100 protein-coding genes (1 of these 100 running past the window's edge) are annotated in these 115,343 nt (G+C 68.1%); 49 read left to right on the forward strand and 51 right to left on the reverse strand.

Annotation, left to right across the window (positions count from 1 at the left end; all coding sequences use genetic code 11):
- Window positions 1–314: 314 nt before the first annotated feature.
- Complete coding sequence (locus ACFFGN_RS24605; protein ID WP_380051758.1) at window positions 315–1,532, forward strand: NADP-dependent isocitrate dehydrogenase; 1,218 nt, start codon at window positions 315–317, stop codon at window positions 1,530–1,532.
- 51 nt (window positions 1,533–1,583) lie between these two features.
- Here ACFFGN_RS24605 and ACFFGN_RS24610 read toward each other — a convergent pair whose 3' ends face one another.
- The 6 genes from ACFFGN_RS24610 to ACFFGN_RS24635 form a co-directional block, all read right to left on the reverse strand.
- Window positions 1,584–1,835, reverse strand: coding sequence for a hypothetical protein (locus ACFFGN_RS24610; RefSeq protein ID WP_380051760.1), 252 nt, complete (start codon window positions 1,833–1,835; stop codon window positions 1,584–1,586).
- A gap of 95 nt (window positions 1,836–1,930) precedes the next feature.
- Window positions 1,931–2,845 (reverse strand): CAP domain-containing protein, encoded by a 915-nt coding sequence (locus tag ACFFGN_RS24615; protein ID WP_380051762.1) that lies wholly within the window; start codon window positions 2,843–2,845, stop codon window positions 1,931–1,933.
- A 200-nt stretch (window positions 2,846–3,045) separates the two neighbouring features.
- Window positions 3,046–4,023, reverse strand: coding sequence for a CAP domain-containing protein (locus tag ACFFGN_RS24620; protein WP_380051764.1), 978 nt, complete (start codon window positions 4,021–4,023; stop codon window positions 3,046–3,048).
- Window positions 4,024–4,210: 187 nt separating this feature from the next.
- Complete coding sequence (locus ACFFGN_RS24625) at window positions 4,211–4,870, reverse strand: GNAT family N-acetyltransferase (protein WP_380051766.1); 660 nt, start codon at window positions 4,868–4,870, stop codon at window positions 4,211–4,213.
- Window positions 4,871–4,896: 26 nt separating this feature from the next.
- Window positions 4,897–5,850 (reverse strand): GNAT family N-acetyltransferase, encoded by a 954-nt coding sequence (locus ACFFGN_RS24630; RefSeq protein ID WP_380051768.1) that lies wholly within the window; start codon window positions 5,848–5,850, stop codon window positions 4,897–4,899.
- Window positions 5,851–6,975, reverse strand: coding sequence for a GNAT family N-acetyltransferase (locus ACFFGN_RS24635; RefSeq protein ID WP_380051770.1), 1,125 nt, complete (start codon window positions 6,973–6,975; stop codon window positions 5,851–5,853).
- 80 nt (window positions 6,976–7,055) lie between these two features.
- Between ACFFGN_RS24635 and ACFFGN_RS24640 the strand changes: the two genes are divergently transcribed.
- Window positions 7,056–7,871 (forward strand): DeoR/GlpR family DNA-binding transcription regulator, encoded by an 816-nt coding sequence (locus ACFFGN_RS24640; RefSeq protein WP_380051772.1) that lies wholly within the window; start codon window positions 7,056–7,058, stop codon window positions 7,869–7,871.
- Window positions 7,872–8,062: 191 nt separating this feature from the next.
- On the opposite strand, the gene galK is transcribed toward ACFFGN_RS24640, so the two are convergent.
- Both galK and galT read right to left on the reverse strand, forming a co-directional pair.
- Window positions 8,063–9,199 (reverse strand): galactokinase, encoded by a 1,137-nt coding sequence (galK, locus tag ACFFGN_RS24645; RefSeq protein WP_380051774.1) that lies wholly within the window; start codon window positions 9,197–9,199, stop codon window positions 8,063–8,065.
- On the reverse strand, window positions 9,196–10,242 hold the full coding sequence (galT, locus tag ACFFGN_RS24650) for a galactose-1-phosphate uridylyltransferase (RefSeq protein WP_380051776.1): 1,047 nt from the start codon (window positions 10,240–10,242) through the stop codon (window positions 9,196–9,198). Before galT ends, galK begins: the two co-directional genes overlap by 4 nt.
- 269 nt (window positions 10,243–10,511) lie before the next feature.
- On the opposite strand from galT, the gene ACFFGN_RS24655 reads away from it, so the two are divergent.
- Complete coding sequence (locus ACFFGN_RS24655; RefSeq protein WP_380051778.1) at window positions 10,512–11,825, forward strand: hemolysin family protein; 1,314 nt, start codon at window positions 10,512–10,514, stop codon at window positions 11,823–11,825.
- On the opposite strand, the gene ACFFGN_RS24660 is transcribed toward ACFFGN_RS24655, so the two are convergent.
- Complete coding sequence (locus ACFFGN_RS24660) at window positions 11,773–13,047, reverse strand: MFS transporter (protein ID WP_380051780.1); 1,275 nt, start codon at window positions 13,045–13,047, stop codon at window positions 11,773–11,775. The two genes, ACFFGN_RS24655 and ACFFGN_RS24660, sit on opposite strands and share 53 nt — an antisense overlap.
- A gap of 1 nt (window position 13,048) precedes the next feature.
- Window positions 13,049–13,726, reverse strand: a complete 678-nt coding sequence (locus ACFFGN_RS24665; protein ID WP_380051782.1) for an ArsR/SmtB family transcription factor — start codon at window positions 13,724–13,726, stop codon at window positions 13,049–13,051.
- 656 nt (window positions 13,727–14,382) lie between these two features.
- Between ACFFGN_RS24665 and ACFFGN_RS24670 the strand changes: the two genes are divergently transcribed.
- Window positions 14,383–14,505, forward strand: coding sequence for a hypothetical protein (locus ACFFGN_RS24670; RefSeq protein WP_380051784.1), 123 nt, complete (start codon window positions 14,383–14,385; stop codon window positions 14,503–14,505).
- A gap of 255 nt (window positions 14,506–14,760) precedes the next feature.
- Here the strand turns inward: ACFFGN_RS24670 and ACFFGN_RS24675 are convergent, their stop codons facing one another.
- A complete protein-coding gene (locus ACFFGN_RS24675; protein WP_380051786.1) occupies window positions 14,761–15,807 on the reverse strand; it encodes an N-acetylglucosamine kinase in 1,047 nt (348 codons plus the stop codon).
- Window positions 15,808–16,003: 196 nt separating this feature from the next.
- Here ACFFGN_RS24675 and ACFFGN_RS24680 point away from each other — a divergent pair, with 196 nt between their 5' ends.
- The 6 genes from ACFFGN_RS24680 to ACFFGN_RS24705 all read left to right on the forward strand — a co-directional run bounded on the left by ACFFGN_RS24680 (window position 16,004) and on the right by ACFFGN_RS24705 (window position 22,167).
- Complete coding sequence (locus ACFFGN_RS24680; protein ID WP_380051788.1) at window positions 16,004–16,789, forward strand: sugar isomerase domain-containing protein; 786 nt, start codon at window positions 16,004–16,006, stop codon at window positions 16,787–16,789.
- 21 nt (window positions 16,790–16,810) lie between these two features.
- On the forward strand, window positions 16,811–18,238 hold the full coding sequence (ngcE, locus tag ACFFGN_RS24685; RefSeq protein ID WP_380051790.1) for an N-acetylglucosamine/diacetylchitobiose ABC transporter substrate-binding protein: 1,428 nt from the start codon (window positions 16,811–16,813) through the stop codon (window positions 18,236–18,238).
- A 27-nt stretch (window positions 18,239–18,265) separates the two neighbouring features.
- Entirely contained in the window at window positions 18,266–19,177 is a 912-nt protein-coding gene (locus tag ACFFGN_RS24690; RefSeq protein ID WP_380051792.1) for a carbohydrate ABC transporter permease, read from the forward strand.
- A gap of 10 nt (window positions 19,178–19,187) precedes the next feature.
- Complete coding sequence (locus tag ACFFGN_RS24695) at window positions 19,188–20,084, forward strand: carbohydrate ABC transporter permease (protein ID WP_380051794.1); 897 nt, start codon at window positions 19,188–19,190, stop codon at window positions 20,082–20,084.
- Between the two features lie 11 nt (window positions 20,085–20,095).
- On the forward strand, window positions 20,096–21,472 hold the full coding sequence (gene ngcE, locus ACFFGN_RS24700) for an N-acetylglucosamine/diacetylchitobiose ABC transporter substrate-binding protein (protein ID WP_380051796.1): 1,377 nt from the start codon (window positions 20,096–20,098) through the stop codon (window positions 21,470–21,472).
- A gap of 101 nt (window positions 21,473–21,573) precedes the next feature.
- A complete protein-coding gene (locus ACFFGN_RS24705) occupies window positions 21,574–22,167 on the forward strand; it encodes a hypothetical protein (protein ID WP_380051798.1) in 594 nt (197 codons plus the stop codon).
- 266 nt (window positions 22,168–22,433) lie between these two features.
- Here the strand turns inward: ACFFGN_RS24705 and ACFFGN_RS24710 are convergent, their stop codons facing one another.
- Entirely contained in the window at window positions 22,434–22,940 is a 507-nt protein-coding gene (locus ACFFGN_RS24710) for an alpha/beta hydrolase (RefSeq protein ID WP_380051800.1), read from the reverse strand.
- 104 nt (window positions 22,941–23,044) lie between these two features.
- Here ACFFGN_RS24710 and ACFFGN_RS24715 point away from each other — a divergent pair, with 104 nt between their 5' ends.
- Window positions 23,045–23,557 carry a 2'-5' RNA ligase family protein gene (locus ACFFGN_RS24715; RefSeq protein WP_380051802.1) on the forward strand — a complete coding sequence of 171 codons (513 nt, stop codon included), beginning with the start codon at window positions 23,045–23,047 and terminating at the stop codon, window positions 23,555–23,557.
- Between the two features lie 81 nt (window positions 23,558–23,638).
- A complete protein-coding gene (locus tag ACFFGN_RS24720) occupies window positions 23,639–24,739 on the forward strand; it encodes a YihY/virulence factor BrkB family protein (RefSeq protein WP_380051804.1) in 1,101 nt (366 codons plus the stop codon).
- Between the two features lie 50 nt (window positions 24,740–24,789).
- On the opposite strand, the gene ACFFGN_RS24725 is transcribed toward ACFFGN_RS24720, so the two are convergent.
- The 3 genes from ACFFGN_RS24725 to ACFFGN_RS24735 all read right to left on the reverse strand — a co-directional run bounded on the left by ACFFGN_RS24725 (window position 24,790) and on the right by ACFFGN_RS24735 (window position 28,490).
- Complete coding sequence (locus tag ACFFGN_RS24725; protein WP_380051806.1) at window positions 24,790–26,088, reverse strand: D-alanyl-D-alanine carboxypeptidase family protein; 1,299 nt, start codon at window positions 26,086–26,088, stop codon at window positions 24,790–24,792.
- Between the two features lie 54 nt (window positions 26,089–26,142).
- Window positions 26,143–27,096 carry a zinc metalloprotease gene (locus ACFFGN_RS24730; protein WP_380051808.1) on the reverse strand — a complete coding sequence of 318 codons (954 nt, stop codon included), beginning with the start codon at window positions 27,094–27,096 and terminating at the stop codon, window positions 26,143–26,145.
- Between the two features lie 83 nt (window positions 27,097–27,179).
- Window positions 27,180–28,490, reverse strand: a complete 1,311-nt coding sequence (locus ACFFGN_RS24735; RefSeq protein ID WP_380051810.1) for an MFS transporter — start codon at window positions 28,488–28,490, stop codon at window positions 27,180–27,182.
- Between the two features lie 167 nt (window positions 28,491–28,657).
- Between ACFFGN_RS24735 and ACFFGN_RS24740 the strand changes: the two genes are divergently transcribed.
- Complete coding sequence (locus tag ACFFGN_RS24740) at window positions 28,658–30,076, forward strand: AAA family ATPase (RefSeq protein WP_380051812.1); 1,419 nt, start codon at window positions 28,658–28,660, stop codon at window positions 30,074–30,076.
- A 138-nt stretch (window positions 30,077–30,214) separates the two neighbouring features.
- Here ACFFGN_RS24740 and eat read toward each other — a convergent pair whose 3' ends face one another.
- Window positions 30,215–31,651: an ethanolamine permease gene (eat, locus tag ACFFGN_RS24745; RefSeq protein WP_380051814.1), complete on the reverse strand. Its 1,437-nt coding sequence runs from the start codon at window positions 31,649–31,651 to the stop codon at window positions 30,215–30,217.
- Window positions 31,652–31,846: 195 nt separating this feature from the next.
- On the opposite strand from eat, the gene ACFFGN_RS24750 reads away from it, so the two are divergent.
- The 7 genes from ACFFGN_RS24750 (at window position 31,847) to ACFFGN_RS24780 (ending at window position 39,920) form a co-directional block, all read left to right on the forward strand.
- Window positions 31,847–33,208 carry a glutamine synthetase family protein gene (locus ACFFGN_RS24750; RefSeq protein ID WP_380051816.1) on the forward strand — a complete coding sequence of 454 codons (1,362 nt, stop codon included), beginning with the start codon at window positions 31,847–31,849 and terminating at the stop codon, window positions 33,206–33,208.
- Window positions 33,189–33,926 carry a gamma-glutamyl-gamma-aminobutyrate hydrolase family protein gene (locus ACFFGN_RS24755; RefSeq protein WP_380051818.1) on the forward strand — a complete coding sequence of 246 codons (738 nt, stop codon included), beginning with the start codon at window positions 33,189–33,191 and terminating at the stop codon, window positions 33,924–33,926. Before ACFFGN_RS24750 ends, ACFFGN_RS24755 begins: the two co-directional genes overlap by 20 nt.
- Window positions 33,923–35,284, forward strand: coding sequence for an aldehyde dehydrogenase family protein (locus tag ACFFGN_RS24760; RefSeq protein ID WP_380051820.1), 1,362 nt, complete (start codon window positions 33,923–33,925; stop codon window positions 35,282–35,284). Before ACFFGN_RS24755 ends, ACFFGN_RS24760 begins: the two co-directional genes overlap by 4 nt.
- Window positions 35,285–35,287: 3 nt before the next feature.
- Entirely contained in the window at window positions 35,288–36,067 is a 780-nt protein-coding gene (locus ACFFGN_RS24765; RefSeq protein ID WP_380051822.1) for a 3-oxoacyl-ACP reductase, read from the forward strand.
- 10 nt (window positions 36,068–36,077) lie between these two features.
- Entirely contained in the window at window positions 36,078–36,794 is a 717-nt protein-coding gene (locus ACFFGN_RS24770; RefSeq protein ID WP_380051824.1) for a FadR/GntR family transcriptional regulator, read from the forward strand.
- A 137-nt stretch (window positions 36,795–36,931) separates the two neighbouring features.
- Window positions 36,932–39,694, forward strand: coding sequence for a helix-turn-helix transcriptional regulator (locus ACFFGN_RS24775; RefSeq protein WP_380051826.1), 2,763 nt, complete (start codon window positions 36,932–36,934; stop codon window positions 39,692–39,694).
- A 4-nt stretch (window positions 39,695–39,698) separates the two neighbouring features.
- On the forward strand, window positions 39,699–39,920 hold the full coding sequence (locus ACFFGN_RS24780; protein ID WP_380051828.1) for an SCO4848 family membrane protein: 222 nt from the start codon (window positions 39,699–39,701) through the stop codon (window positions 39,918–39,920).
- Here the strand turns inward: ACFFGN_RS24780 and ACFFGN_RS24785 are convergent.
- Window positions 39,892–40,674: a helix-turn-helix transcriptional regulator gene (locus ACFFGN_RS24785; RefSeq protein WP_380051830.1), complete on the reverse strand. Its 783-nt coding sequence runs from the start codon at window positions 40,672–40,674 to the stop codon at window positions 39,892–39,894. The two genes, ACFFGN_RS24780 and ACFFGN_RS24785, sit on opposite strands and share 29 nt — an antisense overlap.
- Before the next feature lie 49 nt (window positions 40,675–40,723).
- On the opposite strand from ACFFGN_RS24785, the gene ACFFGN_RS24790 reads away from it, so the two are divergent.
- The gene (locus ACFFGN_RS24790) at window positions 40,724–41,134 is read left to right on the forward strand and encodes a DUF2000 family protein (protein WP_380051832.1); all 411 of its coding nucleotides are present in this window, start codon (window positions 40,724–40,726) and stop codon (window positions 41,132–41,134) included.
- Here the strand turns inward: ACFFGN_RS24790 and ACFFGN_RS24795 are convergent.
- From ACFFGN_RS24795 to sdhC, 6 genes are all read right to left on the reverse strand, one after another.
- Entirely contained in the window at window positions 41,131–42,333 is a 1,203-nt protein-coding gene (locus ACFFGN_RS24795) for a WD40/YVTN/BNR-like repeat-containing protein (protein WP_380051834.1), read from the reverse strand. The two genes, ACFFGN_RS24790 and ACFFGN_RS24795, sit on opposite strands and share 4 nt — an antisense overlap.
- A complete protein-coding gene (locus ACFFGN_RS24800; protein WP_380051837.1) occupies window positions 42,326–42,841 on the reverse strand; it encodes an RNA polymerase sigma factor in 516 nt (171 codons plus the stop codon). Before ACFFGN_RS24800 ends, ACFFGN_RS24795 begins: the two co-directional genes overlap by 8 nt.
- Before the next feature lie 659 nt (window positions 42,842–43,500).
- Entirely contained in the window at window positions 43,501–44,205 is a 705-nt protein-coding gene (locus tag ACFFGN_RS24805; protein ID WP_328996700.1) for a succinate dehydrogenase iron-sulfur subunit, read from the reverse strand.
- Window positions 44,205–45,959, reverse strand: a complete 1,755-nt coding sequence (gene sdhA / locus ACFFGN_RS24810; RefSeq protein ID WP_380051841.1) for a succinate dehydrogenase flavoprotein subunit — start codon at window positions 45,957–45,959, stop codon at window positions 44,205–44,207. Before sdhA ends, ACFFGN_RS24805 begins: the two co-directional genes overlap by 1 nt.
- Window positions 45,960–45,971: 12 nt before the next feature.
- The gene (locus ACFFGN_RS24815; protein ID WP_380051844.1) at window positions 45,972–46,433 is read right to left on the reverse strand and encodes a succinate dehydrogenase hydrophobic membrane anchor subunit; all 462 of its coding nucleotides are present in this window, start codon (window positions 46,431–46,433) and stop codon (window positions 45,972–45,974) included.
- 2 nt (window positions 46,434–46,435) lie between these two features.
- Window positions 46,436–46,828 carry a succinate dehydrogenase, cytochrome b556 subunit gene (gene sdhC, locus ACFFGN_RS24820; RefSeq protein WP_446685218.1) on the reverse strand — a complete coding sequence of 131 codons (393 nt, stop codon included), beginning with the start codon at window positions 46,826–46,828 and terminating at the stop codon, window positions 46,436–46,438.
- A gap of 257 nt (window positions 46,829–47,085) precedes the next feature.
- On the opposite strand from sdhC, the gene ACFFGN_RS24825 reads away from it, so the two are divergent.
- Window positions 47,086–47,895, forward strand: a complete 810-nt coding sequence (locus ACFFGN_RS24825; RefSeq protein ID WP_380051847.1) for an MBL fold metallo-hydrolase — start codon at window positions 47,086–47,088, stop codon at window positions 47,893–47,895.
- On the opposite strand, the gene ACFFGN_RS24830 is transcribed toward ACFFGN_RS24825, so the two are convergent.
- Window positions 47,892–48,998, reverse strand: a complete 1,107-nt coding sequence (locus ACFFGN_RS24830; RefSeq protein WP_380051850.1) for a glycosyltransferase — start codon at window positions 48,996–48,998, stop codon at window positions 47,892–47,894. The two genes, ACFFGN_RS24825 and ACFFGN_RS24830, sit on opposite strands and share 4 nt — an antisense overlap.
- Before the next feature lies 1 nt (window position 48,999).
- A complete protein-coding gene (locus ACFFGN_RS24835; RefSeq protein WP_380051853.1) occupies window positions 49,000–50,121 on the reverse strand; it encodes a glycosyltransferase family 4 protein in 1,122 nt (373 codons plus the stop codon).
- 259 nt (window positions 50,122–50,380) lie between these two features.
- Between ACFFGN_RS24835 and ACFFGN_RS24840 the strand changes: the two genes are divergently transcribed.
- The 5 genes from ACFFGN_RS24840 (at window position 50,381) to ACFFGN_RS24860 (ending at window position 64,503) form a co-directional block, all read left to right on the forward strand.
- Window positions 50,381–51,139: a sugar phosphate isomerase/epimerase family protein gene (locus ACFFGN_RS24840; RefSeq protein WP_380051856.1), complete on the forward strand. Its 759-nt coding sequence runs from the start codon at window positions 50,381–50,383 to the stop codon at window positions 51,137–51,139.
- Window positions 51,136–52,236, forward strand: coding sequence for a Gfo/Idh/MocA family protein (locus ACFFGN_RS24845; protein ID WP_380051859.1), 1,101 nt, complete (start codon window positions 51,136–51,138; stop codon window positions 52,234–52,236). Before ACFFGN_RS24840 ends, ACFFGN_RS24845 begins: the two co-directional genes overlap by 4 nt.
- A 316-nt stretch (window positions 52,237–52,552) precedes the next feature.
- Window positions 52,553–58,735 carry an RHS repeat-associated core domain-containing protein gene (locus ACFFGN_RS24850; protein WP_380051862.1) on the forward strand — a complete coding sequence of 2,061 codons (6,183 nt, stop codon included), beginning with the start codon at window positions 52,553–52,555 and terminating at the stop codon, window positions 58,733–58,735.
- A gap of 77 nt (window positions 58,736–58,812) precedes the next feature.
- Window positions 58,813–62,775, forward strand: coding sequence for an RICIN domain-containing protein (locus tag ACFFGN_RS24855; protein ID WP_380051865.1), 3,963 nt, complete (start codon window positions 58,813–58,815; stop codon window positions 62,773–62,775).
- Between the two features lie 147 nt (window positions 62,776–62,922).
- Window positions 62,923–64,503, forward strand: a complete 1,581-nt coding sequence (locus ACFFGN_RS24860; RefSeq protein ID WP_380051868.1) for an acyl-CoA mutase large subunit family protein — start codon at window positions 62,923–62,925, stop codon at window positions 64,501–64,503.
- Window positions 64,504–65,393: 890 nt separating this feature from the next.
- On the opposite strand, the gene ACFFGN_RS24865 is transcribed toward ACFFGN_RS24860, so the two are convergent.
- Window positions 65,394–66,581, reverse strand: a complete 1,188-nt coding sequence (locus ACFFGN_RS24865) for an amidohydrolase (protein WP_380051871.1) — start codon at window positions 66,579–66,581, stop codon at window positions 65,394–65,396.
- Window positions 66,582–66,869: 288 nt separating this feature from the next.
- On the opposite strand from ACFFGN_RS24865, the gene ACFFGN_RS24870 reads away from it, so the two are divergent.
- From ACFFGN_RS24870 to ACFFGN_RS24895, 6 genes are read left to right on the forward strand one after another with little or no spacing between them, the layout of a single operon-like run.
- A complete protein-coding gene (locus ACFFGN_RS24870; protein WP_380052161.1) occupies window positions 66,870–67,949 on the forward strand; it encodes a BMP family lipoprotein in 1,080 nt (359 codons plus the stop codon).
- Between the two features lie 54 nt (window positions 67,950–68,003).
- Window positions 68,004–69,605, forward strand: coding sequence for an ABC transporter ATP-binding protein (locus ACFFGN_RS24875; protein WP_380052164.1), 1,602 nt, complete (start codon window positions 68,004–68,006; stop codon window positions 69,603–69,605).
- The gene (locus tag ACFFGN_RS24880; RefSeq protein ID WP_380051874.1) at window positions 69,606–70,811 is read left to right on the forward strand and encodes an ABC transporter permease; all 1,206 of its coding nucleotides are present in this window, start codon (window positions 69,606–69,608) and stop codon (window positions 70,809–70,811) included. It begins immediately after the preceding gene.
- A complete protein-coding gene (locus ACFFGN_RS24885; RefSeq protein WP_380051877.1) occupies window positions 70,808–72,088 on the forward strand; it encodes an ABC transporter permease in 1,281 nt (426 codons plus the stop codon). Before ACFFGN_RS24880 ends, ACFFGN_RS24885 begins: the two co-directional genes overlap by 4 nt.
- Window positions 72,066–72,533 carry a cytidine deaminase gene (locus ACFFGN_RS24890; protein WP_380051880.1) on the forward strand — a complete coding sequence of 156 codons (468 nt, stop codon included), beginning with the start codon at window positions 72,066–72,068 and terminating at the stop codon, window positions 72,531–72,533. The genes ACFFGN_RS24885 and ACFFGN_RS24890 overlap by 23 nt, the downstream gene beginning before the upstream one ends.
- Window positions 72,530–73,822, forward strand: coding sequence for a thymidine phosphorylase (locus tag ACFFGN_RS24895; RefSeq protein WP_380051883.1), 1,293 nt, complete (start codon window positions 72,530–72,532; stop codon window positions 73,820–73,822). Before ACFFGN_RS24890 ends, ACFFGN_RS24895 begins: the two co-directional genes overlap by 4 nt.
- A 2-nt stretch (window positions 73,823–73,824) precedes the next feature.
- On the opposite strand, the gene ACFFGN_RS24900 is transcribed toward ACFFGN_RS24895, so the two are convergent.
- From ACFFGN_RS24900 to ACFFGN_RS24930, 7 genes are all read right to left on the reverse strand, one after another.
- Complete coding sequence (locus ACFFGN_RS24900) at window positions 73,825–74,478, reverse strand: hypothetical protein (RefSeq protein ID WP_380051886.1); 654 nt, start codon at window positions 74,476–74,478, stop codon at window positions 73,825–73,827.
- A gap of 76 nt (window positions 74,479–74,554) precedes the next feature.
- Complete coding sequence (locus ACFFGN_RS24905; protein ID WP_380051889.1) at window positions 74,555–75,349, reverse strand: NAD-dependent epimerase/dehydratase family protein; 795 nt, start codon at window positions 75,347–75,349, stop codon at window positions 74,555–74,557.
- Window positions 75,346–75,951, reverse strand: coding sequence for an ATP-binding protein (locus ACFFGN_RS24910; protein ID WP_380051892.1), 606 nt, complete (start codon window positions 75,949–75,951; stop codon window positions 75,346–75,348). The genes ACFFGN_RS24905 and ACFFGN_RS24910 overlap by 4 nt, the downstream gene beginning before the upstream one ends.
- A gap of 120 nt (window positions 75,952–76,071) precedes the next feature.
- Window positions 76,072–76,890, reverse strand: a complete 819-nt coding sequence (locus tag ACFFGN_RS24915; protein ID WP_380051895.1) for a carbohydrate ABC transporter permease — start codon at window positions 76,888–76,890, stop codon at window positions 76,072–76,074.
- A complete protein-coding gene (locus tag ACFFGN_RS24920; RefSeq protein ID WP_380051898.1) occupies window positions 76,887–77,825 on the reverse strand; it encodes a carbohydrate ABC transporter permease in 939 nt (312 codons plus the stop codon). Before ACFFGN_RS24920 ends, ACFFGN_RS24915 begins: the two co-directional genes overlap by 4 nt.
- A complete protein-coding gene (locus ACFFGN_RS24925; protein WP_380051900.1) occupies window positions 77,822–79,165 on the reverse strand; it encodes an ABC transporter substrate-binding protein in 1,344 nt (447 codons plus the stop codon). The genes ACFFGN_RS24920 and ACFFGN_RS24925 overlap by 4 nt, the downstream gene beginning before the upstream one ends.
- Entirely contained in the window at window positions 79,162–80,160 is a 999-nt protein-coding gene (locus tag ACFFGN_RS24930; RefSeq protein WP_380051903.1) for a zinc-dependent alcohol dehydrogenase family protein, read from the reverse strand. The genes ACFFGN_RS24925 and ACFFGN_RS24930 overlap by 4 nt, the downstream gene beginning before the upstream one ends.
- 155 nt (window positions 80,161–80,315) lie before the next feature.
- Between ACFFGN_RS24930 and ACFFGN_RS24935 the strand changes: the two genes are divergently transcribed.
- Window positions 80,316–81,308: a sugar-binding transcriptional regulator gene (locus ACFFGN_RS24935; RefSeq protein WP_380051906.1), complete on the forward strand. Its 993-nt coding sequence runs from the start codon at window positions 80,316–80,318 to the stop codon at window positions 81,306–81,308.
- Window positions 81,308–82,732: an FGGY family carbohydrate kinase gene (locus ACFFGN_RS24940; RefSeq protein ID WP_380051909.1), complete on the forward strand. Its 1,425-nt coding sequence runs from the start codon at window positions 81,308–81,310 to the stop codon at window positions 82,730–82,732. Before ACFFGN_RS24935 ends, ACFFGN_RS24940 begins: the two co-directional genes overlap by 1 nt.
- Before the next feature lie 55 nt (window positions 82,733–82,787).
- Here ACFFGN_RS24940 and ACFFGN_RS24945 read toward each other — a convergent pair whose 3' ends face one another.
- The 6 genes from ACFFGN_RS24945 to ACFFGN_RS24970 all read right to left on the reverse strand — a co-directional run bounded on the left by ACFFGN_RS24945 (window position 82,788) and on the right by ACFFGN_RS24970 (window position 88,292).
- On the reverse strand, window positions 82,788–83,621 hold the full coding sequence (locus tag ACFFGN_RS24945) for a class I SAM-dependent methyltransferase (protein ID WP_380051913.1): 834 nt from the start codon (window positions 83,619–83,621) through the stop codon (window positions 82,788–82,790).
- A 537-nt stretch (window positions 83,622–84,158) separates the two neighbouring features.
- Complete coding sequence (locus ACFFGN_RS24950; protein ID WP_380051916.1) at window positions 84,159–84,929, reverse strand: S1C family serine protease; 771 nt, start codon at window positions 84,927–84,929, stop codon at window positions 84,159–84,161.
- A gap of 177 nt (window positions 84,930–85,106) precedes the next feature.
- Window positions 85,107–86,054, reverse strand: a complete 948-nt coding sequence (locus ACFFGN_RS24955) for a VWA domain-containing protein (protein ID WP_380051919.1) — start codon at window positions 86,052–86,054, stop codon at window positions 85,107–85,109.
- Window positions 86,051–87,001, reverse strand: a complete 951-nt coding sequence (locus ACFFGN_RS24960) for a DUF58 domain-containing protein (RefSeq protein ID WP_380051922.1) — start codon at window positions 86,999–87,001, stop codon at window positions 86,051–86,053. Before ACFFGN_RS24960 ends, ACFFGN_RS24955 begins: the two co-directional genes overlap by 4 nt.
- Window positions 86,998–88,035: an AAA family ATPase gene (locus ACFFGN_RS24965; RefSeq protein WP_380052167.1), complete on the reverse strand. Its 1,038-nt coding sequence runs from the start codon at window positions 88,033–88,035 to the stop codon at window positions 86,998–87,000. The genes ACFFGN_RS24960 and ACFFGN_RS24965 overlap by 4 nt, the downstream gene beginning before the upstream one ends.
- A 2-nt stretch (window positions 88,036–88,037) precedes the next feature.
- On the reverse strand, window positions 88,038–88,292 hold the full coding sequence (locus ACFFGN_RS24970) for a hypothetical protein (protein WP_380051925.1): 255 nt from the start codon (window positions 88,290–88,292) through the stop codon (window positions 88,038–88,040).
- A gap of 136 nt (window positions 88,293–88,428) precedes the next feature.
- Here ACFFGN_RS24970 and ACFFGN_RS24975 point away from each other — a divergent pair, with 136 nt between their 5' ends.
- Window positions 88,429–89,121 carry a response regulator transcription factor gene (locus ACFFGN_RS24975; protein WP_380051928.1) on the forward strand — a complete coding sequence of 231 codons (693 nt, stop codon included), beginning with the start codon at window positions 88,429–88,431 and terminating at the stop codon, window positions 89,119–89,121.
- A complete protein-coding gene (locus ACFFGN_RS24980; RefSeq protein ID WP_380051931.1) occupies window positions 89,118–90,389 on the forward strand; it encodes a sensor histidine kinase in 1,272 nt (423 codons plus the stop codon). Before ACFFGN_RS24975 ends, ACFFGN_RS24980 begins: the two co-directional genes overlap by 4 nt.
- A gap of 94 nt (window positions 90,390–90,483) precedes the next feature.
- On the opposite strand, the gene ACFFGN_RS24985 is transcribed toward ACFFGN_RS24980, so the two are convergent.
- On the reverse strand, window positions 90,484–91,110 hold the full coding sequence (locus ACFFGN_RS24985) for a hypothetical protein (protein ID WP_380051934.1): 627 nt from the start codon (window positions 91,108–91,110) through the stop codon (window positions 90,484–90,486).
- A 209-nt stretch (window positions 91,111–91,319) separates the two neighbouring features.
- Here ACFFGN_RS24985 and ACFFGN_RS24990 point away from each other — a divergent pair, with 209 nt between their 5' ends.
- A complete protein-coding gene (locus ACFFGN_RS24990) occupies window positions 91,320–92,759 on the forward strand; it encodes a S28 family serine protease (RefSeq protein ID WP_380051937.1) in 1,440 nt (479 codons plus the stop codon).
- On the opposite strand, the gene ACFFGN_RS24995 is transcribed toward ACFFGN_RS24990, so the two are convergent.
- Window positions 92,760–93,299 (reverse strand): RNA polymerase sigma factor, encoded by a 540-nt coding sequence (locus tag ACFFGN_RS24995; protein WP_380051940.1) that lies wholly within the window; start codon window positions 93,297–93,299, stop codon window positions 92,760–92,762.
- Window positions 93,300–93,368: 69 nt separating this feature from the next.
- Between ACFFGN_RS24995 and ACFFGN_RS25000 the strand changes: the two genes are divergently transcribed.
- Window positions 93,369–94,445, forward strand: a complete 1,077-nt coding sequence (locus ACFFGN_RS25000) for a serine/threonine-protein kinase (protein WP_380051943.1) — start codon at window positions 93,369–93,371, stop codon at window positions 94,443–94,445.
- Between the two features lie 17 nt (window positions 94,446–94,462).
- Window positions 94,463–95,098, forward strand: a complete 636-nt coding sequence (locus ACFFGN_RS25005) for a hypothetical protein (protein ID WP_380051946.1) — start codon at window positions 94,463–94,465, stop codon at window positions 95,096–95,098.
- 6 nt (window positions 95,099–95,104) lie between these two features.
- Here the strand turns inward: ACFFGN_RS25005 and ACFFGN_RS25010 are convergent, their stop codons facing one another.
- From ACFFGN_RS25010 to deoC, 3 genes are read right to left on the reverse strand one after another with little or no spacing between them, the layout of a single operon-like run.
- Window positions 95,105–95,980: an aldehyde dehydrogenase family protein gene (locus tag ACFFGN_RS25010; protein ID WP_380051949.1), complete on the reverse strand. Its 876-nt coding sequence runs from the start codon at window positions 95,978–95,980 to the stop codon at window positions 95,105–95,107.
- Window positions 95,970–97,400, reverse strand: a complete 1,431-nt coding sequence (locus tag ACFFGN_RS25015) for an aldehyde dehydrogenase family protein (protein WP_380051952.1) — start codon at window positions 97,398–97,400, stop codon at window positions 95,970–95,972. Before ACFFGN_RS25015 ends, ACFFGN_RS25010 begins: the two co-directional genes overlap by 11 nt.
- 5 nt (window positions 97,401–97,405) lie before the next feature.
- The gene (gene deoC, locus ACFFGN_RS25020; RefSeq protein ID WP_380051955.1) at window positions 97,406–98,347 is read right to left on the reverse strand and encodes a deoxyribose-phosphate aldolase; all 942 of its coding nucleotides are present in this window, start codon (window positions 98,345–98,347) and stop codon (window positions 97,406–97,408) included.
- A gap of 46 nt (window positions 98,348–98,393) precedes the next feature.
- On the opposite strand from deoC, the gene ACFFGN_RS25025 reads away from it, so the two are divergent.
- Both ACFFGN_RS25025 and ACFFGN_RS25030 read left to right on the forward strand, forming a co-directional pair.
- Window positions 98,394–98,951: a PH domain-containing protein gene (locus ACFFGN_RS25025; RefSeq protein ID WP_380051958.1), complete on the forward strand. Its 558-nt coding sequence runs from the start codon at window positions 98,394–98,396 to the stop codon at window positions 98,949–98,951.
- A gap of 192 nt (window positions 98,952–99,143) precedes the next feature.
- Window positions 99,144–99,572, forward strand: a complete 429-nt coding sequence (locus ACFFGN_RS25030; protein ID WP_380051961.1) for a hypothetical protein — start codon at window positions 99,144–99,146, stop codon at window positions 99,570–99,572.
- Window positions 99,573–99,724: 152 nt separating this feature from the next.
- Here the strand turns inward: ACFFGN_RS25030 and ACFFGN_RS25035 are convergent, their stop codons facing one another.
- Entirely contained in the window at window positions 99,725–101,365 is a 1,641-nt protein-coding gene (locus ACFFGN_RS25035; RefSeq protein WP_380052170.1) for a phospho-sugar mutase, read from the reverse strand.
- Window positions 101,366–101,473: 108 nt separating this feature from the next.
- Window positions 101,474–101,935 carry a gamma-glutamylcyclotransferase family protein gene (locus ACFFGN_RS25040; RefSeq protein ID WP_380051964.1) on the reverse strand — a complete coding sequence of 154 codons (462 nt, stop codon included), beginning with the start codon at window positions 101,933–101,935 and terminating at the stop codon, window positions 101,474–101,476.
- Window positions 101,936–101,966: 31 nt separating this feature from the next.
- Here ACFFGN_RS25040 and ACFFGN_RS25045 point away from each other — a divergent pair, with 31 nt between their 5' ends.
- Window positions 101,967–103,352, forward strand: coding sequence for an NAD(P)H-quinone dehydrogenase (locus ACFFGN_RS25045; protein ID WP_380051967.1), 1,386 nt, complete (start codon window positions 101,967–101,969; stop codon window positions 103,350–103,352).
- Window positions 103,353–103,416: 64 nt separating this feature from the next.
- Here ACFFGN_RS25045 and ACFFGN_RS25050 read toward each other — a convergent pair whose 3' ends face one another.
- The gene (locus ACFFGN_RS25050; protein ID WP_380051970.1) at window positions 103,417–104,256 is read right to left on the reverse strand and encodes a hypothetical protein; all 840 of its coding nucleotides are present in this window, start codon (window positions 104,254–104,256) and stop codon (window positions 103,417–103,419) included.
- A gap of 195 nt (window positions 104,257–104,451) precedes the next feature.
- Here ACFFGN_RS25050 and ACFFGN_RS25055 point away from each other — a divergent pair, with 195 nt between their 5' ends.
- From ACFFGN_RS25055 to ACFFGN_RS25065, 3 genes are all read left to right on the forward strand, one after another.
- Window positions 104,452–106,071, forward strand: coding sequence for an N-acetylmuramoyl-L-alanine amidase (locus ACFFGN_RS25055; RefSeq protein ID WP_380051973.1), 1,620 nt, complete (start codon window positions 104,452–104,454; stop codon window positions 106,069–106,071).
- On the forward strand, window positions 106,068–107,246 hold the full coding sequence (locus ACFFGN_RS25060; RefSeq protein ID WP_380051976.1) for a SpoIID/LytB domain-containing protein: 1,179 nt from the start codon (window positions 106,068–106,070) through the stop codon (window positions 107,244–107,246). The genes ACFFGN_RS25055 and ACFFGN_RS25060 overlap by 4 nt, the downstream gene beginning before the upstream one ends.
- A gap of 250 nt (window positions 107,247–107,496) precedes the next feature.
- On the forward strand, window positions 107,497–108,561 hold the full coding sequence (locus tag ACFFGN_RS25065; RefSeq protein WP_380051979.1) for a glycoside hydrolase family 76 protein: 1,065 nt from the start codon (window positions 107,497–107,499) through the stop codon (window positions 108,559–108,561).
- A 51-nt stretch (window positions 108,562–108,612) separates the two neighbouring features.
- On the opposite strand, the gene ACFFGN_RS25070 is transcribed toward ACFFGN_RS25065, so the two are convergent.
- The gene (locus ACFFGN_RS25070) at window positions 108,613–110,013 is read right to left on the reverse strand and encodes an MFS transporter (protein ID WP_380051982.1); all 1,401 of its coding nucleotides are present in this window, start codon (window positions 110,011–110,013) and stop codon (window positions 108,613–108,615) included.
- Between ACFFGN_RS25070 and soxR the strand changes: the two genes are divergently transcribed.
- Both soxR and ACFFGN_RS25080 read left to right on the forward strand, forming a co-directional pair.
- Window positions 110,012–110,542: a redox-sensitive transcriptional activator SoxR gene (gene soxR, locus ACFFGN_RS25075; protein ID WP_380052173.1), complete on the forward strand. Its 531-nt coding sequence runs from the start codon at window positions 110,012–110,014 to the stop codon at window positions 110,540–110,542. The two genes, ACFFGN_RS25070 and soxR, sit on opposite strands and share 2 nt — an antisense overlap.
- Window positions 110,543–110,597: 55 nt before the next feature.
- On the forward strand, window positions 110,598–111,440 hold the full coding sequence (locus ACFFGN_RS25080) for a YwqG family protein (RefSeq protein ID WP_380051985.1): 843 nt from the start codon (window positions 110,598–110,600) through the stop codon (window positions 111,438–111,440).
- Window positions 111,441–111,502: 62 nt separating this feature from the next.
- Here ACFFGN_RS25080 and ACFFGN_RS25085 read toward each other — a convergent pair whose 3' ends face one another.
- From ACFFGN_RS25085 to ACFFGN_RS25095, 3 genes are all read right to left on the reverse strand, one after another.
- Window positions 111,503–112,390 (reverse strand): peptidylprolyl isomerase, encoded by an 888-nt coding sequence (locus tag ACFFGN_RS25085; RefSeq protein WP_380051988.1) that lies wholly within the window; start codon window positions 112,388–112,390, stop codon window positions 111,503–111,505.
- Window positions 112,391–112,735: 345 nt separating this feature from the next.
- Entirely contained in the window at window positions 112,736–114,502 is a 1,767-nt protein-coding gene (locus ACFFGN_RS25090; RefSeq protein ID WP_380051991.1) for an acetyl/propionyl/methylcrotonyl-CoA carboxylase subunit alpha, read from the reverse strand.
- A 127-nt stretch (window positions 114,503–114,629) separates the two neighbouring features.
- Complete coding sequence (locus ACFFGN_RS25095; protein WP_380051994.1) at window positions 114,630–115,106, reverse strand: MarR family winged helix-turn-helix transcriptional regulator; 477 nt, start codon at window positions 115,104–115,106, stop codon at window positions 114,630–114,632.
- A gap of 102 nt (window positions 115,107–115,208) precedes the next feature.
- On the opposite strand from ACFFGN_RS25095, the gene ACFFGN_RS25100 reads away from it, so the two are divergent.
- Window positions 115,209–115,343, forward strand: partial view of a DUF6069 family protein gene (locus ACFFGN_RS25100; protein ID WP_380051997.1) — the 5' portion only. It continues 303 nt past the right edge of the window; 135 of the gene's 438 nt are visible here — the first part of the coding sequence; its start codon is at window positions 115,209–115,211; its stop codon lies off the right edge, out of view.

Genomic DNA, 115,343 nt, shown 5'->3' on the forward strand with positions numbered 1-115,343 from the left:
AACACCCCGAACCCACCCAGCAACCCGCGCCACACCCAAAACGCAACAGGCTCTGCAGCCGGGTAGTCGCGCCGAAAGTCGGCACTGGCCCGTCGCGGCTGCGCCGACGTCGGGTCCGTTCGAGCTGACGGCGAGCCGACGTGCTGTGCCGACGTTGCGCCCGTCCAAAGTGACGGCCGACCGACGTGCTGCGCCGACGTTGCGTTGTGGCCTGGACGCCGATTCGCGGTGGGGGTCGACGAGGGATTTCTCTTGACGTCAAGATAATGTATCTTGACGTCAAGAGAAACTTGTTGAGGGGAAGTGGTACGTCCATGGCCAAGATCAAGGTGCTGAACCCGGTCGTCGAGCTCGACGGGGACGAGATGACCCGGATCATCTGGCAGTTCATCAAGGACCGGCTGATCCATCCGTATCTCGATATCGACCTGCGGTACTACGACCTGGGGCTGGAGCATCGCGACGCCACGAACGACCAGGTCACGGTGGACGCGGCCGAGGCGATCAAGCGGTACAACGTGGGCGTGAAGTGCGCGACGATCACGCCGGACGAGGGTCGGGTGGAGGAGTTCGGGCTTAAGCAGCAGTGGCGCTCGCCGAACGGCACGATCCGCAACATTCTTGGTGGCGTGATCTTCCGGGAGCCGATCGTGCTCGCGAACATTCCGCGGCTGGTCCCGGGCTGGACCAAGCCGATCATCGTCGGCCGTCACGCGCACGGCGACCAGTACAACGCCACCAACTTCCGCGTGCCTGGATCGGGGCGGCTCACGATCAAGTTCCAGCCGGCCGACGGTTCCGAGCCGGTCGAGCACGTGGTCGCGGACTACGGCGACGACGGTGGCGTGGCGATGGGCATGTTCAACTACAACCAGTCGATCGAGGACTTCGCCCGGGCCTCGTTCTCGTACGGCCTGCAGCGCGAACTACCGGTCTACCTGTCGACGAAGAACACCGTGCTCAAGTCGTACGACGGCGCGTTCAAGGACATCTTCCAGGAGGTCTTCGACGCGGAGTTCAAGGCGGACTTCGAACAGCACGGGCTGACCTACGAGCACCGGCTGATCGACGACATGGTGGCCTCCGCGCTGAAGTGGGAAGGCGGCTACGTCTGGGCGTGCAAGAACTACGACGGCGACGTGCAGTCCGATATCGTCGCGCAGGGATTCGGCTCACTCGGCCTGATGACCTCGGTGCTGATGAGCCCCGATGGCCGGACGATCGAAACCGAGGCGGCACACGGAACGGTCACCCGGCACTACCGGCAGCACCAGGCCGGCAAGCCGACCTCGACCAATCCGATCGCCTCGATCTTCGCGTGGACCGGCGGCCTTCGGCATCGCGGCAGGCTCGACAACACTCCGGAGGTGGTCGCGTTCGCCGATGCCCTCGAAGCGGTCTGCGTCGAGACGGTTGAGCAGGGCAAGATGACCAAGGACCTGGCCACCTTGATCGGGCCGAACCAGCTCTGGCTCACCACCGAGCAGTTCCTCGCCGCCCTCGACGAGAACCTCCAGCGCAAGCTCCGCTGAGCGTCAGCGCGTCCGAAGAACCTTGAGCCCAGGTTCTTCGGACGTACGACGTCAGAGCAGCAGGTAGATCGTGAAGAGCACGGGCGTGGCGAACGTGATCAGCATCAGGAACGCGATGAACCGATGCGCGGGCTTGGTCGCGTTGAGTTGTGCGGCGAACTCGATGAGTGCGCCTTCCTGGGTATGCCGGCTCAGGCCCATCCGCTGGGCCTCGGCCGGCCTCCGGTCGTTGTGCGCGCCGGGCGGAATGCCGCGATGCGCCGGTCCGAGCGGGGCGTCGTCGTACGGGTCGTCGTTGTACATCCGACCTCCCACGGGAAGTGAGTGGAGCACAAGCTAACCCCGCGGATCACTCCGGCTCAAGCAACCCGCGGTTCCGTCTCGCTTACGTGCCCCGATCAGGTGAAGTCGACAACCCAGGACACGCGCGTGCCGCTGCTGCAGATGAACAGCAGGCAGTTCCGGTAACTGTGTTTGGCCTGACCGACGCCCAGGGTAGTGAAATTGCAGTTGAGCACAGTTGAACTGTGGTCATCGAGCAGTCTGGACATCGCTTCCTTGGCGGTCATGTCGTTGGCACCAACGGCGGCGTACGACGCGCTCCCTCCATCCATTCGTCCACTGGACGCACGATCAGCGGCATCCTCGCGGGAGGCCAGGGTCAGGGGGGTACTGCGCTTCAGCGGCGCACACCCCGCCTCTTGGCGCGCGATCTCGATGTTGCCGAACAGCTCCCGCTCGGCCGCCGTCATCCCGCCGGTGTCCGTCGGGGTGCGGGTGGTTTCGGTCGGGGTCGGCTTCGGCGTCGTGGTGGTGGGGCTGGTGGATTGGGTCGGCTTGGTGGTGCCGCCGCTGGTCGGCTGGGTGGACGTCGGCCGGGGTGTGGTGGTCGGGCGGTACGTCGCGGGAATGGTGCCGATCGAGGTCGGCCGGTCCGTGGGCGACGTGGTCGGGGCCGGGGTCTCGGTGTCGAGACGATCCGGCGTACCGGTTGGCGTCACGCCCGGCGTCGGGGTCGGGGTGCTGCCCGGGGTGGATGGCGTGGACGACGGCAGCGGGGCCGTGGACGGGATGTCGCCGGGCGTGCTGTCGGCGAGCGGATCCTCGTGACTGGGCGTGCTGTAGCGATCGTCCTCGCGGCTGACGTACGGAACCGACTCGTCGGCGAGACCTCCGCCGGGTTCCTGGACGAGGATCCAGGCGATGGGCGCGATCACGGCCACGAAGGCCCCGATCACGATCAGGGGCTTCAGCCGCCTGGAGTCGTTCTTCCGCCTGCTGTGCGGCCGCCGGGTGGCGCCGGGCTCTGACATGCTTGCGTAAATCCCTTCACGGTCGCCCCCAAGACGTACCTCACCTCGTCCAGCCGATTCCCTGAAGAGCAAAGGAAACGGCAGACCCTGACCTGGGGGGGACTACCCCCGCCAGATCGTTTCGATACCTGTCGATCCGTACTGACTGAATGGCGGAACGGCCGCTGCACTGGCGGGAAACGGCCGGTCACGCAAAGTGGTCAGCCGCCGAAATCCTGAACCCAGCTACCTGGGCTGTACCCCTCCCGCACCTGGCCGGAGTCGTAACCGACGCCGGTTTCGGTGAAACGGCAGTTCAGGATGTTGGCGCGATGGCCGTCGCTTTGCAGCCAGGCCGCGACGACCCGTTGAGCGGTGGAATAGCCGGCGGCGATGTTCTCGCCGTACGTCTCGCCGCTCCAGCCGGCGTCTCGCATTCGCCGCGAGGCCGTTTTGCCCTCGGGCGTCTTGTGATCGAAGTAGTTGCGCTCGGCCATGTCCGAGGCGTGCCCGCCGGCGGCGCGGACCAAGGCGTCGTTCAGCCGCAGTGGGCGGCAGCCGTACTCGCGGCGGGCCGCGTTGACCAGGTCGAGCACCTCGCGCTCCTGCGCGTTCGTGCCACCGGGCGGCGGTTTCGACGGGGGCGGCGTGGTCGGGTCCGGAGTGGGCTCGACCGTGACGGTTTTCGTCGGCGTTCGCGTGGGCTTGGTGGTGCTGTCCGGGGTTCGGGTCGGTACCTCGACGGTCTGGGTGTGCGTCGGCCGGACCGTGATGGTGGTGGTCGGAGGCGGCGTGGTGGTCGTACCGGCCGTGGGTGTCGGCTTGCTGGGTTGCGTCGGTACGACGGTGGGATCCGGCGTCGGGCTGTTGCTGATGCCCGGGCCGAGCGAGCTCTCGCCGCGCGGCGTACTGGTGGTCTTGACGACCTTGCCGTGCGGCAGCGTCACCGTGACAACAACCTCGGTGCGCTTGTCGCCGGGGTTGTCGATGGCTTCACTGCCGCGCTCGGTACCGGGATCGTCCTCGGCGACGTTGCGCAGCGTGGCCTGGCGATCCTGAACGGCATCACCGCGGTCGCTGGTCATCACCCACACCACAGGGGCAGTGGCGAGCAGCACGGACAGCGCGCTCACCACGGGCCCGATCACACCTCGACGGGCCTTTTTGCGATGCCGGCCGCTAACAGGCGAGTCGGTCATGGGTCAGCGATTCCTTTGTCGTCGTGAAGTCCCCGTGTCACGAAGTACGAACGCAGACCCTAGCGGATCGCGGGTCCGGCAGGTGGCTGACCACTCAAGATTTAACTTGCCCCTGGCATTCACCCCGTTCCGCTCGCTCAGCGAGCCGCGACCGCGGAGTTGTCCTGCCGTCCTTCCATCCTCACTGTCAGCGGGAGCGGCCGACCACGATGTCCGCGGCGACCTTCCAGCCGAGTGATCGGTACAGCCGCAGGCCGTCCTTGGAGGCGGCGAGCACGCCCCGGGTGGCGCCCTGGGCCGCGGCGGCCTCGACCAGCGCGGCCATCACGGCACTGCCCAAGCCGCGGCGGCGATGCTGTGGATCGGTTTCGATCCGGTCCGCGATCGCGTCCGTGCCCACGACGGCCATCCGGCCGCTGGACGCGACGGCGCCGTGAATGGTCGCGCGGGTGATGATCACGTCGGACTCGAGTTCGGAGACCAGGGCATAACGCGGATGCAGCTGGAGCTTGGGCTGATCCGACAATCGGATCGTCATCAGCCACTCCTTGTCGCGCTGGATCTCCAGCCCGAGTTCGGCCAGCTCGTCCGCCCGCGCCTCCCGGTCGTCGGTGACCACCGTCACCCAGGCCGAACCGCGCGCGCCGGTTGTCGCCAAGGCGAGACCGGCGGCCCGTTCCAGCCGTTCGGGATGCGCGTCGGCGTCCAGTACGACGTACTCCATGGCGCGGCCCTGCTCACCTGCCCGAACGGTCAGGAGGCCATCCTCATCGACAACGGTCGTCCAGCCCCGGGACTTCGACCATCCGGCTTGCCACTGGCGAACCAGCTCCTCACGATCGGTCACTGTCGAATTCAAGCAGCCGAAGCGCCTCACGGCGAGGGGAAAGGCGATTCGCTTCGCAACAGATCGAACCAGACCATGTCCTGGCGAGTGCCGTCGCGCATCACCTCGGCCTCCCGTTCGATGCCTGCCGCCACGAATCCGTTGGCCTCGGCAACATGTCGCGAGGCCGTGTTACCGCGGGCGGTGGCCAGCACCAGCCGGTACCGCCCGAGCCCGCCTTCGGCCACCGGGGTGAACGCGTGCCGGATGGCCAGCCCGACCGCCTCGGTCATCAGCCCACGGCCGCGCGCCTCGGGATGGGCCCAGAACCCGATCTCGCCCGAGTCGTCACCCTCGAGGTGCAGCACGCTGAGATTGGCCAGCAGTACGTCGGTGTCCGGATCGGCGATCGCCCAGCTGATCGCCGTACCGGTCGCGCTCATCCAAAGGCGCGCGTCCAGATAGGTCTCGCCGTCGGCCCGGGTGAACGGCGAGGCGAAGTGCGGCGCCCAGTACTGCGTTCGCTCGTCCGAGGCGGCCTCGACGATCCGCTCCAGGTCGGACGGCCCGTGCGGCCGCATACGGAAGCGCTCGGTTTCGATCACCGGGATCTGCCACCACGGCGTACGCGGTTCGGCCGGGTCCTTCGACCGCCGCGTGGCGAGCCACTCCTCGCAGCGCACCCCCTCGTACGCCGTACCGCCGTCGACGTAGGTGAACTGGCCGAACCCGGCTTCCCAGGCGGTTCGCATCGCATCCCAGCGGCCGGCCGGAGATCGCCAGACCAGGATCTCCCAGCCGAGCCGCTCGAACGCGAACGCCGTCACCAGTCGCAACGCCTGCACCCCGGCCGCTGGCAGCAGGTTGAACCGCAGGTCACCGCCGAGGCCGCCCGTCGGGGTCAGGTCGATCGTGCCGGCGTCCCGGCCGTCGTACTCGACCGTCCAGCTGAAGTCGGTCTTGCCCAGCCGCAGCCGGACGGCCTCCTGGCGGAGCTCCATTCAGCGAACCTCTGTCTTGAGCAGGTCGAACATGACCAGGTTGTCGTAGCTGCCGTCGCGCAGTGGGGCGGCGGCGCGCTCCATGCCGATCTGGGTGAAGCCGTTGGCCTCGGCGACGTGGCGCGAGGCCGAGTTGGGCTCGTTCGCGAACAGGACCAGTCGGCGCCGGCCGAACCCACCCTGCTCGATTGGAGTGAAGGCCAGCTTGATCACCAGCGCGACGGCCGCCGACATCACGCCCCTGCCCCGGGCCTCCGGGTGACCCCAGTAGCCGATTTCGGCCAGGGTCTTGTCGATCCGGTGGGTCATCTCGAACAGGCTCACGTTGCCGAGCAGCCGGTCGTCGGCGGCGTCGGCGATCGCCCACGACACCCCGCTGCCGGCGGCGGCCCACTCCTGACGGGTCTCGATGAAATCCTTGGCGTGCTCACGGGTGTACGGCGCGGGCATACCGGACAGCCAGTGCTGGGTCCGCTCGTCGGCGCAGGCCTCGGCGGTGCGGTCGATATCGCGTTCGTCCAGCGGACGCAGCCGGATCCCGTCGCCCTCCACCACCGGGATGGTGAACCAGTTGCCCTGCGGTACGCGCTCCTCGTCGCTGGTGATCGAGGCGATCCACTCGTCGTGCCGTACGCCGCGGATCAGGGCGGCGTCGGGCAGGGTCTGGAACCGCCGGAAGCCGCACTTCCACGCGGCCCGGCGCGAGGCCCAGTTACCGCTGACGGCCCGCCACGTGACCCGGTGCCAGCCGAACTCGCCAAAGGCGTGCCCGAGGACCAGCTGGATCGCCCGGGTCATCACACCCGCGTTCCGGGCCCACGGTGCCAGCCCGAAACCGAGCTCGCCGCCCTTGGCCTCACCACCGCGCAGGTCGATCGTGCCCGCGAAGCGGCCGTCGTACTCGATCGCCCAGGCCCAGAAGCCGCCGTCCCGCCAGCCGGCCGGAATGACCACGGTCACGAAGTTCACCGCGTGCTCGCGCTCGTACGGCACTGGGATGGTGGTCCAGCGCTGCATCTCCGCGTCCTGGCACATCGCGTACGCCGGCTCGACATCCGCCGGCTCGTGCGCGCGCAACGTCACCACGCCATCGGTCAGTAGTGGCACATCCTCGGGAAACCTCATGCCCCTAGGTTCTCCCACCAACCCACCTCCGCGCCTCCGACTTTCCCCTGCGTGGCGTCTGCCCGCACTAGGCTGTGGGCGTGAACACGTCTGAGAGCACCGAGCCGGCCCGGGGGCGGGGTGGACAGCTGGCCGCCCAGCGCCAGGCGACGATCGTTGCCGAGGTCAACAGCCGGGGCGCGATCACGGTTGCCGAGCTGGTCGAACGGTTCGGGGTGTCGGACATGACGATCCGGCGCGACCTCGACGCGCTGGACTCCAGCGGCCTGTTGCACAAGGTGCACGGCGGAGCCACCTCGGTCGGTCTGCGCAGCGCGCACGAGCCCGGTTTCGACGCCAAGCTCACGCAGGAATCGACCGCCAAGCACGCGATCGCCCAGGCCGCTGCCAGCCGGGTGCGTCCTGATAGCGCGGTTGGTATCGGGGCCGGTACGACGACGTACGCGCTGGCCCGGCATCTGCTGCGGATCGAGAATCTGACCGTGGTGACGAACTCGGCGCGGATCGCGGACGTGTTCCACAGCAACAGCCGTTCGGATCGGACTGTCGTGTTGATCGGTGGTATTCGGACGCCGTCCGATGCGCTGGTTGGACCGATCGCCACGGCGGCCCTGCAGTCACTGCATCTCGATATGTTGTTCCTGGGTGCGCATGGCGTTGATGCCGAGCATGGGCTCAGTACGCCGAACCTGATGGAAGCCGAAACCAACCGCGCCTTCATCGCCGCCAGCCGCCAGGTGGTGCTGGTCGCCGACCACACCAAGTGGGGCACCATCGGCCTCAGCACCTTCGCCGGCTGGAACGACATCAACATCATCGTCACCGACCCAGGCCTGCCACCCCCCACCCGCAAAGCCATGCACAGAACCGGCTGCGAACTAGTGATAGCCCCCTGAGCCTCACCCCTGCAGGCCAGCGCCGGGTGGCGGCATGCAAGCGGAGCCACCTCAGCCCTGCGTCGATTGGGCAGGATTCGCCCCCGGGCTGTTGCTTGATGGCTGATCCGCCGCGAGGGCGGTCGAATCCAGACCAATCGACGCAGTGCTTGCGCCATCGCAGCGTGCGCGTGGATCCGGTGCTGGGTGGTTCAGGTGAGGCGGGAGGCGCCGGGGCTGGGGGTGGCGGGTAGGGGGGCGGGGGCGGTGAAGCCGTGGTCGGCGAAGGCTTTTTCGATGGCGGCGAGCGTGGTGTCGGCCGCGGCGGCCTCGACCAGGGCGATGATGCAGCCGCCGAAACCGCCGCCGGTCATGCGTGCGCCGAGGGCTCCGGCCGCGAGGGCGGCATCGACCGCGACGTCGAGTTCCGGCACGGTGATCTCGAAGTCGTCCCGCATCGACACGTGCGACGCCGTGAACAACGCCCCCACATCGCGAAGACGCCCGGCGCGCATCGCTTCAACGGCCTGCTCGACCCGGGCGATCTCGGTGACCACATGCCGCACCCGGCGACGATCGACCTCGTCATCCAGCCGAGCCAGCGCGTCGTCCAGACCCTCCGGTGAAATAGCCCGCAGGGACGGTACGCCGAGTTGGGCGGCCGCGGCCTCGCAGCTCTTGCGGCGCGCGGCGTATTCCCCGTCCACGTGGCGATGCGGCGCCTTCACGTCGATCACCAGCAGCTGCAGGCCGGCCGCCGCGGGGTCGAACGGGATCTGCGCGATCGACATCGCCTGGATGTCGAAGAACAGCGCATGCCCTTCCGTACAGCACATCGAGGCCATCTGGTCCATCAGACCGACCGGCGCACCGACGTAGATGTTCTCCGCCTTCTGGACAAGACGGGCCACCTCATCCGGCGCCACTTCGATGCCACGCAGTTCCAGCAGCGCGAGGGCCGACGCGCAGAGCAGTGCCGCGGACGACGAGAGACCCGCGCCCGTCGGCAGATCCGAATCGATCAGCAGATTCGCGCCACCCACGTCGTACCCGGACTCGCGCAGAATCCACGCGGCGCCGGCCGGATAAGCGGCCCAGTCCGAGACCGAGCCCGGCTCGAGCGCGGCCAGGTCCGCCTCGATCACGTCGCGGCCCTGGGTGGAGCTGAAACGCAGCCGGCCGTCGGGACGCGCGGCCGCGGCGACCACGATCTGCTGGGAGAGCGCGATCGGCAGTACCAGGCCGTCGTTGTAGTCGGTGTGCTCTCCGATCAGGTTGACCCGGCCGGGAGCGCGCCAGACGCCGTCCGGACGGGTACCGAAAACCTGCTCGAACTGTTCGGCGATCACGCGTTGACCTTTCGGAGAGCCTCGGCCACGTTTTCGGGCGAGGTGTCGGAGATGAAGGCGCCCATGGCCGACTCACTGCCGGCGAGGTACTTGATCTTGTCGGCGGACCGCCGGATCGACAACACCTCCAGGTGCAGGTAGCCGAGGTCCCGGTCGATCCGGACGGGCGCCGGATGCCAGCCCGCGATGTACGGCAGGGCATCGCCGTACAGGCCATCGAGCCGTTGCAGCACATCGAGGTACAGCTGGGTGAAGTCGTCCCGCTCGGTCGCGGTCAGCCCGGCGATGTCGGCCACCTGGCGATTCGGATACAGGTGCACCTCCACCGGCCAGCGGGCGGCTTCGGGTACGAAGGCGGTCCAGGTGCCGTTCTCGGCGATGACCCGGGTCCCGGCGGCGCGCTCGGCCGCGAGGATGTCGGCGAACAGGTTGCTGCCCTTGGCCTCCTGGTGCTCGCGGGCGCGTGCCATCAGCGTCCGGATCCGTGGCGGCAGGAACGGGTAGCCGTAGATCTGCCCGTGCGGGTGGCTCAGCGTGACGCCGATCTCCTTGCCGCGGTTCTCGAAGCAGAAGACGTACTCCACGTCATCGCGAGCGCTCAGGTCGGCGGTCCGGTCGGCCCAGGCCTCGACCACCAGCCGGGCCTGGCCCATCGACAGGTCCGTGAACGAGCGGTTGTGATCGCTGGTGAAACACACCACTTCACACCGGCCTGGCCCCGCGAAAGACGGGAAACGGTTCTCGAACACGGCCACCTGGTAGTCCGGCGCCGGGATCTCCGTCAGGTTGCCCGGCTTGCTCGGGCACAACGGGCACTGGTTGGCGGGCGGCATGAACGTGCGCGTGTTCCGGTGCGTGGCGTAGGTGATCACGTCGCCGGTGAGCGGATCGGTCCGCAGGTCGACCTGCGGATGTGGTTGCGGCAGCCCGCGCTCGTCCGGCACCGGCTCGCGGGCCGGAGTGTCCTGGACATCGAAGTAGAACAGGTCCCTGCCGTCGGACAGTGAGGTGTCCGTTCGCCGGGCGCCACGCGTAGTGATCATCGACTGACTTCCCTGAGCCGGGTGGTGGAGCCGGATGCTTTCCACCGCAAGCCGATCATAAGTCAACAAATTCAAACATGCATGCTGGTGGGCCTTGACTGTTTTTCCCGGCGGGTCGCATCGGGTGCCCGAAGGTAAGGGCCGGGTGAAGGGCACGGGCAGTGGTGTCGGGCGGCCGGAGCCGCCGCTACCCTGGAGGAATGGACGACGAACACCGAAGTAAGCGCCTTCTACTGCCATGCCGGAGAGGGCGCTAGGAACTTCCAGCCATGAACGAAACCCTGCTCAACGTTCTCCTGATCTTTGTGTTCGTCACGATCGGCGGAGTTTTCGCCGCCGCCGAGATGGCTTTGGTCTCCCTGCGGGAAAGCCAGCTCAAGGCCATCTCCCAGCGGGGTAAGCGCGGCGCCACCGTGGCCCGGGTGGCCGCGGACCCGAACCGCTTCCTGTCCGCCGTGCAGATCGGCGTGACCCTGATGGGCTTCCTGTCGGCCGCCTTCGGTGGTGCCACCCTGGCCGACAGCCTCTCGCCGAAACTGCAAGAGCTGAAACTGCCGCCGTCGCTGGCCGACACCCTCGCGCTGGTGCTGATCACCATCGCGATCTCGTACGTCTCGATCGTGCTCGGTGAGCTCGCGGCCAAGCGCCTCGCGCTGCAACGGGCGGAGACGTTCGCGCTCGGCCTCGCGCCGCTGGTGGACCGGATCGCCTCGGTGGCCCGGCCGGTGATCTGGCTGCTGTCGAAATCGACCGACCTGGTCGTTCGCGCGCTGGGCGGTGACCCGGACGCGAACCGCGAGGTGATGAGCGACGAGGAACTGCGCGATCTGGTCTCCGCGCACGAGTCGCTGGGGGAGGAGGAGCGCCGGATCGTCGACGACGTGTTCCAGTCCGGCGATCGCCAGCTGCGCGAGCTGATGGTGCCGCGGACCGAGGTCGACTTCCTGGACGCGGACATGCCGGCGTACAAGGCGGTCAAGTTCGCCGCCGAACGCCCGCACTCGCGATATCCGGTGATGAACGGTTCGGCCGACGACATCGTCGGCTTCGTGCACGTGCGGGACCTGTTCGATCCCGAGATCGCGACGCGGCAGGTCCGGGTCGGCGACCTGGCGCGCGACGTACTGATGCTGCCGGACACGGCCAAGCTGCTGCCCACGCTGACCGAGCTGCGCCGCCGCAGTACGCACCTGGCGATCGTGCTCGACGAGTACGGCGGTACGGCGGGCATCGTCACGCTGGAAGACCTGGTCGAGGAACTGATCGGCGACATCAAGGACGAGTACGACGAGGCCGCGGTCGAGACCACCCGGCTGCGCAGCGGCGACGTCGAGGTGGACGGCCTGCTCAACCTCGACGACTTCGCCGAGGAGACCGGCCTCGAACTGCCCGACGGGCCGTACGAAACGGTGGCCGGCTTTGTCGCGGCCCGGCTCGGAAAGGTGCCCGAGGCAACCGAAGAGGTCGAGATCGACGGTCACAAGATCACCGTCACCGAGATGGACGGCCGTCGCGTCGCGCGGGTCCGGGTCAGCCGGCTACCGGTTGAGGAACCTGCTCAGGCTGCGCTTTCGGAGGACTGACGGCCCGGCGCAACGCCAGCACCACCAGGCCGGCGACGACGTACGCCAGACCCTGGACGACCAGGATCGGAATGATGCCGACGGCTTCACCGAGCACGCCCGCCGCCAGAATGCCGATCAGGCAGGCGCCACCCTCGGCCGCGAAGAAGGCGCCGAACACGCGGCCGCGGGAGGCGTCGTCGGTGAGCTGCTGGAACACCGTCAGGGTGCCGGCGGTGATGAACGCGCCGGGCACGCCGACCACGACCATGCAAACGAAGGCGGGCCAGAGCGCGCCGGACCAGAGCGGGTAGCAGAACAGCGTCAGGTCGATCAGGCCGAAGGTCAACGCGCCCAGGCCCCACATCCGTACCGCGCCGAGCCGTCTGCCGAAGGCCGCCGCGACCAGCCCGCCCACGATGCCGCCGACCGCCTGGCTGGACACGATCCAGCCGTACGTCACCTCGGAACCGCCCAGCTCGTCGCGCACGAACGGCGCGAACAACGTGCCCATCGCGCCTTCGCCGATACTCGTCACCACGCCGAAGGCGAACAGCAGCCGCAGGCCGGAACCACCCATGCTGATCCGAAGGCCCTCGGCCCATTCCGCCCGCAATCGCCGTACGGCGTGCCGTAGCCCCAGCCGTTCGGCGAGCAGCCGGGGTGACTGGTGGCGCATCCGCGCGAGCAGGCCCGCCGACAACAAATAGGTGGCGGCGTCCGCGATGGCCAGCAGGGGGAGTCCGCCGAACCCGGCGAGCAGACCGCCCAGGGCCGCGCCGGTCAGCCGGGAGATGTCGTGGGTCTGGCCGGTCAGGGCGTTCGCGCTGATCAGCTGATCGGGCCGGACCAGCCTTGGTACGAGCGACTGCTCGGCCGGTACGAAGAACTGCTGGAGGCAGCTCTGCGTCAGCGCGACGCCGTACACGATCCAGAGATCACCGGCATCCCGCACCACGATCAACGGCATCAGCGTCGCCACATGCAGCAGGTTGACGCCGATCATCGTGCGCCGGCGGTCCCAGCGATCGACAAAAACGCCCGCGAGCGAGCCGAGCAGGATGTGCGGCAGGAACGACGCCAGCATCATTCCGCCGGAGGCAAGGGTCGACCCGGTGAGCACGTACACCTGGAACGCCAAGCCGACCCGAAGGATCCAGTCCCCGGTCAACGAGATCAACCCGGCCCCCAGCATCAACCGGTAGTCCCGCTGCCCACGCAACAACCTGCCCAACTCGCGCATCTCAGCCTTCTCCCTGGGCGTTTTCCCTCACAGCGGTCCCGCCTTCGCCCGCCGCCTGGACGGGTTTGCCGGGTTCGGTGGGTTGTGCGTCGTCGGGTGGCAGGACCGAGACGAAGTGGGTGATGTCGACCAGCCGGCTGCCCGGTGGTCGCGTGGTCTTGTCGTCGATCGGGCGCTGCTCGATGTACTCCGCGAGCACCGCCTCGATCCGGTCGTCCACCTCGGCGAGCTCCTCCTCGGTCAGGTACACCGCGGCATGGCCGATACCGCTGTGGTCGCGCCAAGCCGGGCTCTCGCTCTTACGCCGTTCCTGCCAGTCGAGGAAGGTGTTCAAGGCCCGCTCCGCCAGCAACTGCTCCAGTACGTCGGCCGCGGCCGCGCCTTCCGGAGTCGCATCGGCCCCTCGCCAGGTCTGCGAGATCGAGACCAGCCGCCAGGGCCTTTCTCGGTTGTCCTTGCCCGGCGCCGGTTCCACGAAGTCGTACTTGGCGAGTTGCCGCAGGTGATGCGAGGCCAACGCCTGGCTGATCCCCAGCCGCCGAGCCGCCTCGGCCGCGGTCAGTGGTCCCTCCCGCCCCAAGACCGACTGCAACTCAAGCCGCACCGGATGCGCCAACGCCCGAATAGCCGTCGCATCATCCAGCAACCGCCGCCGACGCCCTTCCCATTCCAAAGACATGCTTGGAATATCCGCCGCACACCACCCAGATGTCAAGCACTTCCTTGGAATCCCACGCGGGTGCGCAGTGACATCTAGCGGCACCCTGGCTGGGCATTCATCGGTCCGAATCCGCCCTCAACTCACCGCCGGCCTGCACTGGCCCATACGCGGCGGAGGGCGGATTCGGCGATGAATGCAACGTGCGGCAGGCGGCGGCCTCTGGTCAGAAGGGGGATGCTCCTACGGAGGCCGACCGGTTGTCGGCGGGATTGTGGCCGGGCACGATCGGCAGGGCCGGTGTGATGAGGGCATGCGTCGTCACTCGCGAGTGGTCGCGAGTGCGCGTGAGTGCGCGTGAGTGGTCGCGGGTGCGGGTGCGCGTGAGTGGTCGCGAGTGGTCGCGAGTGCACCACCTCACCGGGGCCGAGAAATTCCGTGGTCACCCGTCCCCCTGAGGAGTCGCGGATTGTCGGGCCGGGTCGGCCCGCGTCAAGGGTTGGAAATCGCCTGCGGCGACGCGTGCGCGCCCTTGACCCGGGCCGACCCGACCCAAGGACAGCGGGCTATCAGGGGGACGGGTGGGGTATGGCCGGTCGACTCGGGTGGTTCCGCATGCTCCGCGCCGGGCCTGCGTCATCGCGCCGGGTTCGCGTGGTGCGACATGCTGGGTTCGCGTGGCGGGTCGAGGTCGACGGTGGGTCGAGGTGGACGTGGTGGACGTGGTGGTCGGGGTGGTCGGGGTGGTCCCGAGGTCGGCTGCCGAGTATCTGCGCGACTACCTGGTTGGAACCGGGTAGTCGCGCAAAAAGTCGGTAGCGGGTCTACCAAAAGCCGGTAGTCGGCTCGCAACCCGGTAGCCGGCCCGGGCATGCGCCGTACCAGGGCCTGTTCGACGGACCCAGCTGAGCGCCAAGGCGAAGAGGCGCGCACCGGGCCGGAACCAGCGACCTACGGCGACAGGCCGGGGCGAAACGGGGCGAAGGACGGGCAGCCCAGGGGATCGGGATCGGGCGGCAAGGGTGGATATCCTCGCGGACCTCAGCTCATCACTGTTAGGAGTGGGGGCGGGTGAGGGTGGTGTGGGCGGTGGGGGTGGCTAGGGCGGGGTCCAGGGCGGAGAGGGCTAGCCAGGTTGCGCCGCCTACGCCGTCGCGGGCGGTTCGGACCTCGCCGGCGAAACGTTCGGCGATGGTTTTGCGTAGGGCCTGACCGACTGGTGAGCCGTCGCCGGCGACACTTCCCGCGAGGACCAAGGGACGGGTGTCTTCCGTTGTCCTGATCCGGCTGACCGTCTCTGTGAGCAGTTCGGCTGCGCGTTTCACCAGGGCCTGCGCGGCCGGGTCGCCGGCGTCGTACGCGTCCACTACGACCCGGGCCAAAGCCGCCAAGGTGACGGGCGGCTGGGCATTCACGGCGCAGACCAAATCGTCACGCAGCTGGTCGAAACCGGGCCGCCGGGGGGTGATCGAGCTGGGACCGTCCGGCAACAGCGCGCTGATCACTCCTGCACCGAGCGTGCCCGTCGGTTGACCGAGGTCCAGAGCGCGCAACACACTGCGCACGGCTTCGCGGCCGAGCCAGAAGCCGGAACCGTCGTCACCGAGCAACCACCCGTGGCCGTCCGCCGTACGGGTCAGCCGGTGATTGACGACGGCGCCCGCGGCGCTGCCCGTGCCCGCGATCAGCGCGGTGCCGTCAGGCTCGGCTGTGCCTGACGCGAAAGCGACTTCGAGGTCGCCGATGTAGTCCGCGTGGCAGGTCAAACCGGCGTCCGACCAGGCCGCGTCGAACCGGGCCCGCACCTCTGGATTCGCCAGTACGGCGCCGCCCGCCGCGCCGATCACGGCGGCGCCGACGGTCTTCGGGTCGATTCCGGCGAGCGCTTGCCGCAAGGCCTGCCCGAGAGCGGCCGCGGCACTGGCCGGATGGCTGGTCGGATTGCCGCCACCGGCGGACCCGCGGCCGACTACCGTGCCGTCATGGGCCGCGATCAGGATCCGGGTCGAGGTTCCACCCAGGTCTCCGCCCAGGACCAGTGGGCTCGCTGGCCTGGAGACCACCTTCCGCGCTGGTTCCGGAACAAGGCCCACATTCGTCATCTGCGTTACTCCAAACTGCGCAAAGAGCGGGTGTTATGAACACTTTCGATCAAGGTCACGCAACGGTCCCGATCTGACGAGAAGAACGAGATGAGCCTTGACTTTAGGTGCCAGGTGAGAAAAGTTCTGTCCAGCAAAGCGCAAAGTTGCGCACTTGTCGGCACCAAGTGTGTCGCGATGCGCGCAGATGCGACAGATGGACGAGTTGAGGGGTAGGGCGTACATGGCCAGCACGGTCAGTGCGGAGGGGTATCTGGAGGCACTGGCACCGATCATGGCCGCGGTCTCGGCGCAGGCGGACGGCCCGATTCAGACGGCCGCCGATCTGGTCGTCGAATCGTTGCGTGCCGACGGTGTCGTGCAGGCGTTCGGTTCGGGTCACTCCGAGGCACTCGCGATGGAGATCGCGGGCCGCGCCGGTGGACTGGTGCCGACGAACCGGATCGCGTTGCGCGATCTGGTGCTACTCGGTGGCGAACCGCGCGAGGTACTGAGCAGCGGCATTCTGGAGCGCGATCCCACGGTCGCCGCCCGGCTCTACGACCTGACCGCTCCGGCCGCCGCCGACATCTTCGTGATCGCGTCGAACTCCGGCGTGAACGGTTCGATCGTCGAGCTGGCGCGGATCGTCAAGGAGAAGGGCCACAAGCTGATCGCCCTTACCTCCCTGCAACACACTTCCGGGGTCGAGTCCCGTCATCCATCCGGAACGAAGTTGATCGATCACGCCGACGTCGTACTGGACAACGGCGCGCCGTACGGCGACTCGGTGCTGGAGCTGCCCGGTGGTGGCAGTGTCTGTGCCGTGTCGTCCATCACCGCCGCCCTGCTGGCCCAACTGCTCGTCGCCGAAGTGGTACGACGGCTGACCGAAGCCGGTGAGACTCCGCCGGTCTATCTGTCCGCGAACATCCCGGGCGGGGACGACCACAATCACGTCCTGGAAGCAAGGTACGACGGCCGGATCCGTCGTACTGCCTGAAACAATTTGGAAGGTGGACCAATGACCGCTCCCCTCAACCCGTCGCGCCGCGCGTTCCTGCAGCGCAGCGCGGTCGCCACGCTGATGGCCGCCGGCGGTGGCACCCTGCTGTCCGCCTGTGCCAGCGGCGGTGGCGGTGACACCGGCAGCAGCAGCGACGGTGGCGGCGAGAAGACCGCCGAGAACCCGTTCGGTGTGAAGGCCGACGCGCCGCTCGATGTCGTCATCTTCAAGGGCGGCTACGGCGACGACTACGCCAAGTTCCACGAGGAGCTGTACAAGAAGAAGTTCAGTGGCGCCGAGATCAAGCACGCCGGCATCACCGACATCACCCCGCAGCTGCAGCCGCGCTTCAACGGTGGCAACCCGCCGGACGTGATCGACAACGCCGGCGCCTCGCTGCTGCCGTTCTCGACGCTGGCGAGCACCGGTCAGCTGGCCGACCTGACCCCGCTGCTGGACGCGGCGTCGATCGACGACCCGAACGTCAAGGTCAAGGACGCGATCGAGCCGATCGCGATCGAGGCGGCCCAGCTCGAGGGCAAGCCGCTGGTGATGAACTACGTGCTCACCGTGTACGCCATCTGGTACAACAAGAAGCTCTTCAGCGAGAAGGGCTGGGAGCCGGCCAAGGACTGGAAGGGTTTCCTCGCGCTGTGCGAGGAGATCAAGAAGGCCGGTATCGCGCCGATCGCCTACCAGGGCAAGCACCCGTACTACATGGGCCAGGTACTGCTGGACATGGCCGTCAAGCACGGTGGCCACGAGGTCATCCACGCGATCGACGGTCTCGAGCCGAACGCCTGGAAGTCGCCGTCGATCAAGGCCGCGGCCGAGGCGATCCTCGAGCTCAAGGGCAAGGGCTACTTCATGCAGGGCACGGACGGTCTGGACCACATCCAGTCGCAGACCGCCTGGAACCAGGGCAAGGCCGCGTTCATTCCCAGCGGTTCCTGGCTGGAGAACGAGCAGAAGCCGGTCGCGCCGAAGGACTTCCTGACCACGGCGGCCTACACCCCGCTGCTCGACGGCTCGAAGCTGCCGGTCGACTGCACCGAGATCAGCGCCGGTGAGGGCTTCATCGTGCCGGAGAAGGCCAAGAACAAGGCCGGCGGTATGGAGTACCTGCGCATCATGCTGTCGAAGGAAGGTGCCGGCAAGTTCACCGAGATGACCGGTTCGCCGACCATCGTCAAGGGTGCCGCCGAGGGCCTCAAGCTGAGCCCGGGCGCCGAGTCGTCCAGCGCGCTGCTGACCTCGGGTGCCGACAACAACTGGACCACGTACTTCACCACGTGGTACTCCACGATGAACAAGCCGGTCTACAGTGTTGTGGCCGAGCTGTGCGCCGGCCGCGTCACGGCCGACGAGTTCATGAACCGCGTCCAGAAGATCGCTGACGACACCGCCAAGGACCCGAAGACGGTCAAGCGGACCCGCGAAAAGTGATCCTCAGCCCCCTGCATTAGGAGAGAGATGCGGCACGGCAGTTATCGGTTCGTCGCGAGTTTCCTCGCGATACCGCTCGCGTTGTATGCGATCTTCGTGATCTCACCGTTCGCCCAGGCGTTCTACTACTCGCTGACGGACTGGACGGGCATTTCACCGAAGTTCAATTTCGTCGGTCTGGAGAACTTCAAGACCCTGGCCAACGACGCCGTCTTCCGGACGGCACTCGGCAACAACGTGATCTTGTTGATCGGTCTGCCGACCGCGACGATCCTGCTCGCGCTGTTCTTCGCCTACCTGCTCAACGTGGGTGGCCGGGCGAACAGCGCGGGCGTGCAGGGGGTCCGTGGTAACGGTTTCTACAAGCTGGCCTTCTTCATGCCGCAGGTCCTGTCGGTTCCGGTCATCGCCGTCATCTGGTCGGTGGTGCTGAACTCACAAGACAGCGGTCTGGCCAACTCGGTGCTGGAGAAGATCGGCCTGGGGCCCTCGGGCTTCCTGGCCGATCCCAACCTGGCGCTGTACTGCGTGATGTGGGTGCTGATCTGGGGCAGCGTCGGGTTCTACCTGGTGCTGTTCAACGCGGCCATGTCGGGTATTCCGAAGGACATCTTCGAGGCGGCGATCATCGACGGCGCCACCCGGTTGTCGACGTTCTTCCGGATCACCCTGCCGCTGCTGTGGGACACGATCCAGACGTCCTGGGTCTACCTGGCGATCCTCGCCCTGGACGCCTACGCCCTGGTCGCGGTGATGACCGCGGGTCCCGGCGGCCCGGACAACTCGACCCAGGTGATGGGTCTGCAGATCGCCGACAACGGCTTCCAGTACGGCCGCGCGGGTTATGCCTCGGCGATGGGTGTGGTGCTGTTCTTCCTCACCCTGATCATCGCCGCCGTCATGCTCCGGGCCACCCGTCGCGATCGCATCGAATACTGAGGAACCTGAGATGACTCTGCAACTGGACGTCGAGGGCAAGTCCTCGGTCAACCCGCCGGTGGTTCAGCCCGCCGGCGCCAAGGACCGTTCGTTCAGCCCGGTCAACGTGTTCTCGCACACCGCGCTGATCGCCTGGACGCTACTGGTCACGGTGCCGTTCGTCTGGGCGCTGATCGCCTCGCTGAAGAGCACCGGCGAGATCTTCGGCGACAGCCCGTGGGCGCTGCCGAAGGAACTGCTGTGGGAGAACTTCTCCCGCGCCTGGAGCAAGGGCGTCGGCGACTACCTGCTGAACAGCGCCGTCGTGGTCACCGGTGGTGTCATCGGCACGATGCTGTTCGGCTCGATGGTGGCCTACGTGCTGGCCCGGTACGAGTTCCCCGGCAACCGCTTCATCTACTACCTGTTCGCCGCGGGCATGATGTTCCCGACCTTCCTGGCGATCGTGCCGCTGTTCTTCGTGGTGCAGAACTTCGGCATGATCTCGACGTACCAGGGTCTGATCCTGGTCTACATCGCCTACTCGCTGCCGTTCACGGTGTTCTTCATGCACGCGTTCTTCCGGACGCTGCCACAGTCGATCGCCGAGGCCGCGCTGGTCGACGGCGCCTCGCACACCGTGGTGTTCTTCCGGGTGATGCTGCCGATGGCCAAGCCGGGTCTGCTCAGCGTCGGTATCTTCAACGTGCTCGGCCAGTGGAACCAGTTCGTGCTGCCGTCGTTCCTGTCGCCGCAGAAGCCGGTGCTCTCCCAGGGCATCGCCACCCTGCTCGGCAGCCAGCGCTACGAGAACGACTGGGGCGCGCTGTTCGCGGCCCTGACGATCGCGATGGTCCCGGTCGTCGCGGTGTACCTGATCTTCTACCGGCAGGTCCAGGCGGGTCTCACCGGCGCCACTTTGAAGTAGCCTCTGGACTCGTGAACCCCGACCACCGGCCGACCCGCCGCGCTGTCCTTCGCCAGGCCCTGGCCTCGGCGGCCGTGCTGACGCTGGCCGGTTGCTCGGAAGACAAGCCCGCGCCCTCCGCGCCCGACCCGAACAATCCGTTCGGGGTGGGCGCGGACAGCGTTCTGGACGTTGCGGTCGCCGACGGGCGGTCGGGTGATACCAAGGTGCCGCTCGAGCTGTACAAGCAGAAGTTCCCGCAGGCCACGGCGACGGTGGTGGCCCTGCCGCAGCTGGCCACGGCGCTGCAGCCCCGGTTCGACGCCGGCAATCCGCCGGACGTGGTGCACAACTCGGGCCCCGATCAACTTGCCCTCAGCAACCTTGTCGCCGGCAACGGCCTGTCCGACCTCGCGCCGTTGCTCAAGGCCCCTTCCTGGGATCGGCCGCAACGCACCGTCGGTGACAGCCTGGTGCCGGGCACCCTCGAATCAGGCTCGTACGACGGAACCGCGCGCGCCATTCCGTACGTCGCCACCGTGCACGCCATCTGGTACTCGGCGCCGCTGTTCGAGCGGCGCGGCTGGGAGGTACCGCGGAGCTGGACCGAGCTGATCCGGACCGCGATCACCTTGAAAGCCAAGGGTTTGGCGCCGTTCACGTTCGCGGGCGCCCATCCGTACTACATCCTCGAGCCGATCCTCACCCAGGCCGCGAAATCCGGTGGTCACGAGGTGATGGTTGCCCTCGACAACCTCGAGGACGGCGCCTGGCATCACCCGGGCCTGCAGTCCGCGCTGAAGGCCTTCGGTGAACTCTCCAGCCGGGGCTTGGTGCTGAAGGGGTCACACGATCTCGACCACACCGCCTCGCAGACCCGGTTCCTGACCGGCAAGGCGGCGTTCCTGCCCTGCGGCAACTGGCTCGAGAACGAGATGGCCAAGGTGCTGCCGAAGGGGTTCGGCCTGACCGCGCTGGCGATTCCGCCGCTCGATGACGCGAAGCTGCCGAACGGCGTGCACGTGGCCTTCGAACAGCCGGTGGTGCTGGCGGAGAAGGCCCCGAATCCGGCGGGTGGTGCCGAGTTCATCCGGGCCATGCTGTCGGCGCCGGCGGCCTCGGCGTACGCCGCCACCACGAACACCCTCACCGTCGTACGGGGTGCGTATGACAGCGAGCAGGCCAGTACGGCGGTGCGGTCCGCCGGGAAGCTGCTCGATCTCGCCGGTGACCAGGTCATTCGCTGGTACTTCGACCGGTGGTACCCCACGCTCGCGCAGACCGCGGCGGACGCCACCGGCGCGTTCATGGCCGGCGCGTTGACGTCGGCCGAGTGGAGCAATCGGTTGCAGAAGGCCGCCGACACGCTCAAGCAGGACAAGTCCGTGCCCAAGTACCGCCGCGACTAACCGCCTCCCGCACAGGCGGACTTTGGTGCGGCTGTAACAAGCCGGTTCTGACGCGCTCTTGGTCCTTCGACAGCCTGTTGCCGATGGAAAGAAGGGCGATCATGAGCGCCGATCGCGATATGTCCAGCAAGTTCGCCACCGCACGTGCCGCAGGCGGTCCCCGGCGTCGGCTCGCCGTGGTCGCGGGCCTGACCGCTGCCATGGTGCCGCTTGCTCCCGCGGCCCACGCCGCAACTGCCGATCCGCACGAGTGGCACGAGACGCCGACCGGGCTGAAGACCTACGTGCCCTATTCGATCGATCCCGGTGGCACCGCGCTCTGGACCGTCGGCGCCTTCAATGATCGCGAAGGCTTCCGGCCGGTCGCCGCCCGGTGGGACGGCGTGACCTGGCAGCCGACGCGGCAGCCTCTCGCCGCCGGACGCCTACTCGACGTCGATGCGGTGAGTCCGCACAACGGAGGCGGTGCCGAGACTCCGGAGGGCGGATTCGCCTATCGCTACGACGGTAGGAAGTGGGCGCCTCTCAACGACAGCGTGATCGGTAGTCCTGGCTATCCCTACGACCTTGAAGCGCTGTCCGCCAGCGACCTGTGGGTAGCGGCGTTCGACGGGTCAAGCACTACGACGGCAAGACCTGGACCGAGGTGGCAACTCCGGCGGAGGGTGCCGAGCTCAACTCCCTCAGTCTGGTGAGTGGGCTCCCGGTGGCGGTCGGCGAAACGCGGGAGGACGGACCCTACGTCCTGCGTATGACCAAGAACGGCTTCGAACGGCAGGCGGACCCAGCGGGCGCGGCCAACCTGTTCGCCTCGGCGAGTGCGGCAGGGCAGGCTCTGGGTCGGTGGCTTCGGCGACGAAACCGGATCGTCCGACAGCTACCTCGGGTTTCACTCGCGGCAATTGAGCGATCAGGCCGGCCAGACCACTTGATCGAGGAAGTCCTCCACCGCCGTCGCAACCTACCCGAGTACGGCGGTGGAGGCCGCGAGCCGTCCGGGTACGTACATTCCGTGATCGGCCCCGTCGACCTCGAGCACGTACGGCGTGAGTTCCCGGGCCAGGGCGGAGTCCCACGACGGGTCGGCCGTTCCACCGACCAGCAGGTACGGTGCGGCCGACCGGCGTAAGCCGTCGACGACCCATTCCTGGGTCAGCAGCGGCGTCAGCCAGACCGCGGGCAGATCGTTGTCCGCCGCAACAGTGGACCCGTGACTGCCCAGGGATTTCCCGACCAGCAAGGTGCCGGCGGGATCGCAGTCTCGCACGTGCGGCGCGATCTGGGCAGCAACGAGAGCACCGATCTCGTTTTCGGGCAGTGCTCTCAGTTCGTCAACGTGCTGCCACCAGATGGGCCTGGCCTCGGCGCCCCGGGCGACGGCCGCGTCGGTGGCGAACATCGGCAGCGGCGCGCAGGGGCCGCCCAGACCACCGGGGGCGGTGATCACTGCGCGTGGTGAAGTGGGCATAGGATGAACGGTATGACCATTGTGGGCCTCCCGGGTGCGACGGTCGGCCCCTTCGCTGGCAGAATCAGCGGCATGTCTGCCGCCGTCTCCGACGACACCACGCGATGACGACCATCGGCGTCGCGATCCCGATCCCGGAACCGTTCGGCTCGGAGTTGCAGAAGCACCGTGCCGACTTCGGTGATCCGATGGCCTCGTCGATCCCGACCCACGTCACGCTGCTGCCGCCGACCGAGATCGCCGACGAAGATCTCAAGCTGGTCGACGAGCATCTGACCGACGTGGCCGCGCGGTTCCCGAAGTTCCGGATCCGGCTGCGCGGTACGGCGACGTTCCGGCCGATCTCGCCGGTGGTGTTCGTACCGCTCACCGAGGGCATTTCGTCGTGTGAGGTGCTGCAGGGCCAGGTTCGGTCCGGCCCGCTCGAGGTGGAGCTGCGCTTCCCGTACCACCCGCACGTGACGATCGCGCACGACCTGGAGAAGGAACTGCTGGACCGGGCCTACGAGGCGCTCGCGGACTACGACTGCCTTTTCGATGTGGTTGCCTTCAGCCGTTACGAACACGGCTCGGACGGTGTGTGGCGCCCGCAACGCGACTTCCCCCTGGCAGGCTGACCTTCGCGTGAACGGTTCGCCGTTCAGGCTGTGGCGAACCGCCGCACGAATGGGAACCTAGCGACGGGGTAATGGTTGTCAATGGCGATCAAGGAGCGGGCCAAGGCGGTCTGGGCGCGGTTCTCGCGGACTCAGGTGTGGCGTGCCTGGAAGCGGTACGGCGACCGCCGGGGTAACCGCCTCGCGGGCGCGACCAGCTTTTTCGCGTTCCTGTCGATGTTCCCGTTGATCGTGCTGGCCGCCGCGGTGACGGCCGCGCTGCTCGGCGACGAGCGCGTCGGCACGGTCAAGAAGGTGCTGCGGGAGAACCTGCCCGGCATCGGCGACAAGATCGACATCGACGGCCTGGTCGCCAACGCGGGCAGCATCGGTCTGATCTCCGGCGCCTCGCTGCTGATCACCGGCCTGGGCTGGATCGACTCGCTGCGGGCCTCGATCCGATCGATGCACGAGCTGGACGACCAGCCGGGCAACGCGATCAAGCTCAAGCTGGTGGACCTCGGCGCGCTGGTCGGCCTCGGTCTGATCGGCCTGTTCGCGACGGCGTCGTCCTCGATCCTTGGTGGACTGGTCGGCCAGATCGTGGAATGGGCCGGTATGGAAGGAACCTGGCTCGCGAAGTGGGGCCTGCAGGGGCTGAGCGCCATCCTCGGTATAGCCTCGGGTGCGCTGTTGTTCCTCTACATGCAGACCGCGATGCCCCGGATCATCCTGCCGCGCAAGGTGGCGGTCATCGCGGCCGTTGCCGGAGGCATCCTGTTCTTCGCGGCGCAGAAGCTCGGCAATCTCTATGTGAACAAGGTGCTCGGCGGCAACGCGGCCTACGGCACGCTGGCGCTTCCGCTGGCTCTGCTGGTCTGGATCTATCTGATGACCAGGGTGATCATGCTGATCGCCGCCTGGACCAAGGAAGCCACCCTCGACCATCGCTGGCACACCGGCGAGGCGGCCGAGGCGGCCCGCGCCGCACTGCCGACCGGTACGTCGCCCCGCGAGGATTCCGCGCGGAAGGCCGGTGACTTGATCCAGGGCCCGGCCGGCATCAAGTACAAGGTGGTTCCAATCCCGGAACGCAAGGCCGACACGGTCGCGGTAGCCGCCGGCGCGGTCCTCGGCGCCACCGCAACCGCGCTGGGCCTCGGCGCCACCCGCGCCGTCCGCACCTTCCTCCGCAAGGACTGACCTCACGCCGTACGACGCCCTCGGCCGCGCGCCGCAGCGCCGTACGAAGCTCAGCGCGATCGTTCCCGGTCACAAGGGTCCGATGAACGGCGACACGCCTGGTCACAAGGGTCCGATGAACGGCGACACGCCTGGTCACAAGGGTCCGATGAACGGCGACACGCCGTGTTAGCGGCGGCGGAGGGTGCGGCGGGAGCGGGAGCGGGAGCGGGGGCTGGGGCGGGGCGGGGGCGGAAATAGAAGAGGGCGAGGGCCGCTGGGGGGAGCAGGAACAGCCAGATCGGTAGGCCGAGGATGTCGGTGCCGCCGAGGTGGACCGGTACGCGGACCGGTTGAGTGGCCGGGGCGGTGTCCTCGTGGCCGGAGGTCCCGGCGCGATTCACCACGCGCGGTTTCGTCGCCTGGCCACCTCGGGCGGCGGCGACATCCGTGGCCGTGATCAGGCGGCCGATCGGTTCGACCTTGTCCCGGTTGGCGAAACCCCAGTCCAGCAAGGTGGCGGCGTCGGCCGTCACGCCGTGCGGGGAGTTCAGCAGCGTGACCACCAGGGTGTGCCCGTCGCGAGTCGCGGCACCGATGAAGGTGTTGCGGGCGAGGGTGGTGTAGCCGGTCTTGACGCCGATCGCGCCGTCGTACTTGAAGAGCAGGCTGTTCTGATTGGCCACCTGGTATCGCCCGGCGTTGTCCGCGAGCGGGTAGGTGATCAGCTTGGTCGAGACGTACCGCCGGAAGTCGGGCCGGGCCAGTCCGGCGCGGGCGAACAACGCGAGGTCGTAGGCGCTGCTGAGCTGGCCGTCGCCGTCGAGGCCGGTCGGATCGGTGACGTGGGTGTCGAAGGCGCCGAGATGAGCCGCGGTCGCGTTCATCCGCGCGATCGTCGCGGGTACGCCGCCCTGGTCGTGGCTCGACAGGGCGTTCACCGCGTCGTTGCCGGAGGCGAGGAATAGCCCTTGGAAGAGCAGGTCCACGCTGTACGTCAGACCAGGATGAACGCCGACCTTGCTGCCCTCGATGGCGGCGTCTTCGTACTTGCCGACGATCTTGTCGGTCTTGTTCAGCCTCGGCAGCAATACGAGCGAGGTGAGCGTCTTCAGCGTGCTGGCGGGTCTCAATTGGGCGTGCGGCGCCTTCGCGGCGAGCACCTCGCCCGTACCGATGTCCGCGATCAGCCACGCGCCGGCCTTCACCACCGGCGGCGGCTGTCCACCTTCGGACTCGACGGTGGCGGTCGTTCCCAGCCGCGTACCGCCGACGGGACCCGTGAAGGGGTTCCCGTCGGCGGCACTCGCCGTCGCTGCCGGCACGGCCACCAGTGCGGTGGCGGCCAGAGCGGTCAGAAAGACACGCATCGCGGGCACTCTATGCCGCTCCTGGGGGCAGTCGCCGTAAGGGGGTAACCGCCATCAGGCCCGGTACGCCGTCCACATGCTGCTGATCCGGCTGCTCTGACCGGGGCTGAACTGGTTGTAGCAAGAGTCGTACGAGTAGTCCATGTAGTTGCGGATCGGGTCCAGACCGGGCAGCGAGCAGGAGTCGCGGCCGACCGGGCAGCCGTTGGTCGAGCTGCTCTGCGCCGGGGTGTCGGAGACGCGGTCGTTCGTGCTCGTGCAACCGCCCTGGAACGTGTGGTAGAGCCCGAACCAGTGGCCGGCCTCGTGCGTCGCGGTCTTGCCGAGGTTGTAGTTCGCGGCGCTACCACCGGGCAGCGAGGTGTACTGCACGCGAATGCCGTCGATCGACGGGTTCGACGCGTAGTCCCACGGGAAGGTGGCGATACCGAGGTAGCTGAAGTTGACCAGCCAGATGTTCAGCGCGTTCTTGCCGCCCTTACGGGTCTGCGCGCGGTACGTCGTGCTCTGGCCGTCGGTGTGCCAGGTGGAGTTGTTGTACCGGTAGGTCCCGGCCAGCGTGAACGTGAAACCGGTGTTCGCGGCCTGGCTCGACTCCGAACCACCAAAGTTCGAGTTCAGTACGGCGATCTGCTGGGCGATCTGGGTGTTCGTGACGTCGCCGGCGCCGGAGCTGCTGCGCATCACGTGTACGTACACCGGCACGTTCGCGGCGGCGAGCCGGCCGGCCGCGGGCGCCAGGCCACGGGCTTGCTTCGCCTTCACGATCGCGGCGGTCCGTGCGTCGATCTGGGCCATCTCGGCCGCGCTGACCGCGCGGTGGTCGGCGTCGTTGCCGCCACGGGCCGCCGCGGAGGCCGGGATGCCTTCGGGCGTGACGCAGTTCAGCGAGTCCAGGCCGTCGACGGGCAGCTGGGCCGACGCGGACCCGCCGAGCGGGCTGAAGGTGAGCGCGAGGCCGGCCACCAGGACGGCCATCGCGCGGGGGCGGGTGATGAGAGATCGCATGGGGTGCGCTCCTCGGATCGGGCCGCTGGGCGGGCGGCCGGTTGAGGAGATTTTGAGCGGAACGACGGGAAGTGCCTAGCCGTTTACTGTCCGGATCGTGCCACGGCAGAAGTAGGCAATTCGGCCGCCTGGCGGATGTCTCGTCTCACCCGCACCAGGAGTGCACAGGCGATCAGCGAGGCCACGCCCGGGATCAGGTGGCCGACGGTCCAGGAGCTGTGCTCGATGATGACGGCGAGGACCGGAGGTGTCGCGGCGGCCGCGAGAAAGGCGGCGGTGTTCTCGAGGCCGATGGCGGCGCCGGTCTGTTCCGGTCCGGCCAGCTCGGCCGCCACCAGGTTGGCCATACCGTTCCAGGAGATGGCGAGAGTCGCCGCCAGTACGATGACCACCAGGACCACCGGCGTCGGTGCTCCGGCCGTTAGAACGACGGCAGCACATCCGGCCGAGATCAGCCCGGCCACGATCGCCAACGGCCCGATCCGTTCGGCGGTGCGGTCCGTCCAGGCGCCGTTGACCAGCCGGGCGACGGCGCCACCGGCCTGTGCGATCGCCAGTACGAGAGCGGCGGAACTGACCGCGACGGCCTGCGCGGTGGTGAGGTACTCGACCAGCAGGGCGGTCAGCGCGAACTGCGGTACGACGAGTAGCCCGGCCGCGAGGCTGACGATCCACAGGCGCCGGTCCGTCAGGATCGACCTCGGTTTGCCGGTCGTACTGGCCTTTGCCGCCTTGAGTGCCGCCTTGAGTGCGGCCTTGTGTGCGACCTTGTGTGCGACCTTGGGTGCGGCCGACGGCATGACCGGCGCGGAGGGCACGAACGGGCGCATGAAGGCCAGTACGACGATCGCCGCGACGGTGCAGAACGCCGCTAGCAGGTGATACACCGCCGGTACGCCGTACGCGCGGGCCACCGGCGGCAGCACCAGCGCGGCGAGACCGGCGCCTAGCGGCGACGAGGTCTGCCGGATGGCCATCGCGAGGCCCCGGCCCTTGGCGGGGAACCACTGCATGACCGCACGTCCGCTCGCCGCGTTCACCGAGGCGCTGGCCGCACCGCCCGCGACGAGCAGCGCCAGGACGGCCGCGATGCTTTCCTGCCGGGCCAGGAGCAGCAGGGAGGCGGCGCCGGAGAGCATGCCGACGGCCATGACGGGTCGTTCGCCCCAACGGTCCGCGGCCAGGCCCCACGGCAACACCGCCGGGGTGATACCGAGGCTGACCGCGCCGAGCAGTACGCCGATGGTGCTGAGGCCGATGCCGTAATGCGCGCGCAGAGCCGGCGTGATCGAGGCCAGCCCCTGCGCATACGCGGCCCCGGCGGTCATCGCGAACAGGCCGGTCAGCAAAACCACCCAGCGATACGACGCACCCCGTTGTTCGTCGTCGGACATACGCTCACCTTAGACACCGCGTCCGCTATTCGGGACCAATTGTCTCAATATGTGAGCACCTAGTTTGTGACGCGCCCCTGCCGATCGATGAACGCAGACGGTGGCCCGGTCGTCGTGGACCTGGGGAAGGGGAGGATGGGCGGACCGATCGGGAGCTGGGGAGACTGATGACTGGACCGGATGAGATCGCGGAGTTCACCAGGCTGTTCCAGGGGTTTCTGGAGCGGATGCAGATGCCGCCGGTCGCGGCCGGCCGGGAGGCGCTTGGGCCTCGGTTGAGTGAGCATCTCGGGGTGGACGCGACCAGCTTGCCGGTGGTGACGGCGACGTTCCCCGCGTTCGACCTCCCGAACGTGCAGCTCGCGGTCGAGGCCTGGTTTGACGAGTTCGAGCTGGTCGGCCTGGCTGGTTCCGACCGCGGGCACTATCCGTTCGCGGAACTACTCGAGATCGCCGCCCAGCAGTACCGCTTCGCGATCGGCTCGGTGGACTACCAGCGGCTGTCCATCTCGGTGGACCAGGAGATGGATTGTGTCGCTTTCGGGTTCTATCTGGGCAAGCAAGGCGACGACCGGTACGTGACGTTGCTGCGGGCACCTAATCCGCAGTACGGCAGGAACAACGTCCAGCTCGAAGTGGTTGCTCTCAGCAAGGAATCCGGTCAGCGCTTCCTGGCCGCGTTGCCCGGCTTGATCCGCGAGCGCAACGTGTTCCGCGGCCAGATCGTGTCGTTCGAGGGACACGAATTCGGTCATGGTGTTGGGCCGTTCCGGCTGCACCCGAGGCCGGGAATCGCCCGGGAGGACGTCGTACTGCCCGAGGGGGTTTTGGAGCGGGTGGAGCGCGAGGTGATCGGAATCGCCGAACACCGCGAGGCGCTTCGCGATGCGGGGCAGCACCTCCGCCGCGGCGTACTGCTCTATGGCCCACCAGGAACTGGCAAGACCCACACCGTGCGGTACCTGCTGTCGCGGTTGCCCGAGTTCACCGTGGTGCTGCTGGCCGGGACGAGCATCGGGTACATCGCCGAGGCCTGTGCGCTGGCCCGGATGCTCCAGCCCGCGCTGGTCGTGCTCGAAGACTGTGACTTGGTTGCGGAGTCTCGCGAGTTTTCTCGTGGTGGTGGGCCGCTGCTCTTCCAGGTTCTCAACGAGATGGACGGTTTGACCGAGGAAGCCGACGTGGCCTTCCTGCTCACCACCAACCGCGCCGATCTGCTGGAGCCGGCGTTGAGTCAGCGCCCAGGGCGGATCGACCTGGCGGTGGAGGTGCCTTTGCCGGATGCGCCGGGTCGGGCGCGGCTGCTGTCGCTCTACGGACCGGCTTTGACGCTCAGTCCGGAATGCGTCGCCGAGGTGGTGGAACGGACCGAGGGTACGACCGCGTCGTTCGCCAAGGAGTTGGTACGCCGCGCCGTGCTGCTCGCCGCCGAACAGGGCTCGGCCATCCCCGGCGATACCCACCTCCGCGCCGCCACCGACGACCTGCTCTCCGCCCGCGATACGCTCACCCGCCGCCTCCTCGGCGCCACGGACAACCCCCCAGTCCCGTCGTACGCCGCCCCCGAACCCGGCCTCGCCCCGTAATCACCTTCCCCTTCGCGCTGCCGAGGTCTAACCGACTTTGCGACGATCGGACCCGTTCTGCCGCTGCGAGGCCGCCTGTACGTGACAGGCAGCGGACGAGCGGCAAACGGGTCCGATCGTCGCAAAGTCAGTACGGGCTTAGGAGAGTTCGGATTCGGCTTGGTGGATGGCGGCGAATTCTTCTTCCGGGGCTGAGGCGACCAGGTGGTGGCGGCTGTAGAACCAGAAGTAGGCGATGGCGATGACGAAGATGCCCGCGGTGATGGCGGCGGCCAGTTCGTCCACGATGAACGTGGCGATGACCGCGGCCACCGCGAGCACCAGTGCAACCGACGTGGTCACGATGCCGCCGGGCGTGCGATAGGGCCGAACGAGGCCGGGCTCGCGGACCCGCAGGACGATATGCGCCAGCATCATCAGCACGTATGACACGGTGGCGCCGAAGACCGCGATGTTGATCAGCAAGGCGCCGTTCTTGGTGATCGCCGCCAGTAGGAAGCCGACCGTCGCCGGCACGATCAACGCCAGGTACGGCGTCTTGCGCGAGCCGGTCACCGACAGGAATCGCGGCAGATACCCCGCCCGCGACAACGCGAACAGCTGTCGTGAGTACGCATAAACGATCGAGAAGAAGCTCGCCACCAACCCGGCAAGGCCGACGTAGTTCACGAAATCCGCCACCCACGTTCCGCCGCCGAGCGCCGTACGCAAGGCCTCCGGCAACGGGTTGTCCGAGTTCGCGATCGTGCTGGAACCGGCACCACCGGGCGCGAAGACCAGCATCAACGCGGCGAATCCCAGCAGGATCAGCATCGCGGTGATGATGCCGCGCGGCATGTCCTTCTGCGGATCGCGCGCCTCTTCGGCGGCCAGCGGTACGCCTTCCACCGCGAGGAAGAACCAGATTCCGTACACGAGCGCGCCCAGGACTCCGGCGTACCCGAAGGGAATGAACTCGTTGGCGCCCGCGGCGGAGGTCGGCACGATGTCGAAGAGCTTGTCCGCCGAGAACTGCGGGATCATCGCGATCACGAACACCACGAGTGCGACCACGGCGATGGCGGTGATGACCATTGTCAGCCGGAGCGCCTCGCCCACGCCGTACAGGTGGATGCCGACGAAGATCACGTAGCACGCCAGATAGACGGGCCAGCTGCTGGTCAGGCCGAACAGCCCGAGCGCTTCAACGTACCCACCGATGAAGGTCGCGATGGCCGCGGGGGCGATCGCGTACTCGATCAGGATGGCGGTGCCGGTCGCGAAGCCGCCGAGTGGACCGAGCGCGCGCCGCGCGAAGCCGTAACCGGCTCCAGCCACGGGGATGGCGGAGGCCAGTTCGGCCAGGCCGAAGACCATGCAAGTGTACATCGTGGCCATCAGTACGGTTGCGATCAGTAGACCGCCCCAACCGCCCTCGGCCAGGCCGAAGTTCCAGCCGGCGAAATCGCCGGAGATCACGTACGCCACGCCTAGGCCGGCCAGTAGCACCCAGCCGGCGGCACCCTTCCGGAGTTGCCGGTGCTCGAGGTATTCCTTGCCGACCTGCTGGTAGTCGACGTTCGCCTTACGCTTCATCGCTGCGGTCTCCGCTCGCCGGGCCGGACCAGAGCTGGGCAGTCAATGGTCTACGGCCAGACCACTAGTGTCTGGCCGCCGGGCCGGGTGATGTCAAGGGATCGCGCACATTGACATCGCAGTGGTGCGGCGGCCTACCATGGCTTCAATGGACTGACGGCAGACCAATAGACCGCCAACCGCCCGGGAGCCCGCGTGACGTCGAACGGCAAGCTGAGTGTCTCCGAACTGCGCGATCTGGTCGGTCTCGGCCAGATCGATACGGTCCTGGTCGCCATCACCGATATGCAGGGGCGCCTGCAGGGCAAGAGATGTGGCGCGCGGTACTTCGTGGAGGAGGTGCTGGCCCACGGCACCGAGGGCTGCAACTACCTGCTCGCGGTCGACGTCGACATGAACACGGTCGACGGCTACGAGATGTCCTCGTGGGAGAAGGGCTACGGCGATCTGCTGATGGCTCCGGACCTCGACACGCTGCGGCTGGTGCCGTGGCTGCCCGGTACGGCGATGGTGATCTGCGACATCCAGTGGCTCGACGGCAGTCCGATGCCCGCCTCGCCCCGGCAGATCCTGCGCAAGCAGCTCGACCGCCTCGCCGAGCGCGACCTCGTGGCGTACGTCGGTACCGAGCTCGAGTTCATCGTCTTCAACGACACCTTCGAAACGGCCTGGAACAAGCGATACAGCGGCCTCGAACCGGCCAACCAGTACAACGTCGACTACTCCCTGCTCGGCACCGCCCGGGTGGAACCGCTGCTGCGGGACATCCGCAACTCGATGACCGGCGCCGGGCTGTACGTCGAATCCGCCAAGGGCGAGTGCAACCTCGGCCAGCAAGAGATCGCCTTCCGGTTCGACGAGGCCTTGCGCACCTGCGACAACCACTCGATCTACAAGAACGGTGCCAAGGAGATCGCGGCGCTGCACGGCAAGAGCCTCACGTTCATGGCGAAGTTCGACGAACGCGAGGGCAACTCCTGCCACATCCATCTGAGCTTTCGCTCGACCAGCGGTGAGGCGGTGCTGGCCGGAGACCGCCCGCACGGGTTCTCCCGGTTGATGGAGGGCTTCATCGCCGGGCAGCTGGCCTGCCTGGAGGAGTTCACCTATCTGCTCGCGCCGAACATCAACTCCTACAAGCGATTCGTGCCCGGCAGTTTCGCGCCGACGGCCGTCGCCTGGGGCCTGGACAACCGCACCTGCGCCCTGCGGGTGGTCGGCCACGGCGAATCCCTGCGGGTGGAGAACCGCCTGCCCGGCGGCGACGTGAACCCGTACCTGGCCGTGGCCGCCCTGATCGCGGCGGGCCTGCACGGGATCGAGAACGAACTGGAGCTGGAGCCGATGTTCGAGGGCAACGCCTACACCTCGGACAAGCCGCACGTGCCGACCACGCTCGGCAAGGCGGCGGAGCTCTTCGGCACCAGCGCCATCGCGCGCGACGCCTTCGGCGACGACGTGGTGGACCACTACGTCAATGCCGCCAAGGTCGAACTGGACGCCTACAACGCGGCGGTGACCGACTGGGAGCGGATCCGTGGTTTTGAACGCCTCTGACCTCGCCGAGCGCCGGCCGCGGATCGGTATCACCACCTATCTCGAGCCGACGATCTGGGGTGTCTGGCATCGCGACGCGGCGCTGCTGCCCCGGGTCTATCTCGACGCGATCGACGCGGCGGGCGGCGTACCGCTGTTGCTGCCGCCGGTCGGTACCGATCCCGAGGTCCTCGACATCCTGGACGGTCTGGTCATCGCGGGTGGTTGCGATATCGATCCAGCCGGGTACGGCGCCGAGGCGCATCCGGAGACGGTCGACACCCGGCCCGGGCGGGATCAGCACGAGGCGATCCTGATCCACGCCGCGCTGCAACGCGACCTGCCGCTGCTGGCCATCTGCCGCGGACTGCAAATGCTCAACGTGGCGCTGGGCGGCACGTTGCACCAGCACCTGCCCGACGTGGTTGCCCACAACAACCATCGGCCGAAACCCGCGGTCTTCGGCACCACCGAGGTCAAGGTGGAACCGGACAGCCTGACCCACGAGGTGCTCGGCGAACTGACCACCGTGCAGTGCTATCACCACCAGGCCATCGACAAGGTCGCGAGCGAACTGCGCGTGACCGCCCGCTCCGACGACGGCACCATCGAGGCGGTCGAATTGCCGGGCAAGGGATTCGCGCTCGGCGTGCAGTGGCATCCCGAGGAGTTCCCCGACGACCTCCGTCTATTCACGGCACTCATTGCCGAAGCGCGCAAAGAAAGGGCCGCGAAGTGACGTACGACGTGATCAACCCGGCGACCGAAAAGGTCATCACCTCGATCGAGCTGGCCTCGGTCGAAGAGACCGACGCGGCGATCGACCGGGCCGCGAAGGCCTTTCAAACCTGGCGTAACGTCAGCCCGGCGGACCGCGGCCGGTTGTTGCGGCGCTTCGCCGACGCGGTTGACGCCGATCTGGAGAACCTGGCCCGGATCGAGGTGGAGAACGCCGGCCATACGATCGGCAACGCCCGCTGGGAGGCCGGCAACGTCCGCGATGTGCTGACCTATTACTCGGCGGCGCCCGAGCGGCTGTTCGGCAAGCAGATTCCCGTTGCCGGAGGCGTCGATATCACCTTCGCCGAACCGCTTGGCGTGGTTGGCGTGATCGTGCCGTGGAACTTCCCGATGCCCATCGCGGGTTGGGGTTTCGCCCCGGCGCTTGCCGCGGGCAACACCGTCGTACTCAAACCGGCCGAGCTCACGCCGCTGACCGCGATCCGGCTTGGCGAGCTGGCGAAGCAGGCCGGTCTTCCGGAGGGCGTGCTGGAGATCCTTCCCGGCCAGGGCACGGTGGTCGGCCAGCGCTTTGTCACCCATCCCCAGGTGCGCAAGGTGGTTTTCACCGGTTCGACCGGTGTCGGCAAGCAGATCATGGCGGGCTGTGCCGACCAGGTGAAGCGAGTGACGCTGGAGCTCGGCGGCAAGAGCGCGAACCTGATCTTCGCCGACGCGGACCTGGAGAAGGCCGCGGCCCAGGCGCCGTACGGGGTGTTCGACAACGCGGGCCAGGACTGCTGCGCGCGGTCGCGCATCCTGGTCGAGCGCAAGGTCCTCGACCGGTTCATGGCGCTGCTCGAACCGGCGGTCCAGGGTGTCAAGGTCGGCGATCCGGCCGACGAGGCGACCGAGATGGGCCCGCTGATCTCGAAGACGCAGTTCGATCGCGTCTCTGCCTATGTTCCGGACGACGCGCCCGTCGCGATCCGCGGTAGCAAGCCGGACGGGCCGGGCTACTGGTTCGCGCCGACGGTGCTCGCGCCGGTCAACGAGACGGACCGGGTTGTCACCGAGGAGATCTTCGGCCCGGTCGTGGTGGTGGTGCCGTTCGAGGACGAGGCCGACGCGCTGCGCCTCGCCAACGACTCGCAGTACGGCCTGTCCGGCTCGATCTGGACCCGGGACGTCGGCCGCGCGCTGCGGGTGGCCCGTGGGGTGGAGGCCGGCAATCTGTCGGTCAACTCGCACTCGTCGGTGCGGTACTCGACGCCGTTCGGCGGCTACAAGCAATCCGGGCTCGGTCGTGAGCTCGGGCCGGACGCGCTGGACGCGTTCACCGAGACCAAGAACATCTTCATCAGCACGGAGGACTGAGATATGACCGACGTCAAGGCAAGCCGGCTCATCGACCGGGTCGCGGTCGTCACCGGTGGTGCGAGCGGGATCGGCCTGGCCAGCGTGCGGCGGCTCGCCGCCGAGGGCGCGAAGGTGGTGATCGGCGATCTCGATCCCACCACCGGTAAGGCCGCCGCGGACGAGGTCGGCGGCCTCTTCGTGCAGACCGACGTGACCAGTGAGACCGATGTCGAGAACCTGTTCAAGCAGGCGAACGACGTCTTCGGCCATGTGGACATCGCCTTCAACAACGCGGGCATCTCCCCGCCGGAGGACGGCTCGATCCTGGAGACCGGGATCGAGGCCTGGCGCAAGGTGCAGGAGGTCAACCTGACGTCGGTCTACTACTGCTGCAAGTACGCGATTCCGTACATGCAGAAGCAGGGCAGGGGCTCGATCATCAACACCGCCTCGTTCGTCGCGGTGATGGGCGCGGCCACCTCGCAGATCTCGTACTCGGCCTCCAAGGGCGGCGTGCTGGCGATGAGCCGGGAACTCGGCGTGGAGTTCGCCCGCCAGGGCATCCGGGTCAACGCGCTGTGCCCGGGCCCGGTCAACACCCCACTGCTGAAGGAGTTGTTCGCCAAGGACGAGGAGCGGGCCAACCGCCGCCTGGTGCACGTGCCGATGGGCCGCTTCGGCGAACCCGAGGAGATCGCCGCCGCGGTCGCCTTCCTGGCCAGCGACGACTCCTCGTTCATCACCGCCAACACCTTCCTCGTCGACGGCGGCATCTCCGGCGCTTACGTAACGCCCGTCTAGGCTGACCCGTGTGAGCGGAGCGGATGAGGCGCTGTTCCGGCCGGTACGAACGGGTAACCCGTTCGAGGAGACGGTCGAACGGTTGCTGCAGGCAATCAAACTGGGCGTGGTCGCGCCTGGTGACCGCCTGCCCGCCGAGCGTGATCTGGCCGCCCGGCTGAACGTCAGCCGGGTCACCTTGCGCGAGGCGATCCGGGTGCTCACCGAAGCGGGGTACGTCGAATCGCGCCGCGGCCGGTACGGCGGCACGTTCGTCAACGACCGGCTGCCCAAGCCGCGGGCCAGGCCAAAACGCAAGATCGCTTTGGAACTCGGTGAAGGACTCGAGGACGCGCTGGTGCTGCGCTCCGCACTGGAATGCGGCGCGGCCCAGGCGGCCGCCGCCCGCGAGCTGGCCGCGGCCGAACGCGAACACCTGAACCGTTGCCTGGCCGACACTGCCTCGGCCAAGCTGGGGGACTACCGGCGAATGGACTCGCGGTTGCACCTCGCGATCGCCGAAGTCAGCGGATCGCCTTCGCTCACGTCGGCCGTCGCGGACGTGCGCATGCGGCTGAACGAGTTGCTCGACGCGATCCCGCTGCTGGAACGCAACATCGAGCACTCCGATCAGCAGCACCAGCTGATCGTCGACGCGATCCTCGCCGGCGACGCCGAGACGGCGCGTCAGGCGATGGACGAGCACCTCGGTGGAACGGCGGCACTATTGCGCGCATTTCTCATGTGACGCAAAACCGCCACGCACGAGGGCCGAATGTTGCGTCCGGCGGGTGACGGGGAGGTTTACTGGTATGACACTCGACGTGTCCATTGGCATCGAGCTGTGATGGTGGGGGACGGTGAACCTTCGGGAGAATGTGTCGGATGACTGACGACGAGCTGATTGGCCGCGCCGGCCTGGTCGAGCGCGCCCGGAAACAGCTCGAAAGCGGCGGCAGTGTGCTGCTTTACGGCCCGACCGGTATCGGCAAGTCCGCGACCGGTCGCGCGCTGGTGGCGGAACGGGCGCGCGCCGGTTGCCGCGTGCTCAGTGCCGCGCCGTCACAAAGCGAAGCCGGCCTGCCGTATGTCACTCTGCTCGACCTGCTCTCCGACCAGCTCGAACTCGCCTGGCAGGTCCTACCCGACCATCTCCGCCAGCCGCTCGAGGTCGCGCTGCTCAAGGCGAGTGCGCCCGACTCGGTTCGCGACGAACTCGCGGTGCGGCTCGCCGTACTGCATGTGCTGCGGCGGCTCGCCGGCAACGGCCCGGTGCTGCTGGTGGTGGACGACATCCAGTGGGCCGATCCGTCCAGCCTGGAGGTGCTGACGTTCTGCGCCCGCCGGCTTACGGAGGGCGTGCAGATGCTCGCCACCGAGCAGGTCGCGGACGGGGATCTGCCGATGATGGCCGAGGCCTGTCCCGAGCCGGTGCTGCAGGTCGAGGTGCCGGCGCTGACCGAGCAGGACGTGCTCGCGCTGTTGCGCAGCCGGTTGTACGAGCCACTGCCCGTGCGTACGGCCCGGCGGATTTTCGCCGCCAGCGCGGGCAATCCGTTCATGGCGCTCGAGCTCGGACGCGCCGTACTCAGGCATCCCGAGGGTGTCTCGCCGAACGATCCGCTGCCGGTGTCGAGCCGGCTGAAGACCTTGCTCGGGGATCGCCTGGCCGACCTTGATCCGGCCACCCGCGAGCTGTTGCTGCACGCCGCGTCCTCACCGCGGCCGACCGTCGCGCAGCTCGCGTTGTCGATCGGCCACCCGATCGACGCGGAACTGGCCGACGCCGAACGAGTCGGCCTGATCGACATCTCCGCCGGCCGGCTGCGCTTCAGCCACCCGCTGCTGCGCGAGTTCGTGTACGCCGACGCGACGTCCGCGACCCGCCGGCAAACCCACGCCCGGCTCGCCGCGGTGGTCGACGAGCCGGTGGAGATCGCCCGGCATCGTGCTCTTGCCACCCAGGAGGCCGACGAGAGCCTCGCCGCCTCGCTGGACGAGGCCGCCACGGTCGCCGGTGGCCGGGGTGCGCCCGGCGCGGCAGCGACGCTGTGGCGCCTCGCCGCCGACCGTACGCCGACCGAGGCCCCCGCCGATCGGGCCCGCCGCCTGACGAATGCCGCCGAGGCCGCCGCCTCCGCCGGGCATCTGGCCGAGTCGGCCGAGGTGGCCCGGCTCGCCGTACAGGTGGCCCCGGATCCGGCCAGCCGGGTCGAGGCCTCGCTGCTGCTGATCGACGCCGTCTGGTCCGACCGGGACGAGCGGCTGGCCTTGCTCGACCAGGCCTTCGCCGACGCGCAGGGTGACGACCGGCTCGAGGCCCGCGTGCGGATCCTGCGCAGCGCGAGCGCCTACTTCGATCGGCGGCTGCGCGATGCCGCCGAGGACGCCCGGATCGCGGAGGAGCTCGGCCGCCGCTGCGGTGATACCGAGGCCGTGGTGGACGCGTTGAACGCGGCCAGCTCGGTCGAGATCCACCTCGGCAGTACCAGTGGTGAGTCCGACCGGCTGCTGGCCGAGGCGGCGAGCCTGGCCGAGGGCCTCAAGCTGACCAAGAGCGTCGTGCACGCCCGCCAGATGGCCGCGATGCGCAAGCTGTTCCGCGGGCATACCGCCGAGGCCGTCACGGCCATCACCGCGCTCACCGACGAGGTGCGGGCGGTCGGCGCGATCCACTGGCTGGCCTCGGTACTGATCTCCGCGACGGCCATCTTCGAACGCAGTGGCCGTGGCGCGGAGGCCCTCGTCGCCGGGCAGGAATGCCTCCAGCTGATGCTCGACATCGGCGACGAGCCCGAGGTCGCGATGGTGGTCGCCGCCCGCGCCGAGTGGGCCGGAGGTATGGCGCAGGCCGCGCGGGATCTCGCCGAGGCGGCGCTGGAGCGGTGCAACGAGGTCCACAACGAGGAGTGGACCGGTCCCGCGCTGGCCAGCTGCGGTATGGCCGCGCTGCTGCTCGGTGATCCGCAACGGGCCGTGGAGGCCTTCGGCGCGATCGACAAGTTCCGCGATGCCGCCATGCCGTACGACCCCGCCGTCATTCCGTGGCACGCCGACTACATCGAGGCTCTGATCGCCTCCGGGGATACCGGCGAGGCCTCGACCGTGATCACAGATATCCGTGCCCGTGCGGTGAAGCTCGACCGCCCGGTGACGCTGGTCGGCCTTGGCCGGGTGGAGGCCTTGCTGGTCGCGAAACAGGGCGACCCCGGTAAGGCCCTGGAGATGCTGGACCACACGGTTTCCACCGTCGGCGACCGGTACTACCCGCTCGACCTGGCCCGTTGCGAACTCGCCCGCGGCCGGATCGCACGGCAGGCCCGGCGCCGGTCGATTGCCCGCTCGGCCTTTCTGGACGCGATCGAGCAGTTCGAGCGTTGCGGCGCGCCGGCCTGGCGGGAGGTGGCCGAGACGGAGCTGGCCCGCCTCGACGTACCGAGCCGGACCCGGCAGCCGTCCGAGCTGAGCGACAACGAGCTGCAGATCGTGGCGATGGTCCGGGACGGTTCCACCAACCGGGAGATCGCGGCGGCGCTCTACCTCAGCGTGAAGGCGGTCGAGTCGCAGCTGACCCGGCTCTACCGGCGCTTCGGTGTCGCGAATCGCACCCAGCTGCTGCGAATGGTCGATCGCGGCAGCGCACAATAGAGCCGTGAAGTTCGAACGCAAGCATGCTCTGGTCCTGATCGCCGTCGCCGTCTGGAACGTGGTCACCTACGCCACGTTCATCAAGAACCTGGCCAAGACCGAAGGGCGGCCCACCGGCTACTACGTGGCCCACGGCGTCCTGATCGTGGTCAACCTCGGCATCGCCGCCGTGCTCGGCACGTGGGGCGCGAAGGCCCTCAAGGCCGCACGAACGCAACCGGACTGACCCCGAGCAGCCGGCGGAAGTGCCGGTTCAGGTGTGACTGGTCGTAGAACCCGGCCCGTACGGCGACCTCGCCCGCGGGTTGTCCGTCGAGCAGGTACCGCCTGGCCAGATCGACCCGGCGCCCGGTCAGATACCGATGCGGTGGCAGGCCGAACTCCTTACTGAAGGCCCGCACCAGATGCGCCGGATGCGCGTGCAGTTCGCCGGCGGCCTCCGCCAGCGTGATGCCCTCCGCCGTACGGGCGTCCAGCAGCTCGCGCAGGCGTACGGCGAGGCTCGGGTCCTTCGTTTGTGGTGCCTGGAAGCGCCGGGTGAGGTGCTGCCCGAGACGTTCCTTGATCAGGGTGAGGCGGCTCTCGGCCTCGAGGTTCTCGTGGTGCTGCGCGAGCACCTTATGCAACTGGTGGAGCCGCTGCCGCAAGACCGGATCGACCAGGCCAGGGTGATCGACCGCCGCCCCGATCAGATCCAGCGGCAGGACGTCGGGCTCGAGGTAGATGACCCGTTTGCTGAACCCGCCGGGCCTGACCGAACGGCCGTCGTGCGGCACCTGCGGCGGCAGCACCGTCACCTCGGAGTTGATGACGCCGTGCTCGCGCTGATCCAGCCCGTACCGTACGACGCCCTGGTCGAGCACCATCAACGTCCACGCGTCGTGCACGTGGCTCGGATACGCGTGCGCCGGGAAGTGGGCGTGCAGCACCTCGCGAATACCCGTCACCGGCGGGCGCCACGCCATGACCTTCGACTCCACGTTTAAAACGTACAAGACGCGTGGCCGGCTCGTTGGCGAGAGTGAGGCGGTGAACTTCGATACCAAGATCGCCGTGCTGCTGCGGGACGACCTGCTCGGCTGGCAACGCCTGAACGTGACCGCTTTCCTTGTCAGCGGCCTGGGTGCCCGAGTGCCCGAGCTGATCGGAGCGCCGTACGCCGACGCGGACGGGACGCGGTACCTGCCGATGTTCCGCCAGCCCGTGCTGGTCTTCCAGGGTGGCAAGGAGGTGCTGGTGGCGGCCCACTCGCGCGCCGTGGGCCGTTCGTTGCCGCTGGCCATCTTCACTTCCGACTTGTTTGCCAGCGGCAACGACGTCGACAACCGCGCGGCGGTGCGCGCCGTACCGGCCAACCAGCTCGACCTGGTCGGCCTTGCGTTGTACGGGCCCAAGAACGCCGTCGACAAGGTGCTCAAAGGGGCACGGATGCATCCTTAGCGCGGTGTGACGGTTTGCCAGTCCTTGCCGCGGTTGTTGCTCACGGCAACCGAAGTGGGGCCGCTCTTGCCGTAGAGCAACTTGCCGTCACCGGCGAGATCGTCGCGCAGTTGCGGCCAGCCGTCGGTCTTGACGGCGGTGCCGTTGCTGTTGATCCGGTACGCGGTCGGCGGCGCGTTCAGTTCACCACCCTGGCCGACGATCACCCCGGTCCCACCGCCGAACGCGACGGGCCCGGCCAGCCGCGCGAACGGATGCCCGGTCACTTTGCGCCAGGTCTTGCCGCCATCGCTCGACAACACCATCGACCCGATCGCCTCAACCGTTGCCCCGTCCTTCCACGATGTGGCGATCACCGTCTGTCCGTCATGACTGACCGCCACCCGACTCGGCCGGTGGCCGTCGGTGACCGCATGCCGCTTCCAGCTCTTGCCGCCGTCGTCGGTCCAGGAGATGTGCCAGGGCGTCGACGTACTGGCGCCGGCGGCTTGGCTGACGATCCACCAGCGGTTGTTCGGTCCTTGCACCGGTGAGTGGGCGACCTCGTTGAAGGGCAGCCGGAGTGGCCGCAGCGTCGCGTTGGCCACGTTCAGCACCCGGAGTTCGCCTGCGCCGATGAGAACCTCGCCGCTGCCGAAGGTGCTCGTGGCCGCGACGTTGCGTAGGGGGCGTTCCTGGTAGCCCAAGTTGGTCAAGCTGGCCATGAGTGGATCGCCTGACGCCTTGTTCTGCGGCAGAGCGATCGCGTGCACCTCGTCGCCGTACTGCACCGGTGTGAAGGCGAAATTGCGTACCGAGGTCGCTACGCTGACGCCGTCGCGGTGCAGTCGTGCGGCCCAGCGGCACGGCTGTGGCTCGCAATCGCTCCAGCCGGCCATCCAGCTGGCAGACGTGCCGTAGTGAAACCTGTCCAGGGTCGCGTCGGCCGACTTGATCAACGCCTCGCCCTCGCGGCTCGGTCCCGGCTGGGCGGTGGCGGACGTGTTCGGCTGCGTGGCAACCGGGGGACTTTCGCTCCGTCGTAGCTCGGTCGGCAGCAGCACGGCCAGGATCGCGACAGCGGTTGCCGCGCCAACGCCGGCGGCGGCGAGCAGTTGCTTGCGGTGGCGGCGCTTCGTGCCCTTGCGCTGGATCGCGTCGAACGGCGCGGGCTCGACCTGCTCCTGGACCGACCAGGCGAGGTCCTTCAGTTCAGACATGGTCAACCTCCTCGGCGTCGTCGGCGAATTCGTGCACAAGCGGTGCGAGCCGGCTCCGCCCTCGGGCCAGCCGCGCCTTGATCGTTCCTTCGGGTACGCCGAGCATTCCCGCGATCTCCCGAACCGGCAGGTCCGCGACGTGGTGCAGCGTGATCGCCTCGCGCTGCTCGTACGGCAGTTGGCGAAGCCCAGCCACGAGCGCGACGTGATCCGCCGAAAGCCCCGGCAGCTCCGTAACCGGTGGTGGCATCGCCTCGGCCAACCGCCCGCGAAACCGGCTGGCCCGGCGATACCTGGTCCGTACGACGTTGAGCGCGACGGTTCGCAACCACGCCTCCGGATTGTCGACCTGAGCGAACCGCCGGGGCTTTTCCACCGCCCGGACGAACGCCTCCTGAACGGCGTCCTCCGCCTCGCTCAAACTCCCGCAGATCGCGAACAACTGGCCGACCAGCCGGCGGTAACACCCGTCATAGATTTCCCTGACCCGTTCCTGCTGCCCACTCATCCGGCCCTCCAGCCCCCAGCCCACCGTCTCCCCCAACGACCTCCGGCGCCCCCCTTCAGTTGCCCCCTGTGACCCACCTCACCCCCACCCCCACCCCCACCCCCACCCCCTCGCCCCACGCCCGGCCGCCCGTTGTATTCCGTTCATCGGACCCTTGTGACGCGGCGTGTCGGGGTTCATCGGACGCTTCTGACGCGGCGTGTCGGGGTTCATCGGACGCTTCTGACCACCGGCGGTCACGCAGCCGCGTGCCTGGCTTGGCATTCGTTCGGCGGAATCCGCCCTCGCGCCCCGAGCGGCGAGGGTGCAGGCGGGCGACGGGAAGGGGCGGAGTCCGACGAGTGAATGCAACCTCGGTGGCGCCGCGGCGCCCAGGTGGTGCGGCGGCGCGCTAGCCCCGGTGGTGCTGTGGTGGCATCCCGAGGCGGTGCCAACCGCAGCCACAGTCACAGCCACAGTCACAGCCACAGCCACAGTCACAGTCACAGCCGCGGCGGCTGCCGAGGCCGGCGTGGTCAGAAGGGTCCGATGAACGGGGACACGCCGCGTCAGAAGGGTCCGATGAACGGGGACACGCCGCGTCGGAAGGGTCCGATGATCGGGGATGTGGGGAGGGCCCGGGCGTGTCGGGGGACACGGCCGGGCCCTGGGGGAGGGGGTTAGACGCGGCGGAAGATTAGGGCGCGTTTTACTTCCTGGATGGCCTTGGTTACCTCGATGCCGCGGGGGCAGGCTTCGGTGCAGTTGAAGGTGGTTCGGCAGCGCCAGACGCCTTCTTTGTCGTTGAGGATCTCGAGGCGCTGTTCCGTACCCTCGTCGCGGCTGTCGAAGATGAACCGGTGCGCGCCGACGATGGCCTGCGGGCCGAAGTACTGGCCGTCGGACCAGAAGACCGGGCAGGACGTCGTACACGCAGCGCAAAGGATGCACTTCGTGGTGTCGTCGAAGCGGTCCCGGTCGGCCTGGGACTGGATCCGCTCGCGGGTCGGCTCGTGCCCGTCGGTGACCAGGAACGGCATGATCGAGCGGTAGGCGTCGAAGAAGGGCTCCATGTCGACCACGAGGTCCTTGAGCACCGGCAGGCCCTTGATGGGCTCGACGGTGATCTCCTTCTCGGGGTTCAGGTCCTTGATCAGCGTCTTGCAGGCCAGCCGGTTGCGCCCGTTGATCTTCATCGCGTCCGAACCGCACACGCCGTGCGCGCAGGACCGGCGGAAGGTCAGCGTGCCGTCCTGCTCCCACTTGACCTTGTGCAGCGCGTCCAGCACCCGGTCGGTCGGCTGCAGCGTGACGGAGTAGGTCTTCCACTCCGGGTCGGGCGAGACCTCGGGGTTGTAGCGGAGGATCTTGACCTTGACGTCCATCAGTACTTGCGCTCCATCGGCTTGTAGCGGGTCTGGATGACCGGCTTGTAGTCCAGCCGGATGTTCACAATCTCGTTACCGTCTTCGTCAACTGAGACTGTGCGGTAAGCCATCGTGTGCCGCATGAAGTTGACGTCGTCGCGCTTGTCGTAGTCCTCGCGGAAGTGACCGCCGCGCGATTCCTTGCGGGCCAGCGCGGACACCACCAGCACCTCGGCGAGATCGATCAGGAAGCCGAGTTCGACGGCCTCCAGCAGATCGGTGTTGAACCGCTTGCCCTTGTCCTGCACCGAGACCTGGGCGAACCGCTGCTTCAGCCCCTCGATGTCGGACAGCGCCTGCTTGAGCGAGCCCTCGGTCCGGTAGACCTGCGCGTTCAGGTCCATGGTGGCCTGCAGGTCGGCCCGGATCGCGGCCACCCGCTCGGTTCCCTCGGCGTCGCGCATGCCCTCGATCAGGTTGACCACGAAGGCCTCCGGGGCCTCGGGCAGTTCCTCGAAGTCCACCTCGGCGGCGTACTCGGCGGCGGCGATACCCGCGCGGCGGCCGAACACGTTGATGTCGAGCAGCGAGTTGGTGCCGAGCCGGTTCGCGCCGTGCACGGATACGCAGGCGACCTCACCGGCGGCGTACAGGCCGGGGATGACGTCGTCGTTGTTGGCCAGCGCCTCGCCCTTGATGTTGGTCGGGATGCCGCCCATCGCGTAGTGCGCGGTCGGGAAGACCGGGATCTGCTCGGTGTACGGCTCGACGCCGAGATAGGTCCGGGCGAACTCGGTGATGTCGGGCAGTTTCGCGTCGATGTGCGCGGGCTCGAGATGCGTCAGGTCGAGCATCACGTAGGCGCCGTCGGGACCGCAGCCACGGCCTTCGCGCACCTCGTTGGCCATCGCGCGGGCCACCATGTCGCGGGGCGCGAGGTCCTTCACGGTCGGCGCGTAGCGCTCCATGAACCGCTCGTTGTCCTTGTTGCGCAGGATGCCGCCCTCACCGCGGGCCGCCTCCGAGAGCAGTACGCCGAGGCCGGCCAGGCCGGTCGGGTGGAACTGGAAGAACTCCATGTCCTCCAGCGGCAGGCCCTTGCGCCAGACGATGCCCATGCCGTCACCGGTCAGGGTGTGCGCGTTGGAGGTGGTACGGAAGACCTTGCCGAAACCGCCCGAGGCGAACACGATCGACTTGGCCGAGAAGATGTGCAGTTCGCCGGTGGCCAGCTCGTACGCGACGACGCCGGTGGCGCGGCCGCCGACCATCAGCAGGTCCAGCACGTAGAACTCGTTGAAGAACTCGACGTTCTGCTTGATGCACTGCTGGTACAGCGTCTGCAAGATCATGTGGCCGGTACGGTCGGCCGCGAAGCAGGAGCGCCGTACGACGGCCTCACCGTGGTTACGGGTGTGTCCACCGAAGAAGCGCTGGTCGATCTTGCCCTCGGCGGTCCGGTTGAACGGCAGGCCCATCTTCTCCAGGTCGAGCACCGCGTCGACGGCCTCGCGGCACATCACCTCGGCCGCGTCCTGGTCGACCAGGAAGTCACCGCCCTTGACCGTGTCGAAGGTGTGCCACTCCCAGTTGTCCTCCTCGACGTTGGCCAGCGCGGCGCACATGCCGCCCTGGGCCGCGCCGGTGTGGGACCGGGTCGGGTAGAGCTTGGTGAGTACGGCGGTCCGGGTTCGCTTGCTGCTCTCGAGGGCGGCGCGCATACCCGCGCCGCCGGCGCCCACGATGACCACGTCGTACTGATGGCGCTGCATGACAACAGATCCTTACTTGCAGACCGACAGCGTGGAGCTGGGGTCGAGGCAGGGGTCGAAGGTGAAGATGACCAGGGTGCCGAGCACGATCACGACGATGCTTGCCGAGAACAACGACATCTTCAGCCAGAACCTGGTCTGGTCCTTCTCGGCGTAGTCGTTGATGATCGTGCGCATGCCGTTGGTGCCGTGCAGCATCGCCAGCCACAGCATCAGCAGGTCCCAGACCTGCCAGAACGGGCTGGCCCACTTACCGGCCACGAAGGCGAAGTCGATGCCCTGGATGCCGTCGCCGAGGAACAGGTTGACGAACAGGTGGCCGAGTACCAGCACCACGAGGGCGAGGCCGGACAGCCGCATGAACAGCCAGCCGTAGAGCTCGAAGTTGGTCTGCCCGGACCGGTTCCGGCCACCGCCCTTGAGCGAACGGGAGCGGCTGCTGGACCGCGGGGTGACGATCTCTGGGGTGCTCATGCTCAGTGCCCTCCGAACACGTGCGTCAGGTGGCGGACCACGAACGGCACGAACAGCGCGATCCAGATGATGCCGACGGCGATCATCATCTTGCGCTGGTTGCGCGGGCCCTTGGCCCAGAAGTCGACCAGGATCAGCCGGATGCCGTTGAAGGCGTGGAACAGGATCGCGCCGACCAGTCCGACCTCCATCAGGCCGACGATCGGGTTCTTGTAGGTGCTGATGACCTCGTTGTAGGCGTCGGCCGACACTCGCACCAGCGCCGTGTCGAGCACGTGCACCAACAGGAAGAAGAAGATCCCCACACCGCTGATCCGGTGAGCGACCCATGACCACATGCCCTCATGGCCCCGGTAGAGGGTGCCGGGGGGACGGGTCAGTGGCTTGCTGGGCAAACCGATCCTCCGATCGGACGACGACCAGAGCCGACTGAGGGCATCGCTGGCAGTCGTCGTCGGCGTCGCCGCCGGTGGCCGTCAGAAGGGCCCGCAGATCTAGGCTCGGCCCGGCGAAAACCAGGCCGTGTTCGATGCTAACCGCAGCCGGTCGCGGACTTGGCCTCCACCCATGTGACATCGCTCTCGCCCGTGGGCTTGACCTCCACTGGGGTTCAACTTGGACGCTATGGGCAACAACCGATCTGGGAGGGCGAATGTGGATCTGTAAGACCTGCGCGGTGGAGCACGCTGCGCGACCGGACGTGTGCGCGATCTGCGCGGACGAGCGGCAGTGGGTGCCGGTCGACGGCCAGCACTGGACCACGCTGGAGGAACTGCAGGCGGCCGGGCACAAGGTCCGCCTGACCGAGCGGGAGCCGGACCTGCTCGCGGTCGAGTCCGAGCCGGGCGTCGGTATCGACCAGCAGGCCAAGCTGCTGAAGACGCCGGCCGGCAACCTGCTGTGGGACCCGATCGGGTACGTCGACGCCGACGGCGCCGCGCTGGTCCGCGAACACGGCGAGGTGAAGGCCATCGTGGCCAGCCACCCGCACATGTACGGCGTCCAGGTGGAGTGGAGCCGGGCGCTCGGGGGAGTTCCGGTGCTGGTGGCCGAGGCCGACCAGGAGTGGGTGGCGCGGCCGGATCCGGTCATCGAGACCTGGACCGGGCCGTTGGAGATCCTGCCGGGCGTGACGTTGTTCCAGCCGGGTGGTCACTTCAAGGGCAGTGCCGTCGTGCACTGGGCCGCCGGTGCCGACGGGCGCGGGGTACTGCTCAGCGGCGACACGATCTTCCCGAACCCGGGTGGTAAGTCCGCCAGCTTCATGCGCAGCTACCCGAACCGCATCCCGCTGTCGGGCGCGGTCGTGGACCGGGTCACCAAGGCCGTCGAGGCGTACGAGTTCGACCGGGTCTATGGCAACTTCGATAACGTCATCTCCGCCGACGCCCGGGCCATTCTGCGGTTCTCGGCCGATCGCCACATCGCCTGGACCCGCGGGGACTACGACCACCTCACCTAGGCGGCATGACGGTTCCAGGTGAGCCGGTTGTGCAGGGCAAGCATTCGGTCAACGCAGGTCTGCCAGTCGTATCGCTCAGCCTGCTCCCGGGCGGCGGTACGGCTGGAGGTCTCGGGACGGCCTGCAACCTCCAGTACGGCGTCCGCCAAGTGATCCGGCCTAGGCGCGGCCCAAGCGCCCGAACGGGCATCAAGCAGCTCACGAGCGCCACCCGTGTCCGCGGTGACTACGGGCGTTCCAGCGGCCAAGGCCTCCAACACCGCCAGGCCGAACGTTTCGCCCGGGCAAACCGACAGAGCCACGTCCGCCTGGGCAAGACGCCTCGCGAGTTCTACCCGCCCATCGACGTACCCGTGGAAGTGGACGGGCGCAGACCCGGCTATGGCGACCAGTTCGTCCAGGTGCGGGCCCGAGCCGTAGACGTCGAGCCGGCAGGGGATACCCCGGCTATGCAGCTCCACGGCCGTCGCAACCGCCAGATGCGGGCTCTTCTCCCGGGAGAGCCTCCCGGCGTGTACGAGCTTCAGTACGCCGTCCGCGGCCGGTGACCCTAGAGACGGGTGGAACGTGTCCAGGTCGACCCCCAGCGGGATACGGACTAGAGGCGTCGTCACCTCGCCGAACTCCGCAGCGGCGAAACGCGACGTCACCACGATCGCGTCGTACGTCCGGCCGAGCAGCCGGTATAACGCTCCAACGCCCGCGGCGATCCCTAGCTGCCGCCCGGTGCGAAGCGACACCATCGCGTCCAGCCGTTCGTGGCTGAACAGGATCGACCCGATGCCCTGGCGACGGGCCCAATGCGCTACCGGCAGCAGGGTCGACTTGTCCGAGATCTCCACGGTTGTCGGCCGGAACCGTTCGAGCGCCTCGATCACCCGCCATGGTTCGGCGATCAACCGGTAGCCGCCGCCGATCCGGGGCGCGCGTAACCGGATCAGTACGCCGTTCTCGTCCTCGCTGATGCTGTCCCGCTCGCCCGGGGTGACGAGCACGCGCTCGAATCCGGCGGCGCGATAGCCCTGGCCGAGATGGTCGATCGCGGTCCGCATGCCGCCCGAGGTCGGGCCGACGAAGTTCGCAAGCTGAGCGATTCGCTGCATATCAGGCCGCCCGCTTCTGAGTGGTCGCGCTGAGAACTTCGGCGTAGTGCCGGTCCACGAGGTCGTCGACCACCGCCGGCCAGGTGCGGAACTGCACGCGGCGGCGTCCGGCCTCGGCCATGGCCTGTCGCGCGGCGGGATCCACCAGCAGTCCGTGTACGGCCTGCCGCAACGCACCCGCGGTTCGGTGGTCGAACAGTTGGCCGGTCTCACCTGGCCTGATCAGGTCTACAGGACCACCAGCCGCAGGACCGACCGTCACCACGCCAGAGGCCTGAGCCTCCTGGATCGTCTGGCAGAACGTTTCGTGCTCGCCGGTATGAACGAACACGTCCAGGCTGGCGAAGATCCTTGCCAGGTCCTCGCCCCGGCGCATGCCTAGGAAGGTTGCACCCGGAAGGGTCTGTTCCAGCGCCGCCCGGTCCGGACCGTCGCCGGCGATCACCACCTGGCAACCGAGATCGGCTAGCTCGCTCAGGCGTCGTACCTGCTTCTCTGCGGCGAGCCGGCCGACGTACCCGACGATTGGCCGGCCGTCCGGGGCGATCTCCTTGCGCCAGGCTTCATCGCGCAGGCCCGGGTTGAACAGGTCTAGGTTTACGCCACGACCCCAGTGATGTACCCGCGGTACGCCGGCCTGGATCAGCTGGGCCATCGAGGCGGACGAAGGCGCGAGTGTGCGGTCACAACGCGAGTGCAACCGCCGTACCCAGGCCCAGACGCCACGGTCGGCTCGAACCGCCCACGGGTACTGCCGGGCGAATCCCGCGATATCCGTCTGGAAGACGGCCACTGTCGGTAGACCCAGCCGCCGGGCGCTACGTAGCCCCCAGGCGCCTAGCGCGAACGGAGACGCCAGGTGAACCAGGTCCGGGTTGAAGTCGGCCATAGCCCGCTCGATCGCCGGATCGGGTAGACCGACCGGGAACGCGCGATAGCCAGGGATACCGAAGCTGCGGGCCCGCACGACCGGCACGTCACCGTAGTGATCGGGCCCGGCTCCGGCGGCGATGATCAGCGGCTGGTGCCCACGGGCCAGCAGCCGGTCGGTGACATGACGAACCGTGTTCGCCACACCGTTGATCTGTGGCAGAAAGGACTCGGCGACCATCACGATGCGCACATCCCGAGGTTCCCGAGCCTGGATGAACCCTCGGCGAAGTGGGTATGACGGGCAGCGGGAGAGCCGTGGACGCCTCGGCCCCCGGCCGTCAACCGGTTGCCGACCGATGGCCGACCGGCTGGTAACCAGCCGATGACCGATAGTCATCGTCCAGACTGCGATCATTACGCTTGACCGGTTAAGCACAAGGGTCCGTAGGATCTCCTGCAAGAGGGAGAGAGCGTTCTCCCGGACCTGACCGCCGCTTCGAGGAGCAACCGTGCTCTCTGACCGCCTATCCCTCCAGCTCTACACCGTTCGTGGCGAATTGGAGCGGGACTTCGATGCCGCCCTCGCCCGGATCGCCGAGATCGGCTACCGGCAGGTTGAGCCGTTCGGCCTCGTCGAATTCGAGTCCAAGCTCGCCGACGGCCTGGCCAAGCACGGCCTGACCGCGCCGACCACCCACGCCGGTCTGCTCGGCCGCGAGCTGGAGCCGGCCTTCGCCGCCGCCAAGCGGCTCGGCATCGGTACCGTGATCGACCCCTTCACCGACCCGGCCCGCTGGCAGTCCGCCGAAGAGGTCAAGCAGATCGCGGTTCAGCTGAACCAGGTCGCGCACCAGGCCGAGCGCCACGGCATCACCATCGGCTATCACAACCACCACTTCGAGCTGGCCTCGATGCTGGACGGCCGGCACGCGCTCGAGGTTTTTGTCGAGCACCTCGCGCCCGAGGTCGTGCTGGAGATCGACACCTACTGGGCCGCGGTGGGCGGTGCCGACGTACCGGCACTGCTGGAGCGCCTCGGTGAGCGGGTTGTCGCCCTGCACATCAAGGACGGCGACGGCACGCTGAACAACAAGGCGCAGGTCGCCGTCGGTTCGGGCACGATCCCGGTCAAGGACTTCTTGGCCGCCGCGCCGGGCCGGCTCGCGGTCGTCGAGCTGGACGACTTCGAGGGTGAGATCTTCGACGCGGTCAGCGGCAGCTACGCGTTCCTGGAGGCGGACTTCCGCGGCGAGGGGCAGCAGGCATGAGCACCGGACCCGTCGGCGTCGGCGTCATCGGCGCGGGTGTCATCAGCGACACCTACATCAAGAACCTGACCAGCTTCCCGGACGTGGTCGTGCACGCGATCGGCGACCTGCGGCCCGAGGCGGCCCAGGCGAAGGCCGAGGAGTTCGGCATCGTCACCCACGGTGGTCCGGAGGCCGTGCTCAGCCACCCGGACGTCGAGATCGTGGTCAACCTGACCATTCCGGTCGCCCACGTCGAGGTGGCCCTGGCAGCCGTTGCCGCAGGCAAGCACGTGTGGAGCGAAAAGCCGTTCGCGATGGACCGCGACAGCGGTGCGAAGCTGCTTGCCACGGCGGCCGACGCCGGGGTCCGCCTCGGCTGTGCGCCGGATACCTTTCTCGGCCCGGGTCTGCAGACCGCCCGGCGGCTGATCGAGAAGGGCGACATCGGTACGCCGCTGACCGCCTTGACCCTGATGCAGTCGCCCGGCCCGGAGTCGTGGCACCCGAACCCGGCTTTCCTGTTCCAGGAGGGCGCGGGCCCGCTGTTCGACATCGGCCCGTACTACCTGACCGCGCTGGTGCAGCTGTTCGGTCCGGTCGGTGCCGTCGCGGGTATCGGCTCCACCTCGCGCCCGACCCGCACGATCGGCTCGGGCCCGCTGGCCGGTACCGAGTTCGACGTGACCGTGCCGAGCCACGTGAGCATGATCGCCAAGTTCGAGAGCGGCCAGTCGTCGCAGCACATCTTCAGCTTCGACTCACCGCTCGGCCGGCACGGCTTCGTCGAGATCACCGGTACCGAGGCCACCCTGGCCCTGCCCGATCCCAACCGCTTCGACGGTGAGATCAAGCTGATCCGCCGTGAGGGCGAGTGGGAGACCGTCGCCGACGTGAAGGCCCTGGCCGAGCGCGGTACCGGCGTGCTCGACATGGCCCGCGCCATTCGCGCCGACCGCCCGCACCGCGCCACCGGTGACCTGGCCCACCACGTCGTGGACGTGATGGTCTCGGTCAGCGAGTCGGTCGACTCCGGCGCCTTCGTCGACGTCACCAGCACCGTCGACGTACCCGAGATCCTGCCCGAGGACTGGGACCCCAGCGCCGCCACGGTCTGAAACCCGGTGGAGGCAGGGTTGTTGCCTGCCTCCACCATTCGACCGTGATGGAATTCGGGAAACCGGCGAACCGGCGCTCGAACCGGAATTCGCCGTACGGCCGCGACCGGGCTGACGTCGTCCACGCGGCGGCGGACGTCCCGGATTGTCCTTCTCCGACGCGGATTTCGGCGCCTCTCCATCGTTATTCTCGGCTGTGAGCGATCGGCCCCCGGGCGGGCGGATCGGGCCCGAACGGCTATTTGAGCGACGTGGAAAGTCGTTGAGGCCGTGATGCGGTGACCTCACAGTGATCTTGCCTAGATTGGGAGGTCCTGTGTCGAAATCCGTTGTTCGCGGTGCCCTGGCCGTTGTGGTCGGGGTGACCCTGATCGTGGGGCTGGCAGCCCCGGCGGGGGCCATTCCGGCTCCACCCGTCAAAGACGAGCCACTGTTCAAATCCGCCAAGGTGAAGGCGGTGCGTGGCTCGAACGTCAAGGTCAAGCCGCGAGAGCCGGATCTGGCCGTTGACGTCGTGAAGACTCCGGCCGTGGTCTGGCCATCGGCCGGCACCGCTGACGTCGTACTGCCTGAAACCACTTGGAACGCGAGACTTTCCGGCGTCCGGCCCGCGAAGAAGGCAGCTGGAACGCTGCCGGTCGCGGTCGGTGCCGCGACCACCGACGGATCCGCGCCGAGCACCGTCAAGGTGGATCTGCTCGGCCGCCGCGGTGCGTCGGTGCTGGTGAAACTCACCAATACCGACAAGGCGAAGAAGGCGCCCGGCAAGGTGGCGCTGGAGCTGAACTACCAGTCGTTCCGGCACGCCTATGGCGCCGACTGGGCGACCCGGCTCCGTCTGGTCCAGCTGCCCGCCTGTGCCGCCGTCACGCCCGCGGCGGCGAACTGCGCCGGTACGCCGGTCAAGACCCGTAACACCGGAGCGGGCACGCTCAGCGCCGACGTACCGGCGACCGGCCTTTTCGCGATGGAGGCGGCCGCCGCCGGACCTGCCGGTGACTTCGGCAATACGAACCTGTCACCCACGGCCTCATGGTCGGTGGGTGGCTCGTCGGGTGACTTCAACTGGCAATACCCCATGCGTACGCCACCCGGCACGGGCGGCCCGACGGCTCAGATCAGCCTCGGGTACTCCTCGGGCAGCGTGGACGGCCGCACCTCGGGCACGAACAACCAGAGTTCGTGGGTCGGTGAGGGGTTCGAGCTGTCGCCTGGTGGCTCGATCGAGCGCCGGTACGCGTCTTGTTCGGCCAAATCCGAGCAGACCGGCAACAACGGCGCCAAGGCCGTCGGCGACCTGTGCTTCGCGACCGACAACGCGACGTTCACGCTGAACGGCAAGGGTGGCGAACTCGTCCGGGACGACGCCACCGGCCAATGGCGTCCGAAGGCCGACGACGGTACGAAGGTCGAGCGGCTGTCCGGTGCGGACAACGGCGACCAGGGCGGTACCGCGGCGGAGACCGGTGAGTACTGGGTCATCACGACCAAGGACGGCACCAAGTTCTACTTCGGCCTGAACAAGATCCCCAGCCCGAACGCCCAGCCGACCAACTCGGCCTGGACCGTTCCGGTGGCCGGTAACCACGGCGGCGAGCAGTGCAACAAGGCCGCCTTCGCCGACTCGTTCTGTCAGCAGGCCTACCGGTGGAACCTCGACTACGTCGTCGATCCGCACGGCAACACGATGTCGTTGTTCTACGACGTCGAAAAGAACAACTACGCCCGCAACGGCAGCGAGACCACGGCCAGCAGTTACGACCGGGCGGGCAACATCAAGCGCATCGACTACGGCCAGACCGCCGGTGAGGTGTTCAGCGAGAAGCCGGTTGCCCGGGTTCACTTCGACACCACCGAGCGTTGCGTGACCGGCGCCAACTGTGCTCCGGCCGCCTACTTCGACACCCCGCTGGACCAGGAGTGCACGAGCACCAGCCGGTGCACCCGGACCAGCCCGAGCTTTTGGACCAAGAAGAAGCTCAGCAAGATCCGTACCGAGGTCTGGCGCGGCAGCGCGTTCGCACCGGTCGACTCCTGGATCCTGCGGCACAGCTTCCCCAACCCCGGCGACAACACCAACCCCCGGCTCTGGCTGGAGGCCATCACGCACATCGGTGAGGTCGGCTCCGCGGTCAACACCCCGGAGGTCAACTTCGACAAGGTCGCGATGCCCAACCGCGTCGACGACGGCAGCGGCCAGCCGCTACTCGACTGGTTCCGCATCCGCGCGATCCACTACGGCTCCGGCGGCTCGCTGGCCATCGCCTACTCCGGCAAGGACTGCAGCCTGCCCGGCAACGTGCCGGCAGTCGACCAGAACAACCGGCGCTGCCACCCGATGAAGTGGACCCCGCCGAGCGCACTGGACGAGCGGGAGGACTGGTTCCACAAGTACGTCGTCGTCTCGGTCACCGAGTCCGACCGGGTCAGCGGCATGGTGCCGGTGGAGACCCGGGTGACCTATCCCGAAGGCCCGGCCTGGCGTCACGACGACGAGGACGGCCTGGTCGAGATCGGCCGCAAGACCTGGTCGCAGTGGCGTGGGTACAAACGCGTCATCGTCACCAAGGGCAATCCGGCCGGTCCGCAGTCGGTCACCGAACACCGCTACTTCCAGGGCATGGACGGCGACAAGCTCAAGGCCGGCGGCGTCAAGGACGTCGACGTGGTGGACTCCACCGGTGCCCGGATCGAGGACGCCAACGTGCTGGCCGGCCAGGAGCGCGAGAGCAGCAAGCTGCTGAACGGCGTCATCGCCGAGCGCACCATCACCGAGCCGTGGGTGTCGCCGCCCACCTCGACGCGGACCCGCGACTGGGGCACCACCAGCGCGTTCAAGGTCGAGCAGAAGTCGGTCCGCGGGTGGGAGGCCAAGCCGGGCGGCGGCTGGCGGGAGACCTCGGCCAAGAACGAGTACACCGCCACCGGTCTGCTCACCGAGTCGTCCAACGCCAACGACCTGGCCAGCACCAGCGACGACACCTGTACTCGCTACGAGTACGTGGGCAATGCCGCCAAGGGCATCGCCGAACTGCCGTCGCGGACGCAGACCGTCGCCAAGGCGTGTGACCAGCCATGGACCAAGGACGACGTGGTCAGCGACGAGCTGGTCCGATACGAAGGCGGCACCACGCCGACCGAGCCCAAGCCGGTCGAGACCCAGCGGGTATCGGGTTACAACGCCGCCGGCGTTCCGAGCTACGAGACCGTGGGCACCTCGACGTACGACGAGAACGGTCGCAAGGCCTCCGACACCAACGCGTTGGGGCAGACCACGAAGTACGCCTATCTCCCGGCTGATGGCCCGGTCACCAAGACCACCGTTACGCTGCCGAACGGGCATACCTCGAGCACCGAGCTCGACCCGGCCTGGGGTCAGGCGAAGAAGGTCGTCGACGTCGCCGGTCGCGAGACGGTGTCGAAGCGGGACGGGCTGGGCCGGATCAACAAGATCTGGTTGCCGGGTCGTGCCGAGTCGGAGACGCCCAGCGTCGAGCACACCTACTTCGGTGGGGTCGACGAGCCTGGCGTGGTGCAGACAAAGAGTCTGCAAGCCGACAACACCGTCGAGACGACGTACGAGATCCTGGACGGCCTGCAGCGTAAGCGGCAGGTGCAGAAGGCCTCGGCCGACGGCATCGGGCGGGTCATCACCGATTACGAGTACGACTCGCGGGGTCTGCCGACCATCGAGAACACCCCTTACTACAACGATGCGCCGCCCGGGAACGTGGTCTTCGACCCCGTCGAGGAAGAGTTGCCCGCGCGCAAGTCGACGACGTACGACGCCATCGAGCGGCCGGTCAAGGAGTCGCTGTGGTCGTACAACGAAGAGAAGTGGGCCACCACCCACAGCCACGAACCGGATCGGCAGACCACCAACCCGCCGACGGGTGAGCAGGCGACCACCAAGATCACCGATGTCCAGGGCCGCCAGACCGAGCTGCGGACGTACAACACCCCGGACCCCAGTGGTGACTTCGACAAGACGAGCTACACCTACACCAAGGCCGGGCAGCTTGCCACGGTCACCGATCCGGCCGGCAACGTGTGGCGTTACACCTATGACCTCCAGGGCCGCAGGATCAAGGTGGAGGAGCCGGATCGCGGCACCACCACGATGACCTACAACGAGCTGGACCAGGTGACGTCGACCACCGACGCCAAGGGCAGCAAGCTGTTCTACGCCTATGACCAGATCGGTCGTCAGACGTCCGCCCGCGAGGAGTCGGCCGACGGCCCGCTGCGGGTCGAGCGCAGTTACGACACCATCGCCAAGGGCTCACCGAGCACTTCGACGCGGTACGTGAACGGCCACGCCTACACGACCCGGGTCACCGGCTACTCCGCCGCAGGTCAGCCGACTGGTACCGAGATCACGATTCCGGCGGCCCAGGGCGGTCTGGCCAAGACCTACTCCAGCAGCCAGACCTTCACCGCGAACGGCCTGCTGGAGTCGGTGTCGCTGCCGTCCGTCGGCGGGTTGCCGGCGGAGAAGCTGACCACCACGTACGACAGCAACGACCTGCCGACCGGCATGTCGAGCGAGCTGGGCAGCTACGTCACCGGCACCGAGTTCAACTCCTTCGGCGACATCACGATGCTCGAGGTCCAGCCGACCGACGGCAAGTGGTTGCGTCACTCCTACGTGTACGACGAGGCGACGCGCCGCCTGACCCGGGCCATCAGCCAGCGGGAGACCCCTGGACCGCAGCGGATCCTGGACCAGAGCTACACCTACGATCACGCGGGTAACGTCACGAAGATCGTCGACGCTCCCGCGACCGGCAGCACCGAACCGAAGGACACGCAGTGCTTCAACTATGACGAGCTGAAGCGCCTGACCAAGGCCTGGACGCCGGGCGATGGCAACTGCGCCGTTCAGCCGACGGCCGCGAGCCAACTCGGCGGACCCGCGCCGTACTGGCACTCGTGGACGTTCGACAAGATCGGCAATCGCAAGACCGAGACCCGCAACACCTCGGCCGGTGCGACCACCAGTACCTACGAGTACCCGGCGGCCGGGCAGCCGAGGCCGCACGCCGTACAGAAGATCACCACGACCGGCCCGCAGGGCACCAAGGTCAACGAGTACGGCTATGACGAGACCGGCAACCAGACCAGCCGGACCGTCGCCGGTGTGGGTGAGACCTTCGACTTCGATCCCGAAGGCAAGCTGACGAAGGTCAAGAAGGGCACCCAGGAGACCGAGTACATCTACGATGCCGACGGCAACCGATTGCTGCGCAAGGACAGCACCGGCACGACGCTGTACCTCGGTGGAACCGAGGTGCTGCTCAAGCCGGACGGTACCCAGGTCGGCACGCGGCACTACAAGTTCGGCAAGCAGACCATCGGGGTCCGGGTCGCCAATTCGGCCGATCCGAGCGGCAAGCTGACCTGGCTCGGTTCCGATCACCACGGTTCGGCCACGCTGATGGTGGACGCGGCGACGCAGGCCTTCCAGCGACGCCGGATCACCCCGTACGGCGAGGCGCGCGGCGCGGTACCTGCCGCGTGGCCGAGCCAACGGGACTTCGTCGGCGGCACCAAGGACTCGTCCACCGGACTGGTTCACCTCGGGGCTCGTGAGTACGACCCGACCACCGGCCGGTTCATTTCGGTCGACCCGGTGGTGGATCCGGCCGATCCGCAGCAGCTGAACGCCTATGCGTATGCGAACAACAGCCCGGTCAGTTCGGTCGATGCCGACGGCAAGCGGTACCGGACCGAGACGGTCACCGAGCTGAAGACGATCGTGCGCTACCACACCAAGCGGATCAAGGAGCTGAAGCGCGAGGTCATCACGGTCTACGTGAAGATCGTCATCTACACCTTCTTGGCGAAGCTGGCAAAAGCCTTCGGCATGCACGACTTCGCGCAGTCGCTGGTGGCCGAGGTGGCCCGCCAGGTGACGGTCTACAAGGAGATCGTTCGCACGGTGCGATTCCACACCAAAGAAGTGATCAAGATCGTCACCAAACGGTTCATCAAGGAAGCCGGGCCGGACGCCCAGGAGATGGCCAAGGCACTGGCTTCGGCCAAGGCGACCAATTCCAGTATGGCGGCGCTGGATCGCAAGACGGACCGGCTCAACGCGGTGGCCTTCCAGGTCGGTGTGCGAGCCAAGGCCGATCAGCTCGCGGCAGAGGCCAACCGCAAACAGGTCGAGGAGCAGAAGAGGCGGGAAGAGGAGAAGGCCAAGGAGCAGCCGCAAGCTCCCGCTCAGGACGAAGAGGCATTGAGCCGCGATACCTACTCCAACTCCGGCATGGTGGTCGGCGGCGCGGTGGGCGGTGCGGTCGGCACCGTGGCCGGCACCGTGGTGGGTGCCACCGTCGGCGCCAAGGTCGGTGCTGCTGTCGGAGTGTTCGGTGGGCCGCCCGGCATCATCGTCGGTGCTGCGGTCGGTGCCGCCATCGGCGTTATCGGTGGCACGCTGGCCGGCTATTGGGCAGGTCGTGGCATGCACGCCTTCGACGTCCTCAAGTTGTGGTGATCCGGTGCGCTCGTGCCGCGCGGACCGCCGGCGCGAGCGCACCTTCGACCATTCGTTCAGCTGACTGAAGGATCAACATGAGAGCGAGAATGGCGGTTGGTGGCCTCGCTGCCGCGGCGCTGCTACTCCCGTCGCTCGGGCTGACCACGGACTCGGCGGCGCAAGCCGCCGGGCCCGTGGGGTCCGGCGAGCCGAAAGCAGCCCAGCGGGTCGAGCTGGACCACCTGAGGTCGGAAACGACCCAGGTGTTCCGCGAGCCCTCCGGACTGCACACGATGGAGCAGTACGCGTATCCGGTCCGGGCCCGAAAGGGCCCGGGCTGGGCGCCCATCGACACCTTGCTGAAGTTCCAGCCGGACGGTTCGGTGCGCCCGGGCCTGATCGTGACGGACCTGCGGTTGTCCGGTGGCGGGGACGAGAAGCTTGTTGCCCTGGGCAAGAACACCAAGCAGGTCCGGATGGCCTGGCAGAACCGGCTGCCCAAGCCGGTGCTCGACGGTGACACCGCCACGTACCGCGAGGTGTTCCCCGGCGTGGACCTGCGGGTGCGGGTCGAGGCCACCGGCTTCCAGCACGTGCTGGTGGTGAAGAACCGCGAGGCGGCCAAGAACCCGGCGCTCAAGCGGTTGCGCTTCCCGATCAGTGGCTCGGGGCTGAAGCTGACCACCAAGGCGGACGGTACGACGATCGCCGCCGACGCCAGTGGCAAGGCGTTGTTCACGGCCGGTAAGGCGGTCATGTGGGACAGCCCCACCGCCGTACCGCAGCAGGAGCCGCGGACCAGGCACGCCAGTATTCCGACCACCGGCTCCGCTCGGGAGCTGGTGATCGAGCCGGACCAGAAGTTGCTCAGTGCACCGACCACCCGTTACCCGGTCTTCATCGATCCGTCCTGGGCGGTGAACAACTACCTGTGGACTCACGTCAGTGCGGAGCACCCGGACCAGTCCTACTGGGACTACGACCGTGGTGAAGGCGCCAAGGTGGGCCGGTCGTACGACAACGTCATCACCTACCGTTCGTTCTTCCAGTTCGGGGACGGCAATCTCGCCGGGGCACGGGTGACCGGTGCCTCGTTCCAGATCTGGCTGGACCACAGTTCTTCGGGCTCGCCGACCCCGACCGAGCTGTGGTGGACGCACGGTCTCGACCGGAACCAGCCGGCCACCTGGCGCAACACCGCCGGCCACTGGCGATGGCATCTGGGCAACGCCAACGGCAACGCGCGCACCGGCGGCGGTCAACCGGACATGCTGATGTCGTGGTCGGGTGACGGCATCAAGGGTGCGGCCCAGCAGATCGCCGACGCCGGGCAGTCGACGATGACGTTCGGGCTGAAAGCACCGAACGAATCCGACATCTCGCAGTGGAAGAGGTTCCACGGGCACACCGCGAAGCTCGTGGTCAACTTCAACAACGTGCCCAACCAGCCGAGCCGGGTCAACTTCACCCGGGCCCGGCCGTGCGCTCCGAAGGCGGCGCCGATCGTGGTCAGCTGGCCGCTGTCGGGCTATTCGTTCTCCGCGGTGGCCAGTGACAAGGACGGCGACAACGTCACCACCCGGCTGTCCATCAACAAGGCGTCGGACGACGCGTTGGTGCACGAGATCGACTCGGCGAACACCACGTCGGGGTCGGCCTTCGCCTGGCCGGCCATCGACCGCGCGGTGCTGGCGGACGGCGAGACGTACTACTACACCGCTCGGAGCAACGACAACGTGCCGGACGACGGGGTTGAGTTCGGCCCGTCGACCCAGCGTTGCCACTTCAAGGTCGACGCCAAGAAGCCGCTGGGCGCCGTACTGGAGTCCACCGACTTCCCTGATGGCGAGGCCGCTATCCCGGCCCGCACGGTCGGCACCGTGACGCTGCGGCCCGCGCCGGGCGACGGCGACGTCGCGGAATACCTGTACGGGTTCAAGCCGGAGCGCATCACCAGCCGGATCAAGGCAGGCCCGGGCGGCGTCGCACAGATCCCGCTCACTGTCTGGCAGACAGCGACCGGGACGATGCCCGCGAAGATGCTGTACGTGAAGGCGGTCGACGCGGCCAACAACGTCAGCGACGAACCGACGGTCTGGCAGCTGAGCGCCAGCAAGCTCACCCAGGTGCCGGTCAAGCGGCGGGGTGACGTCAATGGCGACGGCCGCGCGGACCTGTCCACCGTGCTGGACCAGGGCGACGGGCGAACCGCCGTCTGGAACATCGTCTCGAAGGCGGGCGGCGGTCTGCACACCGGGCAGCTGGCCTGGGACAGCGGCGCCAACGGTGGCTTCGCGATGTACCGGACCAAGCCGGTCCGGGGTGACTTCGACGGCGACGGCCGGACGGACACCGTATTGCTCCGGGAGGAGGCGGGCCGCCGGATCGGCATGTACCGCGGCCTGTCGAACAGCGAGCGGTACGACTTCGAGTCGGCGCCGGTCTGGCACAGCGGCGCGAACGGCTGGCCGCTGAGCACTGCCCGGATCATCGCCGGTGACGTCAACGGCGACGGCAAGTCCGACATCGTTGCCCAGCTCAACGTGGCCGGTACCAGCTGGCGCACGCTGACCTGGCTCGGGCCGGCCCTGACCACGCCGGTGCAATCGCTGCAGACCACCAGTCCGTGGTCCGGCAGCGCGCCGCTGCTCGCCGATGTGGACGGCGACAAGCTCGCCGATCTCGTCGACATGCAGAACCAGGGTGGCTGCCGCACGGTCACGCGGTACTTCAAGTCGACCGGTACGGCGTTCAGCGCGACGCCGGCCGTGCTGCACGACAGCGGCGCGGGCGCGTACTGCTGGGAGCGCAGCAAGCCGCAGGTCGCGGACGTGAACGGTGACGGCAAGGACGACGTCGTCACGCTCTACGAGAACAGCGGTACGGACGCCTCGCTGAAGGTGTTCCGGTCCACCGGTACCGCTTTCGCGCTGGCGGAGTGGTGGCGCGACACGACCACCTTCGACCCGGCCAGGACCGCGCTGGCCGTTGGTGACTTCAGTGCCGACGGCAAGGAAGACGTCGGGCTGATCTACTCGCTGGACGGTGGCGGCCGCGAGGCCTACACCCTCACCTCGACCGGTACGTCGTTCGGCCCGGCCACCAGCGGGTGGAAGGAGCCACGCGTCGGGGCCAGTACCGGGCCGAGCTTCGATATCGAGAACCGGACCTACGAACTGGTCAACCGCAACACCGGCAAGTGCCTGGACGTCTGGAACAACAACCAGGCCGACGGCGAGCGGCTGGTCCAGCACACCTGCCTGGGCGGGCTGAACCAGCGGTTCCGGATCAAGCAGATCGCCGGGATCGACCAGTTCGAGATCCAGACCGCGCATTTCCAGGGCAACATCGCCGACGGCCGTCCGCGGTGCCTCGATGTCTACAACCAGTTGCACGGCGACGAGGTCGGTGTCCTGCAATGGCCCTGTATGGGTACGTCGAACCAGCAGCTGCGGATCGAGTACCTGGAAGGCAGTAGCTACGACACGGTGGTCCGGCTGAAGTTCGCGCACAGCGACAAGTGCGCGTCTCCGACCGAAGGCAGCACGGGTGAAGCCGCCAGTATCGTTCAGCGGACCTGTGCCGCCGAGGCGAGCCAGCAGTGGATCCTGCGGGCCGCCTTCAACCCGGCGCAGCCGAACGGCAAGTACCGGATCCGTGCCGTACACGGCGAGAAGGCGCTCGACGTGATCGACTGCGGGCCTGATTCCGCGATGCGGATGTACATCTGGTACCCGGACAGCCCGTGCCAGCGGTGGGAGTTCAAGCCGCTCGGGGACGACGTCTACAAGATCGTCGAGCCGAGTACGGAACAGGCCATCGACGTGCTCGGCTGTACCGACACGCTGGCGCTGACGGTGGCGACCATGCCGGACAGCGAAGGGGCGTGCCAGCGATGGCGAGTGGAGCCGGCTTTCAACGGCTCCTGGTCCATCACCCAGGAGAGCAACGGCAACGCCCTCGATGTGGCCGACTGTAATCCGGAGCTCAACGCCAGCCTGATCACCTGGCGTTACTGGAACGGGCCCTGCCAGCGCTGGTTGCTGGACCAGCCCTGACCTGATCACCCGACGGTGCGGTTCCCCCGCCGCACCGTCGGGCCGGTCACCCGGTGAGCGTGGCGAATGTGACGTAATCGCGGGACGTGGGGGATCTCACCGCGTGTGACGTACCGGTTTGCGGTTCGCGGGCCTACCGTGAAGGCCATGAGCCACCAGACCGAATCGGGCTGGGACTTCGCCCCCGTCTACGGCCCCGACAAGCTCGAGGGTTTCGACCCGGCGGAGAAACTGGGACAGCCCGGCGAGTATCCGTACACCCGCGGCGTGTACCCGACGATGTACACCCAGCGCCCCTGGACCATGCGGCAGTACGCCGGTTTCGGCACCGCTGCCGAGTCCAACCAGCGCTATCACCAGCTGATCGACGCCGGCACCATGGGCCTGTCGGTCGCGTTCGACCTGCCCACCCAGATGGGCTACGACTCCGACGCCGAGATCGCGCACGGCGAGGTCGGCAAGGTCGGCGTGGCGATCGACTCGATCGACGACATGCGGGTGCTGTTCGACCGGATCCCGCTGGACCAGGTCTCCACCTCGATGACCATCAACGCGCCCGGCTCGGTGCTGTTGCTGCTGTACCAACTGGTGGCCGAGGAACAGGGTGTCGAAGGCGCGAAGCTCACTGGCACGATCCAGAACGACGTACTCAAGGAGTACATCGCCCGCGGCACCTACATCTACCCGCCGAAGGAGTCGCTGCGCCTGATCAGCGACATCTTCGCCTACTGCAAGACCGAACTGCCGCGCTGGAACACGATCTCGATCTCCGGCTACCACATGGCCGAGGCCGGCGCGACGCCCGCGCAGGAGATCGCGTTCACCCTTGCCGACGGCATCGAGTACGTGCGCGCCGCGGTCGCCTCCGGGCTGGACGTGGACGAGTTCGCGCCCCGGCTGTCGTTCTTTTTCGTCTCCCGTACGACGCTGCTGGAAGAGGTCGCGAAGTTCCGCGCGGCCCGCCGGATCTGGGCCCAGGTGATGCGCGACGAGTTCAACGCGAAGAACCCGAAATCCCTGATGCTGCGCTTCCACACTCAGACCGCGGGCGTCCAGCTCACCGCGCAACAACCCGAGGTGAACCTGGTCCGCGTCGCCGTGCAGGGCCTGGCCGCCGTACTGGGTGGAACGCAGTCGCTGCACACCAACTCCTACGACGAGGCCATCGCGCTGCCGACGGAGAAGGCGGCCCGGCTGGCGCTACGGACCCAGCAGGTGCTCGCGTACGAAACCGACATCACCGCGACCGTCGATCCCTTCGCCGGCTCGTACGTGGTGGAGTCGCTCACCGACGAGGTCGAGGCCGCCGCCCGCGAGTTGATGGCCAAGGTCGAGGACTTCGGCGGTGCCGTCGCCGCGATCGAGCAGGGTTTCCAGAAGCAGGAGATCGAGCGCTCGGCGTACCGGATCGCGCAGCAGATCGACTCGGCCGAACGGGTCGTTGTCGGCCTGAACAAGTTCAAGGTCGCCGAGGAGGAACCGTACGAGCCCCTCCGCGTCAACCCCGCCATCGAGGCCCAGCAGGTCGAGCGCCTGGCCCGCCTCCGCGCCGAACGTGACCAGGCCGCCGTGGACAAGGCCCTGACCGAACTCCGCCAGGCCGCGCGCGGCACCGACAACTGCCTCTACCCGATGAAGGACGCGCTCAAGGCCCGCGCCACCGTCGGCGAGGTCTGCGACGCCCTCCGCGAAGTCTGGGGCATCTACATCCCCGCCGACACCTTCTGACACTGACGACGGGAGACAGTGCGGAAAGCCCGCACCAGCCGCCCGCCCCGGCCACTGACCCCGCCCGCCCCGGCCACTGACCCCGTCCGCCCCGGCCACTGACCCCGTCCGCTGGCCCTGTCCGCCCGGCTATCGCTCGCCTGTCGGCCCTGTTCGTTCGTTGCTGGTTCGGCTCTTCGCCTTGCGCTTTGCTGAATGCGACGAGCGGGCCTGGCACGACGCAGGCCCGGGGCGGCTACCGGGTTGTGGGCTGGCTGCCGGGTTGTGGTGTGCCCGCTACCGGGTTTTCGTACGACTACCCGGTTGCAGCCAGGTAGTCGCGCAAAAACTCGGCACCGGACTCGGGGACCACCGCCAGCCCCAAGGCGAGACGCTAACCACCTACCGCCCGCCGCCGATCGGGCACCGCCAAGTGCGCACCGCCGATCGGGCACCACCACGGCACCAATGGACGCGAAAACCCGCCTCGCGACGCGTAAGCCGTGCCCAGGAGCACCGGCAGGCCGGGCAGCGGGGTAGTACCGCGGACCCCGGCTGATCCCGAGTCTCGCGTCACCTTATTCCGAGGGTCGACCGTCGGAATCGGGGGTAGACCCTTCAGATCTGGCACGTCGACCCCCGCATTCAAAGGTCGACCCGCCTAACCGGCGAGGCGGGAGCCAGTCGGCCGCCCGTCGCCAGGCGTGCGAGAGGCGACCTTCCGGCGCGGAGCCTGCGGACCACCCGCATCGACCGGCCATCGACCAGCCATCGCCCAGCGACCGGCCCTCGCCCAGAGACAGGCCCTCGCCCAGCCATCGGCCGCCGACCGGCCCTCGGCCGCCGACCGCCCATCGGCCGCCGACCCGGCCGGCCGTGGGAGCATCCGCTCGGCAGAAGGAACCGCAGATCTAGTCGAGTAGGGCGACCGAGGTCAGGACGGTGGTGCCGAGGGCGATGGCGGTTTCGTCCGGGGTGAAGCCGGGGGTGTGCAGGTCGGCGGCGGAGGTGGCGCCGACGGGGCGTACGCCGAGGCGGGCCATCGCGCCCGGGGCGTGTTCGAGGTACCAGGCGAAGTCCTCGCCGCCCAGGCTCTGATCGGTCGAGGCCACCGCGGCGGAGCCCAGGGTCTGCTCGACGGCCTTGCGCAGTACGTCGATGGCGAGCGCGTCGTTCATCACCGGTGGTACGCCGTGGGTGACCTCGGTCTCGACCTGCACGCCGTACGGCGCGACGAGTTGCGCGGCCAGATCCGGGATCAGCTCGGCCGCGAGACGCCAGGCGCTGACGTCGAGGCAGCGCAGGGTTCCCTCGGCTTCGCCCCGGGCGGGAATCGCGTTCGCCGCGGAGCCGGAGGTGATCCGGCCCCAGACGAGCGACATGCCCGCGCGCGGGTCGACCCGGCGAGAGAGGGCCGCGGGCAGTTCGGTGACCAGCGTGGCCAAGGCGTACACCAGGTCGCCCGTGAGGTGCGGGCGGGACGTATGACCGCCCGGGCCGATCAACCGCACGAGAATCCGGTCGGCCGCGGCGGTGAGCGCACCGACCCGGAGGCCGATCTGACCGACCTCGAGCCGCGGATCGCAGTGCAGCCCGTAGATCCGGTGCACGCCCTCCAGGCCGCCTGCCGCGATCACGCTCAGCGCGCCGCCGGGCATGACCTCTTCGGCGGGCTGGAAGATCAGCCGCACCCGGCGCTGGAGCAGGCCGTCGCGGGACATGCCCGCCAGGACGAGGGCCGCGCCCATCAGCGCGGCGGTGTGTACGTCGTGCCCGCAGGCGTGGCTCACGCCGGCGTGACTCGAGCGGTACGGCGTCTCGGCCGTCTCGGTCACGGGCAGCGCGTCGATATCCGCGCGCAGCGCCACGCAGGTGTCACCGGAACCGATATCGCAGATCAGGCCCGTGCCGGTCGGCAGCACCTGCGGGGCCAGTCCGGCCTCGAGCAGCCGCTTGCGCAGGACCTCGGTGGTGCGCTCCTCGTGCCAGCCCAGCTCCGGATGCGCGTGCAGGTCCCGGCGGATCGCCACCGTCTCGTCCCGCACCTCGTCGACGCGAGACTTCACGTCCGACAGCAGCAGGCTTCGCGAAGTGGTCATCGCCCCAGTCTCGCATCCGCCCCGGACCGGTTCCGTACCAGCCCGGTACAGGTATGGCCTCGGCAAATGGCGAACCACAGGTGATGGAAAGGCGGTGTGTGACGTTCAAGTCGCGTGCAGTAGCCGAAAGATCTCCTGCCGGTAAAGGGATCTCCGGCGGGATTACTTTCCGGTATCGAGCCCGCCTGGGCGTTCAGAGATTGGCTGCGCACCCCTATAGTCTGCGGGTGCGGTACGCCGGGGAAGGCGTATCAGCCTTTTCGGTGGTATCTCGACGCAAGGAGGCGTCTGGTGAAGCAGTACATGCGGGGATTGGCGATGGTGGGCGTGGTCACGCTCGCGGTAGCCGCTTGTGGCAGCAAGCCTGCGGAGGAGACTCCGGCCGGCGGCGCCAAGAAGGACTTCAAGGCGTGCATGGTCTCCGACTCGGGAGGCTTCGACGACAAGTCCTTCAACCAGACCTCCTACAAAGGCCTGCAGGACGCCGTCAAGGAGCTGAACATCTCCGAGGCGAAGGCCGAATCGAAGTCGGACAACGATTACCCGACGAACATGACCGCGATGGTCGCGCAGAAGTGCAACATCATCGTCTCGGTGGGCTTCAAGCTCGAAGACGCCACCGACAAAGCGGCCGTCGCGAACCCGGACATCAAGTTCACGATCGTCGACTCGGCCCCGGCCGAGCCGATCCCGAACGTCAAGCCGCTCGGCTTCAACACCGCCGAGTCGAGCTTCCAGGCCGGCTACCTGGCCGCCGCGATGTCCCAGAGCGGCAAGGTCGGCACCTACGGTGGCATCAAGATCCCGCCGGTGACCATCTTCATGGACGGTTTCGCCGAGGGCGTGCGGCACTACAACACCACCAAGAGCAAGAACGTGCAGGTGCTCGGCTGGGACGACGCCAAGCAGGACGGCCTGTTCACCGGTGACTTCGAGGACAAGGCGAAGGGCCAGAACACCGCCCAGAACCTGATCACCCAGGGCGCCGACATCATCTTCCCGGTGGCCGGTCCGGCCGGTCTGGGCGGTCTGCAGGCGGCCAAGGCCAGCAACGGCAAGGTCAACGCCATCTGGGTCGACACCGACGGCTGCGAAAGCGCCGCGGAGTACTGCTCGGTGCTGATCACCAGCGTGCAGAAGGGTATGGACGTCGCGGTCAAGGACGCCATCGCCTCCGCGGTCGAGAACAAGTTCGACAACAAGCAGTTCATCGGCACGCTGGAGAACGGCGGCACGGGGCTGGCTCCGTTCCACGAGTTCGACAGCAAGGTGCCGGCCGAGCTGAAGTCGGAGCTGGACGCGATCAAGGCCGACATCATCTCGGGCAAGATCAAGTTGCAGTCCAAGGCTCAGCCGAAGGCCTCCTGACCCACTCCGGCGACATAGTTCGGTACGGTTCGAGCCAGGAAGGCGGTCCGGGCACTGTCCGGATCCCGTCTTCCTGGCTCGCCGTCTGATAGGGAGGCTGCCCGCATGCATCTCGAGCTCGCGGGGCTGACCAGGAGCTTCGGCTCGCTGGTCGCCAACGACCACATCGACCTGGTGATCGAACCAGGCGAGATCCACTGCCTGCTGGGCGAGAACGGCGCCGGCAAGAGCACGTTGATGAACATGCTGTACGGGCTGCTGCAGCCCGACTCCGGCGAGATCCTGATCGACGGGGAGAAGGTTTCGATCAGCTCACCCAGCGACGCGATCGCGCGCGGTATCGGCATGGTGCACCAGCACTTCATGCTGGTCCCGGTATTCACCGTCGCGGAGAACATCATGCTCGGCCGGGAGACCACCCGCGGCGCCGGCGTACTGGATCGCAAGAAGGCGCACGCGCTGGTCCGCGAACTGTCCGACCGCTACGGGTTCGACGTCGATCCCGAGGCGCTGGTCGAGAACATCCCGGTCGGCGTGCAGCAGCGGGTCGAGATCATCAAGGCGCTCACGCACGACGCCAAGGTGCTGATCCTGGACGAGCCGACCGCCGTGCTGACTCCGGCGGAGATCGACGAGCTGATCGAGGTGATGCGCCAGCTCAAGGACAGCGGCACCTCGATCGTGTTCATCACCCACAAACTCAAAGAGGTCAAGGCGATCGCGGACAAGATCACCGTGATCCGCCGCGGCAAGGTGGTCGGCACGGCCGAGCCGTCGGCCACCGAGGAAGAACTGGCCGAGCTGATGGTCGGCCGCGCCGTCGACCTCAAGGTCGACAAGGCGCCCGCCGAGCCGGGTGAGGTTCAGCTGGAGGTCCGGGGCCTGACCGTCATCGACGAGCGTGGTCACACCGCCGTCGACAACGTCGACCTGGAGGTCCGGGCGGGCGAGATCCTCGCGGTGGCCGGTGTCCAGGGCAACGGCCAGTCCGAACTCGCCGAGGCGCTGCTGGGCCTGATCCCGATCGCCGCGGGCACGATCAGCCTGGACGGCCGGGACCTGTCCGGCCGTAGCACCCGGCAGCGGCTCGAGGCCGGTATCGGGTACGTCCCGGAGGACCGCGCGCACGACGGTTTCGTCGGCTCGTTCTCGGTCGCGGAGAACCTTGTGCTCGACCTGTTCCGCAAGCCTCCGTTCGGCTCCGGGGTGTCCCTGCACACCGGCGAGATCGAGAAGAACGCGACCAGCCGGGTGGACGAGTTCGACATCCGTACTCAGTCGATCGATCTTCCCGTGTCGTCCTTGTCCGGTGGTAACCAGCAGAAGGTCGTCCTGGCCCGCGAGATGTCCCGGCCGTTGAAACTGCTGGTGGCCTCGCAGCCGACCCGCGGTGTGGATGTGGGCTCGATCGAGTTCCTGCACACGCGGATCGTGCACGAGCGGGACCAGGGCACCGCCGTACTGATCGTGTCCACCGAACTGGACGAGATCGCGGCGCTGGCCGACCGGGTCGCGGTGATGTACCGCGGCAAGGTGGTCGGCGTCGTACCGGCCGACACCCCGCGCGACGAGCTGGGCCTGATGATGGCCGGCGCCTCGCAGCGAGAGGCCGAGATCGCCGCCACCGAGCACCCGACCACGTTGGGAACCATCTAGATGAGTACTAGCACCGAGGCGCCGGAGTCCCAGCCTCAGTCGCAGCCCGAGCCGAAGGCGCCCAAACAGGGTCTGCCCGGCTGGGCCGTTCAGGGCCTGGTCGCGGCCAGCGCGATCGTGCTCGCGCTGGTGGTCGGCGCGATCCTGATCGTGATCGGCGACGACGAGGTGAAGCTTGCCTCCAGCTACTTCTTCGCCGCGCCGCTCGACACGCTGTCGGCCGCCGTCACCGCGGTCGGCGAGGCGTACAAGGCGCTGGTCGTCGGCGCGGTCGGCGGGCTCAACCCGATCGCCGAGTCGCTGACCCAGGCCACCCCGCTGATCTGCGGCGGGCTCGCGGTCTCGCTGGCCTTCCGCACCGGGCTGTTCAACATCGGCGCGCAGGGCCAGCTGATCATCGGCGCCATTCTCGCGGCTTGGGTCGGCTTCGCCTGGCACCTGCCGCCGGTAGTGCACCTGCTCGTCGCGATCCTGGCCGGCCTGATCGGTGGCGCCATCTGGGGTGGACTGGTCGGCCTGCTGAAGGCCCGGACCGGCGCGCACGAGGTGATCGTCACGATCATGCTCAACTACGTGGCGATCTACCTGCTGCAGTGGTTGCTGACGACAACGACCTTCCAGCGGCCAGGTCGCGAGGACCCGATCAGCCCGATCGTGGACGCGAGCGCGCAGTACCCGCAGTTCGGTGGCAACCGGCTGCACCTCGGCTTCATCCTGGCGCTGCTGGCGGCGGCGTTCGTCTGGTGGCTGCTGAACCGTTCGACCATCGGCTTCGAGCTGCGCGCGGTCGGCGCGAACCCCGACGCCTCCCGCACGGCCGGTATGAGCGTCGGCCGGGCGTACATCATCGCGATGGTGGTCGCCGGCGGTCTGGCCGGGCTGGCCGGCACCCAGCAGGTGCTCGGTACCGATCTGCCGCTCACCGATGGAGTGGCGGCCTCGGTCGGCTTCGACGCGATCACGGTCGCGCTGCTGGGCCGCGGCACGCCGATCGGCACGGTACTGGCCGGTCTGCTCTTCGGCGCCCTGAACGCGGGCGGCCTGCAGATGCAGTTGCAGACCCAGACCCCGCTGACCCTGACAACCGTGCTGCAGGCGGTGATCGTGCTGTTCGTGGCGGCGCCCGCGCTGGTGCGCTCGGTGTTCCGGTTCCTGCCGAAGGAACGCGGCGCCGGCGCCGTACTCGCGAAAGGCTGGAACGGATGACCGAGACGACTGTGGAGTCCCGGCCGACGGCCCCGGCCACGATCGAGGGCCCGGCCGAACGGACCCGCCGCCTGCGCGTCGGCGGCCTGATGCTCGTCTTCGCCGTGATCGGCCTGCTGCTGGCGTTCGTCACCAACGGCGGCAAGGCCACCTTCCAACTGGTCTCCGGCGATCTCGAAGGCAGCCTGCTGAAGGTGCCCGCCCAGGGCACGGCGATCTTCCTGGCCGTGCTGGGGCTCGCTGCCGCGGTCGCGTACCTGCTGCGCCGGGTACCGATGCGGTACGCCGGCTGGCTCGGCGCGATCCTCGGCATCTGCTTCATCGGGGCGTTCCTGTGCTGGGCCGCGGCGGGCAAGGTTTTCCCGCTGGCCAACCAGTTCCAGGGCACGCTGAACTTCGCCACCCCGTTGATCCTCGGCGCCCTCGCGGGTGTGCTGTGCGAGCGCGCCGGTGTCATCAACATCGCGATCGAGGGCCAGTTCCTGGTCGGCGCGTTCACGGCCGCCATCGTCGCCAGTACGACGGGCAGCGCGGTGGCGGCGCTGGCCGCGGCCGCGATCACCGGTGTGCTGATGGCGGCGCTGCTGGCGGTCTTCTCGATCAAGTACCTGGTCAACCAGGTCGTACTCGGCGTCGTGCTGGTGGTCTTCGCCTCCGGTGTGACGGGTTTCCTGTTCGACCAGTTCATCCAGGAGGACACGGCCAACCTGAACACCCCGGATGTGCTGGCAGCGGTGAAGATCCCGCTGCTCGGCGACATCCCGTTCATCGGGCCGATCCTGTTCAACCAGACGGCGCTGGTCTACCTGACCTATATCGCCGTCGCCGTGGTCACCTTCATGCTGTTCCAGACCCGCTGGGGTCTGCGCGTGCGGGCCGTCGGTGAACACCCGAAGGCCGCCGATACCGTCGGCATCAAGGTCACCCGGGTCCGGTACACCGCGGTGCTGTGGGCCGGGGTGCTCGCCGGTCTCGGTGGCTCGTTCTTCACCGTGGGCTATGCCGGCTCGTTCAACAAGGACATGACCGCCGGCAACGGGTTCATCGCGCTGGCGGCGCTGATCATGGGCCGCTGGCACCCGGTGGGCGCGATGGTGGCGGCGCTGTTCTTCGGTTTCGCCACCCAGTTGCAGTCCCAGCTGCAGATCATCCAGACGCCCATCCCTGGCGAGTTGTTGCTGATGGCCCCTTACCTGGCCACGGTGATCGCGGTCGCGGGCCTGGTCGGCCGGGTGCGCGCTCCGAAGGCGGACGGTGAGCCCTACGTCAAGGGATGAGCTGACCGTCGACTGGCCGGCGCTGCGGGAAGCCGCGGTGGCCGCGATGCGGCATGCCTATGCGCCGTACTCGCGGTATCCGGTCGGGGCCGCCGCGCTGGTGGACGACGGCCGGGTTGTTGCCGGATGCAACGTTGAGAACGCGTCGTACGGGCTGGGGCTGTGCGCCGAGTGCGGGCTGGTCTCGCAGCTGCTGATGACCGGTGGCGGACGGCTGGTCGCGTTCAGCTGTGTGGACGGCCAGGGCGTGCTGCTGATGCCGTGCGGGCGCTGCCGCCAGTTGCTGTACGAACACGGTGGGCCGGAGCTGTTGCTGGAGACGGCGCGGGGTATCCGCCCGCTGAGCGAGATCCTGCCGGACGCGTTCGGTCCGGAGAACCTCGCCGGCTCCGGTGCTGCTGGGTCCGATGATGCCGCTGGTTTCGATGATGTGGAGAAGAAGTGAGCGAGAAGTTCGACGCGGTCGACGTGATCCGGACCAAGCGGGACCGGGCTGAGCTGAGCGACGGCCAGATCGACTGGGTGATCGACGCCTACACCCGGGGCGCGGTGGCCGACGAGCAGATGTCCTCGCTCGCGATGGCGATCCTGCTGAACGGTATGACCCGGCGCGAGATCTCCCGCTGGACCAACGCGATGATCGCCTCGGGCGAGCGGATGGACTTCTCGAAGTTGTCCCGCCCGACCGCCGACAAGCACTCCACGGGTGGCGTCGGCGACAAGATCACCCTGCCGCTGGCCCCGTTGGTGGCGGCCTGCGGTGTCGCCGTACCGCAGCTGTCCGGACGCGGCCTCGGTCACACCGGCGGCACGCTGGACAAGCTCGAGTCGATTCCCGGCTGGCGCGCGGCCCTGTCGAACGACGAGCTGATGCGCCAGCTCGACGAGGTCGGCGCGGTCATCTGCGCCGCGGGTGACGGCCTCGCCCCGGCGGACAAGAAGCTGTACGCGCTGCGGGACGTCACCGGCACGGTCGAGGCGATTCCGCTGATCGCCAGTTCGATCATGAGCAAGAAGATCGCCGAAGGCACCGGTGCGCTCGTACTGGACGTGAAGGTCGGAACCGGCGCCTTCATGAAGGAACTGGCCGACGCGCGCGAACTGGCCGAGACGATGGTTGCCCTCGGCACCGATGCGGGCGTACGCACGGTGGCGCTGCTGACCGACATGTCCACCCCGCTCGGGCTGACCGCGGGTAACGCACTGGAAGTCCGCGAATCGGTTGAGGTCCTCGCCGGTGGCGGCCCGTCGGACGTGATCGAGCTGACCGTGGCCCTGGCCGTCGAGATGCTCGCGGCAGCCGGTATCACCGACGTGGACCCGGCGGACAAGCTGCGAGACGGTACGGCGATGGACGCGTGGCGCCGGATGATCGCAACTCAGGGTGGCGATCCGGACGCGGAGCTGCCAGTGGCTCCGGAAACCCACGTGGTGAAGGCCTCCGAATCCGGCGTACTGACTCGGCTCGACGCCCTCGCGGTCGGCGTAGCCGCCTGGCGCCTCGGCGCAGGCCGCGCCCGCAAGGAGGACCCGGTCTCACCCGTCGCCGGCGTGGAACTTCACGCCAAGCCCGGCGACACCGTCGAGGCAGGCCAACCCCTGCTAACCCTCCACGCCGACGACGCGAACCGCTTCCCCCGCGCCCTCGAATCCCTCACCGACGCCACCGACATCGCCCCCACCGGCACGCCGTACGAGCCCACCCCCCTCATCATCGACAAAATCACCGCCTAGGCCTACTGGGCGGTGGCAGCCTTCGCCAGGCGGCGGTATTGGTCTTGGGTGAGGGTTACTGCCGGGTGGGTGTTGGGGGCTAGGGATTGTTCGCCTTCGGTGAGGCGGCGGCGGACGAGTACCTGGACGACGGTTCGGCCGACGCTGAAGGTGGTTTCCAGGACGGCGTAGGTCCGGCCGTTGGCGGCGCTGACCTCGACCTTCGTACCGGTTTGTACGCCGGGAACGCCCGGTACGCGCAACGGCGTGCCGTGGTTGCTGTCGGCCCAGAAGCCCTGCTGGAGTACGCGGGCCTTGGCCGGTGTGCCCGCGCGGAACAGGTAGGTGCGTGCGGTGGTCCGGCCGTCGGCGCTGACGCGGTTCGCGTAGTAGCCCTCGGTGAAGTCGGCGTTCAGGAGTAGGGCGCGATCCCGGTACGGCGAGGTGGAGTGCTGGTCCACGAAGGTCTGGCTGTCGAGCGGTCCGGAGGTCTCCCGGGCGGTGCGTCCGGCGGGCGAGCGGAATCCGCTCGGCGTCACCACGAGCGCCGCGAGTTTGGAGGCCGGCGCTTGGGCCGCCTTGGCCGCACGGACCTCCGGCGTGGGCGCGCTCTCAGCGCCGCCGCAGGAGCTCACCACCAGGGCGCTGGAAAGCACCAGCATCGATGATCGGAGCACGCGCCGCACGGAATCCTCCGCGGGTCGGGGACGGTTCGCCCTCGATCGAATCAGCGCGAGATGAACACCATGGAAATTAGAACGGTTCGCCGAGTGGCGAACGGCAGAAGTCGGCGCCGAGCAGGTCGTTCGTGGTGTCGTCCTGGTCCACGTTCGCCGCGAAGGCCGCCGAATCGTCCTGCGGGTGGAAACCGATCGCCTCGCCCTCGGCCAGGGACCACCAGCCGGAGCTGTTCCGGGACACGCCCCACACGATCCGGAATCCCGGCGAAGGCGTTTCCAGCGCGGCGACGGCCAGCCGGCCCATGTCGTCGGAGGACAGCCAGATCGGCAATTCCGAGGCCGCCACCGGCTGGTCCCGGCACGACCCGATCCGCAGGCAGATCACGTCCATGCCGAACCGCGAGTGGTAGAGACTGCCGAGCGCCTCCATCGCGGCCTTGCTCATGCCGTAGTACGTGTCGGGCTTCGGTGGCACCGTCGCGGGCAATCCGCCGGGCGGTGCCTCGGAGCGGCGTTCGAACCCGACCGCATGGTTGCTGGAGGCAAGGATCACCCGTGGTACGCCGGCCTGGCGTGCCGCCTCGAGTACGGCGCGGGTGCCGTCGATGTTGACCGCGAGGATCTTCTCCCAGTGGTCCTCCAGCGGAATGCCGCCGAGGTGGATCACGGCGTCAACACCTTCGCACGCGAACCGCAGCGCCGGCAGGTGGGTGACGGAGGTCGCGGGCAGCACCTCGACCGGTTCGCCGGGCGCGGCCGCGGGCGGCTCCACCACGTCGAGCAGCCGGAGAGTTCGGTCGGCCGAGGCGAGCCGCTCGCGCAGCATCGTGCCGATGGTGCCGGCGGCTCCGGTGATCAAGACCTTCATACCTGCTCCTCCTCCTGTTCGGCGATCAACTCGGCGATCCGGTGGCGGGTGGCCCGCGGGGTCAGCGGCTCACAACCCGCCGCGAGGCAGCGTCGTACGACGCGGGGCTCGTCCGTCAGCAGCAACAGGCCGCGGCGGAGCAGAACGGGCGCGGGCTTGCGGTGTTCGCGCAGGTCCCGCTGCAACCGGCGGACGAAGGTGACAACACGATGGTGGCGGATGCAGATCGCGGCCGCGAGCAGACCACGGCGGCGCAGTTCCGGTACGACCTGATCGGCGAAGATGCCCTCGGCAACAACCAGGCGGGATCCACCGGTGCTGACCGGGCGATGCCCGACCGTACCGTCGGCGGAGATCTCATAGATCGGCATGTCCGCCTCGCCGGTGGCGCACAGCAGCGCGAGTGCCGCGACCGCCCGGTCGGCGTCCCAGGAGCCCGGGTGGTCCCAGTCGACGATGCCCAGGGGAGACCTCGGCATCGCAGCGTCGTCACCGTCGCGGTAGAAGTCGTCCAGCCGGACCACGGGCAGGCCCAGCGTCTCGGCAAGATGGGACTTGCCGGTCCCCGACGGCCCGGCCAGCAAAATCACACGCGCACTCACCGCGCCATCGTGCCATCCCCCTGGTTCTGGTCCGCGAGTGGTCACATCTGGTCGCCCCCGTCGGCGCCGGGACAGCGCCGCTGCGATCAGATGAGACCACTCGCGGACCAGAAGAAGGAGCTACTTGATGGCGCCCATGGAGAGGCCGCGGACGAGTTGCTTCTGGGCGATCCAGCCGGCGATGACAACCGGCAGTGAGGCCAGCGTGGCGGCGGCGGACAGCTGCGCCCAGTAAAGGCCTTCGCTGGTGATGAAGCCGACCAGGTAGACCGGCACGGTGGGGGAGGCCGAGGCGGTCAGATTGACCGCGAAGAAGAACTCGTTCCAGGTGAAGATGACGCAGATCAAGGCGGTCGCGGCGATACCGGGTGCGACCATCGGCGCCATCACGCTGATCCAGGTCTGCCGCATCGAGGCGCCGTCGACCGAGGCGGCCTCCAGCACCTCCGACGGAATCTCCTGCAGGAACGAGCGCATCATCCAGACCGCGATCGGCAGGTTCATCGCGGTGTAGAGCACGATCAGCACCCAGAGGTTGTCCAGCGCCTTGATCTCGCCCGCGATCACGTACAGCGGAACGATGACCGCGACCACCGGCAGCATTTTGGTGGAGATGAAGAAGAACAGCACGTCCTGGGTCTTCTTCACCGGCCGGATCGACAGCGCGTACGCCGCCGGAACCGCGAGCAGCAGCACGAGCAGGGTGGATACCACCGACGCGACCAGGGAATTCGCGAAATATGGACCGGCGCCGCGTTCGAAAACTCCCGCAAACTGGTCCAGGGTCGGCTTGAAGAACAGCTTCGGTGTTTCGGTGTAGGCGTCGGACTCCTGTTTGAAGGCGGTCAGCACCATCCAGAAGACCGGGAAGAAGAACAGCAAGGCGATCAGCCAGGTGAATCCCGTGGTCACGCCGCTGAGAGTGCGCTTGCGGCTCATTCCGTGCCCTCCTTCGTGAAGCTGGTGAAGATCAGCCGCAGGGCCACGGTGGACACGATGATCGTGCCGATCACCACCACCACGCCCATCGCCGCGGCCTGGCCGACGTCGAACCCGAGGAACGCCCGTTGATAGATGTAGAACGGCAGGTTCGCGCTGGCCGTACCAGGACCGCCCTGGGTCATCATGTAGATGTGGTCGAAGGTGTTCACCACGTAGATCGCGCCGAGCAGTACGGACAACTCCAGGTACCGACGCAGATGCGGCAGCGTCACGAACACAAACGTCTTCACCGGGCTCGCGCCATCCACCGCGGCCGCCTCCAGGACGGAGGTGTTCTGGCTTTGCAGGCCAGCCAGGATCAGCAACATCATGAACGGCGTCCATTGCCAGACCAGCGCGGTCACGATCGAGAAGATCGGGTAGCTCGAAACCCAGTCAACGGGCGCGATCCCCACCCAGGAGAGCACGTAGTTCACGATGCCGAAGCTCGGATCGAACATCGACGTACCCCAGAGCAACGCGCCCGCCACCGGCATCACCAAGAACGGCGTGATCAGCAAGGTCCGTACGATGCCCCGGCCGGGGAACTTCCGGTCCAGCAGGATCGCGAGCCCGGTTCCCAGTACCAGCGCCACCAGAACGCAAGAACCGGTGATGAGGATCGTGTTGAACGCCGCCTGCCGGAACACCCGGTCGGTGAACACCGCGCCATAGTTGCTCAGGCCAACGAATTGCCGCGAGCCCGGACGGACCAGGTTCCACGACTGCAGGGAGTACCAGAGCGTCACCAGGAACGGGAGCTGCGTCACCAGGATGGCGAACACCAGAGCCGGGAGCAGGGGCCCGCGCCGGGACCAGCCGTCCTTGCGCTCCGTACGGCGAGCCGGCGCCTCGCTGACGGTCGACGGCTCGGTCAACACCGCTGTGCTCATCGCTTCGCCTCCTGGTAACTCTTGCCCACACTGGCGGCGTACCGCTGGGACTGCGCGATCGCTTCGTCCACGCTGATCCGCCCGGCGATGGCCGCCGAGATCTGCTGGCCCACCCGGGTACCGAGATCCTGGAACTCCGGAATACCGACGAACTGGATGCCTACGTACGGCACGGGCTGCACGGTCGGCTTCTCCTGGTTGGCCTCGCCCATCGCCGTCAGGGTGGGTTTCGCGTACGCCTGCGCGGATTCGGCGTACGCCGGGATCTCGTACGTCGAGAGGCGGCTGCCGGGCGGGACGCGTTCCCAGCCGAGTTCGCTGCCGACGAGCTTCATGTACTCCTTGTTCGTCATCCAGCTCATGAAGTCCCAGGCCTGGTCCGGGTGCTTCGAGGTGCTCGGAATCGCCAGTGACCAGCTGTAGAGCCAGCCCGAGCTCTTCGACTTCACCACCGGCGCCTGGGCGTAGCCGTTCTTGCCGACCACCGTCGAGTCCGAAGGCGATTCGACCACTCCGACCATCGAAGTGGCGTCGTACCACATGGCGGCCTGGCCCTGGCTGTAGCGCGTCGCGCAGTCGGAGAAGCCCGCGGTCGCGGCACCGGGTTCGCCGTGGGTGCGGACCAGGTCGACGTAGAACTTGATCGCCTCGCTGCTTTCGGGGGAGTCCAGTTGCGCGTTCCAGTTCTCGTCGAACCAGCGGCCGCCGAAGGTGTTCACCACGGTGTTCATCGGCGCGAGGTTCTCGCCCCAGCCGGCCAGACCACGCAGGCAGATACCAACCTGGTTCTGCTCGGGCTTGTCGAGTTTGGCGGCGAAGTCACGCACCTGTGGCCAGGTTGGCCGATCCGGCATGGTCAGCCCGGCGGCGTCGAACAGGTCCTTGCGATAGACCAGGAACGACGACTCCCCGTAGAACGGCACCGAGTACAGATCGTCTTGGTATGAAAGGGCTTTGCGCACGGTCGGGATGAAGTCGTCCGGGTCGTACCCCGCGGTCTTGTCGGCGTACGGCTGAAGGTTGACGAGCCAGCCGTTCGCGGCCCAGATCGGGGTCTCGTAGTTGCTGATCATCACCACGTCGAACTCGCCGCCACCGGTCGCCACCGAGGCGGTGATCTTCGCGCGGGCCTCGTTCTCCGACAGCGAGACGAACTTGAGCTCGATGCCCGGGTGGTCCTTCTCGAACCGGTCCGACAGCGCGATCGCGTCGGACATCTGCGAGTTCGAGACGATCGCGACCACCAGTTGGTCCTTGTCGCCACCGCCCCAGGAACCGGCGCCACCACAACCGGCGAGCAGCGCGGCGATCGCCAGCAGGGCTACCACCCGGCGCTTCATGAGTCACTCGGCAGGATCTGGACCTTCGTGGCCGAGCCGGACCGGACCAGCTCGAGCGCCTGCTCGAAATCGTCCAGCGGCAACGTGTGCGAGATCAGCCGGCCGGCGGAAATGGTGCCATTGGCAACGAGATCGACCGCCTCGCCGTAGCTGTTCAGCACCGCCATCGAGCCGACGATGCGGATTTCGTCGTTGTAGATCCGGAACGGCGACAGGCTGATCGTGGCATCGCCGTCGGCGACTCCGAACACCTGGAGCCGGCCGCCCCGGTCCAGCGCGTCGAAGGCGTCCTCGATCGCCCGCGGCGCGCCGGTGGCGTCGACGGCCGCGTCGAATCCCCTGCGGGACAGGCCTTTGGTCGAAGTCGCCACCTCGACCGCGCCGAGTTCGGAGGCCAGTCCGAGCTTCGATTCGGCCAGGTCGACGACCGAGACCTGCGCGCCACCAGCGATCAGGAGCTGGCTCATGATCAGGCCCATCGTGCCCGCGCCAACGACGAGCACGCGCTCACCGACCTCTACCCCGAGGCGCCGGAGGCCGTGTACGGCGCAGGAGACCGGCTCGATCAACGCACCCTGTTGGAAGTTCAGCTTCTCCGGGAGCCGGTAACAGGTCGAGGCCGGTACGGCGACGCGCTCGGCGAAGGCGCCATCCACGGTATCGCCGGTCGCGTTCCAGTTCTCGCAGAGGTTGCCCCGACCGCGGCGGCACTGGCGGCAATGCCCGCAGAACAGCGACGGGTCCACCGCGACCTTGTCGCCGACGGCCCAGCCGCCGACCACATCCGGGCCGAGCGCGACGATCGTGCCGGCGAACTCGTGGCCCGGAACGATCGGGTACGGCGTGGGCGGGAACTCGCCGGCGGCGATGTGCAGGTCCGTGCCGCAGACCCCGCAGGCGCCGACCTCGACCACCACCTGACCGGGTCCGGCTTCGGGCTCGGGAACGTCCGTGACCCGGATCTTGCCGGGTTCGTCGATGACCACTGCGCGCACGCCGACCTCCTGGTGCTCATATGTGCACAAGCTGGCTCAAATGTGATGTGATGTCATTCCTACGGGCTTGTCCAGCGGGTGTCAACAGCTCGCGATGCGGCCACGGACGAGTTACCGTGCGGCAACCCGGTGGGAGAATTGGGGTGCGGAGAACAATGAAGACGGTCCGAACACAGCGCGACGGTGATGCCGACGACGAGCTACTGGCCGACGTCGCGCGGCGGTATTACCTCGACAACACCTCGAAGGTGGACATCGCCAAGCAACTCGACCTGAGCCGGTTCAAGATCGCCCGGCTGCTCGAGGAGGCCCGCAACCGCGGCATCGTGCAGATCCAGGTGAAGAGCCCGACACCCGTCGATCGAGGTCTGTCCGAAGAGCTCAGCCAGGCGCTCGGAATCGCCCGTTGCGTGGTCACGGACACCAACGGATCGCCCGAGCAGGTCCGGGCGCAGGTGGCCCAGGCCGCCGCCCGGATCCTGCCGCCGCTCGTGCGCGACGGCGATCTGCTTGGTCTGACCTGGAGCCGGGCCGTCGACGCGATGGTGGACTACCTCGGCTACCTGCCGCCGTGCACGGTCGTACAGATGGCCGGGTCGTTGCACTCGCCCAGTGGCGGCGGCACGACGATGGACCTGGCCCGCCGCGCGGCCGCCCTCGCGGGCGGGACCGCTCACGCCGTACACGCGCCACTGGTGGTCGACGACGCCGCGGCGGTCACCGCCCTGCGACGCCAGCCGGGCATCGCGGACACCCTGAGCATGGCCGACGCGCTCGACGTGGCGGTGGTCGCGATCGGGGCCTGGCGAGCCGGGTGTTCGACCGTGTGGGACGCGGTTTCACCTGAGCTTCAGCAGCAGGCCGCGGCCGCGGGCGCCGTCGCTGAGGTGAGCGGGCACCTGCTCGACGCTGACGGCAAGCTGGTCGAATCGCCGCTGGAGGATTTGGTCATCGCGGTGTCGGTGGAACAATTGCGCCGACCGCCCGAGCGAGTCGCCCTGGCCGCCGGGGTGCACCGCGCACCGGCCGTGGTCGCCGCCGTGCGGGCCGGTCTGGTCAGCACGCTGGTGACCACCTCCGACCTCGCCCGGGAGATCCTGCGCGTGCTCACCGCCGAGACCCTCGCTGCCCCCGAGAAGGAGAACTGATGACCGTACGCAGGCTTGTGGCCGGCGTGGATTGTTCCACTCAGGCGACCAAGGTCGTGGTCTGCGACGCGGACACCGGTGCGGTGCTGCGCGAGGGCCGGGCCGCCCATCCGGATGCCACCGAGGTGGACCCGCAGGCCTGGTGGCAGGCCTGGGAGACCGCTTCCGAGGGCTTGCTGGACGGCGTCGAGGCGATCTCGGTCGGCGGCCAGCAGCACGGCATGGTGCTGATGGACTCGGCCGGCACGGTGGTTCACCCCGCCCTCTTGTGGAACGACACTCGCTCGGCTGGGGTGACCACTGAGTTGGTCGACGAGTTCGGCGGGGCCGCGGCCTGGGCGGCCGCCACGGGCGTCGTACCGGTGCCGAGTTTCACCGTCACCAAGTTGCGCTGGATGCGGGACTTCGCCGCCGACGCGGCCGCTCGCGCCGAAGCCGTCGCGTTGCCGCACGACTGGCTCACCCACCGCCTCGCGGCCGATCGCACCGGCATCGAAGGCCTGACGACCGATCGCGGCGACGCCTCGGGAACCGGTTGGTGGTCCGCGATCGACGAGGACTACCGAACCGACCTGGTCGAGCTGGCGTTCGGGCGTTCGTTGGCGCTGCCGCGGGTCGCGGGACCGGCCGAGCTCGTCGGTACGACGTCCACCGGCGCGCGCCTCGCCGCCGGTACAGGCGACAACATGGCGGCCGCCCTCGGACTCAACCTCCAGCCCGGCGATGTGGCCGTCTCCCTCGGCACGAGTGGTACGGCGTTCGCCCGCGGAGTGGCGCCGACCACCGACGCGGCGGGCCTGGTTGCCGGTTTCGCCGATGCGACGGGTGGCTACCTGCCGCTGGTCTGCACGTTGAACGCGGCCCGGGTGTTGTCGTCCACCGCCGCGCTGCTCGGGATGGACCTGGCCGCCTTCGACGAGGCCGCGCTGGGATCCGCCGGGAGCGACGGGTTGGTGCTGGTGCCGTTCCTCGACGGGGAGCGTACGCCCGATCTGCCGCATTCCACCGGCCTGATCTACGGGCTGACGCGCGCCACGGCGGTGCCGTCGACGATGGCTCGGGCGGCCGTGGAAGGCATGTTGTGCGGGTTGGCCGATGCCGTGGATGCCTTGCGTACGCAGGGAATCCCCGTCGAGCGCGTACTACTCCTGGGCGGCGCGGCCCGGTCGCGCGCCGTACAGGCCCTTGCCCCTTCGCTGCTCGGCGCACCCGTCGTACTGCCCGAGCCGGCCGAGTACGTCGCTCTGGGCGCGGCCCGTCAGGCGGCGTGGGCCTTGTCCGGCGCGGAAGCCCCGCCCGCTTGGGATGTCCCGGTCAGCAAGCCGGAGGCCTCGATCCTTACCGACGCGGAGGCGGCGACCATTCGAGCGCACTACGCCTCGGTGCTGAGCAAGGGCGAGCCGCTGCTGTCCACCCCGCGCTAAGACCTTCTGCCCTTCGCCCTCGCTTCGGCTGTTGGCTTCGGCCTTTGTCTTATGACTAGTCGGCGCGGGGGCGGGAGGTGGCTTTGAGCGCGAAGAGCAGGGGGATGCGCGGATAGTCGTCGGGCAGGCGGAACCAGCCGTCGGGCGTCTGGACCATCGCGTCGAACCGGGGCCAGGGGAGCACCTCGGATTCGCGCAGGCTCTCGATCCGCAGGCCGCCCGCGACCAGAGCCGTGACGAGCTCACCGAGGCCGTGCATCCACTCGTAGCTCTCGGTTTTGCCCGGCACCTCGTGACCGGTATACGTCCGGTCGGAGTCGCGGGCGATCGGCCCACGTCCTTCGAGATAATCGTTGCGCAGCAGGAATTCCTGGCTGCCGTCGGGTGGTGGCGTCGGGCCGAGGGCGTTGAGCAGCGGGTGGAACTCGACGATGTAGAGGGTTCCACCCGGCTTGAGCAATTGCCGTACGACGTCCACCCACGCGCGTAGATCCGGCAGGTAGCAGAGCGCACCCTTACCGGTGTAAACCACGTCGAACCGCTGACCACCCAAGGCCTCGACCGCGTCGTACACATTCGCGTGGACATACGACACGTCGGCCCCGGCCTTCGCCGCGATCCGCCGGGCCTCCTGAACCGAACGAGCCGACAGGTCCAACCCAACCACCTCGGCCGCACCGGCCTGCGCGAAAGCGATCGTCTCGGTACCGAGGTGGCACTGCAGGTGCAGCACGTCCCGCCGGTTCAGATCGCCGAGGTCGTTCCACTCGTAGTCCGCGAACCAGTACCGCGCCGGCTGCGCGTAGAACTCGCTCCCCGCATGAATCGGCGCCCGCGCGTCCCAATTCGCCTCATTGGCCGCCACCATCCGCTGCGTTTCCAAGTCCATCCCCGCCACCCTTCGCCGATTCCGCCCGCCTCGCACCGCTCACCTGCGGCTCTGTCCGGTTTGTGAACGAGATCCGCGCGGCGAACCCGCCCCAGCCCGTCCCAACCCGCCCCCCGATTCTCCGCCCTCAACCACGCCACCCCCACCCCTCCGGCGCGCCGCCCACCCCACCACCCTGGCGTGCGGTTCAGGGCCGTACGACGTGGGTTCGGTGTCCACAGGCGAAGCGCATTCCGCGTCCGACCGTGGGAAAGAATCTGCCCACCGCTGCCACGGTCGGACGCGGAATGCGGCTTGCCCGGGTAGGAACTCGCTCGTCACTGCCATAGGTGGCGCGCATTTGGCGTCCGACCGTGGGTAGGAATCTGTCCACCGCTGCCACGGTCGGACGCGGAATGCGGTTTGCCCGGGTAGAGACCTTGCCGCGAGTGGGCTGGTTGGGACCGCGCCGTTGGTGGGTGAGGTTGCACGGGTCGGGCCGCATTTCGGGTCCGACCGTGGGGTTTGTGCGGAGCGCCGCGGGGAGGGTGGTTGGGGTTAGTTGTTGATTAGGCGTTCGACGATGGTTTTCATGCGGTCTACCGGGATGGCGAAGCCGATGCCGATGTTGCCGGTTCGGGCGCCGCCGGAGAGGGTGGCGATGGCGGTGTTGACGCCTACTACCTGGCCGGAGGCGTTCACGAGGGGGCCACCGGAGTTGCCGGGGTTGATGGCGGCGTCGGTTTGGATGGCGGTTTGGCGATTGCCGTTGTCGCCGAAGCGGGCCTGGCGATTGACGGTGCTGACGATGCCGGCGGTGACGGTGCCTTCCAGGCCGAGGGGTGATCCGATGGCCAGCACCGGATCACCCACCCGCAGTTGCGACGAGCGGCCCAGGGTGAGCGGACGGAGCCCCGTGGCCTCGGTCCGCAGTACCGCCAGGTCGTTGTTCTCATCGACGCCGATGATCTCGGCCGACACGGTGCGCCCGGTCGAGAGTACGAGCGAGATCGTGCGGGCTTCCTGGACCACGTGCGCGTTCGTGACGACATGTCCTCGCCCATCGATCACAAAGCCCGAACCGGTCGCGCGGCCGGCCCGGACCGAGACCACACCGGGCAGTACGGCGGCCGCCGCGTTCGCGATGCTTGCCCCGGGCAACGGCGCCGGAGCGTTTGCCTGGGGCAACTGAAGGGGCGCGGAGGTGGTTTCAGCGTTGCCGAAGTACGTACCAGTGACGGCGCCGGCCAGACCACCCGCGAGCACCGACAACGCGATCCCGGCAGCGAGCGCGCGCCCGGCCCGCCGTACCGGCGCAGCTGACGGCACCGACGCCAAGGGAGGAGGGGGAGCCGTCACCCCGGGTTGAGGGGCCATCAGCACCGGTGCAAGGGGGGCCGGTGGGATGGAACCCGGGGTGACGGAATCAGGGGGCAACGGCCCGGGCCGGAAATGCGGGCCGCGGAACGGACTGCCCAGATGTGCGTTCATAAAAGCCTCCGAAGGTCAGGGCAGTCGGGAGAACCACAGCAGCGAGGCCAGCCCGGCGAGCAGGGCGGCGGCCAGGGCGATACCGGCGACCAGGTTGGTGATTTCGCGTTCCTCGGTGGTCCAGCCGATGGAGGACTCGAGGTCGGCGTAGACACTGCGGAGTTCGGCATCGCTCTCGGCGCTGTAGAAACTGCCCGAGGTGGATTCGGCGAGCCCTTCGAGTGACGTGGTGTCGGCCGGCACCGGAATGTTGCGGCCGTCGATATCGATCGTGCCCTCGGCAGTGCCGTAGGCGATGGTGGAGACCGGTACGCCGGCCTGGGTCGCCGCCTGAGCCGCTTCCTCGATCGGGCGTCCCGCGGTGTTGCCGCCATCGGACAGCAGCACCACCCGGGCCGGCGGCGGATCGGTTTCAGCATCGGCGTCGAGGTTCTGGATGCTCTGCAAGGCGGTCAGCACGGCCTCACCGATCGCCGTACTGTCCGACATCGTCAAGTTGCCAATGGCATCGGTCGTGGCCTGGTGGTTCGTACTCGGCGCGGTCACCACCGTGGCGGTCCGGGCGAACGAGACCAGGCCCACGTTGAACTGCTCGGGCAGGTTCTGTACGAACTCGGTCGCGGCCTGTTTCGCCACCTCGAACCGGGTCGGCTCGACATCGGTGGCGGCCATCGAGTTCGACACGTCCATCGCGACGATCACGGTCGCACGTTCGCGCGGCACCCGGACGTCGGCGACGGGCCGGGCGATCGCGATCGTCAGCACCACGATCGCGGCCAGGAAGGCGAACGCGGGCAGGTGCCGCCGCCAGCCGGGCCGTTTCGGCGTCACCTTCTCCAGCATCGGCAAAGTCGCGAACCGTACGGCGTACCGGCTGCGGCGCTTCTGGGCGATCGCGTACGCGACCACCAGCGCTACGGTCAGCAGCAGGAGCCACAACCACGCGGGTTGTTCGAATCTCATCGGACACCATCCCGGTTGAGTGGGGGCCGGCGGGCCGCGGCTCGACGGCGGGCCGTTGCGAACGAGGCGACGTCCCGGACCCAGTCACGGTCCGTCCGCAGTTGCAGGTGGGCCGCGCCGGCCGAGCGGATCGCGGCGGCGGTGCGTTCCCGGTGCTCGGCGGCGGCCGCGGCATAGCGCTCGCGGATCCGGCGCCGGCTGGTCTGAACCTCGTGCCGGCGGCCCGTCTCGGGATCGACCAGCGTGAGCAGACCGACCTCGGGCAGTTCGAGTTCGCGCGGGTCGATCACCTCGACGGCGATCACCTCGTGCCGTACGGCGAGCCGGCGCAACTGCTTGGCCCACGCGGTCGAGTCCTCGGCGAAGTCCGACACCACCACGCGCAAACCCGGCCGCGGATGTTCCCGGTCGAGCCGCCGGATCGCGTTCAGCAAATCGGTTGTGGGGTGCGCGCCCGGTTCCAGCCGCGGCAGTGACAACAGCGTGCGGAACGTACGGCGGAGGGCCGCCGCGCCACCGACGGCCGGAATCCGGGTCAGCTGGTCGCCGAAGGCCACGCGGGCGCCGAGGCGGTTACCCGGGCGGTCCGCGAGCAGCCCGATCGCGCCGACGATCGCGACGGCCAGATCGCGTTTCTCCGCGAGCGCCGTACCGAAGTCCATGCTCGGGGAGGCGTCGACCAGGGCCCAGGTCTCCAGTTCGCGCTCGGCGAGTGGTGCCCGGACGTGGGCCTCGAGCGATCGGGCCGTCACGTTCCAGTCCATTCGCCGTACGTCGTCCTGGCCGGGCTGGTAGGGGCGTGCCTCGTTCGGTTCGCTGCCCGGGCCTGACCGGAGCCCGGTGATATCGCCCTGGAGAAAGCCTTCGAGGCGCTTCTTCACGGACAACTCCAGCGTCCGCAACGCCCTTTCCCGCCCGGCCAGGAGATCTTCCGAGGCGGCGCTCACGCGGCCGACCCCCTCGTCTCGTCGGCCGGTACGACGTGGGGCTGCTCGACCGCCGCCAATACGCGGGACACCACGGCCCGCGGGTCGAGCCCGTCGGCCAGCGCGTCGAACGTCAGCACCAGGCGATGCGCCATCACGTCATGCGCCACGTCGTGCACATCCGTCGGCAGGACGTAGTCCCGGCCGCGCAGCAACGCGAGGGCCCGTCCGGCGGCTACCAGCCCGAGCGTGGCCCGAGGGCTCGCGCCGAACTCCAGTACGCCGTTGAGGTCGGTGATGCCGTACGCCGCGGGGTCCCGGGTGGCGTGCACGAGCCGGACGACGTACTCGGCGACGGCGTTGTGAACGAAAACCTCTTCGGTCGCGATCTGCAGATCCGCCACCAGCTCGGGCGTCAGTACGGCGCTCGCGTGCGGCCGGCGGGCGCTCATCCGCTGCAGGATGGTCAGTTCCTCCATCGGCGCGGGATAGCCCACGGTGATCTTGAGCAGGAACCGGTCCCGCTGCGCCTCGGGCAGTGCGTACACGCCTTCGGACTCGATCGGGTTCTGCGTCGCGAGCACCAGGAACGGGTCGGGCAGCGGGTAACTCTTACCGCCGATGCTGACCTGGTTCTCGGCCATGGCCTCCAGCAACGCCGACTGCACCTTCGCCGGGGCGCGGTTGATCTCGTCGGCGAGGACCAGGTTCGCGAAGATCGGGCCGAGTTCGGTGTCGAAGCCCTCCGCCGACGGCCGCCAGATCCGGGTGCCCATGATGTCGCCCGGGACCAGGTCGGGGGTGAACTGCAACCGGGCGAACCGGCCGCCGATCACCTCGGCGAGAGTACGGACGGCCAGCGTCTTCGCGACGCCCGGCACGCCTTCCAGCAGGCAGTGCCCGCGAGCCAGCAGGCCGACCAGCATGCGCTCGACCAGGTGGTCCTGGCCGACGACGACCCGTTTCACCTCGAACAGCGCCCGCTCCAGTACGGCGGTCTCGGGCAGGCGGAACTCCGCACCGGCGTGAGCCGGTACGGAACCGCCGGGGTGGATCGTCACGCCTGCCCCTCAGCGCTGCCCTGGGCGCCGTTCTGAGCGCCCTGCGAACCGCCCTTCTCCGGGCAGTCCCGATCAGCAGCCGGCGCCGGGGTGTCCGCCGTCGGGTTCTCCACGATCGTTACGTATCCCTGCTCCTGGCGGCCCGGGTCGTCGCCACCCGCGGCGAAGGCGACCCCACCGATGCCCAGGGCAACGGCCGCGGTGGCCGCGCCGCCGATCAGCAGTCGCTTGCTCGCGGTCAGCTTCATCATCTGGACCAACTCCTTCGATTGGTGAACTCGATGGGCTCCACATCATCAAAGGGGCGCGAAAACGACCGGAAAGCGAACCGAAAAGTCAGCGAAAGCCCATCCCCGCCTAACCGCCGCTGCCGGTTACGTTGGTCAGGTGCGATTACTGGTGGTTGAGGACGAGGAAGGCCTGGTCAGCGCGCTGCGCTCGGGACTGGGCCGGGCCGGTTATGCCGTCGACGCGGCCGGGACCGGCCAGGAGGCGATGGAAAAGCTCGCCAGTACGGCGTACGACCTCGCCATTCTCGACATCACGCTGCCCGACACCACCGGCCTGGACATCTGCCGGGCGGTTCGGCGCGGTGAGATCGAGGTGGCTTCCGGGCGGGACCTGCGGGTGCTGATGCTGACGGCCCGGGCGAGCCTCGCGGATCGGGTCGCCGGGCTGGACGAAGGCGCGGACGACTACCTGACGAAGCCGTTCGCGCTGGTCGAGCTGCTCGCGCGAATCCGGGCTCTGTTGCGCCGCGACGTGACGAACGGCTCGGCCCTGCTGGAAGTCGGTGACCTGGTCCTGGACAGCGCGCGCCACCTTGCCAGCCGGGCCGGTCGCGAGTTGTCGCTCACGCTGAAGGAATTCGGCGTACTGCGCTATCTGATGTCCCGCCCCGGCCACGTGGTTTCGGCCGAGGAACTGCTCGAACACGTCTGGGACGAGAACGCCGATCCGTTCACCCAGAGCGTGCGTGTCACCGTCGGCACGCTGCGGCGCAAGCTCACGCTCGACGGCGAAGAACCCTTGCTGGAAACGGTGATCGGCCGTGGTTACCGACTACGGAGCGAGACATGAACCGTCTGCCCGGCTGGATGCGCACGGTCCGCTTCCGCCTCACCGTGACGTACTCGGCCGTGCTGATCGCGTTGTCGGCCCTGATGCTCGGCAGCGTCTACTTCGCCTTGTCGTCGATGACCGACGCGCGTGAGCTGAACGCCTTTCCGGTGAAGAAGATGTACAAGGGCTCCGACGGGGAACTGCACATCAAGCCCGGCCAGACGATCGAGGCGGCGGAGCTGTCGGCTGTCGAGGCCGCAGTGAACTACCAGACCCTGCAGAACCTCCGCGACTACTCAGCCATCGCCATCGGCGTACTGTTCCTGGTCAGTCTCGGCACCGGCTGGTGGCTTTCCGGCCGGGCCCTGCGTCCGGTTCGCCTGATCACCGCCACCGCGCAGGAAATCACGGCGACCGACCTGTCCCGGCGGATCTCGCTGACCGGACCGCCGGACGAACTACGCACGCTGGGCGACACCGTTGACGGCATGCTGGACCGGCTGGAAGAGGCGTTCATCGCGCAGCGCCAGCTCGTGGACGACGCCTCGCACGAACTGCGTAACCCGCTCGCGGTGATCCAGGCGAACGTCGACGCCGTACTGGCTCACGACGACACCCCACCGGCCGATCGGGCCCAGGCCACCGCGATCGTCGGCCGGGCCATCCAGCGCATGACCCGGCTGGTGGAGGATCTGCTGGCGTCCGCTCGGCGTAGTTCGCCCGCTTTCGTGGACGCCGATATCGATCTGGCCGCCATCGCGAGCGAAGCGGCCGAGGAATACACCTTGCTGGCCGAGGATCGCGAACTCCAGCTGGTACGGCGTCTCGCGCCCGGGCCGATCGCGGCCGGGGACGCCCAGGCGTTGCGGCGGGCAGTGGACAACCTGCTGTCGAACGCCGTACGGCTGGCCCGGGGTGGCAGCGAACTCGTGCTGGCAGTCGGTAGTCGCGGCGGCTGGGCCTGGATCGCCGTACGGGACGAGGGCCCGGGAATCGCTGAAGCCGACGCGGATCGGGTCTTCGACCGGTTCTTCCGCTCGGGCCAACGTCAGCCCCCGGCCACGGTCCCGGCCTCGACGGGCGCGTCCACTGGCGAACGCCGCGCGGGCCTCGGTCTCGCGATCGTGCGCCAGATCGTGGAAAGCCACGGTGGTTCCGTTGCCCTGCACTCCGAACTCGGTGTCGGCAGCACCTTCGTGCTCTGGCTGCCCGAACGCTCCCTCACCGACTCCACCCGTCGTCTCCCGGCCCCACCACCCGAAGATCCCTTGGGCCCGCGCTCCTGACGCTTGCCTTCATTCGTCGGAATCCGCCCTCTGCCGACCGCTCACAGGTACTGGTCCGCCGAGCCGGCGGATTCCGACGAACGAATGCTTGCTGTCAGCCGGCGATGGTGTAAGCGCCGGTAGCGCGGTCCACGACCTTATGCAGACCGACGTGGTCGGTCACCCGGCCGCCGGCGCTGATTTCGCCTTCGGTCACCCGGTGGTGGCCGATCGGGTTGAAGACGCGGTGAATGACCAGTCGCTTGGCGCCGGAGGCGTCGGTGTAGGTGTAGGTCATCGTCTTCGTCGGGTAGTACCCGCCGTACTGCAGCGACTTGGTGCTGCCGTCGACGATCGAGAGGACGCGGAAGTTCTTGGTGCCGCGCAATGCCTTGATCTTCGCGTTGATCGCCGCGTTGAAGGTCCGGGGGTCGCGGCCTTCCAGGTCGCCGTCGACGCGCAGGTTCCACAGCTTGTTCGGGCTGGTGAACCGGGCCATGCCCACGTCGAGCTGGGTCTTTCGCCAGCCCTTCGGCGCATCGGTGCTGACGGAGTAGTAGTCCAGTTGGCCCCAGAGGTGGCGCTGGAACGCGGTCACCTTCAGCGGAGCGACGGACGCGGCCTGGGTGGCGACGACGGACGGGTTCGGTTCCGCCGCGTTCGCCGCGGTAGCGACGGCGCCGCTGCCGGCCAGGCCGACGAGGGCCGCGATGCCGATGGCGCGCTTGAGCTGCAGACGCATGGTTGTTCCCCCAAGAGATGTGTGTGCTTGCTGTCTGTCCGGTACGACGCCGGCTCGCACGATTTGGTTGTTTCTGTTCGGCAACGCAAGGCGTGGCGGCAAACCCTTGTTGCGACGGCGGCGTCTTCCCTCGTGGCGGTGGACTGCTTAGGGTCGGGGCTCGGGCCAGGCGTGAGGCCGGTCCGGGACCGCCGAGTACGAGGAGACGTATGCTCCGCCCGCGTAGTATCACCGCCCTGGCCGTGGCCGCCCTGTTACCCGTGATCCCGCTGACCGCCGCACCGGCGAACGCCGTACCGGTGCCCGCGTACAACGCCACCCAGACCGCGCTGGACCCGGTCGAGGAGGTGCGCGCCAAGCTCGCCGCCATTCCCGGCCTGCGGGTGCAGAGTGCCACCGTCGTCAGCGGCAAGCCCTTCTTCGTGCTGCAGTACCGCCAGCCCGCGGACCACCGCAAGCCGCAGGGGGAGACCTTCGAGCAGCGGGTCACCTTGTGGCATCGCGGATTCGACCGGCCGACCGTGCTGCACACCACGGGGTACGGCGGTGTCGGTGGCGCTTTCACCAGCGAGCCGACCCGACTGCTCGACGCCAACCAGCTGAATGTGGAGCAGCGGTTCTTCAACACCTCCACTCCGGCGAGCAAGGACTGGTCCAAGCTCACGATCTGGCAGGCCGCGACCGACCAGCACCGGATCGCCCAGGCGTTCAAGAAGGCCTTGTACGGCGCCAAGTGGGTCAACACCGGCGCGAGCAAGGGCGGGATGACCTCGGTCTACCACCGCCGGTTCTACCCGAACGACGTGGACGCCACTGTCGCGTACGTGGCGCCGCACGACGTGTTCAACAAGGCCGACAGCTACGTCGGGTTCATCCAACAGGCGGGCACGGATCCGGCCTGCAACGCCGCCTTGCGTAATGCCCAGCGCAACGCGCTCCTGCGCCGTACGGCGATGGTGGCGAAGCTGGAGGCGCACGCGAAGGCCAACGGCTTCACCTACGAGGACACATTCGGTACGGCGGACCGGGCGTTTGAAGCGGCCGTACTCGACACGCCGTTCGCCTTCTGGCAGTACTCGAACCAGGCCGCTTGCCCGAGTGTGCCGGGTTCTGCCACCGCGACGGACCAGGAGTTGTTCGACTTCTTCGACCAGGTTGCAGGCTGGGGGTTCTACACGGACGAGGGCACGGCCGGGTTCCTCCCGTACTACTTCCAGGCGACGCACCAACTCAACTGGCCTGACGTTGCCAGCCGGACCACCTGGCTACGGGGCCTGCTGCGCTACAAGGAGGCCGGTGACGCGCCTGCCGCCGTACCGGACGCGATCGAGCCGCGGCACGACCCGCTGGCCATGCTCGACGTACAGGCGTGGCTGTCGGCCGCGGGAAGCCGCATGCTCTTCGTGTACGGCGAGAACGATCCGTGGAGCGCTGAGCGGTTCGAGCCGGGCCGAGGTACTCGCGATTCGCACTGGTTCACCGTGCCGAACGGAAACCACGGATCGAACATCAACCAGCTACCGGCCGCAGAGCGCACTCAGGCCGTCCAGATCTTGCAGAAGTGGATGGACGTCCCTGTGACGGCACTAGCGACTCAGCGGACTGCCCAGGCCATCGACCCGGGAGCCCAGCACAAGCACATGCGCTGATCAGCGGGCGGTCAAGCGCTCCGCCACCTGCTTCCGGGCTTGGTGGATGCGGGCCTTGACCGTCCCCAGCGGCACATCCAGTTCGGCGGCGATCTCGGCGTACGTCAAAGCGCCGAGATCGCGCAGGACCAAGGGCTGGACCAACTGCGGGTGGTCGGCCTCCAGGTGGTCCAGCGCCTCCAGCAGGTCCAGGCGCGATCCGGCGATCACGGAGGTGGTCCGCGGGTCGACGGCCTCGGGCAGCACCTCAGCCGAACGCTCGACCGAACGCCGCTTGAGCGAGCGGTAGGTCTGCCGGGCGCAGTTCGTCGCGACGATGGTCAGCCAGCCGGCGAACGAGCCGGTGCCCTTGAAGGTGTGGATCTTCGTCGCGACTGCCATCAGCGTGTCCTGGGCGGCCTCCTCGGCGTCCTCCCGGCACGGCAGGAACTTCGCGACCCGGCGTTGCACCTGTGGCCGGACGCGCTGTAGGAGCTCCGCCAGGGCGGGCTCGTCACCGGCGGCGGCAGCGGCTGCCAGCACCTCAAGGTCGTCGTTCAAGTTCCGTCCCCAGGTTGTTTCCGGATCAATGCGGGCACAAGCCCCTCCAATGCACGAGAATATCCGTCGATGGAAGTCATTGGACGCTACCGGCTGGACTCGAAGATCGGTGCTGGCGCCTTCGCCACGGTCTGGCGGGGCTACGACGACGATCTCGATGTCGACGTCGCGGTCAAGGTGCTGGCCGACAACTGGGCCTCCCGCGCGGACGTGCGGGAGCGATTCCTGGCGGAAGCGCGGTTGATGCGGCGGATCGCCAGTGACCGGGTGGTCCGGGTCTTCGACCTGGGGGAACTGCCCGACGGCCGTCCGTACTTCGTGATGGACTACATCGGCGGTGGCTCGCTGGCCGACATCCTGGCCGCCGGCCCGGTCGATCCCGCCGACGCGCTCTGGTGGGGCGCCGACGTGGCCCGGGCGGCCGCCGCGCTGCACGCCGAAGGCGTCGTACACCGTGACATCACGCCGGCCAACCTGTTGCTGCGCAAGAGTTCCGGCGCGGAATCGGGCGGCGGCACGCATCGGGTCGTACTGGCCGATCTCGGTCTGGCCAAGAGCCTCGCGGAGGCGTCCGGACTGACCCAGGCCGTTGGTACTCCGGCGTACATGTCGCCTGAGCAGGGCCGGGGCGACGGCGGTTTCGATGAGCGGGCCGACATCTACGCGATCGGTGGCGTGACCTATGCGCTGCTCACCGGTCGTACGCCGTATGTGACGTCTTCCATCGGCGATGTGGTCGCGCGCGATCCCGATCTCGATCCGCCCAGCCTTCGGCCGTTACTGGGTGATGCCGTCGGGGAGATCGACGACCTGCTCGCGCGGACGTTGGCCTATCGCGTCGACGAACGCTGGCCTCATGCCGACAGCCTCGCGACCAAGCTGGAAGCGGAGGCCTACCGGCTGGAACGCGAGGCACCTGCTCTGGCCGCCCAGCGGACCGCCGTGCCGTCTCAGTCCAGCAAAGAGGGGCAGGAGACCCAGGAGGCCACCATGACGGAACTGCCGACCCAGATGCCCGCTGCCGAGGCCGGTACGGTCGTGGTCGCGGCCTCATCGCAAGGGTCCTCGAAGTGGATGGCCTGGCTCTCGTTGCCGGTCGTTTTCGCGCTCGCTAGCGTCGGATCGTGGTTCCTCTTCGGGCGTTGACTTCGTAGGGTAGCGACATGGCTACTCAGCGCTCGCACCTTGCCCTCGGCTTGGTGGTCCTGCTCCTCGCCGGTACGACGACTCCGGCCGCTGCCACGAACCAGACCCCGGCGGGCGAATTGCCGTACGCCTGCCGGGCCCAAACCCCGATGGGCGACAAGCACTTCCGGTTCCGGGAGAACGTCCGGGCCACCGCGCCGCGGCAGATCCTGGCCGGGGCGACGTTCCCGGTCGTGGTTGATCTCGAACCAGGGGAGGTGCCGTCGGAGATCCGGGGATTCCGGCTGCGGGAGCTGCGCGATCTGTCCCTGCGGTTCCGGGTCCCGGCGAATTCCCAGCTGACGTCAGCCCGGTTGACCGGTGGTGCCGGGATCGGTGCGGCGCCGTACCTGGAGGTTTCGGGTGACGTCGTCACGATCAAGGTGCCAGGGCCGATCGCGGGTGGTTCGCGGTACCAGCTGCCCAAACTCACGATGTGGCTGGTCGCGGGTCGTGCCGGTACGACGATCGAGACCGGGCCCGCCGGAACCAGCCACGACGATCCGGGCCTGACGCTGGTGGCCCGGATCAAGATCGCCTTCGGCACCGTGAAGGCCCCGGCCGCCTGCCACCCGGACCCGGCGCCGATCCTCACCCGCACGCAGGTCCGGTGAGGCCGGCTAGATGCCGATCGGGTGCCAGACGGTTTTGACCTCGAGGAACTGGGTCAACCGGGAGATGCCCTGGTCGGCGGTCCAGTCCTCGTAGCCGGGACGGCGGACGCGCTTGAGGTTCTCCGCGGCGGCGGCCTCCAGCTCGCGGGCCTCGACCGAGTTGTCGATGCCGGCCAGGTCGATACCGTTCACGTCCAGGTGGCTCGCCAGCCAAGGCGCGATCTCGCTCGCGGACCCGGTCAGCAGGTTCACCACGCCACCGGGCAGGTCCGAGGTCGCCATCACCTCGCCGAGCGTGATCGCGGGCAGCGGACGCTCGTACGACGTGACCACCACGGCGGTATTACCCGACGCGATCACCGGCGCGATCACGCTGGTCAGCCCGAGCAGGCTGGAGTCCTGCGGTGCGAGTACGGCGATCACACCGCTTGCCTCGGGCAACGAAAAGTCGAAGTACGGCCCGGCGACCGGGTTGCTCGAACCGACGATCTGGGCGATCTTGTCGGTCCAGCCCGCATACCAGACCCAGCGGTCGATCGAGGCGTCCACCAGCGCGCGGGCCTTGCCGATCGCGATGCCCTCGCTCGCGGCCACCTCGGCGCTGAACTGCTCGTGCCGGCCCTCCATCACCTCGGCGATCCGGTACAGGATCTGGCCGCGGTTGTAGGCGGTTTTGGCCGACCAGCCGCCGAAGGCCTTACGAGCCGCGACGACCGCGTCCCGGGCGTCCTTGCGGCTGGCCTTGGACGCGTTCGCCAGGAACTTGCCCTTGGCATCGTTCACCACGTACGACCGGCCGGACTCGCTGCGGGGAAAGGCCCCACCGACGTACAGCTTGTAGGTCTTGCGCACATCGAGCCGCGCGGTTTCCTTACTGGGCAAGGTAGGCCTCCAAGCCGTGGCGACCGCCCTCGCGGCCGTACCCCGACTCCTTGTAGCCGCCGAACGGCGAGGTCGGGTCGAAGCGGTTGAACGTGTTGGCCCAGACGACGCCGGCGCGCAACTGGTTCGCCATCCAGAGAATGCGCGAGCCCTTGTCGGTCCAGACGCCGGCGGACAGGCCGAACGGCGTGTTGTTGGCCTTCTCGACGGCCTCGGCCGGGGTGCGGAACGTGAGCACCGACAGGACCGGACCGAAGATCTCCTCGCGGGCGATCCGGTGAGCCTGGGACACCCCGGTGAACACCGTCGGCGGGAACCAGAATCCCTGCGTGGGCAGCTCGCACTCGGGTGACCAGCGCTCGGCGCCTTCGTCCTCGCCGACCTGCGACAGCTCGCGGATCTTGGCGAGCTGCTCGGCGGAGTTGATCGCGCCGACATCGGTGTTCTTGTCGAGTGGATCGCCGACGCGCAGGGTGGCCATCCGCCGCTTGAGGCGGGACAACACCTCGTCGTAGACGCTTTCCTGCACCAGTAGCCGCGAACCCGCGCAGCAGACGTGGCCCTGGTTGAAGAAGATGCCGTTGACGATGCCCTCGACGGTCTGGTCGATCGGCGCGTCCTCGAAGACGATGTTCGCCGCCTTGCCACCGAGCTCCAGCGTGACCTTCTTGTTGCTCCCGGCAACATCCCGGGCGATCGCGCGGCCGACGTCGGTCGAGCCGGTGAAGGCGACCTTGTCCACGCCCTCGTGGTTCACCAGGGCCCGACCGGTCTCGCCCGCGCCGGTGACGATGTTGACCACACCCGGCGGCAGCTCCGCCTGCTGGCAGATCTCCGCAAAGGCCAGCGCGGTCAGCGAGGTCGTCTCGGCCGGCTTCAGCACAACGGTGTTACCCGCGGCCAGCGCCGGGGCGATCTTCCACGCGAGCATCAGCAACGGGAAGTTCCACGGAATGACCTGGGCGGCCACGCCGAGCGGCTGGGTGCCATACCCGGCGTACTCCAGTTTGTCGGCCCAGCCGGCGTAGTAGAAGAAGTGCGCGGCGACGAGCGGTACGTCGACGTCGCGCGACTCGCGGATCGGCTTGCCGTTGTCCAGGGACTCCAGCACCGCCAGCTCGCGGGCACGCTCCTGGATGATCCGGGCGATCCGGTACAGGTACTTCGCACGATCGCGGCCCGCCATCGGCCCCCAGGTCTTCTCGAACGCCTTGCGGGCGGCCTTGACCGCGCGATCGACGTCGGCCGGACCGGCCTCGCTGATCTCGGCCAGGACCTCCTCGGTGGCCGGGCTGACCGACTTGAACGGCTTGCCCTCGGTCGCCGCCACGAAGGCGCCGTTGATGAACAACCCGTACGACGACTTGATGTCGACGATCGAGGTGGATTCCGGGGCGGGTGCGTATTCGAATCTGCTCATCGAGATCAGTCCAGCGTGAAGTAGTCGGGGCCCGGGTAGTGCCCGGTCTTCATCTTGGTGCGCTGCATCAGCAACTCGTTCAGCAGGCTGGACGCGCCGAAGCGGAACAGCTCGGGGTCGAGCCAGTCGGGCCCGGCGGTCTCGTTCACCATCACCAGGTACTTGATGGCGTCCTTGGCGGTACGGATGCCACCCGCGGGCTTGACGCCGATGTGCAGGCCGCTGGCCTCGTGGTAGTCCCGGACGGCCTCCAGCATCACCAGCGTCACCGGCAGCGTGGCCGCGGGGGACACCTTGCCGGTGGAGGTCTTGATGAAGTCGGCGCCGGCCAGCATCGCCAGCCAGGACGCGCGCCGCACGTTGTCGTAGGTGACCAGCTCACCGGTCTCCAGGATCACCTTCAGGTGGGCGTCACCGGCGGCCTCGCGGATCGCCACGATCTCGTCGAAGACCAGGCCGTAGCGCCCGGACAGGAACGCGCCCCGGTCGATCACCATGTCGACCTCGTCGGCACCGGCGGCCACCGCGTCGCGGGTGTCCTGCTGCTTGATCGCGAGACTGGAACGCCCGCTGGGAAAGGCCGTCGCGACACTGGCGACGTTGATCCCCGAACCGCGCAGCTCGTACTTCGCGGTCGCGACCAGGTCCGGGTACACGCAGACGGCGGCGACCTGCGGCGCGGTGGAGTCGGCCGGATCGGGCCGGCGGGCCTTCGCGCACAGGGCGCGCACCTTGCCGGGGGTGTCCTGGCCTTCCAGCGTGGTCAGGTCGATCATCTGGATCGCGAGGTCCAGCGCGTAGGCCTTGGCGGAGGTCTTGATCGACCGGGTGCCGAGCATCGCGGCCCGGGCCTCGGCGCCGACCTGGTCGACCCCGGGCAACCCATGCAGGAACCGGCGGAGGCGGTCCTCCGATGAGGTCACGTCGGCGAGCGTGTCGGTGGTCACTTGCGTCAGTCTATGGGGTTTCGGGAGTCGGAGTTACCTTGTCCCGGTGAAGTCTGCACCGAACGAGAACGAGCACTACGTGACCCACTCGAACCGGATCACCGGGGTGGTGGTGATCGCGATCGGCGTGCTCGGCTGGATCGACATCATCATCGAGTGGCGCTCGCTGGCCGGCCTGACCGCGGCGGCCGTGATCGGCGCGCTGATGGTGGTCACCTACGTGGGCCTGATCCGGCCCTCGATCGTGCTGACGCCGGAGTTGTTGCGAATCCGTAACCACATCAGGGATCACGACGTGCCGTGGAGCCTGGTCGAGAGCGCGGACATCGCCGACATCGTGGTGGTGCAGACCCCGGGCAAGCGGCTGCGCGCGCCGGGCGTGCAGCTGATCATGCGGGACATGCGCAAGCAGCGTGTGCGCGGTTCGAGCGGTGCCGACGACTCGGTTTCCCGGGCCGGTTTCGTGGTGGAGCGGATCGAGCAGCACGCCGAGCGCTACGCCAAAACCTCGACCGGGCAGATCTCCAGCCGCTGGGCCACGCCCGAACTGGCGGCGCTGGCCGGCCTGATCGTGCTCGCCACGGTGACCTGGATCCTGCATTGAGGCCAAGCTGACGCATTCCGCCGGTGACTCCGGACGGGTGACCGTCGTTGGATGCTCGCAAGCGTAGGCAGGCCCTACGATTCATCGGACGCGTGCGGGCGCAACAGAACGCTACCGGCTGGTTACGGTGGTCTGCGGGCTGATTGGCCTTACAGTCTTGTCGCGCACAGACAACGGCAGGAGTTACGGATCGTGAATTACGACGAGTTCAACACCGAGTACACCAAGGTGCTGGACCAGATTCAGCGCGGCGATTGCAGTGCGGCATCCCTGGCCGCGCATGTCGTCCGGCTACGCAAGGCGACCGAGGGCATCGGCACTCCCGCCGAGCGGACCCAGATCTCCAACGATCTGGACGCTTTGGGGCAGATGCTGGACCTGTCCCGGCGGAGCAACACCGAGGACGTCTGGACCCTCACCTCCGACGCCCTGCGGCGCGCGACCAGCGGCGAGGGCAGCCCCGCCGACCGGATCGCCCGGGTCGAGGAGAGCATCAGCGAGATCACCGATCTCGCCGAGCGCAACCCGATCGAGCGCGAGGCCCTGATGCAGTCCACCAGCACCCTGAAAACCCTGCTGGCCTCGCTGAAAACCTCCCTCACCGTCGACCAGCCCGCCTAGGCTTTTTTGCCCCAGGCGCACGCAACGATCGGTCTCTATTCGCCTTGTTGTCTTCCAGTACTCAGGAAGGTGACCAAGCGAATTGGGACCGATCGTTGCTACCCGTGCGGTAGCTCAGGTCCTGATCGGCGCGGCGGCTACTCGCGCGAGGGTTAGATCCCTGCCGCAGCAGCCAAATCCGCCTTCACCGCGGCCAGCCGGTTAGCGGCTTGTACGCGCGCCGCGGCCACGTCGCCGCCCTCGACCGGCACTACGACCTCGAGGTAGCACTTGAGCTTCGGTTCCGTCCCTGACGGCCGTACGACGACACGCGCGCCGCTTTCCAGCTGGTAGCGCAAGCCTTCGGTCGGCGGCAGACCGGCCGCACCCAGGCTGAGGTCGTCCACCTGCTGCACGGCCAGTCCGCCCAGTACCGACGGCGGCGTCGCCCGGAGCCGGGTCATCGCGTCCACGATCAGGCTGAGGTCTTCCACCCGAACGGACAACTGATCCGTCGCATGCAGCCCGTAACGATCGGCGAGGTCGTCGAGCAGGTCGAGCAGCGTCCGCCCTTCGGCCTTCGCTCCCGCGGCAAGCTGTAGCACCCGCACAAGGGTGGAGATGCCGTCCTTGTCCTTCACGGCCTCCGGGTCCACGCAGTAGCCGAGGGCCTCTTCGTAGCCGAAGACCAGTTCCGGGACGCGCCCGATCCACTTGAAGCCCGTCAAGGTGTCGTAGAACCTCACGTCGTACGACGCCGCGATCTTCGACAGCAGCGACGACGAGACGATCGAACACGCCGCGACGCCTTCTGGCCGCGCGGACAGCAGGAACTCGCCCAAGAGCCCGCCGAGCTCATCCCCGCGCAGCATCCGCCAACCGCCTTCGGCCGTCGGATCCGGTACCGCCACGGCACACCGGTCGGCGTCCGGGTCGTTGGCTACCGCGATGTCGGCGCCTTCGGCCCGGGCCAGCTCCAGCGCCGCGTCGATCGCGCCGGGCTCTTCCGGGTTCGGGAACGACACGGTCGGGAAGTCCGGGTCCGGCTCGGCCTGCGAGCTCACAACCTTCGGTACGGCGAATCCCGCGCGCTGCACGGCCGCGACGACCAGATCGCGCCCGACGCCGTGGAGCGGGGTGTAGACGGCGTTGATGGCCCGAGGTGCTTCCGCCGGTACTAGGGCGGCAACGCGGTCCAGGTACGCCTGCAGCAGCTCGTCGCCGATGGTCTGCCAGTCGTCCCCGCGCGGTACGTCGGCAAGCGGGCCGACCGCGTCGATGGCGGCGGCGATCTCGATGTCCGCGGGCGGCACGATCTGCGACCCGTCGCCCAGGTAGACCTTGTAGCCGTTGTCCTGCGGCGGGTTGTGCGAGGCGGTCACGACCACGCCCGCGACCGCGCCGAGGTGGCGAATACCGAAGGCGACCACCGGCGTCGGCAGCGCCCGGTCCAGCAGTACGGCGTCCAGGCCGGCGCCGCGAACCACCGCCGCGGTGTCCTGCGCGAACACGTCGGACTTGTGCCGGGCGTCGTACCCGATCAGGACCGGGCCGTCGGTCAGGCCGTTGGCCTTGAGATAGGCGCACAGCCCGGCGGCGGCGCGGATCACCACCATCCGGTTCATCCGGTTGGGCCCGGCGCCGACCGCGCCACGCAGGCCCGCCGTACCGAACTCGAGTTTGGCGCCGAACCGGTCGATCAGCCCGGGCTCGTCGCCCACCGCGAGCACGGCCTGCAGCTCGGCGACGGTGTCGGGATCAGGGTCTTCGGCCAGCCACGCGTGCGCGGCGGAACGGAGCTGGTCAGTGGTCAGGTCAGCGGTCACGCCCTGACGATACCGTCGCAGCAACACTGTCACCGTGGGGCCCGACGCGTCGCTTTCGAGCCCTGGGCGCCGCCTGAGCTCAGGCGGCGGGCGCTGTCAGTGGCCGGAGGAGTTGCAGGGCCGGGCGCGCAGGGCCGCCACGTAGTCGTCGGGAGCGCCCGCGGCCTCGGCGGACTCGGCCAGGATGCCGAGGTACCGCGCCGACGGCAGGCCGCCCTCGTACGCGTTCAGCACGTAGACCCAGGCGAGCTGCTCACCGTCGAGGGTCTGCACCCGGACGTTGATCTTCTGGTAGATGCCCTGGTCGAGCCACTCCCACTCGTCCAGCCGCTCGACGTCTTGCGGACTGACGTCGTAGAGCGCGACGAAGACCTGGTTGCCCGGGTCGGTCGGATCCTCGACGATCGTCGCCATCGAGCCCTCCCAGCCCAGTTCCTCGCCGCCGAACGTGAGGCGCCAGCCGACGATCCAGCCGGTACCGCGCAGCGGGGAATAGGGGCAACGCTCGGCCATCTGATTCGGGTCGAGATTCGACGCAAACGCGGCGTACAGGTTCACGGAATCACACGATACGGAACAATGGCCTCTCGTGGCGTCAGTTGTGATCATCGGAGGCGGTCCCGGCGGGTACGAAGCGGCGCATGCCGCGGTACAGCTGGGAGCAGAGGTAACGGTCGTGGACACCGACGGGATCGGTGGTTCGGCGGTCCTGACGGACTGTGTGCCGAGCAAGACCCTGATCGCGACCGCGGAGGTGATGACCCAGGTCGAGGAGGCAGGTGAACTAGGCGTCCGGGTGGACGACGGGGACGACGACCCGGCGAACTCCGTGCACGTCGATCTCTCGGTCATCAACGCCCGGGTCAAGCGGCTCGCTCAGGCCCAGTCGGACGGCATCAGCCGCCGCCTGGAGCGCGACGGCATCCGCGTGATCCAGGGCCGTGGCCGGCTCGACGGGCCCGACGCCGTGCTGGTCGACGGCACGGACGAGCGGCTCCAGGCGGACGTGATCCTCATCTCCACCGGGGCCCGGCCGCGGATCCTGGCTGGTTCGGAGCCCGACGGCGAGCGGATCCTGACCTGGGAACAGGTCTACGAGCTGCAGGAACTGCCCGAGCGGTTGATCGTGGTCGGCTCGGGTGTCACCGGTGCCGAGTTCGCCAGCGCGTACGACGCGCTCGGCAGCGACGTGGTGCTGGTCTCGAGCCGTGACCGGGTGCTGCCCGGGGAGGACGCGGACGCCGCCGAGGTGCTGCAGGACGTCTTCATGCGCCGCGGTATGACCGTGCTCGGCAAGTCCCGCGCCGAATCGGTCAAGCGGGTCGGCGACGGCGTCGTGGTGACGCTGACGGACGGCCGCACGGTCGAGGGTTCGCACGCGCTGCTCGCGGTCGGATCGCTGCCGAACACCGAGGACATGGGCCTGGTCGAGTCGGGCGTGTCGCTGGCCGACGGCGGCTTCGTGAAAACCGACAAGGTGTCCCGCACCACCGCGCGTGGCGTCTACGCGGCCGGCGACTGCACCGGCGTGCTGATGCTGGCCTCGGTCGCCGCGATGCAGGGGCGGATCGCGATGTCGCACGCGCTGGGCGACGCGGTCCAGCCGCTCGACCTGCAGACCGTGTCGTCGAACGTCTTCACCGCGCCCGAGATCGCGACCGTCGGGGTCACCCAGGCGGCGCTGGACGCGGGCGGCAGTACGGCGATGGTGGTGAAGGTGCCGCTGGCCGATAACGCGCGGGCGAAAATGCAAGGCGTTCGTGATGGTTTTGTGAAGCTCTTCTGCCTGCCGAACACCGGCATCGTGGTCGGTGGCGTGGTGGTCGCGCCGCGCGCCAGCGAGTTGATCCACCCGATCTCGATCGCGGTGGCGGCCCGGCTCACGGTGGACCAGGTGGCGCACGCGTTCACCGTCTACCCCTCGGTCTCAGGCTCCGTCGCCGAAGCCGCCCGCCGATTGCACCTGCGCAACTAGCCTTCGAACGAGAACCGGCCGGCATCCCGCTTGGGGATGCCGGCCGTTCTTGTTGCTGCGTGGGTTACTCGAAGCCGCCGAAGTCGAAGCCGCCGCCGTCTTCGCCGCCGAAGCCGTCCGACCAGCCGCCGCCGTCGCCGCCCGCGTCGCCGCCGAAGTCGTCACCGCCGCCCTCGAAACCGCCCGCGTCGACACTGTCGAAGCCGCCGCCGGCGAGATCGCCGTAGCCGCCGCCGGCGAACATGCCGCCGAGCATCGTGCCGATGAACATGCCGGTCATCACACCGCCGAGGGCGCCGAACATGCCCTGCGCGTACGGCGAGTAGGCCGGGCCGGCCTCCCAGTACGGCACCCGCTGCGGGCCGACCATGACCTTGCGGACGTCCGGGTCGGCACCGGCGCGAACGCGCTCGGCGTCGGCTGCACAGGCGGGGACCTCACGCGGCGCGCCACCGGGCGGGGCCCAGGTGACGTCCTCGGTGGAGGGGCCGTGCTGCGGGTTGAAGAAGCACGACGGGCGGCGCTGCGGCAGCGGCTCGCCGTTCACCCGGGCGCGGACGCAGGCCGAGGCGTAGCGGCCGTCCTCGAGAATCTCGATGACGTGCTTGATCTGGTCGGCCTCGGTTACAGCGTCGAGGGCCTGCTTGGACGACTCGTAGGCGTCGAGCGCCCGCTGGTAGTCCTGCCGTGCGCCGTCACCGAGGTCTTTGCCGACCATGTCGAGGTCGAGGTCCTGCAGTTCTTCGCCGAACTTGGTGATGTCCTCTTCGGCGGTCTTCTTCACCGAGGCGAGCTCGGCCGAGGTGATCTCGTTCTTCTTCTTCGCCTGGAGCTGGGTGCGCTGGTACGAGCGATACGCCATCACCGCGATGGCGATCACCGCGATGAGCAAAATCCACTTCATGACGGGCCTTCCTCGGTGGGTGTTAGCCCCGAGCCTACCCAGTCGGACCAGCCCATCTCCCCGTCCACCCCACTAGTCAGGACATGACTCATAGCGCATAATCAGTTACTGCTGTCACAACAAACCCATTCCTCACACCAGCAACAGCCGTAACGCCCCAGGTGGACCGCCCTCTGCCGCCGAAAGGCCGCCATGATGAGCAGGTTCAGCAGGTCCTCCCGGCTGGTCGCGATTCTCACCGCCGGTCTGGTTCTTCTTGTGCCGTATGGCCCGCCGGGCGCCACCATCGACGCCTGGGGCGTTCGCGAGCCCGTCAAGTCGTCGTACGTTGAGCTGGACATCCGCAACGCCCCTGGTACGGCGTACGCGACGGCCGGCGATCCTGCGACCGAGCCCTTCCGTTTGGTCGGCGTCACCTGGCCGTACCAGCCTGACGCGGCTCGGGTGGTCGCGAAGGTCAGCGTCTTCTCGGAGGGCCAGTGGAGCCCCTGGCATCGGCTGCACGTTGAGGAGGAGCACGGGCCCGACGCTGGTACGGATGCGCACAGCCGCTCCGGCACGGAACCGCTCTGGGTAGGCCTCTCGACCGGCGTACAGGTCTCACTGACGACTACGGACGGCCAGCCGGTTCGGGACGGCAAGGTGGTTTTGATCGACCCGGGCGCAAGTCCCGAGGATGAGCCCGCGCGGATGGCTACAGCGGGCGGCGAGGTGTACGACGCGTCCAGCGGGCCAGCCCCGTTCCCGATGCCGAAAATCGTTACTAGGCAAGGCTGGGGCGCGGACGAGTCGCTGCGATCTCACAACGGTGTGGCCTGCGCGACTCCTCGCTACACCAGCACGATCCGGGCGGCGTTCGTCCATCACACGGCCGACTCGAACCAGTACACGAAGGCGCAGTCGGCGGCGATGATCCGCAGCATGTACGCGTACCACGTGAAGGGCCGCGGCTGGTGCGACCTCGGCTACAACTTCCTGGTCGACAAGTACGGACAGGCCTTCGAGGGTAGGGCCGGCGGCATGCACCTACCGGTCCTCGGAGCCCACACTGGCAGGTTCAACGCGGACTCCTTTGGTGTCAGCCTGATCGGCAATTTCGAGCGGGCCCACCCGTCGTCGGCCATGCTCGACATGACCGCCCAGGTGATCGCCTGGAAGATGGACGCGTACTACCGCTCGCCGTACGGCAAGGCCCTCATCAACGGCGCGACGTTCGACTCGATCTCCGGCCATCGCGATACCAAGGCGACGGCCTGCCCGGGCAAGAACGTCTACGCGAAGCTGGATGACCTCCGCAAGCGAGTGAGCGCCCTGATGGGTCATGGCGCCGCGACCCCGATCTACCGGTATGCGAAGGCGGCTGGGGGTCTTGGCGAACCCTTCTGGGGCGAGCATCCAACCCGAGCCGGCCGGAGTACCTGGTTCCGGTATGGCGACGTGTACTGGTCTCGCGCTACCGGCACGCATTCGGTCCGCGGCGCCTTCCGCGAGCGCTACCGCCAGTTCGGCTACGCGTACGGCCCGCTGGGACTTCCAGCCAGTGAAGAGAAGGACGGCCGCCGCAGAGGCACCCGGGTGCAGGACTTCCAGCACAAGGGGACTCGGGCCGCCCTCTACTGGTCGCGATCGACCGGCGTACAAGCGATGTACGGCGTGATCATGCTGCATTACCTGCGGGTTGGCGGTGAGCGGTCGCGCCTGGGGCTGCCGACGACCAGTCCGTATCACGTCCGTGGCGGTCTGGCCCAGCGTTTCCAGGGCGGCCGGATCGAGTGGAACTCCCGTAACAACCGAGCGAAGGTCATATTCCGATGAGTGGTTCCGTCGCGTTGCTGTTGGCAACGACCTTGGTGATGCCCGCCGCGCCAGTGGCTACTCCGGCCGCCCCGGCCTCTTTGGCAGCAGGGGATTTGGTGATCCAGGGTCGCGGCTACGGTCACGGTCGCGGCATGTCGCAGTACGGCGCGCAAGGTGCGGCCCTCGCCGGTAAGTCCTCCACCGAGATCATGAACTTCTACTACCCGGGAACGACACGTGCCCAGGCAGGCGGGACGATCCGGATCCACTTGACGGCGGACACGACCGACGGCCTGCGGGTTGTTGCGGTCAACGGCCTGCGTGCTCGCGACTTGGGTGACGGAACGGTCTGGACCCTGCCCAGGTCGTCGAACATCACCTCCTGGTCGATCGATCCGTACGGCACCTCCCAGACCCGCCTGAGGTACTACTGGGCGCCTACCAGGCAATGGGTCGTCTGGAACGGTCGCAGCATCTTCAAGGGCATGGCGCAGTTCGAGGGACCAGCCGTGACGGCGTTGGTGCTGCCGAGTGGCCGTCAGGTCGGCTATCGCGGCGCGCTGCGAACGGCCGATCGCAACGGCAGCAGCCTCGACACGATCAACGTCGTACCGCTGGAGAGTTACCTGCGTGGCGTCGTACCGCGGGAGGCCATCACCTCGTGGCGACGGGAGGCCCTGCAGGCGCAGGCCGTTGCCGCCCGCACCTACTCGGCGTACCACCGGCGGCTGCGGGCCACGCGCGACTACGACCTGTGCGACACGGTCTCGTGCCAGGTCTACGGCGGGTACGGCGCCGAGGTGGCGTCGACCGACGCCGCGATCGCCGATACCGCCGGGGTGATCCGGGTGCGCAACGGCGTACCGGTGATCGCGGAGTTCTCGGCGTCGAGCGGCGGCCAGACCGCGCCAGGGGATCAGCCGTACCAGGTCGGCAAGGCCGATCCGTACGACGGTCACGCGGGCAATCCGCACAACCGCTGGCAGGTGACGGTGGAGCGTGCAACGGCCGAACGGGTGTTCGGTGTCGGCACCCTCAGGAGCATCGTTGTCAGCTCCCGCAACGGATACGGCGAATGGGGTGGCCGGGCCTTGCGCGTCCAGGTGACCGGTTCGGCCGGCACGCGGACCTTCACTGGTGAACAGGTCCGCTACAGGCTGCGGCTGCGGTCGAGCTGGTTCAACTTTGGGTGATCCTGTTCGGCTCTGATTAGCACCGCCGGCCTGTCCAGTTCCCGACAGATCGGCTTTTCAGCATCGCTTGGCCATTGACGTGTCCTGCTGTGCGGGCTAAAACGTGACATCGATGTCAATCCGCCGAGGGAGTCGTTCGATGCGCAGAGGGTTGAGATTCACCAGGACGCTGGCCGGAGGTCTAGTGGGTGTGGCGGTCTTGGCCGCACTCCAGGCGCCGGCTGTGTCGGCAAGTCAGAGCAGTGAGGCAGTGGCGGCCGCAAGCGCCACAAATCGCGCCGCAGCGTCGTACGAGGCGCTGAACACCTACTTCGACGCGGGCAAGGGTCTGCTGCTCGAGGAGTACCCGAACCACCAGAGCAATCCGTACTCCTACATCTGGCCATACTCCCAGGCGGTCATCGCGGCGGAGAACCTGGCCGGAACGCCCGGTAGAGGCCACAAGTGGGCCGCGGAGGCCGAGAGGCGCCTGGACGGCTACGAGCCGTACTGGAACACCACGACCACGCCGAAGGGGTACGACTCGTACCTGCGGCCGCCCCTCGGTCATGGTGGCGACAAGTTCTACGACGACAACGAGTGGATCGGCCTCAACCTGATCCAGCACTTCAAGCGCACGGGCGACCGGTCGTCGCTCGCGCGGGCGAAGGAGATCTTCGACCTGGTCGTTTACGGCTGGGACGACAACCCGGCGCATCCCTGCGCGGGTGGTGTGTTCTGGACTCAGGCGCCCTGGAGCCAGGACCGCAACACCGTGTCGAACGGCCCAGGCGCGGAGCTCGGTCTGCACCTGTACCTCCTGACGCGGCAGAAGAGCTACCTGACCTGGTCGAAGAAGATGTACGACTGGACGCAGAAGTGCATGCTGGCGCCGAACGGCCTGTACTGGGACCACATCGACCTGGCCGGCAACATTGAGAAGACCCAGTGGAGCTACAACCAGGGCGTCATGATCGGCGCGGCCACGCTGCTCTACAAGGCGACTGGTGAAAAGAAGTACCTCGACAACGCGAAGGCGGTCGCTGCGGCCTCGCTGGCCTTCTACGGCAGCGAGGACCGGCTTTGGAAGCAGCCGTCGCGGTTCAACTCGATCTACTTCAAGAACCTGTTCATCCTGGAGACGGTCGCGCCCAACCCGGCTTACCGCGCGATGATGAAGGCCTACTCCGACCGGGCGTGGACCGAGGCGCGTGATCCGAAGACGGGCCTGTTCCACTTCGACGACAAGCCGGTGCAACTGCTGGAGCAGGCGGGCATGGTCCAGATCGACGCCCTGCTCGGCTGGCCGCGCTGGAAGTACGGCCAGCTGGCCTGACGTTCGACGAACCGCGGGGGATCTGTAGGGATCCCCCGCGGTTGGCGCTGTTCAGTCGATCGTGGCGGGGCGAGGATCGGAGCGGCTGGCGAACAGTCCGCCGACCGCGGCGAAGGCGGCGAAGCCGAATAGCAGGTACTGCGCGGAGTGCAGCATCGATCCGCCGCCGAGGTTGACCAGCACGCCGCCGATCGCGGAACCGAACGACAGCGCCATCAACTCGACGGTGTTGATCCCGGCCGCGGCCTTGCTCGCCTCATCCTCGTCCGGCGTACTGCTCATGACGGCGACAACGATGTGCGGGAAGGCGATCCCGATACCGGCACCGGCCAGGACCAGGCCGAGCGCCCAGATCACCACGAGTCCCGCGCTCGCGTCCTCGCGTTGAAAGGCGGCAGTGATCGCCAGACCAGCGGCCAAGACAAGTGGCCCGCCGATGCGCATCCGGCGCAGTGTCGAGGGCTTGGTGACGTCGGAGCTGAACAACATCGTCACCGACCACCCGAGCGAAACCGCTGCCCCGAGGAATCCCGCGATCAGTGGGGACAGCCCGGCGAGGCGCTGCCCGAACAGCGGAGTGAAGGCTTCAGTGACCGTGCCCATGGCGAGTACGGCGACCGCGAGGTAGCTCCACTTCAAGGTGGATCGCGCGGTGTAGGTGCTGACGGGCAGAACCCGCGCGGGCGCACGTCGTTCCCACTGCACGAAGCCGATGACGACCACGATTCCGGCGAGAATCAGCCCTGCGATCTGCAGTGGCTCGGTGAGGATGCCGGCCAGGCTGATCAAGGCGGTGGCAACGGTGAGCAGGACCAGAGATGTCAGCGGGACCGCGTCGGCGGAGGTGGCGACTTCGGCGCGTGGCAATGCGCGTGGCGCGATCACGGCGATCAGCAGGCCGAGCGCGGCCAGCAGTACGAACGCCATGCGCCACCTGCCGAGTTGCGCGAACAAGCCCCCGATCGCTGGTCCGGCAAGTGTTCCCACGCCCCACATTGCCGAGACCAGTGCCGTTGCCTTGGCCCACAGCCGTTCCGGGTAGGCGCTGCGAATGACGGCGTAACCGAGTCCGGCGAGCAACCCGCCGCCGATGCCCTGGACGGCGCGGCCGGCCAGCAGCACCGCCATCGTCGGGCTGGCCGCGCTGATCAGTGTGCCCACGATGAACGGCGTGAGGCCGGTCAGATAGGCCACGAGCGGGCCACGACGAATCAGCAACCTGCTGACGAACATCGACGAGATCACCGAGGCGATCATGAAGACGGTGGTGCTCCACGCGTAAAGCCGTTCGCCGCCGATCTCCTCGATGGCTGTGGGTAACAGGCTGGTGGTGAGGAAGATGTTGATCGCGTGCAGGGCGACACCACCCGCGAGCACCAGCGAGGTGCTCAGCCGGGCGGGCCCCAGCAGTTCGGCCCAGGTGGCGGGCTTGGAGTCTTTGATTGTGGACATGTCCGCCACGCTAAAATCTCAGGTGAACCTGAGGTCAAGCCCATACCTCGGCCGAGTGCAATGTGGAGGTGCGGTGGAGCCCGATGACCTGCTGCCGATCGGTGAGGTCGCGCGGCGCACCGGCGTGACCATCGCGGCCTTGCACCATTACGAGCAGGTGGGCCTGATCGCTTCGCAGCGCACCGGCGGGAATCAGCGCCGCTATCCGCGCCACATGCTGCGCCGGATCTCGTTGATCGTCGTCGCGAAGCGGCTTGGTATCGGGCTCGCCGACGTGAGCGAGGTCTTCCAGTCGTTGCCGATGGACAGCATGCCGACCGTGCGCGACTGGCGCCGGCTGTCGAAGCAGTGGCATGCCCAACTGGAGGCGAGAAAGGCCGAGATCGACCGGTTGCAGCGAGAACTCACCGGCTGCATCGGCTGTGGTTGCCTGTCGATGAAGGCGTGTTACCTGCTGAATCCGGACGATGCCCTGGCCGAGGAAGGCACCGGCGCGGTGCGAATTGCCCAGGACCATCGCGCCGGGTGAAATTCGTCTGTGGATAACTCCGCCGGGCGCTGTTTTCGACGGCATCTTCCCTGGCATGGAAACCTCGATCACGCGTTACGTCAAAGCATTGAGCGCGGCCGGTCTCGGGCCGCAGGCGACGGGACTGCTCACCCTGGTTCGGGCCAGTGCGCGATTACTCGTCGAGCAGGTGACCGTTCACCGTCTGGGCGGGTCCCGGCTCGGCGGGCGGCCGGACCTGCCCGCCGCGACCGCCTGGCCTGACTGGAACGGCGTACCACTCGCCTTCGTGGCTCAAATCGACCTGGCCGAAACGCATGCCTGCGACCTGGGGAAGGTCTTGCCCGAGCGAGGCCTGCTTTCGTTCTTCTACGAGACCAACGCAGGCGTCTGGGGCTGTGACCCGAAGGATCGCGGCGGCTGGGCCGTGCTCTACACGCCGCCGGACGCCGTGCTTGTCCGGCGTGAGGCGCCGCCTGGGTTGCCTGTCGGCGGGCGCTTCGGCGCGTTGCGCCTGCGGCCGGTGCCGGAGCCGACCTTCGTGCCGTGCGAATCGGCCGAGATCGAAGCACTGGGGCTCAGCCCGGAGGACACGTCTACCTACAGCGGAGTGCTGGAGCGGCTGGCCGAACCGTCCTCGGCCATGAAGCATCGGCTGCTCGGGCATCCCGATGCGGTGCAGGGCGATATGCAGCTGATGTGCCAGCTCGCCAGCAGTGGGTTCGACGGCTATACCGAGCTCGATGAAGTGCCGCTGACCGAGGGAGCGCGGGATTGGCGGCTCCTGCTCCAGATCGACTCCCAGCCAGAGATCGGGATGAGCTGGGGTGATGCCGGCCGGTTGTACTTCTGGATGCCGAAAGCCCAACTGGCCGACCAGGAGTGGTCGGCCAGTTGGGTGGCACTGCAATGTTGCTGAGGCGCACGGCCCCAGGCCTGCTTGGTTGGGGCTCGCGCGTTTCGTGCTCGCCTGGTGCGCGGTCAGCTCGCGGCGGTCGCCGAGGTGATCTTCACCGGGGTGATCGGCTTGCCGTCGCCGGGGCCGTTGACCGGGGTCACGCCCTTGAGGGCCACCGCGTCGATCTTCTTCAGGCTGGCGGCGTCCACCGTGCCGAAGGCGGTGTAGTCGGGCGTCAGGCCCGAGCCATCGCCGTACACGATGAAGAACTGGCTACCCGTGCTGGCGGCGGCCTGGGTCTTCGCCATCGCGAGCGTGCCCCGGCCGTACTTCAGCTCCTTCCAGGCTTCTTCCTGGAAGGCGTAGCCGGGCCCACCGCTGCCCTGGCCCGTCGGGTCGCCGCACTGCAGCACCTGCAGGCCCTTGCCGACCGTCATCCGGTGGCACTCGGTGTTGTCGTAGTACTTCTGCCCGACCAGGCTGAGGAAGCTCTTCGCCGCGCACGGACCCGCGGCCTTGTCGATCGTGAACTTGAGGTCGCCGATCGTGGTCGCCAGCGTCACCGGAGTGGTACCGGTGGCCGGGGTCTTGCCGTTCGCCGGGGCGTCGACCGGCTTGCTGGCCGGTTCCGCGCCCTTGTTGTACGTGCAGTCGACCTCGGCCGGCAGCGGCGTGACCCGCTTCGGTGCTGGGAAGAGTGCGGCGGGAATGGAGGTGGCCCGGTTCTCGGCACTGGCCGGTCCGGTGCTGACCGGAGCCGACGGACTGGTGGACGGGTTCGCGGCAGGCGCGTCGTCGTCACCGCCGAGGCCGATCACCAGGAAGACTCCGCCCACGACCGCGAGCACGGCCACGATGGCGGTGATCGTGACGGCCAGCCGGCGGCGCTGGGCCGCGCGTTCGGCCTCGCGGGCCGCTCGCCGGGCGGCCCGGCGCTGTTCGACCTGCTTCTGATGGGTCTTGTTGACCATTCCGAGCTCTCCTCACCTCACCCGCCGGGTCCTCCGGGCAGGCGCGATCCATGGGTGGGGGACAAGGTACCGTGCCGTCCGGCCGCTGCCCACCGTGCCTTCCCGGCGACCGAGTGTGCCCGGCCAAGCTGGGATCTTCCTGAAGACTTCACAACGATCCGATTTCGCCCGCCGGATCAACCCGCCTGGTCGCCCAGTCGCGCCCACAAGTGGTGGTCGTGGCTGAGGGCTGGGTGCTCACGCACGAGTGGTCGCGTCTGGTCGCCGTGGTGGCAGGCCGGACGGGACCACCCGTGGGGAGAGTCGGTCCACTCGTGGGATCAGTCAGTCCACTCGGGGCGTGGGTCAGTCCTTGAGTTCACAGATGACGGCGCCGGCGGACACGGTGGCGCCGACCTCGGCGGTCAGCCCGGTGACGGTGCCGGCCTTGTGCGCGTTCAACGGCTGCTCCATCTTCATCGCCTCGAGTACGACGATCAGGTCGCCCGCCGCGACGGTCGAGCCTTCCTCGATGGCGATCTTCACGATGGTGCCCTGCATCGGCGACGTGAGCGAATCACCCGATGCGGCAGCGCCCTTACCGCCACCGGCGGCGCGACGCGCGGGCTTCTTCTTCGCCCCAGCGCCGGATCCAGCCGCCGCGGCGCCAAGCCCAGCCGGCAGAACGACCTCCAGCCGCTTGCCACCCACTTCGACGGTGACCTTCTCGCGCTCTCCGGCCTCAGCCGCCTCGGCCCCACCGTCGTACGGCGCGAGCTGGTTGTCGAACTCGGTCTCGATCCACCGGGTGTGCACGGTGAAGCCGTTGGCCTCGTCCCCGACAAAGGCCGGGTCGCTCACCACGGTCGCGTGGAACGGGATGACCGTCGGCATGCCCTCGACGACGAATTCCTTCAGCGCGCGGCGCGACCGCTCCAGCGCCTGGGTCCGGTCCCGCCCGGTGACGATCAGCTTCGCCACCAGCGAGTCGAACGAACCCGGCACGGTCTCACCCTGGTCGTACCCGCCATCCAGCCGGACGCCCGGACCCGACGGCGCGTGCCAACGGGTCAGCGTGCCCGGCGCGGGCAGGAAACCGCGGCCCGGGTCTTCCGCGTTGATCCGGAACTCGATGGAGTGGCCGCTGACCTGCGGGTCGTCGTACCCGAGTTCCTCGCCATCCGCGATCCGGAACATCTCGCGGACCAGGTCGAGGCCGGTGACCTCTTCGCTGACCGGGTGCTCGACCTGCAGACGGGTGTTCACCTCGAGGAACGAGATCAGGTTGTCCTGCCCGATCAGGAACTCGCAGGTCCCGGCGCCGACGTAACCGGCCTCCTTGAGGATGGCCTTCGACGACTTATAGAGCGTCTCGATCTGGCTCTCGGTCAGGAACGGCGCGGGCGCCTCCTCGACCAGCTTCTGGTACCGGCGCTGCAACGAGCAGTCGCGGGTGGAGACCACCACGACGTTGCCGTGCGAGTCGGCCAGGCACTGGGTTTCGACGTGCCGCGGCTTGTCCAGGTACCGCTCGACGAAGCACTCGCCACGGCCGAAGGCGCTGATCGCCTCGCGGGTGGCGGACTCGAACAGCTCCGGCACCTCTTCCATCGTGCGCGCGACCTTCATCCCGCGACCACCACCGCCGTAGGCCGCCTTGATCGCGATCGGCAGGCCGTACTGCTCGGCGAACGCGACCACCTCGGACGCGTCCGCGACCGGGTTCGGCGTACCGGGGACCTGGGGAGCACCGACCTTCTCCGCGATGTGGCGCGCCTTGACCTTGTCGCCGAGGGAGTCGATCGCCGCGGGCGGCGGGCCGATCCAGATCAGCCCGGCGTTGATCACGGCCTGCGCGAAGTCCGCGTTCTCGGCCAGGAACCCGTAGCCGGGGTGAACCGCGTCCGCGCCGGACCGCGCCGCCACATCGAGGATCTTCCCGATGTTCAGGTACGAGTCGGCCGGCGTCGCGCCATCCAGCGAGTACGCCTCGTCGGCGAGCCGCACGAACAACGCGTCCCGGTCCTGCTCGGCGTATACCGCGACACTGCTCAGCCCCGCGTCAGCGGCAGCCCGGATGATGCGGACAGCGATCTCGCCGCGATTGGCGACCAGAACCTTGGTGATAGACACATCTGCTCCCTTCAGCAGTCCCTGAGTCTAGGTCCACACTGTGAAACCGCCAGATGGCAGACATCACAGCCGAATCCCAGCTCGATGCAGCCAAGGAGTACGTCAGGCCCGTCCAGCCGTCAGATCCTCAGCGGGACTCGGTGGTTCGTTGGGCGCAGATGTCGGCTTCGAAGGACTTGGCGGCGGTCCAGGCTTTGCCGAGGAGCTTTTGCAGGGTTTCCCGTTCGGCGGCGGTCAGCGCTTGCAGCGGTGGGGAGTCGGTGCCGCGGATGTCGTCCACCTGGGCCAGCATTTGGCGGCCGGCCGGAGTGACGACCAGGGTTTTGATCCGGCGATCGTGTTCGTCCACGTGCCGCTCGATCAGGCCTGCGGTTTCCAGCCGGTCGACGAAGGACGTCACGTTGGACGGGTCGCAGCCCAGCATCGAGGCGAGCGCTCTGGTCGGGACCGGCTGGTCGGGGTCGAGTTGCAGGAGCGCCCGAGCCGAGGCGGGAGTGAGGCCGAGCTCACTGGCGAATCGGACGTTGTGATGGCGATCAAGCCAGTTCGAGACGTCCAGCACCTGCTGCGCCAACTGCGCGACCTGATTCCGATTCTCTGCCACGCCAGCAGCCTAGCTGAAGCACCTCAATAGTTGACTTCCTCCAGCTTCTGGAAAATGATGGAGCTTCTCCACCATCTAGGAACTCCAGAAAGTGAGCCCCTCATGTCTTCAGCTGCCGCCACCGTCGGTACGCCCGGCCGCGCCGCTCCGGCCCGCCGCCTAGCCCGTGCCACCGCTGTCGTGATCTCAGCCGTCGCCGCGCTGGTCGTGTGGGTCATCGCCGATCCGTTGCTGGGC

Origin of the sequence: Kribbella deserti (genome assembly GCF_042434725.1) — a bacterium.
In the GTDB taxonomy this organism is placed as follows: Bacteria; Actinomycetota; Actinomycetes; order Propionibacteriales; family Kribbellaceae; genus Kribbella; species Kribbella deserti.

Bases quoted from the DNA above. Each gene is read 5' to 3' on its own strand.
- ACFFGN_RS24605 (WP_380051758.1), top strand. From the start codon at position 315: ATGGCCAAGATCAAGGTGCTGAACCCGGTCGTCGAGCTCGACGGGGAC.
- ACFFGN_RS24610 (WP_380051760.1), bottom strand. From the start codon at position 1,835: ATGTACAACGACGACCCGTACGACGACGCCCCGCTCGGACCGGCGCAT.
- ACFFGN_RS24615 (WP_380051762.1), bottom strand. From the start codon at position 2,845: ATGTCAGAGCCCGGCGCCACCCGGCGGCCGCACAGCAGGCGGAAGAAC.
- ACFFGN_RS24620 (WP_380051764.1), bottom strand. From the start codon at position 4,023: ATGACCGACTCGCCTGTTAGCGGCCGGCATCGCAAAAAGGCCCGTCGA.
- ACFFGN_RS24630 (WP_380051768.1), bottom strand. From the start codon at position 5,850: ATGGAGCTCCGCCAGGAGGCCGTCCGGCTGCGGCTGGGCAAGACCGAC.
- ACFFGN_RS24635 (WP_380051770.1), bottom strand. From the start codon at position 6,975: ATGAGGTTTCCCGAGGATGTGCCACTACTGACCGATGGCGTGGTGACG.
- galT (WP_380051776.1), bottom strand. From the start codon at position 10,242: ATGATCACTACGCGTGGCGCCCGGCGAACGGACACCTCACTGTCCGAC.
- ACFFGN_RS24655 (WP_380051778.1), top strand. From the start codon at position 10,512: ATGAACGAAACCCTGCTCAACGTTCTCCTGATCTTTGTGTTCGTCACG.
- ACFFGN_RS24660 (WP_380051780.1), bottom strand. From the start codon at position 13,047: ATGCGCGAGTTGGGCAGGTTGTTGCGTGGGCAGCGGGACTACCGGTTG.
- ACFFGN_RS24665 (WP_380051782.1), bottom strand. From the start codon at position 13,726: ATGTCTTTGGAATGGGAAGGGCGTCGGCGGCGGTTGCTGGATGATGCG.
- ACFFGN_RS24675 (WP_380051786.1), bottom strand. From the start codon at position 15,807: ATGACGAATGTGGGCCTTGTTCCGGAACCAGCGCGGAAGGTGGTCTCC.
- ACFFGN_RS24680 (WP_380051788.1), top strand. From the start codon at position 16,004: ATGGACGAGTTGAGGGGTAGGGCGTACATGGCCAGCACGGTCAGTGCG.
- ngcE (WP_380051790.1), top strand. From the start codon at position 16,811: ATGACCGCTCCCCTCAACCCGTCGCGCCGCGCGTTCCTGCAGCGCAGC.
- ACFFGN_RS24690 (WP_380051792.1), top strand. From the start codon at position 18,266: ATGCGGCACGGCAGTTATCGGTTCGTCGCGAGTTTCCTCGCGATACCG.
- ACFFGN_RS24695 (WP_380051794.1), top strand. From the start codon at position 19,188: ATGACTCTGCAACTGGACGTCGAGGGCAAGTCCTCGGTCAACCCGCCG.
- ACFFGN_RS24705 (WP_380051798.1), top strand. From the start codon at position 21,574: ATGAGCGCCGATCGCGATATGTCCAGCAAGTTCGCCACCGCACGTGCC.
- ACFFGN_RS24710 (WP_380051800.1), bottom strand. From the start codon at position 22,940: ATGCCCACTTCACCACGCGCAGTGATCACCGCCCCCGGTGGTCTGGGC.
- ACFFGN_RS24715 (WP_380051802.1), top strand. From the start codon at position 23,045: ATGACGACCATCGGCGTCGCGATCCCGATCCCGGAACCGTTCGGCTCG.
- ACFFGN_RS24720 (WP_380051804.1), top strand. From the start codon at position 23,639: ATGGCGATCAAGGAGCGGGCCAAGGCGGTCTGGGCGCGGTTCTCGCGG.
- ACFFGN_RS24725 (WP_380051806.1), bottom strand. From the start codon at position 26,088: ATGCGTGTCTTTCTGACCGCTCTGGCCGCCACCGCACTGGTGGCCGTG.
- ACFFGN_RS24730 (WP_380051808.1), bottom strand. From the start codon at position 27,096: ATGCGATCTCTCATCACCCGCCCCCGCGCGATGGCCGTCCTGGTGGCC.
- ACFFGN_RS24735 (WP_380051810.1), bottom strand. From the start codon at position 28,490: ATGTCCGACGACGAACAACGGGGTGCGTCGTATCGCTGGGTGGTTTTG.
- ACFFGN_RS24740 (WP_380051812.1), top strand. From the start codon at position 28,658: ATGACTGGACCGGATGAGATCGCGGAGTTCACCAGGCTGTTCCAGGGG.
- eat (WP_380051814.1), bottom strand. From the start codon at position 31,651: ATGAAGCGTAAGGCGAACGTCGACTACCAGCAGGTCGGCAAGGAATAC.
- ACFFGN_RS24765 (WP_380051822.1), top strand. From the start codon at position 35,288: ATGACCGACGTCAAGGCAAGCCGGCTCATCGACCGGGTCGCGGTCGTC.
- ACFFGN_RS24775 (WP_380051826.1), top strand. From the start codon at position 36,932: ATGACTGACGACGAGCTGATTGGCCGCGCCGGCCTGGTCGAGCGCGCC.
- ACFFGN_RS24795 (WP_380051834.1), bottom strand. From the start codon at position 42,333: ATGTCTGAACTGAAGGACCTCGCCTGGTCGGTCCAGGAGCAGGTCGAG.
- ACFFGN_RS24800 (WP_380051837.1), bottom strand. From the start codon at position 42,841: ATGAGTGGGCAGCAGGAACGGGTCAGGGAAATCTATGACGGGTGTTAC.
- ACFFGN_RS24805 (WP_328996700.1), bottom strand. From the start codon at position 44,205: ATGGACGTCAAGGTCAAGATCCTCCGCTACAACCCCGAGGTCTCGCCC.
- sdhA (WP_380051841.1), bottom strand. From the start codon at position 45,959: ATGCAGCGCCATCAGTACGACGTGGTCATCGTGGGCGCCGGCGGCGCG.
- ACFFGN_RS24815 (WP_380051844.1), bottom strand. From the start codon at position 46,433: ATGAGCACCCCAGAGATCGTCACCCCGCGGTCCAGCAGCCGCTCCCGT.
- ACFFGN_RS24825 (WP_380051847.1), top strand. From the start codon at position 47,086: ATGTGGATCTGTAAGACCTGCGCGGTGGAGCACGCTGCGCGACCGGAC.
- ACFFGN_RS24830 (WP_380051850.1), bottom strand. From the start codon at position 48,998: ATGCAGCGAATCGCTCAGCTTGCGAACTTCGTCGGCCCGACCTCGGGC.
- ACFFGN_RS24845 (WP_380051859.1), top strand. From the start codon at position 51,136: ATGAGCACCGGACCCGTCGGCGTCGGCGTCATCGGCGCGGGTGTCATC.
- ACFFGN_RS24855 (WP_380051865.1), top strand. From the start codon at position 58,813: ATGAGAGCGAGAATGGCGGTTGGTGGCCTCGCTGCCGCGGCGCTGCTA.
- ACFFGN_RS24860 (WP_380051868.1), top strand. From the start codon at position 62,923: ATGAGCCACCAGACCGAATCGGGCTGGGACTTCGCCCCCGTCTACGGC.
- ACFFGN_RS24865 (WP_380051871.1), bottom strand. From the start codon at position 66,581: ATGACCACTTCGCGAAGCCTGCTGCTGTCGGACGTGAAGTCTCGCGTC.
- ACFFGN_RS24880 (WP_380051874.1), top strand. From the start codon at position 69,606: ATGAGTACTAGCACCGAGGCGCCGGAGTCCCAGCCTCAGTCGCAGCCC.
- ACFFGN_RS24885 (WP_380051877.1), top strand. From the start codon at position 70,808: ATGACCGAGACGACTGTGGAGTCCCGGCCGACGGCCCCGGCCACGATC.
- ACFFGN_RS24905 (WP_380051889.1), bottom strand. From the start codon at position 75,349: ATGAAGGTCTTGATCACCGGAGCCGCCGGCACCATCGGCACGATGCTG.
- ACFFGN_RS24915 (WP_380051895.1), bottom strand. From the start codon at position 76,890: ATGAGCCGCAAGCGCACTCTCAGCGGCGTGACCACGGGATTCACCTGG.
- ACFFGN_RS24920 (WP_380051898.1), bottom strand. From the start codon at position 77,825: ATGAGCACAGCGGTGTTGACCGAGCCGTCGACCGTCAGCGAGGCGCCG.
- ACFFGN_RS24925 (WP_380051900.1), bottom strand. From the start codon at position 79,165: ATGAAGCGCCGGGTGGTAGCCCTGCTGGCGATCGCCGCGCTGCTCGCC.
- ACFFGN_RS24935 (WP_380051906.1), top strand. From the start codon at position 80,316: ATGAAGACGGTCCGAACACAGCGCGACGGTGATGCCGACGACGAGCTA.
- ACFFGN_RS24940 (WP_380051909.1), top strand. From the start codon at position 81,308: ATGACCGTACGCAGGCTTGTGGCCGGCGTGGATTGTTCCACTCAGGCG.
- ACFFGN_RS24945 (WP_380051913.1), bottom strand. From the start codon at position 83,621: ATGGACTTGGAAACGCAGCGGATGGTGGCGGCCAATGAGGCGAATTGG.
- ACFFGN_RS24955 (WP_380051919.1), bottom strand. From the start codon at position 86,054: ATGAGATTCGAACAACCCGCGTGGTTGTGGCTCCTGCTGCTGACCGTA.
- ACFFGN_RS24970 (WP_380051925.1), bottom strand. From the start codon at position 88,292: ATGATGAAGCTGACCGCGAGCAAGCGACTGCTGATCGGCGGCGCGGCC.
- ACFFGN_RS24980 (WP_380051931.1), top strand. From the start codon at position 89,118: ATGAACCGTCTGCCCGGCTGGATGCGCACGGTCCGCTTCCGCCTCACC.
- ACFFGN_RS24985 (WP_380051934.1), bottom strand. From the start codon at position 91,110: ATGCGTCTGCAGCTCAAGCGCGCCATCGGCATCGCGGCCCTCGTCGGC.
- ACFFGN_RS24990 (WP_380051937.1), top strand. From the start codon at position 91,320: ATGCTCCGCCCGCGTAGTATCACCGCCCTGGCCGTGGCCGCCCTGTTA.
- ACFFGN_RS25000 (WP_380051943.1), top strand. From the start codon at position 93,369: ATGGAAGTCATTGGACGCTACCGGCTGGACTCGAAGATCGGTGCTGGC.
- ACFFGN_RS25005 (WP_380051946.1), top strand. From the start codon at position 94,463: ATGGCTACTCAGCGCTCGCACCTTGCCCTCGGCTTGGTGGTCCTGCTC.
- ACFFGN_RS25015 (WP_380051952.1), bottom strand. From the start codon at position 97,400: ATGAGCAGATTCGAATACGCACCCGCCCCGGAATCCACCTCGATCGTC.
- ACFFGN_RS25050 (WP_380051970.1), bottom strand. From the start codon at position 104,256: ATGAAGTGGATTTTGCTCATCGCGGTGATCGCCATCGCGGTGATGGCG.
- ACFFGN_RS25055 (WP_380051973.1), top strand. From the start codon at position 104,452: ATGAGCAGGTTCAGCAGGTCCTCCCGGCTGGTCGCGATTCTCACCGCC.
- ACFFGN_RS25060 (WP_380051976.1), top strand. From the start codon at position 106,068: ATGAGTGGTTCCGTCGCGTTGCTGTTGGCAACGACCTTGGTGATGCCC.
- soxR (WP_380052173.1), top strand. From the start codon at position 110,012: ATGTCCGCCACGCTAAAATCTCAGGTGAACCTGAGGTCAAGCCCATAC.
- ACFFGN_RS25070 (WP_380051982.1), bottom strand. From the start codon at position 110,013: ATGTCCACAATCAAAGACTCCAAGCCCGCCACCTGGGCCGAACTGCTG.
- ACFFGN_RS25080 (WP_380051985.1), top strand. From the start codon at position 110,598: ATGGAAACCTCGATCACGCGTTACGTCAAAGCATTGAGCGCGGCCGGT.
- ACFFGN_RS25085 (WP_380051988.1), bottom strand. From the start codon at position 112,390: ATGGTCAACAAGACCCATCAGAAGCAGGTCGAACAGCGCCGGGCCGCC.